At 54.0% G+C, this 111,203-nt stretch carries 100 protein-coding genes and 1 pseudogene (1 of these 101 cut by a window edge); 60 read left to right on the forward strand and 41 right to left on the reverse strand.

Going from position 1 to position 111,203, the window contains the following annotated elements:
* On the reverse strand, positions 1–745 hold the 5' portion of the coding sequence (ugpA, locus tag CAP48_RS10945; protein ID WP_100696393.1) for a sn-glycerol-3-phosphate ABC transporter permease UgpA. The gene continues 137 nt to the left of window position 1, outside the view; only the first 745 of its 882 coding nucleotides appear in the window; the start codon lies at positions 743–745; its stop codon lies beyond the left edge, outside the window.
* 238 nt (positions 746–983) lie between these two features.
* Positions 984–2,294 carry a sn-glycerol-3-phosphate ABC transporter substrate-binding protein UgpB gene (gene ugpB, locus CAP48_RS10950; RefSeq protein WP_100696395.1) on the reverse strand — a complete coding sequence of 437 codons (1,311 nt, stop codon included), beginning with the start codon at positions 2,292–2,294 and terminating at the stop codon, positions 984–986.
* A gap of 224 nt (positions 2,295–2,518) precedes the next feature.
* On the opposite strand from ugpB, the gene proC reads away from it, so the two are divergent.
* From proC to CAP48_RS10980, 6 genes are all read left to right on the forward strand, one after another.
* Entirely contained in the window at positions 2,519–3,388 is an 870-nt protein-coding gene (gene proC, locus CAP48_RS10955) for a pyrroline-5-carboxylate reductase (protein ID WP_100696397.1), read from the forward strand.
* A gap of 1 nt (position 3,389) precedes the next feature.
* Positions 3,390–3,950, forward strand: coding sequence for a queuosine precursor transporter (locus CAP48_RS10960; RefSeq protein WP_100696399.1), 561 nt, complete (start codon positions 3,390–3,392; stop codon positions 3,948–3,950).
* Between the two features lie 164 nt (positions 3,951–4,114).
* Entirely contained in the window at positions 4,115–5,041 is a 927-nt protein-coding gene (gene livH, locus CAP48_RS10965) for a high-affinity branched-chain amino acid ABC transporter permease LivH (RefSeq protein ID WP_100696401.1), read from the forward strand.
* Entirely contained in the window at positions 5,038–6,276 is a 1,239-nt protein-coding gene (livM, locus tag CAP48_RS10970) for a high-affinity branched-chain amino acid ABC transporter permease LivM (RefSeq protein ID WP_100696403.1), read from the forward strand. Before livH ends, livM begins: the two co-directional genes overlap by 4 nt.
* Positions 6,273–7,037 (forward strand): high-affinity branched-chain amino acid ABC transporter ATP-binding protein LivG, encoded by a 765-nt coding sequence (gene livG / locus CAP48_RS10975; protein WP_100696405.1) that lies wholly within the window; start codon positions 6,273–6,275, stop codon positions 7,035–7,037. Before livM ends, livG begins: the two co-directional genes overlap by 4 nt.
* A 1-nt stretch (position 7,038) precedes the next feature.
* Positions 7,039–7,740: an ABC transporter ATP-binding protein gene (locus CAP48_RS10980; protein WP_100696407.1), complete on the forward strand. Its 702-nt coding sequence runs from the start codon at positions 7,039–7,041 to the stop codon at positions 7,738–7,740.
* 190 nt (positions 7,741–7,930) lie between these two features.
* Here CAP48_RS10980 and CAP48_RS10985 read toward each other — a convergent pair whose 3' ends face one another.
* The 6 genes from CAP48_RS10985 to CAP48_RS11010 all read right to left on the reverse strand — a co-directional run bounded on the left by CAP48_RS10985 (position 7,931) and on the right by CAP48_RS11010 (position 15,540).
* Positions 7,931–8,716 (reverse strand): glutathione S-transferase family protein, encoded by a 786-nt coding sequence (locus tag CAP48_RS10985; RefSeq protein WP_100696409.1) that lies wholly within the window; start codon positions 8,714–8,716, stop codon positions 7,931–7,933.
* A 680-nt stretch (positions 8,717–9,396) separates the two neighbouring features.
* A complete protein-coding gene (locus CAP48_RS10990) occupies positions 9,397–10,020 on the reverse strand; it encodes an SCO family protein (protein WP_100696411.1) in 624 nt (207 codons plus the stop codon).
* Between the two features lie 119 nt (positions 10,021–10,139).
* Positions 10,140–12,296 carry a M3 family metallopeptidase gene (locus tag CAP48_RS10995; protein WP_100696413.1) on the reverse strand — a complete coding sequence of 719 codons (2,157 nt, stop codon included), beginning with the start codon at positions 12,294–12,296 and terminating at the stop codon, positions 10,140–10,142.
* Positions 12,293–13,162 carry a bifunctional methylenetetrahydrofolate dehydrogenase/methenyltetrahydrofolate cyclohydrolase FolD gene (gene folD, locus CAP48_RS11000; protein ID WP_100696415.1) on the reverse strand — a complete coding sequence of 290 codons (870 nt, stop codon included), beginning with the start codon at positions 13,160–13,162 and terminating at the stop codon, positions 12,293–12,295. Before folD ends, CAP48_RS10995 begins: the two co-directional genes overlap by 4 nt.
* Positions 13,163–13,177: 15 nt before the next feature.
* A complete protein-coding gene (locus tag CAP48_RS11005) occupies positions 13,178–13,783 on the reverse strand; it encodes a response regulator transcription factor (protein ID WP_100696417.1) in 606 nt (201 codons plus the stop codon).
* Entirely contained in the window at positions 13,780–15,540 is a 1,761-nt protein-coding gene (locus CAP48_RS11010; RefSeq protein WP_369806338.1) for a PAS domain S-box protein, read from the reverse strand. Before CAP48_RS11010 ends, CAP48_RS11005 begins: the two co-directional genes overlap by 4 nt.
* 285 nt (positions 15,541–15,825) lie before the next feature.
* Here CAP48_RS11010 and aceE point away from each other — a divergent pair, with 285 nt between their 5' ends.
* The 9 genes from aceE (at position 15,826) to CAP48_RS11055 (ending at position 28,840) form a co-directional block, all read left to right on the forward strand.
* Positions 15,826–18,528, forward strand: a complete 2,703-nt coding sequence (aceE, locus tag CAP48_RS11015; RefSeq protein ID WP_100696419.1) for a pyruvate dehydrogenase (acetyl-transferring), homodimeric type — start codon at positions 15,826–15,828, stop codon at positions 18,526–18,528.
* 11 nt (positions 18,529–18,539) lie between these two features.
* Positions 18,540–20,312 carry a dihydrolipoyllysine-residue acetyltransferase gene (gene aceF, locus CAP48_RS11020; protein WP_100696421.1) on the forward strand — a complete coding sequence of 591 codons (1,773 nt, stop codon included), beginning with the start codon at positions 18,540–18,542 and terminating at the stop codon, positions 20,310–20,312.
* A 12-nt stretch (positions 20,313–20,324) separates the two neighbouring features.
* Positions 20,325–22,217, forward strand: a complete 1,893-nt coding sequence (gene lpdA / locus CAP48_RS11025; protein WP_369806339.1) for a dihydrolipoyl dehydrogenase — start codon at positions 20,325–20,327, stop codon at positions 22,215–22,217.
* A gap of 219 nt (positions 22,218–22,436) precedes the next feature.
* The gene (folC, locus tag CAP48_RS11030; RefSeq protein ID WP_100696425.1) at positions 22,437–23,741 is read left to right on the forward strand and encodes a bifunctional tetrahydrofolate synthase/dihydrofolate synthase; all 1,305 of its coding nucleotides are present in this window, start codon (positions 22,437–22,439) and stop codon (positions 23,739–23,741) included.
* A 31-nt stretch (positions 23,742–23,772) separates the two neighbouring features.
* Positions 23,773–24,729 (forward strand): SPOR domain-containing protein, encoded by a 957-nt coding sequence (locus CAP48_RS11035; protein ID WP_100696427.1) that lies wholly within the window; start codon positions 23,773–23,775, stop codon positions 24,727–24,729.
* Positions 24,730–24,744: 15 nt separating this feature from the next.
* Positions 24,745–25,233, forward strand: coding sequence for a CvpA family protein (locus CAP48_RS11040; protein ID WP_100696429.1), 489 nt, complete (start codon positions 24,745–24,747; stop codon positions 25,231–25,233).
* 51 nt (positions 25,234–25,284) lie between these two features.
* Positions 25,285–26,802: an amidophosphoribosyltransferase gene (gene purF, locus CAP48_RS11045; RefSeq protein WP_100696431.1), complete on the forward strand. Its 1,518-nt coding sequence runs from the start codon at positions 25,285–25,287 to the stop codon at positions 26,800–26,802.
* A gap of 369 nt (positions 26,803–27,171) precedes the next feature.
* Entirely contained in the window at positions 27,172–27,621 is a 450-nt protein-coding gene (locus CAP48_RS11050) for a MarR family winged helix-turn-helix transcriptional regulator (RefSeq protein ID WP_242444403.1), read from the forward strand.
* Positions 27,614–28,840 carry a multidrug effflux MFS transporter gene (locus tag CAP48_RS11055; RefSeq protein ID WP_100696433.1) on the forward strand — a complete coding sequence of 409 codons (1,227 nt, stop codon included), beginning with the start codon at positions 27,614–27,616 and terminating at the stop codon, positions 28,838–28,840. The genes CAP48_RS11050 and CAP48_RS11055 overlap by 8 nt, the downstream gene beginning before the upstream one ends.
* A gap of 19 nt (positions 28,841–28,859) precedes the next feature.
* Here the strand turns inward: CAP48_RS11055 and CAP48_RS11060 are convergent, their stop codons facing one another.
* From CAP48_RS11060 to map, 4 genes are read right to left on the reverse strand one after another with little or no spacing between them, the layout of a single operon-like run.
* Positions 28,860–29,348, reverse strand: a complete 489-nt coding sequence (locus CAP48_RS11060; protein ID WP_100696435.1) for a disulfide bond formation protein B — start codon at positions 29,346–29,348, stop codon at positions 28,860–28,862.
* Positions 29,345–30,058: a MarC family protein gene (locus CAP48_RS11065; RefSeq protein ID WP_100696437.1), complete on the reverse strand. Its 714-nt coding sequence runs from the start codon at positions 30,056–30,058 to the stop codon at positions 29,345–29,347. Before CAP48_RS11065 ends, CAP48_RS11060 begins: the two co-directional genes overlap by 4 nt.
* Positions 30,059–30,064: 6 nt before the next feature.
* A complete protein-coding gene (locus tag CAP48_RS11070) occupies positions 30,065–32,668 on the reverse strand; it encodes a [protein-PII] uridylyltransferase (RefSeq protein WP_100696439.1) in 2,604 nt (867 codons plus the stop codon).
* 37 nt (positions 32,669–32,705) lie between these two features.
* Positions 32,706–33,509, reverse strand: coding sequence for a type I methionyl aminopeptidase (gene map / locus CAP48_RS11075; RefSeq protein WP_100696441.1), 804 nt, complete (start codon positions 33,507–33,509; stop codon positions 32,706–32,708).
* Positions 33,510–33,822: 313 nt separating this feature from the next.
* On the opposite strand from map, the gene rpsB reads away from it, so the two are divergent.
* The 17 genes from rpsB (at position 33,823) to CAP48_RS11160 (ending at position 51,018) form a co-directional block, all read left to right on the forward strand.
* A complete protein-coding gene (gene rpsB / locus CAP48_RS11080; protein ID WP_100696443.1) occupies positions 33,823–34,572 on the forward strand; it encodes a 30S ribosomal protein S2 in 750 nt (249 codons plus the stop codon).
* Between the two features lie 192 nt (positions 34,573–34,764).
* On the forward strand, positions 34,765–35,640 hold the full coding sequence (tsf, locus tag CAP48_RS11085) for a translation elongation factor Ts (protein ID WP_100696445.1): 876 nt from the start codon (positions 34,765–34,767) through the stop codon (positions 35,638–35,640).
* Between the two features lie 200 nt (positions 35,641–35,840).
* Positions 35,841–36,554 carry a UMP kinase gene (gene pyrH / locus CAP48_RS11090; RefSeq protein WP_100696447.1) on the forward strand — a complete coding sequence of 238 codons (714 nt, stop codon included), beginning with the start codon at positions 35,841–35,843 and terminating at the stop codon, positions 36,552–36,554.
* Positions 36,555–36,564: 10 nt separating this feature from the next.
* Positions 36,565–37,125: a ribosome recycling factor gene (frr, locus tag CAP48_RS11095; protein ID WP_100696449.1), complete on the forward strand. Its 561-nt coding sequence runs from the start codon at positions 36,565–36,567 to the stop codon at positions 37,123–37,125.
* A gap of 51 nt (positions 37,126–37,176) precedes the next feature.
* Positions 37,177–37,944: an isoprenyl transferase gene (locus CAP48_RS11100; protein WP_100696451.1), complete on the forward strand. Its 768-nt coding sequence runs from the start codon at positions 37,177–37,179 to the stop codon at positions 37,942–37,944.
* A gap of 10 nt (positions 37,945–37,954) precedes the next feature.
* On the forward strand, positions 37,955–38,878 hold the full coding sequence (locus tag CAP48_RS11105; protein ID WP_161495240.1) for a phosphatidate cytidylyltransferase: 924 nt from the start codon (positions 37,955–37,957) through the stop codon (positions 38,876–38,878).
* A gap of 40 nt (positions 38,879–38,918) precedes the next feature.
* The gene (dxr, locus tag CAP48_RS11110; RefSeq protein WP_100696455.1) at positions 38,919–40,091 is read left to right on the forward strand and encodes a 1-deoxy-D-xylulose-5-phosphate reductoisomerase; all 1,173 of its coding nucleotides are present in this window, start codon (positions 38,919–38,921) and stop codon (positions 40,089–40,091) included.
* A 5-nt stretch (positions 40,092–40,096) separates the two neighbouring features.
* Entirely contained in the window at positions 40,097–41,431 is a 1,335-nt protein-coding gene (rseP, locus tag CAP48_RS11115) for an RIP metalloprotease RseP (protein WP_100696457.1), read from the forward strand.
* A gap of 112 nt (positions 41,432–41,543) precedes the next feature.
* On the forward strand, positions 41,544–43,913 hold the full coding sequence (bamA, locus tag CAP48_RS11120) for an outer membrane protein assembly factor BamA (RefSeq protein WP_100696459.1): 2,370 nt from the start codon (positions 41,544–41,546) through the stop codon (positions 43,911–43,913).
* 119 nt (positions 43,914–44,032) lie between these two features.
* Positions 44,033–44,650, forward strand: coding sequence for an OmpH family outer membrane protein (locus CAP48_RS11125; protein ID WP_192871309.1), 618 nt, complete (start codon positions 44,033–44,035; stop codon positions 44,648–44,650).
* Positions 44,647–45,738, forward strand: a complete 1,092-nt coding sequence (gene lpxD, locus CAP48_RS11130; protein WP_192871326.1) for a UDP-3-O-(3-hydroxymyristoyl)glucosamine N-acyltransferase — start codon at positions 44,647–44,649, stop codon at positions 45,736–45,738. The genes CAP48_RS11125 and lpxD overlap by 4 nt, the downstream gene beginning before the upstream one ends.
* Positions 45,739–45,835: 97 nt before the next feature.
* Positions 45,836–46,294, forward strand: coding sequence for a 3-hydroxyacyl-ACP dehydratase FabZ (gene fabZ / locus CAP48_RS11135; protein WP_100696461.1), 459 nt, complete (start codon positions 45,836–45,838; stop codon positions 46,292–46,294).
* Positions 46,291–47,085, forward strand: a complete 795-nt coding sequence (lpxA, locus tag CAP48_RS11140) for an acyl-ACP--UDP-N-acetylglucosamine O-acyltransferase (RefSeq protein WP_100696463.1) — start codon at positions 46,291–46,293, stop codon at positions 47,083–47,085. The genes fabZ and lpxA overlap by 4 nt, the downstream gene beginning before the upstream one ends.
* Complete coding sequence (lpxB, locus tag CAP48_RS11145) at positions 47,082–48,251, forward strand: lipid-A-disaccharide synthase (protein WP_100696465.1); 1,170 nt, start codon at positions 47,082–47,084, stop codon at positions 48,249–48,251. The genes lpxA and lpxB overlap by 4 nt, the downstream gene beginning before the upstream one ends.
* Entirely contained in the window at positions 48,244–48,888 is a 645-nt protein-coding gene (rnhB, locus tag CAP48_RS11150) for a ribonuclease HII (protein WP_100696467.1), read from the forward strand. Before lpxB ends, rnhB begins: the two co-directional genes overlap by 8 nt.
* Before the next feature lie 214 nt (positions 48,889–49,102).
* On the forward strand, positions 49,103–50,176 hold the full coding sequence (locus CAP48_RS11155; protein WP_100696469.1) for a fatty acid desaturase: 1,074 nt from the start codon (positions 49,103–49,105) through the stop codon (positions 50,174–50,176).
* A 74-nt stretch (positions 50,177–50,250) separates the two neighbouring features.
* Positions 50,251–51,018, forward strand: coding sequence for an RNA methyltransferase (locus CAP48_RS11160; RefSeq protein ID WP_100696471.1), 768 nt, complete (start codon positions 50,251–50,253; stop codon positions 51,016–51,018).
* Positions 51,019–51,405: 387 nt separating this feature from the next.
* On the opposite strand, the gene CAP48_RS11170 is transcribed toward CAP48_RS11160, so the two are convergent.
* Positions 51,406–52,251: a pyruvate, water dikinase regulatory protein gene (locus CAP48_RS11170; protein ID WP_100696473.1), complete on the reverse strand. Its 846-nt coding sequence runs from the start codon at positions 52,249–52,251 to the stop codon at positions 51,406–51,408.
* Between the two features lie 142 nt (positions 52,252–52,393).
* Between CAP48_RS11170 and ppsA the strand changes: the two genes are divergently transcribed.
* The 4 genes from ppsA to CAP48_RS11190 all read left to right on the forward strand — a co-directional run bounded on the left by ppsA (position 52,394) and on the right by CAP48_RS11190 (position 56,824).
* Positions 52,394–54,760, forward strand: coding sequence for a phosphoenolpyruvate synthase (ppsA, locus tag CAP48_RS11175; protein ID WP_100696475.1), 2,367 nt, complete (start codon positions 52,394–52,396; stop codon positions 54,758–54,760).
* A 205-nt stretch (positions 54,761–54,965) separates the two neighbouring features.
* The gene (locus CAP48_RS11180; protein WP_100696477.1) at positions 54,966–55,298 is read left to right on the forward strand and encodes an FKBP-type peptidyl-prolyl cis-trans isomerase; all 333 of its coding nucleotides are present in this window, start codon (positions 54,966–54,968) and stop codon (positions 55,296–55,298) included.
* 20 nt (positions 55,299–55,318) lie between these two features.
* The gene (locus CAP48_RS11185; protein ID WP_242444404.1) at positions 55,319–55,843 is read left to right on the forward strand and encodes an NfeD family protein; all 525 of its coding nucleotides are present in this window, start codon (positions 55,319–55,321) and stop codon (positions 55,841–55,843) included.
* A 15-nt stretch (positions 55,844–55,858) separates the two neighbouring features.
* Entirely contained in the window at positions 55,859–56,824 is a 966-nt protein-coding gene (locus CAP48_RS11190; protein WP_369806340.1) for an SPFH domain-containing protein, read from the forward strand.
* Between the two features lie 378 nt (positions 56,825–57,202).
* Here CAP48_RS11190 and smpB read toward each other — a convergent pair whose 3' ends face one another.
* On the reverse strand, positions 57,203–57,664 hold the full coding sequence (gene smpB, locus CAP48_RS11195; RefSeq protein WP_100696481.1) for an SsrA-binding protein SmpB: 462 nt from the start codon (positions 57,662–57,664) through the stop codon (positions 57,203–57,205).
* 180 nt (positions 57,665–57,844) lie between these two features.
* Between smpB and CAP48_RS11200 the strand changes: the two genes are divergently transcribed.
* From CAP48_RS11200 to CAP48_RS11215, 3 genes are all read left to right on the forward strand, one after another.
* Positions 57,845–58,279 (forward strand): type II toxin-antitoxin system RatA family toxin, encoded by a 435-nt coding sequence (locus CAP48_RS11200; RefSeq protein WP_100696483.1) that lies wholly within the window; start codon positions 57,845–57,847, stop codon positions 58,277–58,279.
* Positions 58,272–58,655 (forward strand): RnfH family protein, encoded by a 384-nt coding sequence (locus CAP48_RS11205; RefSeq protein ID WP_100696485.1) that lies wholly within the window; start codon positions 58,272–58,274, stop codon positions 58,653–58,655. The genes CAP48_RS11200 and CAP48_RS11205 overlap by 8 nt, the downstream gene beginning before the upstream one ends.
* A gap of 560 nt (positions 58,656–59,215) precedes the next feature.
* Entirely contained in the window at positions 59,216–60,352 is a 1,137-nt protein-coding gene (locus CAP48_RS11215; protein ID WP_100696489.1) for an enoyl-CoA hydratase/isomerase family protein, read from the forward strand.
* Here the strand turns inward: CAP48_RS11215 and CAP48_RS11220 are convergent.
* Positions 60,344–61,336 (reverse strand): folate-binding protein YgfZ, encoded by a 993-nt coding sequence (locus CAP48_RS11220; protein ID WP_100696491.1) that lies wholly within the window; start codon positions 61,334–61,336, stop codon positions 60,344–60,346. The genes CAP48_RS11215 and CAP48_RS11220 overlap by 9 nt on opposite strands.
* Before the next feature lie 219 nt (positions 61,337–61,555).
* Between CAP48_RS11220 and mltG the strand changes: the two genes are divergently transcribed.
* The 8 genes from mltG (at position 61,556) to crcB (ending at position 68,849) form a co-directional block, all read left to right on the forward strand.
* The gene (gene mltG / locus CAP48_RS11225; RefSeq protein WP_100696493.1) at positions 61,556–62,569 is read left to right on the forward strand and encodes an endolytic transglycosylase MltG; all 1,014 of its coding nucleotides are present in this window, start codon (positions 61,556–61,558) and stop codon (positions 62,567–62,569) included.
* Entirely contained in the window at positions 62,566–63,198 is a 633-nt protein-coding gene (tmk, locus tag CAP48_RS11230) for a dTMP kinase (protein ID WP_100696496.1), read from the forward strand. Before mltG ends, tmk begins: the two co-directional genes overlap by 4 nt.
* Before the next feature lie 3 nt (positions 63,199–63,201).
* The gene (gene holB / locus CAP48_RS11235; RefSeq protein ID WP_100696498.1) at positions 63,202–64,263 is read left to right on the forward strand and encodes a DNA polymerase III subunit delta'; all 1,062 of its coding nucleotides are present in this window, start codon (positions 63,202–63,204) and stop codon (positions 64,261–64,263) included.
* 25 nt (positions 64,264–64,288) lie between these two features.
* The gene (locus tag CAP48_RS11240; RefSeq protein ID WP_100696500.1) at positions 64,289–65,056 is read left to right on the forward strand and encodes a TatD family hydrolase; all 768 of its coding nucleotides are present in this window, start codon (positions 64,289–64,291) and stop codon (positions 65,054–65,056) included.
* 97 nt (positions 65,057–65,153) lie between these two features.
* On the forward strand, positions 65,154–65,807 hold the full coding sequence (locus tag CAP48_RS11245; RefSeq protein ID WP_100696502.1) for an ankyrin repeat domain-containing protein: 654 nt from the start codon (positions 65,154–65,156) through the stop codon (positions 65,805–65,807).
* Between the two features lie 12 nt (positions 65,808–65,819).
* Positions 65,820–66,614, forward strand: a complete 795-nt coding sequence (locus CAP48_RS11250) for a hypothetical protein (RefSeq protein ID WP_100696504.1) — start codon at positions 65,820–65,822, stop codon at positions 66,612–66,614.
* A gap of 169 nt (positions 66,615–66,783) precedes the next feature.
* On the forward strand, positions 66,784–68,085 hold the full coding sequence (locus tag CAP48_RS11255) for a Glu/Leu/Phe/Val dehydrogenase (RefSeq protein WP_100696506.1): 1,302 nt from the start codon (positions 66,784–66,786) through the stop codon (positions 68,083–68,085).
* 374 nt (positions 68,086–68,459) lie between these two features.
* Entirely contained in the window at positions 68,460–68,849 is a 390-nt protein-coding gene (crcB, locus tag CAP48_RS11260) for a fluoride efflux transporter CrcB (protein WP_100696508.1), read from the forward strand.
* A 44-nt stretch (positions 68,850–68,893) separates the two neighbouring features.
* Here the strand turns inward: crcB and CAP48_RS11265 are convergent, their stop codons facing one another.
* The 6 genes from CAP48_RS11265 to CAP48_RS11290 form a co-directional block, all read right to left on the reverse strand.
* Positions 68,894–69,589: a glutathione S-transferase N-terminal domain-containing protein gene (locus CAP48_RS11265; RefSeq protein ID WP_100696510.1), complete on the reverse strand. Its 696-nt coding sequence runs from the start codon at positions 69,587–69,589 to the stop codon at positions 68,894–68,896.
* A complete protein-coding gene (locus tag CAP48_RS11270) occupies positions 69,586–70,068 on the reverse strand; it encodes a glutathione peroxidase (RefSeq protein ID WP_100696512.1) in 483 nt (160 codons plus the stop codon). The genes CAP48_RS11265 and CAP48_RS11270 overlap by 4 nt, the downstream gene beginning before the upstream one ends.
* Complete coding sequence (locus CAP48_RS11275; protein WP_100696514.1) at positions 70,065–70,964, reverse strand: DMT family transporter; 900 nt, start codon at positions 70,962–70,964, stop codon at positions 70,065–70,067. The genes CAP48_RS11270 and CAP48_RS11275 overlap by 4 nt, the downstream gene beginning before the upstream one ends.
* A gap of 141 nt (positions 70,965–71,105) precedes the next feature.
* Positions 71,106–72,089, reverse strand: coding sequence for a tripartite tricarboxylate transporter substrate binding protein BugE (locus CAP48_RS11280; protein WP_100696516.1), 984 nt, complete (start codon positions 72,087–72,089; stop codon positions 71,106–71,108).
* 108 nt (positions 72,090–72,197) lie between these two features.
* Positions 72,198–73,136, reverse strand: a complete 939-nt coding sequence (locus tag CAP48_RS11285; protein WP_100696518.1) for a DMT family transporter — start codon at positions 73,134–73,136, stop codon at positions 72,198–72,200.
* 1 nt (position 73,137) lies between these two features.
* A complete protein-coding gene (locus CAP48_RS11290) occupies positions 73,138–74,007 on the reverse strand; it encodes a LysR family transcriptional regulator (RefSeq protein ID WP_100696520.1) in 870 nt (289 codons plus the stop codon).
* A gap of 126 nt (positions 74,008–74,133) precedes the next feature.
* On the opposite strand from CAP48_RS11290, the gene CAP48_RS11295 reads away from it, so the two are divergent.
* From CAP48_RS11295 to CAP48_RS11315, 5 genes are all read left to right on the forward strand, one after another.
* Positions 74,134–74,814: an RraA family protein gene (locus tag CAP48_RS11295; RefSeq protein ID WP_100696522.1), complete on the forward strand. Its 681-nt coding sequence runs from the start codon at positions 74,134–74,136 to the stop codon at positions 74,812–74,814.
* Positions 74,815–74,826: 12 nt separating this feature from the next.
* The gene (locus tag CAP48_RS11300; RefSeq protein ID WP_100696524.1) at positions 74,827–75,816 is read left to right on the forward strand and encodes a hydroxyacid dehydrogenase; all 990 of its coding nucleotides are present in this window, start codon (positions 74,827–74,829) and stop codon (positions 75,814–75,816) included.
* 81 nt (positions 75,817–75,897) lie between these two features.
* On the forward strand, positions 75,898–76,872 hold the full coding sequence (locus CAP48_RS11305) for a tripartite tricarboxylate transporter substrate binding protein (protein WP_100696526.1): 975 nt from the start codon (positions 75,898–75,900) through the stop codon (positions 76,870–76,872).
* 15 nt (positions 76,873–76,887) lie between these two features.
* Positions 76,888–78,045 carry an alpha-hydroxy acid oxidase gene (locus CAP48_RS11310; protein ID WP_100696528.1) on the forward strand — a complete coding sequence of 386 codons (1,158 nt, stop codon included), beginning with the start codon at positions 76,888–76,890 and terminating at the stop codon, positions 78,043–78,045.
* A 73-nt stretch (positions 78,046–78,118) separates the two neighbouring features.
* The gene (locus CAP48_RS11315; RefSeq protein WP_100696530.1) at positions 78,119–79,441 is read left to right on the forward strand and encodes a M20/M25/M40 family metallo-hydrolase; all 1,323 of its coding nucleotides are present in this window, start codon (positions 78,119–78,121) and stop codon (positions 79,439–79,441) included.
* 130 nt (positions 79,442–79,571) lie between these two features.
* On the opposite strand, the gene CAP48_RS11320 is transcribed toward CAP48_RS11315, so the two are convergent.
* The 4 genes from CAP48_RS11320 to CAP48_RS11335 form a co-directional block, all read right to left on the reverse strand.
* A complete protein-coding gene (locus CAP48_RS11320; RefSeq protein ID WP_100696532.1) occupies positions 79,572–80,447 on the reverse strand; it encodes an SMP-30/gluconolactonase/LRE family protein in 876 nt (291 codons plus the stop codon).
* 76 nt (positions 80,448–80,523) lie between these two features.
* Entirely contained in the window at positions 80,524–82,554 is a 2,031-nt protein-coding gene (locus CAP48_RS11325; protein ID WP_100696534.1) for an ABC transporter permease, read from the reverse strand.
* A gap of 1 nt (position 82,555) precedes the next feature.
* The gene (locus CAP48_RS11330; RefSeq protein ID WP_100696536.1) at positions 82,556–84,076 is read right to left on the reverse strand and encodes a sugar ABC transporter ATP-binding protein; all 1,521 of its coding nucleotides are present in this window, start codon (positions 84,074–84,076) and stop codon (positions 82,556–82,558) included.
* 66 nt (positions 84,077–84,142) lie between these two features.
* Positions 84,143–85,270, reverse strand: coding sequence for a sugar ABC transporter substrate-binding protein (locus CAP48_RS11335; RefSeq protein WP_100696538.1), 1,128 nt, complete (start codon positions 85,268–85,270; stop codon positions 84,143–84,145).
* A gap of 169 nt (positions 85,271–85,439) precedes the next feature.
* On the opposite strand from CAP48_RS11335, the gene CAP48_RS11340 reads away from it, so the two are divergent.
* The 3 genes from CAP48_RS11340 (at position 85,440) to CAP48_RS11350 (ending at position 87,937) form a co-directional block, all read left to right on the forward strand.
* Positions 85,440–86,126 carry a GntR family transcriptional regulator gene (locus CAP48_RS11340; protein WP_242444409.1) on the forward strand — a complete coding sequence of 229 codons (687 nt, stop codon included), beginning with the start codon at positions 85,440–85,442 and terminating at the stop codon, positions 86,124–86,126.
* Between the two features lie 146 nt (positions 86,127–86,272).
* Complete coding sequence (locus CAP48_RS11345; protein WP_100696542.1) at positions 86,273–86,875, forward strand: DNA-3-methyladenine glycosylase; 603 nt, start codon at positions 86,273–86,275, stop codon at positions 86,873–86,875.
* 393 nt (positions 86,876–87,268) lie between these two features.
* Positions 87,269–87,937, forward strand: coding sequence for an RraA family protein (locus CAP48_RS11350; protein WP_100696544.1), 669 nt, complete (start codon positions 87,269–87,271; stop codon positions 87,935–87,937).
* Positions 87,938–87,996: 59 nt separating this feature from the next.
* Here the strand turns inward: CAP48_RS11350 and CAP48_RS11355 are convergent, their stop codons facing one another.
* The 6 genes from CAP48_RS11355 to CAP48_RS11380 form a co-directional block, all read right to left on the reverse strand.
* A complete protein-coding gene (locus CAP48_RS11355; protein ID WP_100696546.1) occupies positions 87,997–89,013 on the reverse strand; it encodes a LacI family DNA-binding transcriptional regulator in 1,017 nt (338 codons plus the stop codon).
* A gap of 91 nt (positions 89,014–89,104) precedes the next feature.
* The gene (locus tag CAP48_RS11360; protein WP_100696548.1) at positions 89,105–90,391 is read right to left on the reverse strand and encodes an arsenic transporter; all 1,287 of its coding nucleotides are present in this window, start codon (positions 90,389–90,391) and stop codon (positions 89,105–89,107) included.
* 74 nt (positions 90,392–90,465) lie between these two features.
* Complete coding sequence (locus CAP48_RS11365; RefSeq protein WP_100696550.1) at positions 90,466–91,380, reverse strand: hypothetical protein; 915 nt, start codon at positions 91,378–91,380, stop codon at positions 90,466–90,468.
* Positions 91,377–93,335 (reverse strand): StlD/DarB family beta-ketosynthase, encoded by a 1,959-nt coding sequence (locus CAP48_RS11370; protein WP_100696810.1) that lies wholly within the window; start codon positions 93,333–93,335, stop codon positions 91,377–91,379. The genes CAP48_RS11365 and CAP48_RS11370 overlap by 4 nt, the downstream gene beginning before the upstream one ends.
* A gap of 10 nt (positions 93,336–93,345) precedes the next feature.
* Positions 93,346–94,314, reverse strand: a complete 969-nt coding sequence (locus CAP48_RS11375) for a fatty acid desaturase (protein ID WP_100696552.1) — start codon at positions 94,312–94,314, stop codon at positions 93,346–93,348.
* A complete protein-coding gene (locus CAP48_RS11380; RefSeq protein ID WP_100696554.1) occupies positions 94,311–95,099 on the reverse strand; it encodes a sterol desaturase family protein in 789 nt (262 codons plus the stop codon). The genes CAP48_RS11375 and CAP48_RS11380 overlap by 4 nt, the downstream gene beginning before the upstream one ends.
* A gap of 269 nt (positions 95,100–95,368) precedes the next feature.
* On the opposite strand from CAP48_RS11380, the pseudogene CAP48_RS20630 reads away from it, so the two are divergent.
* Positions 95,369–95,619 (forward strand): annotated as a pseudogene (locus CAP48_RS20630) (DUF1153 domain-containing protein); the annotation flags it as partial.
* A gap of 177 nt (positions 95,620–95,796) precedes the next feature.
* Here CAP48_RS20630 and CAP48_RS11390 read toward each other — a convergent pair.
* Positions 95,797–97,029, reverse strand: a complete 1,233-nt coding sequence (locus tag CAP48_RS11390) for a CaiB/BaiF CoA-transferase family protein (RefSeq protein WP_100696556.1) — start codon at positions 97,027–97,029, stop codon at positions 95,797–95,799.
* A 106-nt stretch (positions 97,030–97,135) separates the two neighbouring features.
* Positions 97,136–98,119: a LysR substrate-binding domain-containing protein gene (locus tag CAP48_RS11395; protein ID WP_100696558.1), complete on the reverse strand. Its 984-nt coding sequence runs from the start codon at positions 98,117–98,119 to the stop codon at positions 97,136–97,138.
* A gap of 140 nt (positions 98,120–98,259) precedes the next feature.
* Here CAP48_RS11395 and CAP48_RS11400 point away from each other — a divergent pair, with 140 nt between their 5' ends.
* The 4 genes from CAP48_RS11400 to CAP48_RS11415 are packed head-to-tail and all read left to right on the forward strand — an operon-like array spanning position 98,260 to position 101,892.
* Complete coding sequence (locus tag CAP48_RS11400) at positions 98,260–98,994, forward strand: glutathione S-transferase family protein (RefSeq protein ID WP_100696812.1); 735 nt, start codon at positions 98,260–98,262, stop codon at positions 98,992–98,994.
* Positions 98,991–100,247, forward strand: coding sequence for a CaiB/BaiF CoA-transferase family protein (locus CAP48_RS11405; RefSeq protein WP_100696560.1), 1,257 nt, complete (start codon positions 98,991–98,993; stop codon positions 100,245–100,247). Before CAP48_RS11400 ends, CAP48_RS11405 begins: the two co-directional genes overlap by 4 nt.
* Positions 100,248–100,271: 24 nt before the next feature.
* Entirely contained in the window at positions 100,272–101,252 is a 981-nt protein-coding gene (locus CAP48_RS11410) for a tripartite tricarboxylate transporter substrate-binding protein (RefSeq protein WP_242444410.1), read from the forward strand.
* 25 nt (positions 101,253–101,277) lie between these two features.
* Entirely contained in the window at positions 101,278–101,892 is a 615-nt protein-coding gene (locus CAP48_RS11415; RefSeq protein WP_100696564.1) for a 2-hydroxychromene-2-carboxylate isomerase, read from the forward strand.
* Positions 101,893–102,507: 615 nt separating this feature from the next.
* Here the strand turns inward: CAP48_RS11415 and CAP48_RS11420 are convergent.
* From CAP48_RS11420 to CAP48_RS11455, 8 genes are all read right to left on the reverse strand, one after another.
* The gene (locus CAP48_RS11420) at positions 102,508–103,353 is read right to left on the reverse strand and encodes a PhzF family phenazine biosynthesis protein (protein ID WP_100696566.1); all 846 of its coding nucleotides are present in this window, start codon (positions 103,351–103,353) and stop codon (positions 102,508–102,510) included.
* A 13-nt stretch (positions 103,354–103,366) separates the two neighbouring features.
* Positions 103,367–104,818 carry an aldehyde dehydrogenase family protein gene (locus CAP48_RS11425; RefSeq protein WP_242444414.1) on the reverse strand — a complete coding sequence of 484 codons (1,452 nt, stop codon included), beginning with the start codon at positions 104,816–104,818 and terminating at the stop codon, positions 103,367–103,369.
* Positions 104,819–104,860: 42 nt separating this feature from the next.
* Positions 104,861–106,063, reverse strand: coding sequence for an aminotransferase class I/II-fold pyridoxal phosphate-dependent enzyme (locus CAP48_RS11430; protein WP_100696570.1), 1,203 nt, complete (start codon positions 106,061–106,063; stop codon positions 104,861–104,863).
* Positions 106,060–106,713 carry a thiamine pyrophosphate-dependent enzyme gene (locus tag CAP48_RS11435; RefSeq protein WP_100696572.1) on the reverse strand — a complete coding sequence of 218 codons (654 nt, stop codon included), beginning with the start codon at positions 106,711–106,713 and terminating at the stop codon, positions 106,060–106,062. Before CAP48_RS11435 ends, CAP48_RS11430 begins: the two co-directional genes overlap by 4 nt.
* Entirely contained in the window at positions 106,710–107,291 is a 582-nt protein-coding gene (locus CAP48_RS11440) for a decarboxylase (RefSeq protein ID WP_242444415.1), read from the reverse strand. Before CAP48_RS11440 ends, CAP48_RS11435 begins: the two co-directional genes overlap by 4 nt.
* Entirely contained in the window at positions 107,288–108,862 is a 1,575-nt protein-coding gene (locus CAP48_RS11445) for a hydantoinase B/oxoprolinase family protein (RefSeq protein ID WP_100696574.1), read from the reverse strand. Before CAP48_RS11445 ends, CAP48_RS11440 begins: the two co-directional genes overlap by 4 nt.
* Positions 108,859–110,940 carry a hydantoinase/oxoprolinase family protein gene (locus CAP48_RS11450; protein ID WP_242444417.1) on the reverse strand — a complete coding sequence of 694 codons (2,082 nt, stop codon included), beginning with the start codon at positions 110,938–110,940 and terminating at the stop codon, positions 108,859–108,861. The genes CAP48_RS11445 and CAP48_RS11450 overlap by 4 nt, the downstream gene beginning before the upstream one ends.
* A gap of 125 nt (positions 110,941–111,065) precedes the next feature.
* Positions 111,066–111,203: integrase core domain-containing protein (locus CAP48_RS11455; protein ID WP_153045680.1), on the reverse strand; the 138-nt coding region annotated here is incomplete at its 5' end.

The raw sequence follows: 111,203 nt of genomic DNA on the forward strand, positions 1-111,203 counted from the left end.
CCAGGATATTGGTCGAAGTCCCGGGCCCGCCCTGCGTGGTCGTGTCAATAATCGCAAAAGTCTCGAAAAACGCGTAGACGATATTGATGACTAGCAAAAAGAATGTCGTGGGTGACAGCAGCGGAAAGACGATCGTGCGAAAGCGCCGAAACGGGCTGGCCCCATCAATGGCGGCCGCCTCCAGCAAAGAGGTAGGAATAGACTGCAGGCCGGCAAGAAAAAACAAAAAATTGTAGGAAATTTGCTTCCATACTGCGGCGATCACCACCAGCGTCATAGCGTCGGTTGAGTCCAGTCGTGGATTCCAGTTAATGCCAAGATTGGTCATATACACGGCCAGTGTACCCACGGCAGGCGAAAACAGAAATGCCCACAGGACCCCAACCACGGCAGGCGCAACAGCATACGGCCAGATCAGCAGGGTCTTGTAGGCGCTGGCCGCGCGTACCACGCGGTTGGCCATGAGCGCCAGCACCAAAGAGACGGTCAGGCCCACGACCGCCACCAGGCCGGAAAAAAGCAAAGTGACCCAGAACGACGAATAATACGTGCTGTTGTTAAACAGGCTGGTGTAGTTTTCCAAGCCGACAAACTGCTGGTCGCCGCCAAAAGCCGATTCAATAAAGAACGATTGCCAGATTGCCTGGCCGGCAGGCAAAAAGAAAAAGACAATCGTGACTAGTAACTGCGGTGCCAGCAAAAGATAAGGCAGCAGTTTATGGTTGAATACAACGCGTTTTTCCATAAGACAGTTCCGATGCCGTATCCCGGAAGGCCAAGACAACCCGGATGCGGCGGTAGACGCCACGGCAATGACATCAATTTGTGCCGGATGCGGGACTGATCAGTCAGAACCCGCCGCGCAAATGAGATTGCGTGGTTAAAACCAGCAGCGTTTCAAAATGAAAAACGATGACAGCACTAAAACGAAAACAGCGAGGGCAATGATGTTGCGCCCCCGCTGTTTTCATGGTTAAAGTCTTCTACTTGTTACCTTTTTCAAAACGTTCCAACAATGCATTGGCTCGTTCCTGCATATCGGCAGCACCGTTCTTGATGGACACTTTGCCACCAAACATTGATTCCATGACACCTTCCTCGATATCGCGGATTTGTGGCAGAAAGCCCAGGCGAACGCCGCGCGATTGCGCCGTTGTTTCCACATTCAACTGCTCGAATGGAACATCGGTGCCCGGGTTTTTCTCATAGTAACCCGACGCTTTGGTCGCTTCATAGGCCGCGCGAACCACGGGCACATACCCGGTGTCCTGGTGCCATTTGGCCGCAACATCAGGCTTGGTCAGATAATGGAAGAACGCGGTTATGCCCTTATAGATTTCGGGTGATTTTTTGGCGAAAACCCACAGCGAGGCGCCGCCGATCACGCTGTTCTGCGGCGCGCCCTCGACGTTGTCGTAGTACGGCAACTTGGATACGCCGAATTTGAATTTGCCGTTCTTCAGGATGTTGGCGCGGGTGCCACTGGAACCGGTGAACATGCCGCATTTGCCGGAAATGAACAGGGCGTTGGCCGCATCGCCGCGACCACCGTAGGTGAACGTGCCTTCCTTGGACATTTTGCTCAGGAATTCAAAATGCTTCAAAAATGGCTCGGACTGTAGATCAATGCGGGTGTCCAGGCCGCCAAAGCCGTTGTCCTTGGATGCGTAAGGAATGTTATGCAGGGCGGCGAAGTTCTCGATCAGCACCCAGGCTGGCCAGGACGTGGTGTAGCCACATTCGACGCCTGCCGCCTTGAGCTTTTTGGCAAACGCGTCAATATCCGCATAGGTTTTCGGACCCTGTTCCGGATCCAGTCCAGCTTTCTCAAACAGGTCTTTGTTATAGAACATGACCGGGGTCGAACTGTTAAAGGGCATGGAAACCAGTTTGCCACTGGTATCGGAATAATAACCAGCGATGCCGGGAACGAAAGCCTTGGGATCCAGCGGATTTCCCGCTTTTTCTGCCATGTCCTGCACCGGCTCGATGGCGCCCTTGGCGTACATCATGGTGGCGGTGCCCACCTCGAATACCTGGATGATATCCGGCGATTGGCCGGCGCGGTAAGCGGCAATGCCGGCATTCATGGACTCGCCGTAGTTGCCTTTATAAGTGGCTTTGATGACATAGTCATTCTGGGAGGCGTTAAAGTCTTTGGCGATTTCGCTGACCCGCTCGCCCAGCGGCCCTTCCATGGAATGCCAGAAAGTGATGTCTGTTGCGGCAAGGGCGCTGAAGCTGGCAAAAGACATGACGCCGGCCAGGGACAAGGTGCGGATCGTGAAGCGCATTGATGAATTCTCCGGAGGGGGAAGTCCCGGCGCAAACCAGGAACGTGATAAACGGCATTATAGTATGACTTGTTAGTGACAGAATAGTGACAATCCCTAATTCGCCCTGGCGGTACGCTATTGGCGCACAAGTCCAGTAAAATCATTCGTTTGCTTGAAATTTTGTCTGACATAGCGTATTTTCTGATGTGCGGTCGGGCATTAGCGGAGTACAATCCCTGACCATGAAAAATTCACTCACTATCGCTTTTATCGGTGGCGGCAATATGGCCGGCGCCATGTTGAGCGGCCTGTTGGGCAATTTGTGCCAACCGCAGGATATTCTTGTCGTCGATCCGAGCCAGGCCACGCGTTCAGCCTGGGAAGAAAAGGGCGTGCCTACAGCCGCCCAGGCTTGCGAGAAACTGAACCGCTATAAAGTCTGGATTTACGCAGTCAAGCCGCAGATAATGCAGCAGGCCATCGGTGCCTCACGTCAGTTTCTAAAGGATGACACGCTTGTGCTGAGTATCGCCGCAGGCCTGCCTTGTGCCTCGCTGTGCGAATGGCTCAACGGACCGAATCAATCGCAGGCCACTCGGCTGGTCCGTTGTATGCCGAACACACCTGCGCTTATTCGGCAAGGCATCACTGGCCTTTACGCCACGCCTGAGGTGCCGCAATCGGATCGTGATCTGGCACAGCAGGTGCTCAGTTCTGTTGGCCAGGCAGTCTGGGTCGAACACGAATCCCAGCTTGATGCTGTGACGGCGTTGTCGGGCAGCGGCCCAGCCTATGTCTTTCTTTTTATTGAATCGCTGATTGCCGGCGGCGTTAAGCTTGGCCTGAGCGAAGAACAGGCGCGACGCCTTGCCTTGGCCACGCTCAAGGGCGCAAGCCTGCTTGCAGCCGAGTCCGACGAGTCGCCGGCGCGGTTGCGCGAGAATGTGACATCGCCAGGCGGGACCACGGCCGCGGCCCTCAATCGGTTTGCCCAGGGCGATTTTGCAGGCCTGGTTCAGGCCGCCATGCAGGCAGCCAATGATCGTGCCGCCCAGATGGCGCAGGAGTCAGCCCCGGCCGCCAGCCAGGGACAGGACTCAGGAAACAAATAACATGAATACCGCTAGATTCGAAAAAATGACGATAAACCAGACTCTGCTGGCTGTGGCCATCATGGGCCTGATCATCGTCTCGTCCAATATTCTGGTGCAGCCGCAGTTTCATATCAATGCGTGGCTGACCTGGGGCGCTATTACCTATCCCATTTGCTTTCTGGTCACTGACCTGCTGAACCGGCGGTTTGGCCCGGCTCGCGCGCGCCGGGTCGTGTTTATCGGCTTTGTCTTTGCCGTCCTGGCCTCTTATATCCTGGCCGACGCCCGCATTGCTACGGCATCCGGTGCGGCTTTCCTGACGGCCCAGTTGCTCGATATCCTGGTGTTTGACCGGCTTCGCAATCAATCTTGGTGGAAAGCGCCATTTGTCGCGGGTTGGCTGGCCGCCATCATTGACACTTTCCTGTTCTTTGGCGTTGCCTTCGTCGGTACCGATGTCCCCTGGGTGACACTGGCTACCGGAGACGTCGGCGTCAAGCTGGCCATCAACGCCATGCTGCTGGCACCTTTCCGCATATTGATGTGGAACCTTGGCCGACCACGCAGTGTTCAGGCATGAAGCCCGAATCATCACCAGACAAGGGAGGTGCACAAGCGCGATAAACCAGTTAACAGTCGCGCCTGTTCCTTCAAACACGACGTAATCCAATAAGAGCATCGGCATCGCCATTTTATCCCGAACGGGTTTCCGAAGGGACGAGAAAACGGCACGGGGAGCGCATTATGCAGGAATTTTTACCTCAATTCATTCAACAACTGATCAATGGCATGTCGCTGGGCGCCATCTACGCCCTGATTGCTATCGGTTATACGATGGTCTACGGCATTATCGGCATGATCAATTTTGCCCACGGCGAAATCTACATGATCGGCGCATATGTCGGTCTCGTAACGCTGTCGGCCCTTGGCGTCAATCACGGGATTCCGATCCCGGTGGTCATCATTGCCATGTTGCTTATTTCAGCTGTGGTTACCGGATTCTACGGTTATGCCGTCGAGAAAATCGCCTACCGGCCGCTGCGCGGCAGCCCACGCCTGGTGGCGCTGATTTCCGCTATCGGTATGTCCATTTTCCTGCAGAACTGGGTAGCCATCGGGCAGGGTTCACGTGACATGGCTGTGCCAAACCTGCTATCGGGTTCGATTCACTTCAGTCTGGGCGGCGACTTTGCCATTACGCTGACGTATTCCCGACTGATGATCATGGGCGTGGTGTTTGCGCTGATGATCGCCCTGACATTTTTCATCCGGCATTCACGCATGGGCAGGGCATCGCGCGCCTGTTCCCAGGACATGCATATGGCAAGCCTGCTGGGCATTGATACCAACCGTGTTATCTCTTTTACTTTTATCCTGGGTGCGGTTCTTGCCGCGGTCGGTGGGGTGCTGATTGCGCTGACCATCGGCAAGCTCAATCCGTTCATCGGCTTTATCGCCGGCATCAAAGCGTTTACGGCGGCCGTGCTGGGCGGCATCGGCAGCGTGCCGGGCGCTATTTTAGGCGGCTTGTTGCTGGGCGTGGCCGAAACGATGGCCGCCGCTTATATTGGCTCGGCGTATAAGGATATTGTAGCGTTTGGTTTGCTGGTGCTTATCCTGTTGTTCCGGCCGACTGGCTTGCTGGGTAAACCGGAGGTGGAAAAAGTATGATGCGCAATTTGAAAAACGCGATTATTGCATCGCTGGTGTCGGGTATTCTGCTTACGCCGATTTTCGGAATGGGCCTGGTTCGTCAGGGCATTCACACCACTATTGTACCGGACTGGACCATTGTATTGATCGGCATGGCGATCGTGTTTGCCGTGCAGCTTGTCAAGCCGTTGATATTCAAGGGGAAAAAGACGCCGGCGGCGAAAAAACTGCGTTCGGACAAAGACGCGGTTTTGGGTCAAAAAACCATGTTCGCCCTTTTCGCCCTGATGCTGGTGATTGCCATTGTCTGGCCATTTTTCGGCGATCGTGGGCAAATTGATATTGCCACTCTGGTGCTCATCTATGTGATGCTGGGTTTGGGTCTGAATATTGTGGTCGGTTTTGCTGGCTTGCTCGACCTGGGCTTTGTCGGATTTTATGCGGTGGGCGCCTACACCTATGCGTTGCTCTACCATTTTGCCGGCTGGGGCTTTTGGGAGGCATTACCGCTTTCGGGATTTTTTGCTGCGCTTTTCGGTTTTGTCCTGGGGTTTCCCGTATTGCGTCTGCGTGGAGACTATCTGGCCATCGTGACGCTGGGCTTTGGTGAAATCATCCGCCTGCTGCTGACCAACCTGACCACCCTGACGGGCGGCCCCGATGGCATTTCAGGCATTCCCAAGCCTTCGGTCTTCGGGTATGAAATGGCTCGTCGTGCGCCGGAAGGCGAACAAACGTTTCATCAAATGATGGGTTGGAAGTTCCAGACCGTGGATGTGGTGATCTATCTTTACCTGATGGCCCTGGTGCTTGCGGTGATTACATTCATCATTTCCGCAAGGCTGATCCGCATGCCCGTTGGACGCGCGTGGGAAGCGTTGCGGGAAGACGAGATTGCCTGCCGTTCGCTGGGCATGAATCCGACGAAAATCAAACTGTCGGCTTTTACACTGGGCGCCATGTTTGCCGGTTTCGGAGGTGCGTTTTTTGCTGCGCGGCAGGGTCTGGTCAATCCCGAGTCGTTTACGTTCATTGAATCGGCACTCATTCTTTCCATCGTCGTACTGGGCGGGATGGGCTCGCAGATCGGCGTGATTCTGGCTGCCATTGCACTGACCGTACTGCCTGAGCTGGCTCGTCAGTTTGCCGAGTATCGGATGCTGATCTTTGGCCTGGTCATGGTGTTGATGATGATCTGGCGCCCGCAGGGCCTGTTGCCGGTTAAGCGTCCTCACGTGGAGATTGGAAAATGAGTACTGTTCTGCGTGTCGATTCTCTTAAAATGCGTTTTGGCGGTCTGCTGGCAGTCGATTCGGTCAGTTTGCAAGTGAACAAAAATGAAGTGTTTGCGATCATCGGGCCAAATGGTGCGGGCAAGACAACGGTATTTAACTGCATCAGCGGTTTTTACAAGCCCACAGAGGGCAATATCCAGTTGCATGGTAAAACGCTGACTGGCTTGCCAAGCCACAAAGTGGCCCAGCGGGGACTGGTTCGCACGTTCCAGAATGTCCGGTTATTCAAAACCCTGACGGCACTGGAAAATCTTCTGGTTGCCCAGCACACCCTGCACGAGTCCAGTTTTCTGGCCGGACTGCTCAATCTGCCGTCTTATCGCCGGGCTGAGCGCAAGACATTGGAAGCCGCGCTTTTCTGGCTGGACTTCATGGGTATCCGCCAGTATGCCAATCGTGAAGCCGGTACCTTGGCCTATGGCCATCAGCGCCGCCTGGAAATCGCTCGATGCATGATTACCAAGCCGACTCTATTGCTGCTGGATGAGCCGGCGGCGGGACTAAACCCACAGGAAAAGAAAGATCTGGCTGGCCTGATTCACCGCTTGCGACGCGAATTTGATTTGTCCGTGCTGTTGATCGAACACGATATGAGCTTGATTATGGGAATTTCCGACAGGATTCTGGTCATGGAGCACGGCAAGCCGATCGTGACGGGGGCGCCCGAGTTGGTACGCGCAGACCCGCGGGTTATCAAGGCGTACCTGGGAGAAGAATAATATGCTGAAACTGGACAATGTAAGTACACACTATGGCGCCATCCAGGCCCTCAATTCGGTATCGATTGAAGTGACGGAAGGGGAAATTGTCACGCTGATCGGCGCCAACGGCGCAGGTAAAACGACGTTGCTGATGACCGTTTGTGGCAACCCCAGAGCCTCATCGGGTACGATCCGTTTCCTGGACCAGGATATTACCAATGAGTCCACATCACAGATTATGCGTCGCGGTATTGCTGTATCGCCCGAAGGACGACGGGTTTTTCCCGACCTGACGGTGATGGATAATCTGAGAATGGGTGGCTTTTTCCTGCCGCGCGATCAGATCGAAGCGGGCATCGATCATGTATTTGACCTGTTTCCCCGATTAAAGGAGCGAGCATCACAGCGCTCGGGCACGATGTCTGGCGGCGAACAGCAGATGCTGGCCATTGGTCGCGCCCTGATGAGCAAGCCGCGCCTGTTGTTGCTGGACGAACCCACGCTGGGGCTTGCACCGCTGATTATTGCGCAGATTTTTGAAATTATTCAAACCATCCGCGATGAAGGCGTGACGGTGTTTCTGGTTGAGCAGAACGCCCATAAGGCATTGAAAGTAGCCGATCGCGGATACGTACTGGAAACCGGTAGCGTCGTGCTGGCAGATACCGGGGCCAATTTGCTGGTGAACGATGACGTTCGAAAAGCGTATCTTGGCCACTGACGAGCGAAGTCATTCGGGCGGTGAATTCGCATAATAAAAACGGTTTACAGTGCGTTTTTGTAGCCGCGCCAGTATTAAACAGACCTACCAAACAGACCTATCTCGCATCTATTTGGGAAGCCTATCTGCCAAGCCCATTTTCGGTCCGATCTGTCAGGCTCGTCAGCCAGTCAATATGTGCCGGTCTATCTTATCGCTCAGCGTCGTTTGTTGCCGATGTCGGTGCCGGTGCCGGCGCCGGCTCTGGCTCTGTCGCAGGGGCGGGCGCTGTAGGGAGCGTGGGTTCCTGAGTATCGGATTTTCCGGGCAGTGACAATGTAAGCAGGCCGGCCTTTTCTTTTGCACGCTGGTAGGCAGGGCGCAGGCGGATGGCTTCAAGAAACGCCTTGATATTGGTCAAATTGTCACTTACGAGGCCGCGTCCGTGCAGCACCTGTAGTGCGAATCCCATTTGAATATCGGCGGCGCTGAAATGACTGCCACAGAACCAGCCGGTATTGCCCAGTTCGGCATCCAGAAAATCCAGTTTGACATTCAGATCGGGCATAACAAAACCCTCGAGTGTCCCGTTAACGGTTTTTTTCACGATGGAGCGAGCAAAAAATGGTACGCGCGCATTGGCCATTTTGTTAAGCACCAGCGTGAGCAGGGCCGGGGGCATCAGGGAACCTTCAGCAAAGTGCATCCATTGAGAATAACGCAAATAATCTTCTGAGCAGATGGGCGGACGCAGCCCACGATTGTCGTAGCGATTAAGCAGATATTCGATAATGGCGCCCGATTCAATCAGGGTGAAGCCGTTGTCGCACAATATCGGCGCCTTGCCCAGTGCATGAACGGCTTTCAGGGAGCTTTGCGCCCGCATGGTTTCAGGATGACGCTCGTGACGCTCAATCTGGTAACTCAGCTCAAGTTCTTCCAGCAACCAGATAATGCGGAACGAACGCGAGGCTTCCAGATGATGTAGTGTGATCATAGCTTTCCCAGGTCAATGTGTTTACAAGTTTTGTCAGTTTACCAAAATGTGTGCTTTGTTGCCGGGGATCGTCTCTTGCAGTGGCTGGCAGCGTGTGTTTTCTTCAAGAATCACAATTGAAAAGGCCTGGTTGAAACAGACGGAAAATTGCACTTGGCAATGGATTGCACTTGGCATTGGATTACATTTTGCATTGCAAGCTTTTGGTCATCACGCCGCCGCTGCCTCTGACTGATAATGCGTTGATCCGATATGACGGCCAGCGGGAAAGGGTAAATTGATGACGGTGGATCGCCTGTCGCACGTGCTCCAGGTTGATAATGACCCACAGTAAAACGGAGGCGATCAAGGTCGGTGATGACAGTGTGCCGATCAGGATTGTGGTCAGGGTCGGTATTAACGGTTCGCTGATTGGAAGTGGTCAATGTCGATGATCACCGACAATAGATCGGAAGCGGTCACCGGTGTGACGATCCGGAAGTGGCTACAATTGTGATGACCCATAGTCGGCCGGGAGCACCCAAGGGCTCGTTGAAGGGAGCAGGGATTGGGGCGGTCAATGCCTTGCTGCCCCAAGTGTTTCGTGCGGGCGAGCACCATTGCGGCGACCGATATTGCCCCGGAGGCCAGACCCCGGGAGGTTGGCCGCATCGAACTAAAAGCTCGCTACTCAAACGCGTTCAGAGGAGGCTGCGGATTTTTTCGGTGAGCTGTTCCGGCGTTTCACTATCGGAGGCCAGATAGCGGGCGTGGCCATTCTTGTCGAATATATAAATGCCGCGACCATGCATCACTTCATAGGCCTGTGGATTGTCGGCGTCTTTGGGTTTGCTGATCTGGTAGGCGACACGATAGCGACGCGCCACCGAGGCGATTTGCTGCTCGGTACCGGTCAGTCCGATCGCGCCGTTATTGAAGGCGTTGACATAAGCTTGCAGCACTTCGGGTGTATCGCGATGAGGATCGACACTAATAAACAGGATCTGCGCTTCTGCGGCCTTGGGGCCCAATTGCTGCATGACGTCGGACAGTTGTGCCATGGTTGTCGGGCAGATGTCAGGGCAGCTGGCATAGCCGAAAAACAGCATCACGACTTTGCCTTTGACTGCTTCTGCGGTTAGCGTTTTCCCTTCACTGGCATTGAGAGAGAAAGCCAGGTCCGGCAGATGATTGGATATCGGATAGATTGTAGTCGGGCGCTGGGTTTGCGTGGCGCCGGGGACATCTGGAATGCCCTGGGCGGTGGCGCTGTGCAATACGAAGGGGCTGGCCAAAGCCAGCATCAGAGAAAGGCGGACACGCATGGTACTTCCATTAAAAGAGTCAGGCTGCCGCGTTAGCGGCAAGAGCGCTGTGGCGCAGTAAAACCATAGTCAGACTGTGGCGTTGGCCACAAGCTCCCTGTGACATAGTAAAGCCATAGTCAGGCCGTGGCATCGGCGACAAGCCCGCTGTGGCGTAGTAAAGCGTCGGGCGACGGCTCCCGTCCACGGAATGCAGCGAACGATTCTGCTGCGGGACGAGAACCACCCACGGCAAGGATCTGATCCTTGAACAGTTGACCGATTTGCGGATCCAAAGTTCCCCGTTCGCTGTCCGCGTGCTCTTCAAAAAGGCTATAAGCGTCGGCGGACAAGACTTCAGCCCATTTATAACTGTAATAGCCAGCGCCATAACCGCCGGCAAACAGATGCGAAAAGTTATGTGCAAAGCGATTCCAGGACGGCGGCATAATGACCGAGACTTCCTGCCGCACCTGATTGAGAATCTCCATCACGGCGCCGATGGTGGTGGGTTCTGCGCGTGTGTGAATCAGCATATCGAACAACGAAAATTCAATCTGGCGCACCATTTGCATGCCGCTTTGGAAATTTCTGGCTGACAGCAAGCGCTCGAACAAATCGCGATCCATTTGCTGACCCGTTTCCCAGTGAACTGCCATGCTGCGCATGACCGGCCACTCCCACACGAAATTTTCCATAAATTGCGAAGGCAGTTCAATGGCATCCCATTCAACGCTGGCAAAGGGTGAGGCTGCGGGCTCGTCCACTTTTGACAGCAGGGCATGCAGGGCGTGGCCGCTTTCATGAAACAGCGTAATCACGTCATCATGCGTAAGCAGGGCAGGCTTGCTGCCTTGCGGTCGTGAAAAATTGCAGTTGAGATACACGACGGGCATGATGCTGTGGGTGCTGGTCACATGTCGGCTTCGTTCGCTGTCGACCCAGGCGCCGCTTTGCTTGCCCTTGCGGGCGTATAGGTCGGTATACAGGTAGCCAATGACGCGCCCCTGTTCCTGCACTTCGAAAACACGGACATCGGCATGCCATACGGGCGCCTCAAACGGGATCAGGTCTATATTGAAAAGTGTCTTGATGACCCCGAACAGCCCGTTCATGACATTGGCTTCGCTCAGGTACTGTCGCACTTCTTCATCCGAGTAAGCATATTTGGCCTGGCGCAACTGTTCGGATACATAAGTGTAGTCCCAGGGTTGCAGCGTGTCCATGTCCAGTTCCCTGGCGGCGAACTCCCGCAAGATGGCCACGTCCTGCTGCGCAAACGGACGTGCCTTTGCCGCGAGATCTCGCAGGAACGCAATGACCTGTTCGGCCGACTGCGCCATGCGGGTTTGCAGGCGCATTTGCGCAAAGTTGTCAAAGTCAAGCAACTGCGCATCTTCGAGGCGCAAGTCGAGCAGCTTTTCAATGACCGACGAATTGTCGTATTCAGCCTGACCAAGATCAGAGGCCAGTGTGGCATAGCCGCGATAGAGGCTCTCGCGCAGGGTGGCATTTTTCGCATATTGCATGACAGGCAGATACGATGGCATTTTCAGTGTAAAACGCCATCCGGCAGGTGCGCCGGTGTGATCGGCGGTCTGGTCACCTTGCTGCTCGGCCGCTTCGAGTGCCCCCTGTGCCGCGGCTTCGCTAGCTGCCTGTGCTGCCGCGTCAATAACGTCTTGCGGCAAGCCTTCAAGCATGCTGGCGTCATCAACCCGATAGTGCCAGTTATCCATGGCGTCGAGCGCATTTTCGGAAAACTTCTGGGACGTTAACGCAATGTCTTCGCTCAATTGCGCGTAACGCTGCCTCTTTTCGCCTTCAAGCTCTACGCCGCTGAGCCGGAAGTCGCGCAGCGCAAGTTCGATAATGCGCTTGCGGGTGGGCGTGTAGCTGTCAAATTCAGTGCTTTGCGAGACAGCAAGATAGTGCTTGAACAAATCGCGGTTCAGGCCCACCCAGCTGGAAAACTCGGTGATGACAGGCAACATGGCATTGTAGGCGTCGCGCAATGCCGCGGTGTTGATGACCGAATTGAGGTGTCCCGCAGCCGACCAGGCGCGCCACAGCCGGCTTGACAGGGACTCCATAGGCTCGATGAAGTTGTCCCAGTCGGGCTCAATCGTATTGCTGACCAGGGCTTCAATACCCTGACGCGTTTCTGTCAGAAGCAATTCGATGGCGGGCGCGATATGTTCCGGCCGGATCGACCCATAATCGATCAGATCAGAGATGGGGGCAAGAAGTGGATTGCCGCTAGCGGCTACGGTCTGGACAACCTGAGTTTGGCTCATAGTGAATCTTTCTGTTGCTGATGCTGTTGTTCGGCTGCGTGCACGGTATTGAGCAGCAGCATAACAATTGTCATGGGACCAACGCCGCCGGGCACCGGTGTTATAGCAGAGGCTACCTCGCGGGCGGTTTCAAATTGCACATCGCCTTTCAGCTTGCCATCCTGTCCGCGGTTGATGCCGACATCAATGACCACTGCGCCCGGCTTGATCATATCGCCGGTGATCATGTCGGGTTTACCGGTAGCGACCACCAGGATATCGGCTCGTCGGGTTTGTGCTGCCAGATCCCGGGTTTTGGAATTGCATATGGTGACCGTTGCGCCGGCTTTCTGCAACAGCAGCGCCATGGGCTTGCCCACGATATTGCTGGCGCCAACAACGACTGCTTCCGCGCCGCGAATGTTGACCTGCTCGTCTTCAAGCATTTTCATAATGCCGTATGGCGTGCATGGAATAAACGTTGGTTTGCCGATCATCAGGGCGCCGGCGTTGCTGACATGAAATCCGTCCACATCCTTGGCCGGCGAAATCGCTTCGATGACAGTGTCGGCGTTAAAGTGCGGCGGCAGCGGCAACTGTACCAGAATGCCGTTGACCGAGGTATCGTTGTTGAGCGTGTTAATACGTGTCAGCAGCTCGGCTTCGGTCATCTGGGCCGGATAGGTCTCGACCGAAGAGGTCAGCCCAAGCTTGTTGAACGTGTTGGCCTTGTGGTTAACATACACCTGTGAGGCTGGGTCGTCGCCGACAAGAATAACGGTCAGCGAGGGGACAATGCCCTGTTCCTTAAGGCGGGCCAATTCGGGTGTCAGTTGCAGCTTGAGTTTTTCGGCTAGCTGTTTGCCATCAATAATACGTGCTGTCATGTTGTGTGTGCAATCCTACTTGACCAGCGCGACTTTCATTAAATCGGCGACTGTGGTCACTTCCAGTTTTTCCATAATATTGGCGCGATGCGCTTCGACGGTTTTGATACTGATGTTCAAATCGTCGGCAATCTGTTTATTCAGCCGGCCTGCGACAATGCGTTCGAGTACTTGTTGTTCGCGCGCGGTCAGGCGTCCGATGAGCTCTTCATGGTTCTTACGGGCCTGCTGCTCGGAGGCATTGTTGACAGCCTGCTCCAGCATACGCGCGATAATTTCGCGCAGATCCGCTTCATTGAATGGCTTTTCAAGAAAGTCGACTGCACCTTTTTTCATGGTGGAAACCGCCATGGGAACATCGCCATGGCCTGTAATGAAAACCACCGGAATGGTGGCCTTGCGTGCCACCAGGGTTTCCTGCAATTCCAGTCCGGACATGCCCGGCATACGCACATCAGCAATCAGTACGCTGATGACATTGGGATTGTAGTTTTCGAGGAATTTTTCGCCGCTGTCAAAGGCAACGACCTGGTAGCCGTTGGCTTCAAGGAGCCAGCGCAGCGAATCACGCACCGCTTCATCATCATCTACGATATATACAATGCTGCTTGGGTTATTCATACGGTTAATTCCTCTGTGATAGGTGTTTCATTGGGCTCTTGTGGAGCACAGGGCAGGGTGAAATGAAACAGGGTGCCTCCTTCCGGATTTGCCTGTGCCCAGAGTCTGCCATGATGTGATTCAATAATGGTTCGACATATATTGAGACCCATCCCCAACCCTTCCGATTTGGTACTGAAAAAAGGCTCGAACAAACGTTCGGGCTCCTGAATGCCATGGCCGCGATCGGTCACGACAAATTCGACAAGCTGGTTCTGCTGCTTGATCTCAACGGTAAGCAGATCATGCTCAGTGTGAGTCATTGCTTCCAGACCATTTTTGACCAGATTCAGCAGGACCTGCTCGATCAGAATCGGGTCTGCCAGTACATGGGGAATGTGGTCGGGAATGATGGCTTCGATCCGGATCTGACGCTTGCGCGCGTCGATCTCGGCAAAGTCCAGTGCGTGTTCGACAATCTCTTCTACCGGTACGCGTTGGCGACGCGGTTCACTGCGCTTGACGAATTCGCGGATGCGGCTGACGATTTTGCCGGCGCGCTCAGCCTGGTTGGCCGCTTTTTCCAGTGCGGAAAGCAGCGATTCGTCCGTGGCCCGTCCGGATTTGAGCATGGCCGCCGCCGCCATATTGTAGTTGGCGATCGCAGTTAGCGGCTGGTTCAGTTCGTGGGCAAGCGATGATGCCATTTCGCCCATGGTGGTCAGTCGGCTGGTGAGCTGGATTTTTTCCTGCTGGTTGCGTGATTCTTCTTCATGCTTGCGTCTTTCCGTAATGTCCCGTGCCACTTGCAGCCGCACGCGGCGACCGTCGGTCCACACCAGCATACGGTGCTGAACTTCAAACCAGCTATTGACGCTTGGGGCATACTGTTCAATAGAGTCTTCAGTAAAACGTCCGCGGCGACCTGCCAGCAACTCGGCGTGTCCCTGGGGCTGGGACCCGAACAGGCGACGATAAGTGCGGTTGGCAAATAGCAGCTCGCGTCCGTTCACGGTGTCTGCAACCACGGAAATAGCGTCATCCAGCCCTTCGAGCACCGTCATGAATCGCTCGTGGGCGGCCGCCAGGGCCTCGCGCACTCGCTTGGGCTCGGTAATATCGGTCATGGAAGTCATCCAGCCGATCTGCTCGCCATTTGGATCGCGCAGGGCAGAGACGTACATGCGGGAGGTAAATCGCGAGCCGTCGCGGCGCTGGGCTTCCACTTCCAGACCGGTGCTTGGCGTCTTGCCGGACATCAGGATATCCAGCGTGCGCTGGTGCTCGTCGTATCGGCCGGGTACCCAATAGGGAAAGGGCGTGCTTTTGCCCAGCAGGTCGGCTTCATTCCAGCCCATCATGCGGCAAAAGGCCGGGTTGACGTAAGCGATGCGACCCTGCATGTCCAGTACGCGCATGCCGGTGGACATGGAGTTTTCCATTGCGCGGCGAAAGCTGGTTTCGGCCTGCAGAGCTGCTTCAGCATGGGATCGGAAACGCGTATAGCGCCACAAAGCCAGCAGGCTGATCACAATGATGAGGGACAGGGCGATCACAAAAAACAGAAGCCGCTGCTGTCGGGTTTCTTCGTCCATGGTGATGAACATGACGCTTTGACTGTGCAAATGCTGCAGCCAGAAGAACCCGGCCATAACCAGCAGGTACAGCACGAGAACAAAAACGGGGGTGATCCAGTACAGGCCGCGTTTTCTGAATTTTGCGCTATCGTAAAAAGACGAGGTAAGCAAAGATTTGCTTGGTAATTCGGGCATGCTCATGATCACAGTTCATAACCTGTACATTTTAAAGGAGTTGAATGCAAAATCACAGCAACTGCGTAAATTTTGTCATTTAGTCATGTTGCGCTGCAATGTAAATTTCACATTATAAAATTAGATCTCATTATATAAAATATTTCTTGTCAGCGGTCGCCCCGTCTTTTAGAATGGGCATCATTCAGGTGTCCAATCCCACCGATGGGATCGCCCTGGACACCGAAAATGGTATGGTTACATGAACGCGTCAGTGCTGTGGCCAGCATAAAAATCGATATGGAGAACTGAATGTCTACGTCAGATAAACCCGAGACAGGCAAGACCGCAGATGTGGATGCCGTGGAAACCCAGGAATGGCTCGATTCACTGGAAGCAGTGCTGGACAGAGAGGGCCCTGAACGTGCGCACTTTCTGCTGGAGCAACTGACTGACCTGGCCCGACGGTCCGGATCCAATATTCCTTATTCGCCTCACACCGCTTATGTCAACACCATCCCGCCAGGGCTGGAGCCGCGACACCCAGGCAATATGGCCATGGAAGAGCGTATCCGTTCGTATGTGCGGTGGAATGCAATGGCGATGGTGGTGAAGGCCAACAAGCATAATCCTGAAGATGGCGGCGACCTGGGCGGCCATATTGCCTCGTTCGCCTCGCTGGCCACCATGATCGGCGCCGGCCAAAACCATTTCTGGCATGCTGCCTCCGAAGACCACGGCGGCGACTTGGTGTATTTCCAGGGTCATTCGTCGCCGGGCATGTATGCCCGCGCGTACCTGGAAGGGCGCCTGACCGAAGAACAACTGGACCATTTCCGTCAGGAAGTTGGCGGCAAGGGCCTGCCTTCCTATCCCCATCCGAAGCTGATGCCCGAGTTCTGGCAGTTTCCGACAGTCTCCATGGGCCTTGGCCCATTGATGGCCATTTACCAGGCTCGCTTCCTGAAGTATTTGCATGCTCGCGGCATTGCCGATACCAGCAAACGTAAAGTTTGGGTGTTTTGCGGTGATGGTGAAATGGATGAACCCGAATCATTGGGTGCTATTAGCCTGGCAGCGCGCGAGAAACTGGATAACCTGATTTTTGTGATCAACTGCAATCTGCAGCGCCTGGACGGCCCGGTGCGCGGCAATGGCAAAATCATTCAGGAGCTGGAAGGCGAGTTCCGTGGCAGCGGCTGGAATGTCATCAAGCTCATCTGGGGCGGCTATTGGGATCCACTGCTGGCTCGCGATAAAGAAGGCATTTTGCGCAAGGTCATGCAAGAGACCGTTGATGGCGAGTATCAGGCGTTCAAGGCCAATGATGGCGCGTATGTTCGCGAACACTTCTTCGGCAAGGACCCGCGCTTGCTGGAGATGGTCAGCCGCATGAGCGACGAAGAAATCTGGCGCCTCAATCGTGGCGGCCATGATCCCTACAAAGTATATGCGGCATTTGATGCCGCCCAGAACTCGGTCGGCCAGCCGACGGTCATTCTGGCAAAAACCATTAAAGGTTACGGTCTGGGCGCCATTGCGCAGGGACAGAACCCGGCGCACCAGCAAAAGAAACTGGATATCGATTCGCTCAAGGGTTTCCGCGACCGGTTCAATATTCCGATATCGGACGAACAGCTGGAAAAACTGCCTTATTTCAAACCGGCAGAAGACTCGCCCGAAATGAAGTATTTGCGCGAGCGTCGTGAAAAGCTGGGAGGGTATTATCCAAGCCGTCGCCCACAGGCCGACGAGCAGCTCAAAGTGCCAGCGCTGGAAGTGTTCAAGGCAGTGCTTGAGCCGACCAGCGAAGGGCGTGAGATTTCAACAACGCAGGCGTTTGTGCGTTTTCTCAATCAATTGCTGCGCGACAAGCAACTGGGAGAGCGTGTGGTTCCGATCCTGGCCGATGAATCGCGTACCTTCGGCATGGAAGGGCTGTTCCGCCAAATCGGTATTTATGCGCCCGAAGGCCAAAAGTACACACCCGTGGACAAGAACCAGGTGATGTATTACAAGGAATCGGCCAACGGGCAGTTGTTGCAGGAAGGGATTAACGAAGCGGGCGCCTTTGCGTCATGGATTGCGGCGGCAACGTCTTACTCCACCAACAACCGCATTATGATTCCGTTCTTCATCTACTACTCCATGTTCGGGTTCCAGCGTATCGGTGACCTGGCATGGGCTGCCGGCGATATGCAAAGCCGCGGCTTTTTGCTGGGCGGTACCGCCGGTCGCACCACGCTTAACGGCGAAGGCCTGCAGCACGAAGATGGTCATAGCCATATTCTGGCTTCGACTATTCCGAACTGCGTCAGCTATGATCCGACCTTCAGTCATGAAGTGGCCGTTATCATGCAGCACGGTTTGAAGCGCATGGTGGAGGATCAGGAAAACGTGTATTACTACCTCACGTTAATGAACGAGAACTATCCTCAGCCAGGTCTGAAGCAAGGCGATGTTGACGGCATTATCAAGGGCATGTACAAGCTGCAGTCTACCGAAGGCGGCAAACACCATGTGCAGTTGATGGGGTCGGGCACAATTTTGCGTGAAGTCATGAAAGCGCAGGAATTGCTCAAACAGGACTGGGATATTTCTTCCGATGTATGGAGCGTCACCAGCTTTACCGAGTTGCGTCGCGAGGGGCTGGACGTTGATCGTCACAACTTGCTTCATCCTGATGACAAGCCGAAAGTGCCGTATATCACCAAACAGTTGGAAGCAACAGAAGGCCCGATCATCGCTTCTACCGATTACATGAAACTGTTTGCTGATCAGGTACGCGATTTCATGCCGAAAGAGCGGACGTACCGGGTGCTGGGTACCGACGGATTCGGTCGGTCCGACTTCCGTTACAAGCTACGTGAGCACTTTGAGGTGGATCGCCATTTCGTTGTCCTGGCTGCGCTCAAGGCGCTGGCCGATGACGGCGTCATCGATAAAGCAAAAGTGAGCGAAGCCATCCAGAAATATGGCATTGACACTAATAAAGCCAATCCACATCACGCATAAGGCAGATCATTATGAGCAATGTAATCGAAATCAAGGTTCCGGACATTGGTGATTTCAGTGAGGTGGAAGTCATTGAGTTGCTGGTGGCGCCGGGCGATACCATTCAGGAAGAACAAAGCCTCATCACGGTTGAGTCGGACAAGGCTTCCATGGAGATCCCGGCATCGGCTGCGGGCGTGGTCAAGGATATCAACGTCAAGGTCGGTGACAAGGTTGCCGAGGGCAAAGTGATCCTCACGCTGGAAGCGGATCAGGACGCCGGTTCGGACAAGGAAGAGAGCAACGACAAGGAAGAAGGCAAAAGCAAGGACAAGGACGGCGAGAACGTTGCTGATGGTTCCGCCAACGAACCACAGGAACGCACTCCCGGCGCGGACAACCCCGAGCAGCCACCCGGTAAGGATGAGCCCGCCGAGCAGGAAGGCGCGCAGCAGCAAGCCGGTGGTGGCACAGTCGAGGTCACGATCCCCGATATCGGAGATTTCTCCGAGGTCGAGGTGATCGAGGTCCTGGTCTCTGTCGGCGATAAGGTCAAGCAGGAGCAAAGCCTGATTACCGTGGAGTCGGACAAGGCGTCCATGGAAATTCCTTCTTCTGACGAGGGCGAGGTGCAAGAGGTCCTGGTCAAGGTCGGCGACAAGGTGGCCAAAGGCACTGTTATCGTCAAACTCAAAGCCAGCGCAGCTGCGGCCAAACCGGCAGCAGCGCCTGCCGAACCCAAGGGTAAACCGGCGGACAGCAGCGTCGACAAGGCGCAAGGCGAGCCGGCTGCAAAAGCAAAGGCGCCTGCCTCTTCCGGCGGCGGTGCACAGCAACGCGTGTCGCCCACTGCGGCTTTCGGTTCTGCGGTTTCCGCCCGCAACCTGCCTCACGCTTCGCCGTCGGTGCGAAAATTTGCGCGAGAACTGGGCGTAGACCTGACACAGATTACCGGTTCCGGAGAAAAGCAGCGCATTACGCAGGAGGACGTTCGCAAGTTCGTCAAGGCCGCGCTTTCAGTGGCAACCAGTTCCTCGTCAACAACGACCCGTTCGCAGGTCGGCGGCGGTGGCCTCAGTGTTCTGGACTGGCCGAATATTGATTTCTCCAAATTTGGTCCTGTCGAAAGCAAGCCGCTGTCGCGCATCAAGAAAATCTCGGGCGCGAACCTGCATCGTAACTGGGTCATGATTCCGCATGTGACCAATAACGAGCAGGCCGATATCACCGATCTGGAAGCGTTCCGTGTTTCCATGAACAAGGAATACGAGAAAGCCGGTGTCAAATTCACCATGCTGGCTTTTCTGATTAAGGCCGTGGTGTCCGCGTTGCAGAAGTTCCCGGAATTTAATGCTTCGCTCAGTGGCGATAGCCTGGTGTTCAAGCAATACTTCCATATCGGTTTTGCCGCCGATACGCCTAACGGTCTGGTTGTGCCGGTCATTCGCGACGCGGACAAAAAGGCGCTGAGCCAGATTGCCAAGGAAATGACCGAGCTGGCCAAGCTGGCACGCGATGGCAAGCTGTCGCCGGCCCAGATGCAGGGCGGCTGCTTTTCGATCAGTTCGCTGGGCGGTATCGGCGGCACAAGCTTTACGCCGATTATCAATGCGCCGGAAGTGGCCATCCTGGGCGTCTCCAGGTCGTCCATGCAACCGGTATGGAATGGCAAGGAGTTTGCACCGCGGCTGATGCTGCCCCTGTCGCTTTCCTACGACCATCGTGTGATCGACGGCGCCGCTGCCGCACGCTTTAACGCGCATTTGGCCGCCATTCTGGCCGATTTCCGCCGTGTCCTGATCTGACGGGAGAAACTGATGAGTCAAACAGAAATCAAAGTACCCAATATCGGCGACTTCGACGCGGTGGAAGTGATCGAAGTGCTGGTCGCTGAAGGCGACACGGTCAAGGAAGAGCAAAGCCTGATTACGGTCGAGTCGGATAAGGCGTCCATGGAAATCCCGTCTTCGTCTGCCGGCAAAGTGGTGTCGCTGTCGGTCAAGGTGGGGGACAAGGTCGCAGAGGGCGACGTTATCCTGATGCTTGAGTCCGCGCAGGACAGTGCGAAAGCGGCGGCCGACGACAAGCCTGCGGACAACGCCAAGGTGCAGTCTGCTGACAAAAGTGATGAGACTACGCAAGCCGAAAAACCATCTGCATCCGATAAGGCAGACAAGACCGGCGACAACGCGCGTGATTCCGCGAGCCAGTCGTCCGCCGGTCAGGAAACGGGCGATGCAACACCGAAGGCCACCACGGGCGGCGAGGTCAAGTACTCACCGCCTGCTTCGGCACCGGCCGACGGTTGCGACGTGCTGGTGCTGGGTGCCGGTCCTGGCGGCTACTCAGCGGCTTTCCGTGCGGCCGATCTCGGGTTGAGCGTGGTGCTGGTCGAGCGCTACGCCACCCTGGGCGGCGTGTGCCTGAATGTCGGCTGCATCCCGTCCAAAGCGCTGCTGCACAGTGTCGCGGTGCTGGAGGAAGCCAAACACCTTTCGGAAAACGGAATTACCTTTGCGGAGCCGACCATTGATCTGGACAAACTGCGCGCCAGCAAAGACAAGGTGGTCGGCACGCTTACCGGCGGTCTGACCGGTATGGCCAAGGCCCGCAAGGTCAAGGTCATTCATGGCCTGGGCGAGTTTGCCGATGAGCATCACCTGACGGTAAAGAAAGACGACGGCTCAAGCGAAACCGTTGCCTTCAAGCATGCGATTATTGCGGCCGGCAGCCAGTCAGTGAAGCTGCCGTTTCTGCCCGAGGATGAGCGGATCGTAGACTCCACCGGCGCCCTGAAACTGACGAGCATTCCTGAAAAAATGCTGATCATCGGCGGTGGCATTATCGGCCTGGAAATGGGTACCGTTTATTCTGCGCTGGGCGCACGCCTGGATGTCGTTGAAATGCTTGACGGGCTGATGCAGGGCGCGGATCGTGATCTGGTCAAGGTCTGGCAAAAGAAAAACGAAGGACGTTTTGATCAGATCATGCTCAAGACCAAGACGGTGTCTGCCGAGGCCAAATCTGACGGTGTTTGGGTCAAGTTCGAGGGGGACGGTGCTCCAGCAGAACCGCAGCGATATGATCTGGTCCTGCAGGCAGTGGGTCGCTCGCCCAATGGCGCCAAAATCGGAGCCGACAACGCCGGCGTGCAGGTTACCGAGCGCGGATTTATCGAAGTGGACGAACAAATGCGCACCAACGTGTCGCATATTTTCGCTATTGGCGATATTGTGGGACAACCCATGCTGGCACACAAGGCTGTGCACGAAGCGCATGTAGCGGCCGAAGTCATCGCCGGGCACAAGAGTTATTTTGATGTTCGCGTTATCCCTTCTGTGGCCTATACCGATCCTGAACTGGCCTGGGCTGGTCTGACAGAGGAAGAAGCCAAAAAGCAGGGCATCAAATACGAAAAAGGCGTGTTCCCCTGGGCCGCGTCGGGCCGGGCCATTGCCAATGGTCGCTCTGAAGGCTTTACCAAGCTGTTGTTCGATGCCCAGACGCATCGGATCATTGGCGGCAGCATCGTTGGCACCCATGCCGGTGATTTGATTTCCGAAGTTGCACTGGCTGTGGAGATGGGCGCCGATTCTGTTGATATCGGCAAGACCATTCATCCACATCCTACGCTGGGCGAATCGGTGGGCATGGCGGCAGAAGTCGCGCATGGGACATGTACCGATCTGCCTCCGGTTAAACGCAAGTAACGCTGCCACTGTGCACTTGCGTTGACGGCCCGCGCTGAACGATCAGTTGCGGTCGTCGTCAACGCAAAATACGGTCGCTCCTTGTTCCCGTTTTGTTCTCGTAGACAATGCAGGTTGCCGACCCGGCATGAACACTCTTATTTCCGGCAAAAGCCGAAAGTAGGGGTGTTTTTCATTTCAATGACTTAAAATTCTGCTTTCGGGTATTTCATTTTTCTTATGTCCGCCATCCCTACTAGTAAGCACTCGCTGGCCGATTGGCTGGCCTATCTTGAATCCCTGCACCCCAAAGCCATCGAACTCGGTCTGGACCGCGTGCGGTCGGTTGCGCAACGTTTGCAGGCGTGCGAGGGTGGGGGCATTAAAATTATTGTGGGCGGCACCAATGGCAAAGGGTCTACCTGTGCCATGCTCGAATCGATTTATCTGGCAGCGGGATACAAGACCGGCCTGTATACGTCACCGCATCTTATCGATTTCAACGAGCGTATCCGTATTCGCGGCGAACTGGCCACTGACGAGCAAATCGTCGCGCAACTGGCCCGGATCGAGGCCATGCGCGGCGACATATCGCTCACATACTTCGAGTACACAACTCTGGCGGCATTGCTGCTGTTCAAGGAAAATCAGACCGATGTGGCCATCCTGGAAGTGGGCCTGGGTGGGCGGCTGGATGCTGTCAATATCGTTGACGCCGATTGTTCTATCGTCACGAGTGTCGATGTCGACCATACTGAATGGCTTGGCGACACGCGCGAGAAAATTGGCTGGGAAAAGGCTCATATCTTTCGCACGGGCAAACCAGCCATTTGCAGCGATCCGCAGCCACCGCAATCGATACTGGATTACGCCCAGCAATTGCAAGCTGATCTGTGGCTGTTCGGACGTGATTTCAACTACTCGGCCGACAAGCAGCAATGGGCCTTTGCAGGCCGCAATCAGCGCCGAAACGCCTTGGCCTATCCTGCCCTGCGTGGCGCAAACCAGTTGCTCAACGCTTCGGCGGCGCTGGCAGCGATTGAGTCGCTGCGGGAGCGGCTGGCCGTGCCACAGCAATCGGTGCGACAGGGCCTGATCCAGGCCGCGCTGCCGGGGCGCTTCCAGATTATTCCGGGGCAACCTACCGTGGTGCTTGATGTTGCGCACAATCCGCATGCAGCTGCCGTACTTGCTCATAACCTGGAGAGCATGGCCTTTTTCCCATACACCTACGCGGTGGTCGGGATGGTTAACGACAAGGACTGCGACGATGTTATCAAGAAGTTCGGGCGCAAGGTGGATCACTGGTATTGTGCCAGTCTGCCAGGCGACCGTGGTCGCAGCGGCCAGGATATTGCCGACAGAGTCCGCAAGCAGGTGCCGGCAGATGCCGAAGGGTTACCAACCGTAACGGTTTTCGATTCTCCGGCGGCAGCTTTCGATTCTGCGCATTCAAAGGCCGCCGACAATGATAGAATAGTCGTGTTTGGCTCGTTTTTAACCGTGGCCGCAGTTTTACAGCATTTAGGGCGTCCAGCCGTCTGAAGCTTATCTTTATAATAGTCGGGAATAAGTTATGGGTTTATTCAATTCACAAGATAATAATCGGCCGGGACAACGTCGTACCCAGTCTGAACAGAATCAGGCCAATGACCTGCGGGTCAAAGCCAGAAATCGGTTGATCGGGGCCATTATTCTTGTGTTGGCTGCCATTATCGTGGTGCCTATGGTGCTTGACACCGGCAGTACAGACAACACGCCAACGCCGGCCCAGAAACCGCCATTGGTATCGGGCGGTGGTAGCGATAGCAACTCGCTGTCCGTCACCACAACGCCAGGTGTTGAGTCCAGCGGACCTAGCTCCACTTCACAAGACGCCAGCGTTGATGGCGACGATGCACAGACGCCGCCGGTGGCCGGGTCTGTTGCCTCCGGAACGGCGAACCCGCCACCGGAACCGGGCACTACAACACCAGCGCGGGATCCCGGCTTGACAGGACTGACCGAAGCCATAGACCCGGATCGTTCTATCGCTTCGGGCACGGCAGATCAGCCAATCACGCCCGAAGAGCAGGCAGAGCGCGAGAAGCAGCAGGCCGCGGCTCAGGCCAAAGCACAGGCTGACGCCAAAAAGGCTGCTGAACGCAAGAAGGCGGCTGCAAGCAAGGCCGCAGAGCAGACCAAAAAGCCTGGCGCGATCAAAGACAACAATCGTACCGATGACGGCTCCCGTGCGCTGGCCATCCTGGAAGGTCGCGAACCTGCTGCGGCTCAGAAAAGCACACCGCAGGTTACTTCGGGCGATTACTCGCTGCAGATTGCCTCATATGGATCTGCTGACGATGCCCAAAGCCGCCGCAACAAGCTGGCCACAGAGGGCGTATCTAACGTCTATGTCCAGAACTCGGTCGTAAACGGCAAACAGATTTATCGCTTGCGTGTCGGCCCGTTCAAATCGCGCGAGGCTGCGCAGGCCGCGCAAACCAGACTGCGCTCACTAGGCTATGACAACGGCTTCATTTCGTCGAACTGATGTCCATGCACCGAAGTGACCGAATTTGATTACACCTGCCTCGGGATCATCGCGATCTCGGGGCTGCTCGGATTAATGAGAGGGTTTCTCAAGGAAGCCTTCTCATTAATCGCTTATGCTGCTGCGTTTATTGGCGCCATCTGGTGGGGACCGGTCGTTTATCCCTGGGTGATGCAGTACATCAACAATGCGCTCATCAGCATGGGCATCGGATATGCCGTCGTCTTCATTGCCATCTTGCTGATTGTTGGCCTGGTCAATGTCACGCTGGCTACGCTGATAGAGGCCACCGGCCTGGGGCCTGCTGACCAGGGGCTTGGTATTTTGTTTGGCATAGCCCGTGGCGTCGTGATCATTTTGATACTGGTCGTGCTGGCCGGCTATACGCCGTTTCCCAAAGAGCCCTGGTGGGTCAATGCCAGGTTCTCTCCCATGGCGACGATGGCCGTGCAGCAAATCAAGCTGCGTCTGCCTGACAGCATCGGTTCGTATTTGCCATATTAGCTTCAACTTTTTGTTTTCTCTCATTCTCGTATTTTTCAGGATAGACTTTTTATGTGCGGAATTATCGGTATCGTCGGGCGCGGGCCAGTGAACCAGCTGGTGTACGACAGCCTGCTGTTACTGCAACATCGTGGGCAGGATGCGGCTGGCATCGCCACTGCTTACGGCAACCACTTCAATATGTACAAAGCCCACGGCCTGGTACGCGACGTATTTCGCACCCGCAATATGCGTGATCTGCCCGGCCATTCAGGTATCGGACAGGTGCGCTATCCCACAGCCGGCTCCAGCGATTCGCTTGAAGAGGCACAGCCGTTCTATGTGAATGCGCCTTTTGGCATCACCTTTGCACATAATGGTAATCTGACCAACTGGCGTGAGCTGCGCGAGTCTTTATTCAAGGTCGACCAGCGCCATATCAATACCAATTCGGACTCCGAAGTCCTGCTCAATGTGCTGGCGCACGAACTGCAATCAGCGGCCAAAGGTACCTCTCTGGATGCAGCGGCGATGTTCAATGCGGTTGCGGCCGTGCACCGGCGGGTCAAGGGCGCGTATTCGGTAGTGGCGCAAATTGCCGGATATGGGCTGCTTGCTTTCCGTGATCCGTTTGGAATCCGTCCGCTGTGCCTGGGTAAATTCGAATCCGAGCTGGGTGCCGAATGGATGGTGGCGTCAGAATCGGTTGCGCTCGAAGGCAATGGTTTTGATTTCGTTCGTGATATTGGCGCGGGCGAAGCCGTGTTCATTGATCTGGACGGCAACGTCCATGAGCAGCAATGTGCAGACAATCCCGTACTTACTCCCTGCATCTTCGAGTACGTTTATTTTGCCCGTCCCGATTCCACGATTAATGGCGTGAATGTCTACAATGCGCGCCTGAAAATGGGGGAGTACCTGGCTGATAAAGTGGCCAGGCAGTTGCGCCTGCGTGAGATAGATGTGGTCATGCCCATCCCTGACTCTTCGCGCCCGGCCGCAATGCAGCTGGCGTCCAAATTGAAGCTTGAATACCGTGAGGGGTTTATCAAGAATCGGTATGTGGGCCGCACTTTTATTATGCCGGGGCAGGCAGTACGCAAAAAATCGGTGCGTCAGAAACTGAACGCCATGAGCATGGAATTCAAAGACAAAAATGTGCTGCTGGTTGATGACTCTATTGTGCGTGGCACGACCAGCCGCGAGATTGTCGACATGGCAAGAGCGGCCGGCGCCAAGAAAGTGTTTTTTGCATCGGCTGCGCCTGCGGTTTGCTATCCCAATGTTTACGGCATCGACATGCCTACCCAGGACGAGTTGATTGCCAATGGCAAAACAGCGGAGGAAGTTGCCGCAGAGATCGGGGCTGATGGCCTGGTTTACCAGGATCTGGATGATCTGAAAGCTGCCATTTCCGATTTGAATCCGGCCCTGACTCAGTTTGAATCGTCCTGCTTTGACGGCAATTATGTGACCGGTGATGTCGACAGTGCTTATCTCGAAAGACTGCGCATGACCCGGCATCAGGTCATGGAAGGGCAGGCCATCGGCGGTCTGCAGTTCAACATGGGATACGCCGCCAGCTCGTAAACGCAACACCGGCGACGCTGTCTGTCAGCGCGCGGCATGGGCAGGCTAGCATCACTGCAGCGTAGCCTTTCGGTCCGGCAGGGGTCATTTCCTTATGAGGCCTGCCTGCGACGCCGGCTTGCGGATAGCAAGTAAGGGCTTCGATTGATAAGGGCAACGGTTCTTCGGTTGGCGCGAGGCTTTTTCGGGAATATAATTGACATATCATCTATTGAGAAGTCATTTATGTCTAAACCAAATAAAACGATCATGCCCGATTCCCCACGAAATCTGCTGTCTCAGTCCAATAGACGGGCAAAGACAGATTCCACGAAATCGCTTCCGTCTCAATTAAACCAAGCCGCACAGATCGATTTCGCGCGAACATTTTTGTCTCTATCAAGTCAACTTAACCGCCAGTGGCGCAAGGCACTGGACCGTCGGCTGCAACCCATGGGGCTGACCGAGGCGACCTGGCTGCCGCTCCTGTATATCGCGAGGGCAGCGCAGCCACTGCGCCAGAAAGATCTGGCCAGTCTGATGGGACTGGATAGCTCTTCGGTGGTGCGACTGCTTGACGGTCTGCAAACGGCGGGCTATATCCAGCGGCTGGAAGGGACTGATCGCCGTGAGAAACGGATTCATCTGACAGATGCCGGCCAGCAAACGGTCTCCAGCGTTGAGCGTGTCGTGCAAGCGGGCAGGCGACGTTTGTTTCGTGATGTCGATGACGCCCAACTGCAGGTGGCCGGATCGGTGTTGCAGCAATTGCTGGTCACGCTGGAGTCGCACGATGGTGCGCTATGGAGCGACGCACAAGGCACAGACTCTCATGCCTGAAAAAATCGCCATACGTGCGCCATTGTGGCTGCTGGTCCTGGTAACACTAAGCGGCACGTTGGCCATGCACATGTTTGTGCCGGCCATGCCGGACGCGGCGGCGGATCTTCAAGCCAGCACCAGCGCCATGCAGATGACCATCAGTTTGTATATTCTCGGCCTGGCTTTTGGGCAGTTGATTTACGGCCCGCTATCGGATGGGTTCGGGCGGCGGCCACTGCTTATTGCCGGTTTGGCGATCTACGTGCTGGCAGGGGCGGCTGCAGCGTTATCGCAAAATGAATCCACGCTGGTGCTGGCGCGACTGTTCCAGGCCTTGGGCGGTTGTGCCGGTCTGGCGCTGGGAAGAGCCATCGTCCGCGACACAGCGCAAGGGAACACAGCAGTCAAGGACCAGGCGTTGCTCAATTTGATCATGATGGCAGGGCCCGGGATGGCGCCATTATTGGGATCGTTTCTGGCCTTACAGTTTGGCTGGCGATCGGTTTTCTATGCGCTGGTTCTGTTGGGCCTCATTACCCTGACCGCCACCTGGCGCCTGATGCCCGAGACCAGTGCTTCAACCGGCAAGGTCAGCCCGGCAGCGCTGGCATCGGATTATAAATCGCTGTTGAGCTCGCCTTCGTTTCTGGCTTACGCTTTTGGCGGTGGCTGCGCCACAACGGCCATCTATTCCTTTATCGCGGCTGCGCCCTTTATTATTACCCGCGATTTGCACCGGCCAGCGCAGGAGGTAGGCATCTATCTGGCGCTGCTGATTGTCGGGTTGTCCGTCGGTAACGCCGCAACCCGGCAGCTGATCGGCCGCTATTCGCTTGAACGGCTGCTGATCGGCGGCAATGCGCTTAGCGTAGTTGCAGCCCTGGTGTTGGTGACGTGTGCGCTGGCCGGCCAGCTGCATATTGCCAGCGTTACCGCGCTGATGTTTTTGTTTACGGTAGGCGCAGGTATTGCCAGTCCGGCGGCGCTGACCAAAGGCCTGAATGTGGATCACCATTTAGTGGGATCCGCAGCGGGTCTTTACGGTTTTACACAGATGTCAGTCGGCGCCATCTGTACGTCGCTGGTCGCACTCGGCGACGATCCCGCATTGACGGCGTTTATGGTGCTTGCCTGTACTGCCATCCTCGGCCAGGCAGGACTATGGTTCGGGCTTAAGCAGGACCGGCGTCTGGCGCACAACGTACTGGCGTCTGATGCGTCGGCGGGGCATCATTGAGCAAAACAATCCGAAAGGGCTAGGAATTGCGCAGCGAGCGGCCCCTGCTGCCAAACAGAGCGTAGCAACTGACGAGCAGCAGGGCGATAAACAACAGCAAGGCCCATAGGACATACTCAACGCCAAACACGATGACTTTGGCGTCCATGCAGGTCGCATAAATGCCGAAAAGCCAGGGTGCCAGGCCATCGAGTCCCGTGGTTCGGGACATGAAAATATCCGCAAAGGTCCGGTCGCACGACACCATTTGCGCCGCAACAGTATGCTGATACCACGCCGCGACAATGCCGGCAATGGACAGAACCAACGACAACAAGGCCATGATGCGCTTTCCGGCGCCTGGCATGAGGTTGGCCAGCAGGCACACGCCAGCGATAAGCAGCAGGATGAGGCGTTGCAAGACACACCATGCGCAAGGCGGCATATCGAAAACATGTTGGCTCACAAGCGCAACAGCCAATGCAAGCAGGCTAAGCAGGGCAATAAGATTGAGGCGAGACTGGGTCATAACGTGGTTCTGGAGTAGGTTGAATAAATATCGGCAAACAGGCTCATGATTAGTTCATGCGCACCGTCCCAGATGATCTGCACGCCGATACACAGTAGAATGAAAGCGGACAGCCGCATAAATACGGCGGTGCCCGAGGTGCCAAGACGAGCAAGAAAGCGCGCGGCAAAGCGCAGGCAAAAAAACAGGATAGCGCTGACGCTGATTACAGCCAGGATCATGGCGCTCACGCTCATGACGCCGGCGCCTGCGCTGATAAAATCGAAAGACGCGCCCACGGTAATGGCTGCAGAGATACTGCCCGGTCCGCAGGCGATGGGAAAGGTGAGCGGGTAAAAGGCGCTGGATTTGACTTTTTCCTGTGAATAATTTTCCACCAGTTTTTCATGGGCATTGGTATCAGGATCTTTGGCGTTGACCAGTTGCCAGGCACTGGCCACGACCAGCAGGCCGCCACCGACACGGACAATGGGCAGCGAGAGACCGAAAAAACTCAATACCATATTGCCGAAAAGGGCAGCCAAGGTGAGCATCACAAAAACATTGACGGATATACGTTTGGCGAGCAGCTTGCGGGTCGAGGCACTGGCCCCTTCGGTCATGGTCAGGAAGATGGGCGCGACTGCTGGCGGGTTTACGATAGGCAGCAGGGTCGCCAGGACAAACAGAAAACTGCGACTGAAAATCAGGATATATTCATTGATGCTCATGGTTATCTATTTCTGGGCAGTCAGGTTGTTGATCGCGGTCAGCAAATCGCGTTTGAATTGCATCTGGATGCGGGGATTATCCAGCGCGCTGCCGCCCAGAATGAAAATATCTTCGACGCGATCGCCGAGCGTCATGACCTTGGCCATTTGCAGGTTAATCTGATGTCGCTTGAATGTGTTGGCAAGGGCATAAAGAATACCAGGGCTGTCCATCGCTGCAATTGACAATCGCCAATATTGACTGTTTTCGTCGGGCAAAAGTTCAATCAGGGGCACCAGCGGGAACGTGCGCGAGCGGCGAACATTGGCCCCCACGACATAGCGGTTGCTCTTGAGGGCTAATGGTTCGTTCTGCGCAGGCAGCGGCTCGTTCAACCGGTTGCGCAAGCCGTGTTCAATCAGCGGCACATTCGAGCGGATGTCTGCGTCGATGGCTGCGCTGTCCACCACGAAACTGTCCAGTGCATAGCCCTGGCGCGTTGTGTGGATGCGCGCATCCAGAATATCAATGCGCTGTTCATAGAAATAGGAACAGATTTGTTCGAACAGGTCAGGGCGATCAGAGGTGTACACCATGACCTGAATGCCTTCGTTATTTTCGGTGGGCCGGGCCCGCACTTGCGCACCCACTTGCGGCAGCATGCGATACAGCAGACGCGTATGCCAGGCAATATCTCTGGCTTCGTGCCGCAAAAAATAGGCCACATCAAGCGTACTCCAGAACCGGTCTCGGTCCTGGTCACTAATGCCGGAAAAGCGCACCAGCGCGATGGCGTCGTTCTTGCGCTGCGTCAGTACCGACTGTCGGTCAAACACGTTGCTTCCCAGCGCGGTCAAGGTGTAATGGTACAGGTCTTCAAGCAGTTTGCCTTTCCACGCGTTCCAGACCTTGGGGCTGGTGCCGCGAATATCGGCAACTGTTAATAGATAAAGGGCGGTCAGGCGGCGTTCCGTGCGTACGATATCGGCAAACTCCTGGATGACCGACGGTTCTGACAGGTCCCGTTTCTGTGCAAAAGAAGACATAGTCAGGTGGTGCTCGACCAGAAACTCAACCAGCTCGCGGTCTGCCGGATCCAGATTATGGTCGCGGGCAAATTTACGTACGTCGGCCGCACCCAGTTTGGAGTGGTTGCCGCCACGTCCCTTGGCGATATCGTGAAACAGCGCGGCCACATAGAGAAGCCAGTGCTGGTCCATGTCGGCAATCAGCCGGCTGGCCAGCGGATACTCCTGGGCATGTTCCGGCATGGCAAAGCGGCGAATATTGCGAATGACCATCAGGGTATGCTGATCGACCGTATAAACATGAAACAGGTCGTGCTGCATTTGCCCCACAATTTTCCGGAATACCGGAATATATTGGGGGAGAATGCTGAGCATGGTCATTCGCCTGAAACTGTGCACAATGCCGGTCGGTTGCTGCAGAATCTGCAGAAACAGCCATTTATTGACCGGGTTGCGGCGAAACTGGGCATCAATCCGGTGACGCGAGCTCCAGATCTGGCGCTGCAGTTTGGCCGACATATCATTGACTTCCGGATGCTGTTGTAAAACCAGAAACGCTTTGAGGAGCAATTGTGGTTTACGTTCGAATGCGTCGTCGGCAACCAGGTCAAGCTGCTGACCAACGCGGCAAAAGTCTTCGTCGATCGCAACGCTGCAATCGCTGACCGGGAAAAAATACTCCCGGAAACTTTGCATCATGATATGGTTCATCAGATACACGATTCTGGCTGCCCAGTAATAGCGCTGCATCAGAATTTCACCCGGCCGGCGCGTATCGGTCGCCTTGATGCGATAGACCTCGGCCAGTAGCGGCTGGTTATGGAACATGAGGCGATCGTCGCGTTTACCGGCAAGAAGATGCAGATCAATACGCAGACGCTTGAATGCCTGTTCAGCCTTGGCGCATTTGGCCGCTTCATCACGGGTCATCATGTCGTGACTGACCAGATCGCGCCATTTGCCCGACAAGCCGGCGGCACGGCTGATCCATTGAATGGTCTGCAGATCGCGCAAGCCCCCCGGAGACTCCTTGCAGTTCGGTTCGAGTGAATAGGGCGTTTCGTTGTATCGAGCATAGCGCTGCTGCAATTCAAGTTGCTTGGCCAGAAAAAAATCCTGCGGATTCAGTTGTTCGCGAAACTTTTTGTCCAGCGTCGAAACCAGCTTGCGGTTGCCAAGAATATAGCGCAACTCCAACAATCCCGTTTCAATGGTAATGTCGGCGGCGCTCTCGACCAGGCATTCATCGATAGTGCGAACACTGTGACCAATGTCCAGGCCCAGGTCCCAGAGTGCGGAGACGAACCGCTCCAGCAAGGCTTTTTCATCATTGGTGGGCGGCTGCTGCAAAAGGATCAGCAGGTCAATGTCCGAGTAGGGAAATAATTCGCCGCGCCCATATCCGCCGACGGCGCACAGGGTGGCTGCGGCAGGCAGCGGGAAACTGGCAGCCAGCTCTTTCATTGCCTGATCAGTATGCTTTCTGAGCGCGGTCAGCAGGGAGTCGGGACGGGATCTGTGCTGTCTGTAATTTTCCAGCGCCAGCGTTTTCTGCTCTTGAAGGCGATTGCGGATCGCGATGGCAGGGCTGGCGGTATTCATGGAATTACTTTGGGCCGCAGGGGTCACGAACGGGTCTTCAGGACAGGTTCTTGACGAAAGCGGGCGCCGGAGGCATGCCCGGCGAGCGCGTCAGTACATCGTACCCGGTTTCGGTCACGATCAGCGTATGTTCCCACTGCGCCGAAAGACTATGATCGCGGGTCACAACCGTCCATTGATCGGCCAGGACGCGCGTTTCACGGCGACCGGCATTGATCATGGGCTCGATGGTAAATACCATGCCCTGTTCCAGGGTTAGGCCTTCTCCGGGCTTGCCGTAATGCAGAACCTGGGGATCTTCATGGAACCGCTGGCCAATGCCATGTCCGCAATATTCCCGTACGACGGAAAATCCGTTAGCTTCCGCATGTTTCTGAATGGCATGGCCGATGTCGCCTAGGGTGGCACCGGGCCGTACCTGCTCGATGCCCAGCCACATGCATTCGTAAGTGATGTCGGTCAGCCGGCGGGCAAGTATGGATGGCGCCCCGACACAGAACATGCGGCTGGTATCGCCGAACCAGCCATTCTTGATGACGGTGACATCAATATTGAGCACATCGCCCGATTTGAGTTTCTTGTCGCCCGGAACTCCGTGGCAGATAACGTGGTTTACCGAGGTACAGACGGCGCCGGTAAATGGCGGGTAGCCGGGAGGCTGATAGCCGATGGTGGCCGACTCGACACCCAGCTCGGTCATGAAATCGTGGCAAATTTTGTTGATTTCGCCGGTAGTGATGCCAGGTTTGATAAAGGGAGCGACGTGATCCAGGACCCGGGCTGCATCTGCGCAAGCCGCCCGCATGGCGTCGATATCCTGTTGATTTGTGAGTGTGGCCATAACTGCTTGAGTAAATGAATGAAATAATAGTAGAATTATAGGCTTTCCCGGATTTGTTTGGTGAATCTTTGGTAAAAGCGCATGGTTACTGAGTGGTTACATGGTGGTTACCGGGTGCTTTTGACAGTGTACAAGGCGATGGCAGCTTACTGCAAAAGTCTGTGTCTGACCTCAGGTCGTCTGGCGGGAAGAAATCATAAAAAGTTAGTGCAATTTATTTTAATAGCGCGCCGTTTTTCCTAGGGTGTTGATTATATACAACAAAATCAATATCAAAACGGTGCTGGAACTTAACCCTTTGGAGTGATAAATCATGTCATTAATGCGTGAAATGCTAGAAGCTGGTGTGCACTTTGGTCACCAAACCCGTTACTGGAACCCCAAAATGTCTCAGTACATTTTTGGTCATCGTAACAAAATCCATATTATCAATCTGGAAAAAACCGTAGCCAGTTTCCTGGAAGCCCAGAAATTTGCACGTCAAATTGCATCGCGCGGCGGCAATATCCTGTTTGTTGGCACAAAGCGCGCCGCCCGTGAAATCGTTGCCGAAGAAGCGGCACGTTGCGGTATGCCTTTTGTAGACAGCCGCTGGCTGGGTGGCATGATGACCAACTTCAAGACGGTCAAAACATCCATCAAGCGCCTGAAAGACATGGAAGCGGCCATTGCCGACGGCAGTAAAGAGCGCATGAGCAAGAAAGAAGGCCTCATGTTTGATCGTGAGATGGACAAGCTGAACAAATCCATCGGCGGCATCAAGGACATGAACACACTGCCCGACGCGCTGTTTGTGATCGACGTCGGATACCACAAGATCGCCATTCAGGAAGCCCGTACACTGGGTATTCCGGTCATTGCCGTGGTCGATACCAACCACTCGCCGGATGGTGTTGAATATGTTGTTCCAGGTAACGATGACTCTGCCAAGGCGATTGCGCTGTACGCAAAAGGCATGGCCGATGCTGTGCTCGAAGGTCGTGAGCAAAACCTGAACGGCGTGATTGAAACCATTGTCGAAGGTGAAGAAGAGTTCGTCGAAGAAGTGCCAGAAAGCAACTAAGCATGACTGCTGCACAGCACGCCCGTCTGTCATGGGCGTGCTAGTCAAATCCGTCAATACAAGCAGCGCGGCTTGCCGTCATCGTGTCATCCGCGCCTGCTGTTGTCACTATTTCAAGTGGCACGGGCCTGTTCCGGGTCACTTCTCTTTCCTGCACAGCAGGATCGTTTACTAAATTTAACTGGAGTTATCATGGCTGAGATTACCGCCTCAATGGTCAAAGAGTTACGGGAAAAAACCGACGCCCCCATGATGGAATGCAAAAAAGCCCTCTCCGAAGCAGGTGGCGATATGGAGCGTGCAGAAGAAATCTTGCGCGTCAAACTGGGTAGCAAAGCCAGCAAGGCCGCTTCACGCGTGACTGCCGAAGGCCTGATTGGTCTTTACATTGCGCCTGACGCCAAAACCGGCGCCGTGATCGAAGTCAACTGCGAAACAGACTTTGTAGCCAAAAACGAAGATTTCATCAATTTTGTCAATAGCGTTGCCCAACTGGTCGCCGAGAAAAATCCTGCCGACGTAGCTGCCTTGGCAGAACTACCAATGGGCGAGGGTACAGTTGAAACCACCCGCGCTGCGCTGGTAGGTAAAGTGGGCGAAAACATGGCGATTCGCCGTTTCACTCGTTTCGAAACCCAAGATCAGCTGGCCAGCTATGTACACGGCGGCCGTATCGGTGTTCTGGTTGACTTCCAGGGCGAGGCTGACGTTGGCAAAGACCTGGCCATGCACGTTGCTGCCACCAAACCGAAGGCGCTGGACGCGTCGGGCGTGGCTGCGGCAGATATCGATGCCGAGCGTTCCGTTGCCGAGCAAAAAGCAGCCGAGTCCGGCAAACCCGCAGAAATCGTTGCCAAAATGGTGGAAGGCTCTGTAGCCAAGTTCCTCAAGGAAGTCACCTTGATGAATCAGCCATTCGTCAAAAACGACAAGCAAAGCGTTGAGCAAATGCTCAAAGAGAAGAAAAGCAGCATCAATCGTTTCTCACTGTTTGTGGTCGGTGAGGGCATTGAAAAGAAATCGACAGACTTTGCCGCCGAAGTGGCTGCTGCCGCTGCGGGCAACTAAGTCCGTTTCTTGCTGCTGCGCTGCGCGTCCATGTGTGGCGGGCAGCGGGCAATCAACGAGTCATGCAATACAGATGCCCTGATCGCTTTGAGGTCATCTGCCCAAAGAATCCCCTTTTAAGGGGATTCTTTTTGATTTTGCGTAAATGTCATAGCCAGAGTGGTTACAATAGCGTGTCAATTTTCAAAGGTAGTTCGGCCATGAGCAGCAAATACAAACGTGTGCTTTTAAAACTTTCGGGTGAAGCATTAATGGGCGACGACGCCTACGGTATCAATCGCACAACCATTAATCGCATGACAGGCGAAATCGCCGAAGTTTCACGCATGGGCGTTGAGCTGGCCATCGTGATCGGCGGTGGTAATATTTTCAGGGGCGTCGCACCCGGTGCGCAAGGAATGGATCGCGCCACTGCCGACTATATGGGCATGATGGCCACCGTCATGAATGCACTGGCATTGCAGGATGCGCTAAAGGGCCACGGCGTGGTCACTCGGGTCCAGTCGGCCCTCAATATTGATCAGGTCATTGAACCCTATATCCGTCCCAAGGCGCTACGCTACCTGGAAGAGAAAAAAGTCGTTATTTTTGCTGCCGGCACCGGCAACCCGTTTTTTACGACCGACACGGCGGCGGCATTGCGCGGTGCAGAAATTGGCGCTGAAATCGTTCTGAAAGCGACCAAGGTCGATGGCGTCTATTCGGCTGACCCGAACAAAGATCCGACCGCAACGCGCTATTCTCGCATCAGCTTCGATGAGGTCATCACGCGCCGTCTCGAAATCATGGATGCGACCGCGTTTGCGCTGTGTCGCGACCAGAAACTACCTATCAAGGTGTTCTCTATCAACAAGCCCGGCGCGCTTGCCCGCGCAGTTTGCGGTGAAGATGAAGGCACGCTCGTTCACGTATAAAAGGAAAGAAATGAGTATATCTGAATTGCAGAAGTCGGCCGAGAGCCGCATGAATAAATCTCTGGATTCCCTGAAAACGAATCTGTCCAAAATCCGTACAGGCCGGGCACACTCCGGTATTCTTGACCACGTTTCGGTCGATTATTACGGTTCAGCCGTTCCGGTCAGCCAGGTCGCGGCCGTCAATGTTGTCGACGCACGTACCCTGAGTGTTCAGCCTTGGGAAAAACAGATGGCAGGGCCTATCGAAAAGGCGATCCGCGAATCTGACCTGGGTCTCAATCCGGTTTCCATGGGCGAGACTATTCGCGTTCCCATGCCGGCCCTGACCGAGGAACGTCGTCGTGATCTGGTCAAAGTCGTAAAAAACGAAGGCGAGGACGCCAAGGTTGCCGTGCGAAATTTGCGTCGCGACGCCAATGACGGCTTCAAAAAACTGCTCAAGGACAAGGAAATTTCTGAAGACGATGACCGGCGCGCGCAGGATGTCATCCAGAAAATGACGGATCGTTTTGTTGCTGAAATCGACAAAGTGGTTACGCAGAAAGAAGCCGAAATCATGACGGTTTGATCGTGCCGGCAATAAGACCGCGGCACTGTTTTTAACTGAATAGATCAACTCATGAATCATAGTTCCACAATTTCCGTCCCTGAGACTGGCAGCATACCCAGACATATTGCGATCATCATGGATGGAAACGGACGCTGGGCGACACGGCGGTTCATGCCGCGCACGGCCGGTCATGCCAAGGGCGTGCAGGCAGTGCGGCGGGTTGTGGAGTATTGCGGCGCAAATGGCATTGATTACCTGACTCTGTTTGCGTTCAGTTCCGAGAACTGGCGCAGGCCTCAGGAAGAAGTGTCACTATTGATGAAGCTTTTTGTTCAGGCCCTGGAAAAAGAAGTGTCGCGCTTAAACAGCAATAATGTTCGGCTGCGCGTGGTCGGAGATCTCTCGCCGTTCGAGCCTTATTTGCAGAAGCTGATTGGTCAGGCCGAGGTCACTACGCAAGACAACACAGGGCTGTCGTTAACCATTGCGGCCAACTACGGTGGTCGTTGGGACATCCTGCAAGCATTTCGCAAACTCCTGAGCGCACATCCGGAGCTGGCGCAGGATACCGAGCAGGTGTCCGAACAGATGATCCACCAGTATCTGTGCATGAATTGGGCCCCCGAGCCGGATCTTTTTATTCGCACCGGCGGTGAAAGCCGCATATCCAATTTTCTTATCTGGCAGCTGGCTTACACCGAATTATATTTTACCGATTGTTACTGGCCCGATTTCGGCGCCAGGGATATGGATCGGGCCATTGAGTGGTATCGTGGGCGTGAACGCCGATTCGGCCGAACCAGCGCGCAAATTTCGGATGCCACCCCGTCCGCCTGAAGGAGAGCGCATGTTAGTGCAGCGCATCATTACTGCGGTCGTGTTGTTGATCGTCCTGCTGCTGGTCAGTGTTTTTTCTGCCCCTGTCTACTTTCGCGTTTTTATGGCTGTTGCCAGCGCGGTTGCGCTATGGGAATGGCTGCGCCTGACGGCTTGTCCGGCTCAATCCCGTGTTATTGCCGCTATCTATTTCATTATCGCGGCCTGGGCGGCGGTGGCCGGCTTTGATGATTCCATCGCCTCCACCGATTCTATCGTTTCCGCCGCCAGCGGCGGGGCGCTGGACGGGACAGGGGTTGAGTTGGCGGGGTGGGCCGGATGGCTTACCGCGGTAGCTGCAGTCCTGGCCGGCCTTGGGGTGTTGTTCTGGACGGTCATCGTCCCACTGATTCTTCACCGCGCCAATACTCAGACATCCCCCGTCAGCATCGGTGGGAGTATGGCGGGAATCGTCGTGGTCGCCGCCAGCGCGCTTGGCCTGTCCATGATGCATCAGACATATGGCGTCTGGTTTATATTTTCTTTTCTCGGTGTCATCTGGTGCGCCGACACGTTCGCTTACTTCGGCGGAAGGCATTTCGGCGGCGCCAAGCTGGCTGCGGCTATCAGTCCGGGGAAAACCCGTTCGGGTGCGCTTTGCGGTTTGGCTGCCGCGGTCATCTGGATGGGGGTGACCATGTATATTGATGGCAGTTTCGCCGGGTTTATCCGCCAGTATTTTCCTGATGTTCTTGTACTCCTGGTCGGGGCTCTGCTGGGGACATATTCAGTGGTCGGCGATTTGTATGAGTCTCTTATCAAGCGTCGTGCCGGTGTCAAGGACTCAAGCCATCTGCTGCCGGGGCACGGCGGCGTCTGGGACAGGTTCGACTCGATTCTCTCGGTAACACCTTTGGTTCTGGCCTTGTGGATGTTGATCCGGCATTTTCATTAACGGCGCTTGCGCCTCACACTCCTTCCGGAAAAGAAAGTCCATGCAGAGTATTACGATTTTCGGAGCAACCGGCTCGATAGGTAACAGTACCCTGGATATTGTGCGCCGGCATCCAGACCGATTCCGCGTGTATGCGCTCAGTGCACAGCGACGCATGCAGAAATTGGCGCAACTTGCGCTGGCGTTTGCGGCCGAAGTGGTTATTGTTCCTGATGTGCAGGCGGTCGATTCGTTTCGCCAGCATTGGCCCGCGCACCAGCCGCTGCCCGAGATCAGAATGGGTCAGCGTGGCTTGTGTGAAACGGCCAGGGACCCGCAGACCGATTGTGTGGTGGCGGCAATTGTCGGCATTGCCGGTCTAGCCTCGGCCTTTGAAGCCGCGCAGGCCGGCAAACGCATCCTGCTGGCCAACAAGGAGGCGCTGGTTGCCGCTGGCTCGCTTTTTATGCACACTGTGCAGACCCATGATGCGCAATTGCTGCCCGTTGACAGCGAACATAACGCTATTTTCCAGTGCCTGCAGAATGGGCGGGAAAAGCAGCAAATCCAGCGTCTCATTCTGACGGCATCTGGCGGTCCATTCCGCGATACAGCTATCGGAGAGCTCGATCAAGTGACGCCCGAGCAGGCTTGCCGACATCCTAACTGGAGTATGGGTCAGAAAATTTCGGTTGATTCGGCAACGATGCTCAACAAGGGCCTGGAGGTCATTGAAGCGCATTTCCTATTTGGCCTGGCGCCCGATAAAATCGACGTGATCATTCACCCTGAAAGCACGGTCCATTCCATGGTTGAGTTTATCGATGGGTCGCTCCTGGCCCAGTTGGGCAATACCGATATGCGCATTCCCATCTCTTACGCGATGGGGTATCCTGAGCGCATAGAAAGCAATACGCCCGCTTTTGACCTGTGCAAGCTGCAGCAACTGAATTTCTCGCTTCCCGATGTCGGGCGATTCCCCTGTTTGAAGCTCGCGTTTGACGCCTTGAAGGCAGGCCAGCCCGAGTGCATCGCTCTGAACGCTGCCAATGAGGTTGCCGTGGCGCAATTTTTGCAGGGTCGCTTGCGTTTTACCCAAATTTCACATGTGATCAATCGCGCCCTGGACTGGCAAAGCGGGCAGTCCACTCCAATCAGTCATATTGATGATGTATTCCAGCTCGACGCGCTGATACGCGAACGTGCCGGAGCCTTTTTACCGGCGGCGGTCTGAATATTATGCTCTCCAGTATTGTTTTTTTCATTGTCACGATCAGTATCGTCGTCGTTTTCCACGAGCTGGGACACTATCTCGCTGCGCGGCTCTGCGGGGTCCATGTCGAGCGTTTTTCACTGGGCTTTGGCAAAGTGCTATTGCGCCGGCGCGATCGTCGTGGGACAGAGTGGGTCGTGTCCGCATTGCCGCTTGGCGGTTACGTCAAACCTCTGGCCGAGCCTGAGGCCGGCGTGATGGCATCGCGGGGCAGGGGAGCCATGAGCGAAAAATCGCCGTGGCAGCGCATGTTGATATTTGCCGCGGGCCCGGCCTTCAGTCTGTTATTGGGAATTCTGATTTATTCCGCAATCTATATGGCCGGCAACAATGTGCCGCAGGCAATTCTGGCTGCGCCGGACAAGGGCACGCCTGCTCAGATCGCAGGCATCAAAAAGGGCGACCGGGTGATCGGGCTTGATGGCAGGCAGGTACACTCGTGGACGCAGTTCCAGCAGCAGTTGCTCGAACCCATGGTGCTGGGGCAAACCGTCAGATTGCAATTGCGTGACCCGAATGATCGTGATCGCGAGGTGACAATTGCGTTGCAGTCAGCCCCTCGGGATCTGGAAGGCGTAAATCTGGCGCGGCTGAACGGACTGGATATTGATGCGCCACCGCCAACGGCGGCGCAGATCATTGCCGGTGGCGCCGGCGAAGCGGCAGGCATCCGGCAGGGCGATGTCATCGTGCAGGCCGGCGCACGCACAGACCTGGATGCGCGCGCGTTTATCGAACAAATCCAGAATAATGCAGGCCAGGCCGTGCCGTTGGTTGTGCTGCGCGATGGCCAGCGGGTCACGCTCAATGTGACTCCTCGTCCGATCGAAGGCCCCGACGGCGCCCCACAAGGTAAAATCGGCGTTGCGCTACATTCAGACTATCCGATGATATTTGTGCGGCATGGCCTGGTGGATAGCGTCGGACTGGCCACCACGAGAACCTTCGATACTGCCTGGTTCTCGGTGAAAATGCTGAGCAAAATGGTGATGGGCCAGGTGTCCTGGAAAAATATCAGCGGACCGGTCACGATCGCCGACTACGCCGGCAAATCGGCCAGCCTGGGGCTGGAGCGCTTTATCGAATTCATCGCGCTGATCACCATCAGCATCGGGGTTCTTAACCTGATTCCCATACCGGGTCTGGATGGCGGCCAGATGCTGTTTGCGTTTTTTGAAATCGTGCGTGGCAGACCCTTGCCCGCATTTGTGCAGGAGAAAGGGCTGGCATTTGGTTATATGCTGCTGCTGGCGTTGATGGTGTTGGCCTTTCTCAATGATGTCATGAGAATTGCCGGATAATGCCGGCAAGACTGCTAACGTATTAACATACAAGGAAAATTGCTGACAAGTCGCTGTGTTCTGGCATACAATTTAGCGCTTATGCATATCCGAATCCACAAGGAAAGTCCGAATGTCTTTGAGACAGCTTAGTTCAATGAAAAAGAAAGCAATCCCGGCTCTGATTGCGATGCTCATTCTTCCGCAGGCATCTTTTGCATTTGCGCCCTTCGTGGTGCAGGATATTCAGGTAAAAGGATTGCGCAGCACCGACCCAGCTACCCTGTTCAATTACGTTCCTGCCCGCGTCGGCAAGCAATTTACTGAAGAGCAGGCCACAGACTCGGTCAAACGGCTTTATGCCACAGGCCTGTTCAATGACGTGGATATTTCCACGCGTAACAATATCGTTTATGTGAACGTGGTAGAACGCCCGGTTATCACCTCAGTCACTTTTGACGGAATGAAGGCGTTCGACAGCAAAACCATTACCGAAACCCTTGCCGGCGTCGGCTTTGGTGCAGGCAGAGCCTACGATGAAGCGCTGCTTGAGCGCGCCAGAAACGAGATCAAGGCGCAATATGTTTCAAAGGGACATTACGGCACCGAAGTCAATTCGGCCATTACGCCGTTGCCCAATAACCGCGTCGGCATCAGTTTCACCGTCCAGGAAAGCAGCATTTCACGCATTCGGGATATTCATTTTGTAGGCAACGAGGCTTTTTCTGAAGGCACATTGCGCGATCAAATGGATATGACCACGCCAGGATACATGACCTGGTATACCGGTTCGGATAAATACTCGCGTGAAAAACTGGACAAGGATACCGAAGCCATTCGCAAATACTATATGGATCGCGGCTATCTGGATTTTTCCATGGATTCGCCACAGGTGAACATCACGCCTGATCGTGAAGACATATCCATCAACCTGACTGTGAACGAAGGTAAGCCTTATAAACTGCGCAAAGTGCAGCTGGCGGGCAACCTGATGGGCTTGAACAACGAATTGCAGGCCCTCATTGAACCCAAGCCGGGTGAGATCTACAGTGAAGAGCGCGCGCAGAAAACCACAGACGCCATCAAAAGCTATCTGGGCGGACTCGGTTATGCGTTCGCCAACGTCAATGCCAATCCAGTACCCGATAAGGAAACCCAGGAAGCCGATCTGACCTTTTTTGTCGATCCGGGCCGCCGCGTGTATGTAAACCGTATCAATATTGGCGGCAACGTGCGCACGCGAGACGAAGTGATCCGTCGTGAAATGCGTCAGCAAGAAGCCGGGTGGTACGATGAAAACCGCCTGTCGCAGTCCAAGGACCGCGTCAATCGCCTGGGTTACTTCAACAGTGTCGACGTCACGCAAATGCCTGTGGCCGGCACAGACGACCAGGTCGATGTGAACGTGGACGTCAAGGAAAAACCAACGGGCCTGATCAACCTTGGCGTGGGCTATGGCACGACAGACAAACTGTCTTTTACTGCCGGCATCAGCCAGGAGAACATTTTCGGTTCGGGAACCGATCTGGGCTTGCAGGTCAACACCAGCAAGCGCTACCGTAATATCAGCCTGACGCACACCGATCCATACTGGACAACAAGCGGTATCAGCCGCACGACTTCGCTCTATTATCGTACCGAGACGCCGCTGAACTATAACGTTGAGCAGGACGAGGACTCCTACCGCACGCGCACCATTGGTCTGGGCATGAATTTTGGTGTGCCCATTTCGGAAAATGACCGAATTATCATGGGTGCGACGTTCGAGAACAGCAAAATCAAGCTGCCGAGCGAAAATTCAGGTTATCTCATTCCCAAGGCGTATCGTGATTTTGTGGACGATTATGGTGAGTCCACCAATGTGCTGATGCTCAATTTGGGCTGGAAAAAGGATACCCGCGACAATGCGCTGGCGCCAACGCGTGGCTATCTGAGTTCGGTCCAGGGAACACTGGGCGTGGGCGATTTGAAATACTATATGTTCAGCGCTCAGCAGCAATACTATATGCCCTTGGGCAAAGATTACACACTGGCGTTCAACCTGAGCGCCGATTATGGCCGCTCACTGTCCAAAGACAAGCCATTCCCTGTGATCAAAAACATCTATGCCGGCGGTATCGGTTCTGTGCGCGGCTATGAGGGTGCCTCCCTTGGCGCGCGCGATCCTGTATCCGGAGACTACCTGGGCGGTTCTACACGCGTTGTCGGTAACGTACAGTTATATCTTCCGTTCCCCGGCACCCATAATGACCGCACATTACGCTGGTTTGTCTTTGCCGATGCTGGTAAGGTGGGAACAACAGGCAAGGCAAGTTGCACTATCGGTAACGCCGACGAAGGCGGTTTGGTTGAAGATCCTTGCGGCTGGCGCTATTCGGCTGGGGTAGGGCTGTCTTGGCAGTCACCGCTGGGTCCGCTGGAAATTTCCTATGCACATCCGATTCGTCCCAAACCCGGTGACAACAAGCAGAAATTCCAGTTCCAGATTGGTACCTCGTTTTGATTCATTGGTCATCGTAAGTAGTCTGCTGTAACACGTCTGCGATTGCCCCAAAGGGGTGGCAGGCGTCATTGCCTGCTTTTTAACGCTATAATCAATTTTTTCTCTGAAGGTTAACGTATATGAGTTTTAGCTTGGCACATACGAAGTTCAACAAACGCACAATTAACCAGTTGCTTGTGGCTACTGTGCTCGGCGTTTCTGCATCTTCTGTTGCATTTGCACAAACTGCCGGCAAAGCTGCAGACAAAAAACCGGCCAATGCCTCGTCTGCATCAGCCACCTCTGAAAGCGCTCCGGTATCCAATATCAAGATCGGTTTCGTCAATACCGAAAAAATTCTGCGTGATTCTGCGCCCGCAAAAGACGCCCAGGTCAAGATCGAAGGCGAATTCAAGAAACGCGATACAGAACTTCAGAAGCTGGCCAGCACGTTGCGTACCAAATACGAGAATTTTGACAAGAATGCACCCGTCATGTCCGACTCAGACCGTACCAAGGCTCAGCGGGAACTGTCCGACCTGGATACAGATCTGCAACGCAAGCGTCGCGAGTTTCAGGAAGATTTCAATCGTCGTCGCAATGAAGCCTTTTCCGGAATTGTTGAAAAGGCAAATGCCGCGATTAAGAACATTGCCGAAAAAGAGAATTACGACCTGATCGTACAGGACGCGGTAACTGTCAGCCCACGTATTGATATTACCGACACAGTCATCAAAGTCCTCGACAACGGTAAATAAGCATGGCGCAGGATCCTGAGACTGTTCATGCGGTTACGCTGGACCGCCTGCTTGACGCAGCCGATACACAGGGTCTGGAGTGGGAAATAAAAAATCCACAGGGAATGGCAATGCCGGTGATAACCGGCATTGCGTCCTTGTCAAATGCCAGCGCGCAGTCCATCAGCTTTCTTTCCAATCCCAAGTTCTTCGAACAACTGGCGACCACAAAAGCCGCAGCCGTCATGCTGCCTGCCCGGGCGCTGGAGCACCTCCCATCGCAAACACCGTTCCTGGTGGTGTGCTGCGAAAATCCCTACCTACTATATTCGCGCCTAAGCCAATGGTTTGAGAAGCAGCGCCTGGCGGGGCTGTCGCGCACGGTCCATCCTGCTGCCGTCATCCATGAAAGTGCTCGCATTGGCAAGAATGTTTCAATCGGCCCGCATGTGGTGATCGAAGAAAATGTGCACATTGACGACGGCGCCACCATTGGGCCTGCTTGCGTCATTGCCCGTGATTGCCAGATCGGCGCCGACAGCGTGCTGCATGCCCGCGTGACCCTATATGCCAACGTCCGTATGGGCCAGCGATGCATTATCCATAGCGGCGCGGTGCTCGGCGCCGACGGCTTCGGGTTTGCGCCAGATGCCACCCATGCACCCGGCGGTTGGTCCAAAATTGTTCAGTTTGGTGGTGTAAAACTGGGCAATGACGTGGAAATTGGCGCCAATACTACGGTTGATCGCGGTGCACTTGACGATACCGTGATCGGCAACGGTGTGAAACTGGATAACCTGATCATGATCGGGCACAACGTGCAAATCGGCGATCATACGGCCATGGCCGGATGCGCTGGCGTGGCCGGCTCCACGACCATTGGCAGCCGCTGCACCATTGCAGGTGCTGCCATGATTTCAGGCCATATCAAACTGGCCGACGATGTGCATATTTCCGGAGGCACGGCCGTTATCTCCGATGTCTCCAAGCCCGGACGCTATACCGGTGTGTTTCCCCTTGCCGAACATGCCGTCTGGCAAAAAAATGCAGCCGTGCTGATGCAGCTTGCGCAATTACGCCGCCGGATTCGTGACCTCAAAAAGGCATAATATCCCGCTGGCAGCCGAAGGATCGCTATTTCCGGGCGAAATTGTCTAAAATATCCCCATTCCAATAACCAAACCATTTTCATTTACAGGATTATTCATGCAAGTAGATATTCAAAGCATTATGGCGCGGCTTCCTCATCGCTATCCGATGCTGCTTGTAGACAGAGTCCTGGAAATGGTGCCTGGCAAAAGCATTGTTGCCATCAAGAATGTGACAATTAATGAGCCGTTTTTCAATGGCCATTTTCCCGGGCGTCCCGTCATGCCTGGCGTGCTGATCATTGAGGCGCTGGCCCAGGCTGCAGCAATATTTTCATTTGCAGCTGAAGACGGTTCCTGCAGGGACGATATTGCCCGCAAGGCTTATTATCTGGTTGGGGTGGACGGCGCACGCTTTCGCAAACCCGTCATTCCGGGAGACCAGCTTCAGCTGGAGGTTACCGCTGACCGTATCAGCAAAGTCATCTGTAAATACAGTGCACGTGCCACCGTTGAAGGGGCAGTCGTAGCTGAAGCTGCGATCATGTGCGCTATTCGTGATCTGGACGAACAATGACCAAACTTATCGACTCTACCGCGGTTATTCATGATGGCGCCAAGTTGCATCCCTCTGTGAAGGTAGGCGCCTATTCTGTCATCCATGCAAATGTCACGATCGGAGAAGGTAGCGTTGTCGGTGAGCACTGCGTCATCGATGGCCATACCACCATCGGTAAAAACAATGTGTTCTATCGGTTTTGCTCTGTTGGCGGCAACCCGCAAGACAAAAAATACGCCGGCGAGCAAACAGCGCTTGAAATCGGCGATGGCAATACCATTCGCGAGTTCGTAACCATTAACACGGGTACGGCGCAGGACGTCGGGATTACGCGCCTGGGTGATGACAACTGGATCATGGCATATGTGCATATCGCGCACGATTGTCAGATCGGCTGCCATACGATCCTGGCCAATTCAGTGCAACTGGCGGGCCACATCCATATTGACGACTGGGCCATTGTCGGTGGCAGTTCTGCGGCGCATCAGTACATTCATATCGGCGCGCATTCCATGACGGGTGGCATGAGCGCGATCCGCCAGGACATACCTCCTTATGTTCTCGGGGCCGGCCAGCCATATCGCCCGGCTGGCATCAATTCCGAAGGGCTCAAGCGCCGCGGCTTTACGCCGGAACAAATCCATGCCATCAAGGACGCCTATAAAATTATTTATATGCGCAAGCTGACAACCACCGAGGCTGCCGAGGAAATCGCGCGTTACCAGCAGGATAATCCGGATACCGCGCGTGTGCTGGATCCTTTCGTTACTTTTTTCGAAACCGCATCGCGTGGCGTTAGCAGGGGATGAGCCTGCTTTTGTCTATGGTGGCGGGCGAGCCGTCCGGAGATCTGCTGGCTTCCAGAATCATACAGGGCTTGCGCTCGCGTGATCCCCAGCTTCGGGTCTCTGGCATTGGCGGGCCCGAAATGCAGCAGCAAGGCATGCAGCTGCTTTACCCGATGGATGATCTGTCGGTCTTCGGCTACGTTGATGCGCTCAAGAACTTGCCCCGACTCATTCAAACCCATTTGCGGTTTCGCGCATCGGTACTGAAGCTGCGCCCCAACGTTTTCGTCGGCGTGGATGCACCAGATTTTAATTTACGGCTCGAGCAGCATCTACGCAAGCGCGGCATACCCACGGTTCATTTTGTCGGCCCCTCCATCTGGGCATGGCGCTACGAACGTATCCACAAAATACGCGCAGCGGTGTCGCACATGCTGGTGCTGTTCCCGTTTGAGGAAGATATTTATCGTAAGGAAGGCGTGCCGGTGACCTATGTGGGACACCCCCTGGCATCCCAGATCCCGCAGTCGCCAGATAAACGACAGGCACGCATGCGGCTGGGCCTGGATCCCGACGGACGGGTGCTGGCGATATTACCCGGCAGCCGGACATCGGAAATCGCTCAGCTCGCGCCGCGTTTTCTGCAGGCGGCAAGCCTGCTGCAGAAAGAGGATCCAACCTTGCGTTTCGTGGTGCCGCTGGTCAATGAAGCGCGCCAGGCACAGTTCAATGCTATCTTGGCCAGCTATCCCGTGGATGGCCTGCAATGTTTTATCAAACGCGTGTCCGACCAGCCTATTGCCTGGGACATTATGGAAGCCTGCGACGCGGCACTGGTTGCCAGCGGCACGGCGACGCTGGAAACCGCTTTGTTCCAGCGGCCCATGGTGATTTCCTATGTACTGACGCCGCTGATGCGCCGGTTGATGGAATGGAAGGCTGGCCAGGACGGCCCATCGCTTCCCTGGGTAGGCCTGCCCAACGTGCTGTTGCGCGAGTTCGCCGTTCCCGAATTGCTGCAGGAAGCGGCCACGCCGGCGAACCTTGCCAAAGCGTGTATCCGGGCGCTGACCGACACCAGTTACATTGAGCAAACCGAAGCGAAATTTCGCCAATTGCATCGCGAACTGAATCGCGATACGGCGAGCCTGGCAGCGGAGGCGATTCTTGCAACAGCGAATGCATGATCTTCCCCTTTTCGGCAAACTGCCTTTGCCCCGCATGACCGCCGGGATAGACGAGGCGGGCAGGGGTCCCCTGGCAGGCGACGTTTTCGCCGCTGCGGTCATTCTTGATCCGCGCCGTCGCATCAACGGGCTGGCAGACTCAAAGACCCTGACCGCAGCAAAGCGCGAAAGTCTGGCCTTGCGTATTCGTGAAAAAGCGCTGGCCTGGTCTATTGCCAGCGCCAGCGTCGCAGAGATCGACCAGCTCAATATTCTGGGCGCTACCATGCTTGCCATGCAGCGCGCATTCAATGGTCTGGCGGTATCCTGCCAGGAGCACCGTGCTGAACTCGTGTTGATTGATGGTAATCGGGTGCCGCAGGGGTTGGGCATTCCGTGCCACGCGGTAATAAAGGGCGATGCCTTGCATGCCTGCATTTCCGCCGCGTCCATATTGGCAAAAACGGCCAGGGATGCGCAATTGATGCAACTACATGCACAGTATCCGGAATATGCCTTTGACCAGCATAAGGGCTATGGCACTGCGCTACATCTGGCACGGCTCAAAACTCATGGGCCGTGCCCGGTGCACCGCAGTACGTTTGCGCCTGTCAGGACCCTGATTTCGTTACAGACAAACGAGGGCATTCTGGCGTAAAATCGGGGAGTTCTCTTCCTGTCCATGAGTGTAACTTGCCGGAATGAGCCTTCAATGTCTGTAAACGGGCTTTAGAATGCACCGAAAATCGCTTTTTTCTTCTAATACGTGTGGTAAATAGAACATTGTATTAAATTGACACGTAGCTGAAGCCTAATACAAGTACAATATGTACTGCCTATTTGCGGGGATAACCCGACATGAAAATCAAATAATGGAAACGAAATTTACCCCTATTGCGCCCGATGCAGAACTGCCGCACCGGAAAATCATACGTAGCTGGCTGATTCCCATCTCCCAGCAAAATACATTTCGCGCTTTTCTGCTGCTGTTTGTTGATTACACCTTGCTGCTGTGCCTGCTGGCCGGCACGGTCTTCCTGTCTGCCTGGTGGCTCAAGCTGATCTGCGCCCTTGTGGCCGGTTTTATGATTGGTCGCCTTTTCATCATCGGACATGATGCCTGCCATCAGAGTCTGACGCCTCATCGCAAGCTGAATAAATGGATCGGCCGCATCGCCTTTCTTCCGGCGGTGTCTCCATATAGCCTTTGGGATGTCGGGCACAATGTGGTGCACCACGGTTTTACCAATTTGAAGGGCATGGATTTTGTCTGGTGCCCCAAAACCAAAGAAGAATATGATGCGCTGTCGCCCATGGGCCGCTTTATGGAACGCGTCTATCGCGGACCGCTAGGCGCCGGCATTTATTACATCGTTGAAATCTGGTGGAACCGCATGATGTTCCCGAGCAAGGGCTACATGGGAACCCAACGCAAGGTATTTTTCTGGGATGGCCTGCTGGTCAGTATTTTTGGCCTGGCATGGCTGGGTGGTGTTGTTTTCGCTGCTCAGGCAACCGGTCAGTCTGTACTGATGCTAGTGGCTTTTGCCTGGCTTATTCCGTTGCTGTTCTGGTTTTATATGATCGGCTTTGTGGTCTACATCCAGCACACGCATACGCGCGTGGTCTGGCATGACAATCGTGCGGTATGGGCCAAGGCTCAACCCTTTGTATCGACCACCGTTCATATGATGTTCCGGTTTAAGTTTGGTGCCTTGATGCACCACATCATGGAGCATACTGCTCATCACGTCGACATGAGCATACCGTTGTACAAGTTGAAAAAAGCGCAGAAGACGCTGGAAGACATGCTGCCCAGCCGGATCGTGATCCAAATGTTCAGCTGGTCCTGGTACTTCCGCACGATCAAGGCATGCAAGCTGTACAACTATCAGGAACGATACTGGACAGACTTCAAGGGTAATAAATCGCCCGACGTGGTTTAAGAAAAAAGGCAGTCCCGCCTGTCGGGTTTGCCACGGAAATACGTTACTATCCCTGCTTAAAGCAGGGATTTTTTATGAAACCAATTCAGTCCAAAGATAACCTAGTGGTCCGTCAGGGCCTGAAAGTGGCAGCAGGGCGGGACAAGACCCGCATCCTGCTTGAAGGCGTGCATTTGTGTGAGGAATGGCTGGCTCGATATGGGCAGCCCGAGTCGGTTCTGGTGCAGGCTGGCGCGACCAATCAGCCGGAAATTGTTCGACTGCTGGCAATGACCGATGCGCCATTGCAATATCAGCTTGCCGACCCACTGTTCAATGCCATTGCCACAGTGCAAACGCCGCAAGGGATCATGTTTGTGGCAACACGCCCGGTGCCTGCGACCATTGCCCATCTGGCCTGCACAGCCTTGTGGCTGGATCGCCTGCAGGATCCGGGCAATCTGGGTACGATTTTGCGTACGGCTGCGGCGGCCGGCTTACGGCATGTGCTGCTGTCAGCCGGCTGCGTCGGGGCCTGGTCTCCCAAGGTATTGCGTAGCGCACAGGGCGCTCACTTTGCCTTGGATATCCATGAACATCAGCATTTTGCAGATGTAAAAAAGAAATTGGATATACCGGTGTTCGCCTCTTCACTTGCCCCTGGCGCACGCAGCCTGTACACGGGCCAATTGCCCGCGGCGTGTCTTTGGGTGATCGGCAATGAAGGGCAGGGTGTTCATGCCGATATACTTGCACAGGCTGATCAGTGCGTTTTCATTCCACAAAGCAACAGCGTGGAATCGCTGAACGCCGCCGTGGCGACAGCCATCATGCTCTTCGAGCAGCGGCGCCAGCATAGTTGAGTGCTGGCCGATCAGGGCGTTGGCGTCGATCCGTCAGTCTTGATCCCGTCAATCCGTCTGCTCGTACCCATCAGCCCATCAGTTCATCAGCCTGTCAGTTCATTAGCACATCAGTTCATTAGCGCACCAGTTCTGCAGCCCATCGGTCACACAGCTCGATCGCTTCATTCTGTGCTTTGGGACTTTGCCAAGCACCACGGGTTCACGCCATGCGTTGAACATGAAAACCCGGCTGCCGCGTTTGCATGCGCAAGCTGAGCAGAAAATGCTGGGTCATTACATATCTTCAATGTATTTTCATGGACAAGCGCCGTTGCAGCGATCAGAGCATCATGATCGCTCCTTCTATTTGGAACATGCAATGCAGCGCAGGGCCCTGCTCGCGCGTCAATAATGAGATGATGAATTCGATTTGAGTTCCAGGATCTGGATGACGGTCGTGGAAATTTCTTCAATGGATTTGGTTGTCGTCGAAAGCCATTGGATGCTTTCGCGTCTCATCAGGCGTTCGGCTTCAGCCACTTCGTGCAGGCATTGTTTGATAGACGCATATTGGCTGTCGGGTCGTCGTTCGTTTCTGACTTCGGAGAGCCGGTCAGGCTGAATCGACAGGCCAAACAGCTTTTTCCGATACGGCAGCAGGGTGCTTGGCAGCGAGCCGCGGTCGAAATCCTCGGGGATCAAGGGGAAATTGGCCGCCTTGATGGCGTATTGCATGGCCAGATACAGGCTTGTTGGCGTCTTGCCGCAACGGGAGACGCCGACCAGAATCACATCGGCCTCCTTTAAGCCATGCACGAATTGGCCGTCATCATGGGCCAGTGTGAAATTGATTGCTTCAATGCGGTTACGGTATTGCTCGGAGCTTGCACTCAGGTGTGACAGGCCAATCGTTGGACGCGATTTGGTCTCCAGCGCCGTTTCAAGCTGATTGACGCAGGCGCCAAAAATATCCAGAAAAACGCAATTGGCCTGTTGCACGACATCGAGAATTTCCGGTTTGACCAGGGTGCTGAACAAAATCGGCAGGTTATTTTCGGCCAGCGCGGTGGCGTTGATTTTTTCGGCAACCTTGGCCGCTTTTTCTTCGGAAGTGATAAAAGGCTCACGTAACAACGTGAAATCAAAATCGGCGCTGAACTGGGACAAAACAGAGTGACTGAACGTCTCTGCCGTAATGCCTGTGCCATCTGATACGATGAAGACCGTCCGCTTCTTATGTGATTCTGACATGTTCGATTTTGATCCTGTGGGTGTAGAAAAAGACGGTACAATCATGATACTTTGTACCTGGCCGATGTTTCAGGCTTATTTGATCAGGAAAGCACGCTTTTCTTATCAAATAAGCTTTCATTTTAATCTAAGGGTGACTTAAATGTCGTATGTTGTTCCATTCGAGAAACTCCGCATGTCGGATGTTGACTCAGTCGGCGGGAAAAATGCCTCGCTCGGAGAAATGATCAGCCAGTTGGCCAACGCCGGGGTACGTGTGCCTGGCGGTTTTGCTACCACTGCCGATGCCTTTCGTGATTTTCTGAAAACGTCCGGGCTTGACAAGCGTATCGCCGAGCGCCTGACCTCTCTCAATCCCGAAGATGTTCGCGAGCTGGCTCTGGCCGGCGCCGAAATTCGCGGCTGGATCACCGAAGCGCCGTTTTCGGAAGAATTTGAAAAACAGATTCGTCAATCGTACGCCGAGCTGGATGCCGATGGCAAGGGCTCGTTCGCCGTCCGCTCTTCAGCCACGGCAGAAGATTTGCCTGACGCCTCATTTGCCGGCCAGCAGGAAACGTTCCTGAACGTAGCAGGCATTGACGATGTGCTGGATAAAATCCGTCACGTTTTCGCTTCACTGTATAACGATCGCGCTATTTCCTACCGTGTCCACAAAGGATATGCGCATGCTGATGTGGCGCTGTCGGCCGGTATCCAGCGCATGGTGCGCTCTGACAAGGGCAGCGCCGGCGTCATGTTCACGCTCGATACGGAATCGGGGTTCAACGACGTTGTGTTTATCACGTCCTCGTATGGTCTGGGTGAAACCGTCGTACAGGGCGCGGTCAATCCTGACGAATTCTATGTTTTTAAAACCACGCTGGCTTCGGGCAAATACCCGATCGTAGGCCGTCGCATCGGTTCTAAGCTACTCAAAATGGAATTCAACGCCGAGCGCAAGCCCGGAGAGAACGCAGTCAACACCGTTGAAGTGCCCGTTTCGGAACGCAACCGTTATTCACTGACCGATGACGAAGTCATCGAGCTTGCGCGTTACGCTGTCATCATCGAAAAACACTATCAGCGTCCCATGGACATCGAATGGGGTCGCGACGGCATCGACGGAAAACTATACATCCTGCAAGCTCGCCCTGAGACCGTCAAGTCCCAGCAGACCGGCAACGACGTGCAGCAGCGCTACAAGCTCAAAGCGACCGGCAAGGTGCTTATTACCGGCCGCGCTATTGGTCAGAAAATCGGTTCAGGTAAAGTTCGAGTGGTCTCCGATATCAACGATATGGATCAGGTCGAGTCCGGCGATGTGCTGGTTACCGACATGACAGACCCGAACTGGGAGCCGGTCATGAAACGTGCTGCGGCCATTGTGACCAACCGGGGCGGGCGTACCTGCCATGCGGCAATTATTGCGCGTGAACTGGGCATCCCTGCGGTGGTCGGGTGCGCAACGGCGACAGAGGACCTCAAGGAAGGTGCCGAAGTGACGGTCTCGTGTGCAGAAGGCGACGAAGGCCGTATTTACGACGGTTTTCTGGAAACGGAAGTTGAAGAAGTGCGCCGTGGTGAAATGCCAGAGATCCCGGTTAAGATCATGATGAACGTGGGTAATCCGCAACTGGCTTTTGACTTTTCCCAGATTCCCAACGGCGGTGTGGGATTGGCGCGGCTTGAATTCATTATTAACAACAACATCAATGTGCATCCCAAAGCGGTGCTGGACTATCCGAACATTGATGCCGAGCTGAAAAAAGCGGTGGAATCGGCGGCCCGTGGCTACGCCAGCCCGCGTGCATTCTTTGTAGAAAAGCTGGCCGAAGGCATTGCCACTATTGCGGCGGCATTCTATCCCAAGCCGGTCATTGTGCGCCTGTCCGACTTCAAATCCAATGAGTACCGCAAGCTGGTTGGCGGCTCCCGCTACGAGCCCGAGGAAGAGAATCCCATGCTTGGGTTCCGTGGCGCATCGCGCTACATTTCCGAGGACTTTGCCGAATGCTTCCGCATGGAATGCGAAGCGCTGCGCTTTGTTCGCGACGATATGGGCTTGACCAACGTTGAAATCATGGTGCCGTTCGTGCGCACATTGACTCAGGCCGAAAAGGTCGTCAATCTGCTGGCAGATAATGGACTGAAGCGCGGAGAAAACGGTCTGCGTGTCATCATGATGTGCGAAGTGCCATCCAATGCGATCCTGGCCGACCAGTTCCTGGAGTATTTCGATGGTTTCTCCATTGGTTCCAACGACATGACGCAACTGACTCTGGGTCTGGATCGCGATTCAGGCATGGAACTGCTGGCGGCCGATTTTGACGAACGTGACGAGGCTGTGCGCTTCATGCTGCAACGGGCCATCCAGGCGTGCCTCAAAGCCAACAAGTATGTCGGCATTTGCGGCCAGGGGCCCAGCGATCATCCTGATCTGGCCGTCTGGCTCAAGGAGCAGGGTATTCTGACCATGTCGCTCAATCCGGATACGGTGGTAGATACCTGGCAAAAACTGGCCAAGTAACTTCCAGTCGACACAAGGGCCGCCTTTTGCGCAGGCGCCCCGGCATTTCGGGCACCTTTTTCTGATCTTTGATCAGGGGCAGGGTGCCCGTTTTGCTGCCCGGGCCAGATCCCGCCCTGTATCGGTCTTTTTTGTCGAATGCGTGGGCGACTTACTGTACACTTAATGTACACTTAAGTTTTACACCGTACTCAGGAAAATACACGTGAGCGAACTAATTATTGAAGATGTGACCGAAGGCAGTGGCGAACAGGCAAAAAGCGGCCAGCAGGTATCGGTGCATTACACAGGCTGGCTCAAGGACAACGGCCAGAAATTCGATTCCAGCAAAGACCGCGGCGAGCCGTTTTCGTTTCCGCTAGGCGCCGGCCATGTCATTAAAGGCTGGGACCAGGGCGTACAGGGCATGAAAGTGGGCGGCACCAGAAAGCTGACCATCCCTGCCGAACTTGGCTACGGCGCACGTGGGGCAGGTGGCGTTATTCCGCCGAATGCAACACTGGTGTTTGAAGTTGAATTGCTCGGTATTAACGGATAGTTGTCCGAGGCCAGCGGCCAATGTTGTTGCCGCTGTTGCCGTCTGTACGCCATGGTGGCGTGCTTCTCTTGCAGGAAAGCGATATGTGGATCTGGTTTGGTGTTGCGGCCGTCGCGCTTATTCTTGAACTGCTCACGGGCACCTTCTTTCTGTTGCTGGTGGCGGTCGCCGCTGCCGGCGCGGGTGTGGTGTCCTGGCTGGGCGGTGAACTCGCCTGGCAACTGCTGGCTTTCAGTGTCCTTGGCATTGCCGGCTTCGTTATTCTAAAATCCAGTAAGTTGGTGCGGCGCGGCTCGAAAAGTTCCGCCAGCCGAAATACCGATGTCAATTTAGACATCGGGCAGATTGTCTACGTCGCAGACTGGACGCCAATGAATACCGCAGTCATTCAGTATCGCGGTGCCAAGTGGCAAGTTCGGCTGGACCCCGCGCTTGGCGGCCCGCCGGCGCCTGGCAGCTATCGCATTACCGACATCGACGGCATTGTGTTCATCGTTGCGCCTGTGTCAGGCCCTGACACCCCTCCCACCCCCAGCAGCGCGTAGCTCAGGAGTCATATTATGGATACGTCGATTATTTTTCTCGCCATATTAGTTGTGCTGGTCCTGGTCTTTCTGATCAAGTCCATTGCAATCGTCCCGCAACAGAATGCCTGGATTAAAGAGCGCCTTGGCCGGTATGACCGTACCTTGTCGCCTGGCGCCCGGTTCATTATTCCTTTTGTAGACCGCGTCGCTTATAAGCATTCGCTCAAGGAGATCCCACTGGATGTTCCCAGCCAGATTTGTATCACCCGGGACAATACGCAGCTGCAGGTGGACGGCGTCATTTACTTTCAGGTTACCGATCCGATGCTGGCGTCCTACGGCTCATCAAACTATATCTCCGCAATTACGCAATTGGCGCAAACCACATTGCGTTCGGTGATCGGGCGAATGGAGCTTGACAAAACATTCGAAGAACGCGATGCCATCAACAGCACCATTGTGGCCTCGCTCGATGAGGCTGCCACCAATTGGGGGGTCAAAGTGCTGCGTTACGAAATCAAGGATTTGACGCCCCCTAATGAGATTTTGCGCGCCATGCAGGCTCAGATTACCGCCGAGCGCGAAAAACGCGCGCTGATCGCTGCCTCTGAAGGCCGTCGGCAAGAACAGATCAATATTGCAACCGGCGAGCGTGAAGCTGCCATTGCCCGTTCCGAAGGCGAGAAACAGGCGCAAATTAACCAGGCACAGGGTGAGGCAGCGGCAGTGATCGCCATCGCCGAGGCCACCGCCCAGGCCGTCTCCCAGGTGGCGCAAGCCATTGAGCAGCCAGGCGGGATGGCGGCGGTCAATCTTCGTGTCGCGGACAACTATGTCGAGGCTTTCGGGAATGTGGCCAAAAAGGGAAACACGCTTATTCTGCCGGCCAACCTGGCCGATGTGGGCGGCCTCATTGCCTCTGCAATGACCGTCGTCAAAGCCACCGGACAAGGTGGCCAGCCAGCGAGCGATTCGACCGGCCTGGGACAACGTCGCTAAGGCTTCCCGGAAGCTGCCGCGCGCGTAGCGCGCAGTGCGCTGTCTCTCATGTAAAAAAATGCACCGGGGCGGGCGGCTTACCCTGGTCGGAATACGACCGGGCAGAACCGGTCTGGTGACATAAAACCATGGTCATACGCGATTTACCTGCTGCGCTGGGTGCGATTAGGATTGAGCATCGCGTTTGCAGGTAAGAGACAGGGAATAGAGGGTGCCAGTTGTCGGCCCGATATGAACCGGGCGACCCCACTTGCACGTACACGTAAAGAAGCAAGGCATCTCGGCTGCATAGATAATATGAACAGGCATCCGGCTCGGTTTTGTACCTTGGTTGTACGAAAGGGATCCGGCCTCGCACTTGCGGATACAAGCAATGGACTAGGTGTCCCGCCTGCGTGTATCGTGTTTCATAATACGTTCCTTTTCCCGCTGCCAGTCCTTGTCGCGGGCGCTATCTCGCTTGTCGTGCAGTTTCTTGCCTTTACCCAGGCCGAATTCCAGCTTGATCTTGCCATTGCGAAAATGCAGGTTCAGCGGCACCAGCGTATAACCGCGGACTTCCACCTTGCCGATCAGCTTGTTGATTTCCTTCTTGTGCAACAGCAGCTTGCGGGTACGCGTGGCGTTGGGATGGATATGCGTTGACGCAGTTGCCAAAGGGCTCACATGCATATTCAGCAACTGTAATTCGCCGTCGCGTACAATGACATAACTTTCGCCCAATTGGACACGACCGGCACGGATAGACTTGACTTCCCAGCCTTCCAGGACGATGCCCGCCTCGAAACGCTCTTCAATGAAATAGTCGTGGGTTGCCTTGCGATTGTTGGTAATGCTCATGTTTGATTTTATAAATGGATTTGACCCGTTAAAATAGGATCTGTTTAATCGCGCAAAATGCAATGATTTCACGCAATTGTAATTGAATCGACCCGCTTGTGCTGCTTGTTGATTACACTGCAAGCGTATTTTGCTCGCACACTTATCGCCTTGTCCCTTACTCAACGCCACTTATAATTCATGTCCACTACTGTCCATCGCTCCGTTCTGCTTCCTTATTCTGCTGCCAATATGTTCAAGCTGGTTGCCGAGGTGGAAAAATACCCAGAGTTCATGCCGTGGTGTGGCGGTGCTCAAGTGCTGGAATCTGATGAAGCCGGCATGACTGCCTCTATCATGATCAGTTTTGCCGGGCTCAAGCAAACCTTCACAACTCGCAACACCCATCATTTTCCCAATAGAATCCACCTGCACCTGGTCGATGGACCGTTCTCTGCGCTCAATGGCACCTGGGAATTCATCGAACTTGCCCCCGATGCCTGTAAAGTCCAGTTTGCGCTCGATTACGCCTTTAACAGCCGTTCTCTGGAAATGCTGGTGGGGCCGGTTTTCAACCGCATCGCCAACAGCTTTATCGACTCTTTTACGAAACGGGCCGAGCAGATTTATGCCTGAGCAGTGCATGACCGTGATGGTTTGCTACGCTCGCGCCGATGGCCAGGTGTGGCTGACCGCCGTGACGCTGCCCTGCGACAGTACCCTGGCTCAGGCCATAGAGGCGTCGGGTGTTTATCAAGCCTGCGGCATCGGCCAAGCTGATATCGCCGGCTTCGGTGTATTCGGTGTTCGCAAGCCGTCCGACCACGTTCTGAAGCCGGGCGATCGCGTGGAACTATACCGCGCGCTCACGTTCGATCCGATGGAGTCGCGCCGACGTCGCGCCGCCCATCGCAAGAGCGGTATCCTTAAGCGCAAGCATCTGAAAAAAAGCAAGGTCGCCTGGCAAGAATACCTGGAAACGTCGCCCGGCGACAAAACAGGCAGCCATTGACCGCCACCCTCGACCGAAGGCATGGCCGCGGTCGGCTGCGTTGCTTGGCGCAGGGCCTGAGCTGCCTTTGTCGCCAAGCGAGCTAGCTCCCCGGAGCACGCTAACGGTAGGTCACTGAATCGCCGTTGTCGCCAAACCCTCCGGGCCGCCCGGGACTTGCTTAACGCCGGGTCACCGAATCGCCATTGCTGCCGAGCTTCCCAAGCCCTACGGCGCGTGCTTAACGCAAGCCCTTGAATTGCCGCTGCTGCCAACCGAACCGATCCTCATGGGCTCGGAAAACGTAATGTTTACCGTGCATCGCTGCGCCGCTGCGCGTGTCGCTCACAGGTCCGCTAAAAAATAATCTATTGTTTATTGGCAATTTCGGACCCGATTTGCGGCGTGCGCGGAACAAGGTCGCGTCATACCCACCGCCATCGACGTTTTGCCGCAAGCTGCCTATATAATAATTGCCACTCATTGATGAATGGGCAGGCGCCGCTTGCCTGTTCTGCCGCAATATATGACACCATCAATCCGAATGATACAAGTTCGGCATCGGGTAACCAGGAGATATTATGACCGCCCCCGTTTTATTTCAGGAAAAGCCTTTGGCCAGCCAGGGCTGCTACGCAATTGCGACCCTGAATCAGCCAGCCAAGCTAAATAGCCTGTCACTGGAAATGTGCCAGTTACTGGCTGAGCAGCTGACCCGCTGGGAACAAGACCCGGCGATTGCATTTGTCATATTCGAAGGAGCAGGGGAGAAGGCCTTCTGCGCCGGTGGCGACCTGCACCAGTTGTATACGAGCATGCAGGAAAACGCGGGCAAACCTGCGGCCGACAACGCGTACGCAGCCCGCTTCTTTGATATCGAATACCGGCTGGACTATCAGATTCATACTTATGGCAAACCGATCATCTGCTGGGGACACGGCGTTGTCATGGGGGGAGGTATCGGGCTGATGGCCGGAACCTCTCATCGTGTGGTCAGTGAAACATCGAGACTGGCCATGCCCGAAGTGACAATCGGACTGTTTCCCGACGTGGGCGGCAGCTGGCAACTGAACCATCTGACAGGCCGTATCGGGCGCTTTCTGGCCGCGACAGGCGCCATCCTGAACGCCGCCGATTCGCTCTTTACCGGCATGGCCGATTATTGCGTTCGTCATTCGGACTGGCCTGCCGTAACCGCCGGGCTGGAACGTATTGAATGGGATCCTGAGGCCGACAGGCGCCAGCTCGACCAATGCATTCACCAGGTGCTGGCACAACACAGCACCGCTGCCACGCTGGAGAGCGGCCCATTGCAAACAAATTATGCCACACTACTGGCAATTTGCGCTAATCGGGATGTTCGCAGCCTGTATGCTGCAATCGCAACGCTGGCCGATCATACCGACCCCTGGCTCGCCCGGGCAGCACAAACCATGCTCAAGGGTGCGCCGCTGTCGGTCGCGCTTGGTCTGACCCTACAGGAACGAGCAAAGCATTTGTCGCTGGCAGAGGTATTTCAATTGGAATACAACGTCGCGGTCAACTGCTGCGCCCACGGTCAATTGCAAGAGGGCATCCGCGCGCTTCTGATCGACAAGGACAGAAGCCCGCGGTGGCAGCCAGCCACGATTGACGAGGTGACACAGGCCGACCTTGACGCGCTACTTGCCTCTGCGTGGCAGGATGCGACCAGCAATCCACTGGCCTCGCTAGGCTAAGGCAGGCTTGTCCAGTGGATAGGGAATGGTCAGCAGCGTAATTGGCTGCCCATTCTCGTCTCCGAGCACCAGGCTGTTATTCTCTGCAGCTTCAAGTCGCACCTCAAATAACAGATACAGCCTGCCGTCCACGGAGGCAGTATTAACCACCTGGCCGCTGGGTTGGCGCGTGTTTGTGCTGTCTGTAATGTCGGTTCCCACTGTCACCATTTCGGACGTGTTATCAACCGACGCCGGCGGGTTATCACATACGCCATTAAGCATGCGGCGTTTCAGCTTACCTCGGTAGTGGCTGCGTGCAACAATTTCCTGGCCGGGATAACAGCCTTTGGTGAAGCTGACGGCCCCAATGGCGTCAAGATTCAGATCCTGGGGAATAAACATTTCCTGATTGGCCTTTTCTACCCAGGGCACGCCCGCCAGGATGTCCAGTACTGCCCATTGTTCGGGCGAGCCCGCTTGCGCCTGGTCGGCGAGCGAGGCTGCGTCCGCGATCAGGATGCCGCGCTCAATACCGTCTATGGCCGGCAAGCCCAGTTGTGTCGACGATTCGGTCGCGGCCACTTGCCAGGGGTCGGGACGTTCCAGGCTGGTTTGGCCAATCACATTGCTGCCAGCCCAATAAGCCAGCGCAGTGATGCCGGTATCTTCTACCGTCACTTTGGAGCGCAAGACGAACATGCGCAGTCGCTTGGTGAAACTCTCGGCCACATCGCTGCGTATCATTATCTGATAGGCCCGCTCTTGCGGGGCTTGTGGCTGCGCGCTTTGCCAGAAGATAAAACTGGCAAGCATGCGGCCCTTGGCAGTGCAATAGGCCGACAGGCGTGCGGTATCAATGCCGGTCGCTTTGACGTCCTGAGTAAACTGCCCTTGCAAAAAGGCCTCGGCATCGGCGCCGTGGATGGTTAATATGCGGTAGTCCGGCAGCGGCGTTATGTGCAGTGGCGTGTCGGCATTAAACGCGGTTATATCGGTGGACATAAAATAATTCCTCTTCGGTGTGGCCGAAACCCGGGCAACATGCCTTCGGGATCCGGACAGATTCACATGTCTGATATCGTAACGTATTGAATAGTGTTTTTGCGGCTAAACAATGAAGGGATCAGGGATTCCCGGTCCGTGCGCAGCGCCGGCGATGGTCAGCGCCTGATACAATAGACGCATCTGTAGAAGCCACGCGCAAGTACCTATATTTCACTCATGAAACTGTTCAAGTATATTATTTTTTCGTTCATTATTTGCGTGTTGCTTCTGGCCGCCGGGCTGGCTGGTAAAGTGTGGCACTGGGCAAAAACACCGGCTCCCATGAGCGCCGAGGTTATAGACTACAATGTGCCACGCGGCAGTACGATCGCCTCGGTAGCGCGGGAAATGGCTGCTGCAGGCATTCGCATCGAGCCTTACCTTTTTGTCATGTATGCGCGTTACACCGGCCAGGACCGGCAACTGAAGGCGGGCGCCTATGAAGCCCGGCGTGGCGATACGCCAGTCGATTTGCTCAGCCGCATGGCATCGGGCCAGACCAGCAAGAGCCGGTTTCAAATTATAGAAGGCTGGTCCTACAACCAGATCCGCACTACGCTAAAGAACAACCCGAATATTACGCAAACGCTGGACAATGTCAGCGATGCAGAACTTTTGGAAATGCTGGGCGCGCCCTACGACAGTCCTGAAGGCCTGTTTTTCCCAGAAACGTATGTCTTTGTGCCCGGCGATACGGATATGGACATTTTGCGACGTGCCTATACAGAAGGCCAGCAACGCCTTGCCGCCGTGTGGGATCAACGCGATAGCGGCCTTCCCCTGAAAACGCCGTATGATGCCCTGATTCTGGCTTCAATCATTGAAAAGGAAACCGGCCACCAGCTCGATCGCCGGCGCGTGGCCGGTGTGTTTATCAACCGGCTCGAAAGAAAGATGTTGTTGCAAACCGATCCGACCGTTATCTATGGCATGAAAGACACTTATCAGGGCGTGATCACCCGAAGCGATTTGCGAAAGGATACCCCCTGGAATACTTATACACGCACGGGATTGCCGCCCACGCCAATCGCCAGCCCTGGCATGCTCTCGCTGCAGGCGGCAGTTCATCCCGAACAGCACAAGTATCTGTATTTTGTGTCACGCGGTGACGGCAGCAGTGAGTTCTCAGAAGATCTGCGCGGCCACAACCGCAACGTCAATACCTATATCCTGAAGAAGGGCATACAATGAAGGGTTTTTTTATCACACTCGAAGGCGTAGACGGTGCAGGGAAAAGTTCCCATATCGGTCATTTGCGGCAGTTGTGTGAATCATCGGGCCATGAGGTAGTGATGACACGCGAGCCTGGTGGCACGCCGCTTAGCGAGGCGCTGCGTGCCATGCTACTAAAAGAATCCATGCACATGGAAACGGAGACCCTGTTGATGTTTGCCGCCAGGCAGGAACATATCCTGTCGGTGATCGCGCCAGCCCTGGCATCCGGCAAGATTGTCATCAGTGATCGATTCACCGACGCCACCTACGCTTATCAGGGAGGAGGGCGCCATTTTCCTGCCGACAAAATCCGCATTCTTGAAGAATGGGTCCAGCAGCAGCTGCAGCCTGATCTGACAATCCTGTTTGATGTCCCGCTGGAAGTGGCCCGTGAACGGCTGGAAAAAAGTCGTGAACGCGACCGGTTTGAGCGCGAGGACAGCGAATTTTTTGAGCGGGTGCGCGCTGCTTATCACGCCCGTGTCAGCACAGATCCGAAACGCTTCTATATCGTTGACTCCAGCCAGCCAAAACCGGAGATCGCGTTGCAGTTGCAGAAAATGCTGAAGGTAAAACTCGCGCAACACGTCGCGCAAGGTCTATAGCTCATGTCAAGCATTACCCAATTTTTCCCGTGGCAAACAGCAAGCGCTTCTCGGTGGCTCGGGGATCGAGAGCGGTTTGCCCATGCCTGGCTGGTTTACGGTCCGCCTGGCATCGGCAAGCTCACCTTCGCGCGGGCGGCGGCAACCAGCCTGCTATGTGAGCGACCCACCGGCGCCCTGGCATGTGGAACGTGTCAATCGTGTTCCTGGATTGCCAACGACGCCCATCCGGACTTGCGCCTGGTCATGCCTGATCGCCTCGCGCAGCAATATGGCTTGCAGGACGCCGCCACGGTATCAGATTCGCAAGAGGGTGCAGCGACCAAAAAAGCGTCCGGTGAAATTCGGATTGATCAAGTACGGCAACTGGACTCGCTGCTCAGTGTGACCACGCATCGCAGTGGGATGCGCGTTATTATCCTGTTCCCGGTCGAGAGCCTGAATACGGCTTCGGCCAATTACCTGCTCAAATCCATTGAAGAGCCGGCGCCGGGAACCGTTTTTCTGCTGGTCTCGCATGCTCCGGATAAAGTGCTACCGACGTTATTGTCAAGGTGCCGGCGGTTTTGCCTGCCTATGCCCACCCAGGCCGAGGGCCTGGCATGGCTGCAGGCCCAGGACTTGTCGGGAACGCAGGCAGAGACATGGCTGCACGCCAGCGGCGGCGCGCCAGTCGGTGCGCTCACGCTCAGTCGTGCCAGTACTGAACCAGTAAGCTACTGGCTCGGATCATTCGCGCAATCACTGGCTGACCGCATCATGCCCGAAATGGCGGACTATCTGCCCAAACTGGAAAAGCTGCAACCTGAAGAGTGGCTGGGATCGCTGCAACGTCTGTTCGTAGATTTGATGCTGCAAAGCAATGGGTTGGCTCCTCGCTACTTCCCGCGGCTGGGGCCATTTATCACGGCGATCGCCGCCGACGTAAGCCCGATGAAAATCAGCCAGACCGCAAGCTGGCTTGCCAGGCAGCAGCGCATCGCCGATCACCCGTTGAACGCCCGGCTGTTCATCCAGTCGGTGTTGCAACGGGTGTGCATCACCTGCCTGTCAAAAAATGCATAATTGGAATGGATAAACGGAACCGCATATGTATGTAGACTCTCATTGCCATCTGGATTTCCCGCAGTTGCAGGAAGATCTGCCGGCAATTCTTGACAATATGAAACGCAATCAAGTCAGTCACGCACTCTGTGTGAGTGTCAATCTGCCCGACTGGCCTCGCATTGTCCATCTCATTGAAACGCACGATTGTTTGTGGGGTTCGGTAGGAGTGCATCCAGATTATGAGGACACGCCCGAACCCGATGTAGACAGCTTGTGTCTCCATGCCCAGCATCGCAAGATCGTGGCAATCGGCGAGACTGGGCTGGATTACTATCGCTTGTCAGAGCCGCTGGACTGGCAGCGTAATCGATTTCGTGTTCACATTCGCGCTGCCAACCAGGCAGGACTGCCCTTAATCATTCACACCCGTTCCTCTGCCGAGGACACACTGCGCCTGATGCGAGAAGAGAATGCGGCCGGCTGCGGCGGCGTCATGCACTGCTTTACGGAAAGCTGGGACGTCGCGCAGCAGGCCATGGAGCAGAATTTTTATATTTCTATCTCGGGTATTGTGACGTTTAAAAATGCGGTCCAATTGCAGGATGTTGCGCGCAGAATGCCGCTGGATCGTCTTTTAATAGAAACCGACTCGCCTTACCTGGCTCCCGTGCCGTATCGCGGCAAGCGCAACGATCCGTCCAAAGTGATTCACGTTGCTGAAAAAATTGCCGAACTCAAGGGAATTGCCGTGAGTGAGGTCGCGCAAGCCTCAACAGAGAATTTTTTCAATTTATTCAAAAAGATACAATGATATTTTGTTATATTACTTTAAGTATTTCATCATCTTGTCGTTTTGTGAGCTAAATTCTATTTAACGTTAAAATTCAAGGAACTAGGAGATATTCATAATGTATTTTATTAATAAAAGTTCGATCCTGAAAAAAGGGTTTCTTGCCGCCATGCTGGCGGTGGCGCTCAGTGCTTGCGCTGCAAACGCCGGCAGCAATAGCGGGCTGTGGAACGACATTAAAAACGACCGTGCCAGTGGCGTAACCCAGGCGTTATCTGAAGGAACCGACCCCAATGAGGTGAACCAGAACGGCGAGCCGGCATTAATTCAGGCCATTCGTGACCAGTCCATGGGCGCATTTGACGCGCTGGCGGCAAATCCGAAAACCGATGTCAATGCCGTTAATCGTACCGGCGAGACGCCCCTGATGTATCTGGCCATCATCGGCGATGTGCCGCGTGCCCGCAAACTGGTGGCGCGGGGTGCCAAGGTCAATCGCCTGGGCTGGACGCCATTGCATTATGCCGCATCTAAGGGGCATGTCGATATGGTCAAGTTCCTGCTGGGCAAGGGCGCTTATCCGAATGCGCCGGCGCCGGATGGCAGCTCTCCATTACTGATGGCGGTTACTTCCAAAAACGCCGATGCTGTTCGTGCGCTGGTTGCGGCGGGTGCTGATCCCCGTGCGATCAACCAGAAGGACGTGAGCGCCCTTGATATGGCTAAAAAAATGGGTAACGCTGACGTTATCCGTGCATTGGGCAAAAAATAAGGATAGACGACCATGATTCGTTATACGACCCCCCGTTCCGGCGGCGTGCGATCCGTCTTTGCAATTATCGGGCTTGCGAGCGTGCTGCTGGCCGGTGGCAACGCGCATGCAGAGCAAAGCTATTGCGACAGCCCCTGGCTTGTACCCAATGCCCGCCTGTCAGGTTCCGTGGACGGGTCAACGGCCCGGTTTTCAGTGCTTGTCAAGCAGATCAATCGGACCGATGCGAATCAATGCACTGTTGAACTTACCGTTAATGCAGATGCGCCGATCGCCGGACAGAGAGTGCAGGGGACGGGGCCTTTTACGCTCACCGTCGCACAGGGCAAATCAACGCTCAATGGCACGTTCGATGCGTCGGGGCTGATGAACACATTAATGAAAACCACAGTGCAAAGTACGCTAAGCGGGTACTTTCTCAAGCCGGCCAACACCGTCACCCCCGGAGAAACACTGGCACCGCTGTCGGGCCACTCTAACGTGGATTTGATGGTCACCATGCAAAACGGCATTCCACTTAATCAAATCAACGTGAGCAATGCGTCCGTTTCTACCGGGCCAAGAAAAGTCGGCAAATTGCAAAGTCATTCCACGTCTGTTGGCGTGTTGCAATGCATGCCGGTGAGCTATACTGCCACCACCTCAAGTGGTGATTTAAGCGGCGTACCCGCCAATAATGGTAATGCCGCCGGTGCACGTCAATCACAGGTCACCGATTGGTATTGTCCTGAAAAAGGGCTTACCATGGAGTCGGTCATTACCAATGGCAACAAAAAAACACGCGTCGTAATCACGTCGCTGCAATAATCGGCAGGCAATCGGCACCGGGCGCAATCATTGCGTCGGCAGGCGATTGCCTGCTATTGTCTGAAACCTACATTTAACCCGTCCCTATTTAATTTTTTATATTCTAAAATAGGGACATAACAAGTTGGCGTTACACTTGTAATTTATTGATCTAGTCAAGGAGACGATTTTGAGCCAGGATACATCCAGCAACCGCCAGCATGCCTTGCCTTCCTATTTGTATTCGGAAGACCTGGGGGCATGGGGTACTTATCTACAACAGATAGATCGGGTCACTCCGTATCTGGGGTCGCTGCAACGCTGGGTTGAAACGCTGAAGCGGCCCAAGCGCTCATTGATCGTTGATATTCCGATCGAACTGGACAACGGGACGATTGCGCATTTCGAAGGCTACCGTGTACAGCACAATACCTCGCGCGGACCGGGCAAGGGCGGGGTGCGTTTTCACCAGGACGTGTGCCTTTCCGAAGTCATGGCACTGGCCGCCTGGATGTCAATCAAGAATGCGGCGGTCAACCTGCCTTTTGGCGGCGCCAAGGGTGGCGTACGTATTGATCCGCGTAATTACTCCAAGGCAGAGCTTGAAAAGGTCACGCGCCGCTATACCAGCGAAATTGGCGTCATTATAGGCCCAGCCAAGGATATTCCGGCGCCCGACGTCAATACCAATCCGCAAATCATGGCCTGGATGATGGACACTTATTCAATGAATGTCGGGGCCACAGCCACCGGCGTGGTGACCGGCAAACCGATTTCACTGGGCGGCAGTCTCGGGCGCGTTGAGGCGACCGGCCGCGGCGTTTATGTCGTCGGGTGCGAGGCAGCACGGGATCTGAGTTTGCCGATCGAGGGCGCGCGCGTGGCGGTTCAGGGTTTCGGTAACGTGGGCGGCACGGCGGCACGGCTCTTTTTCGAGTCTGGCGCCAAGATTGTAGCAGTCCAGGATCATACCGGTGCCATCAGAAACACCAATGGTATTCAGGTGCACGAATTGCTGGCGCACGTTGAGAAACATGCTGGCGTCAAGGGTTTCGCAGGCGCTGAAGAAGCGGCAGAGGACGAGTTCTGGTCCGTGCAGACAGACTTTCTGATCCCGGCTGCGCTGGAGAATCAGATCAATACTCGTGTTGCCAATCTGGTAAATGCCAAAATCGTAGTGGAAGGCGCCAATGGCCCCACCACACCAGAGGCCGACGATATCCTGACCGAGAAAGGGGTTTATGTGGTGCCCGATGTTCTTGCCAACGCAGGTGGGGTGACCGTCAGTTACTTTGAATGGGTTCAGGATTTCTCCAGCTTCTTCTGGAGTGAAGACGAAATCAATCACAGGCTGGAGCGTCTGATGCGCGAAGCCTATCGTGCCGTGTCCGACGTGGCCAAGCATCACTCGGTCACCTTGCGTACGGCGGCGTTCATTGTGGCGTGCTCTCGTATTCTGGAATCGCGCGAAGTGCGCGGGCTGTATCCATAATACCCATAATACGCCCCAGCTCAGGGGGCCGCGCAGCGCACAGCTAGTACACACGCAATAACGCCGTCAGGCTGTGACGGCTTATGGCAAGCGACTTGATGGCAACGGCGGGCAGATCGTCCGTCTTGTCTGTTGCGCGGTGGGCATGCTACTATCTGCCCGTGGCGGAGATGGTTATCCTCCCGGCATTGACCGAACTGCTGTCGTTATGATTTTTTCAATTTCCTTTCAAGTGTCTTAATGACGCTTAACAATTGAAATCGCGCACGACAGATAATGATACCTGCGACTTTTTTTGCCAGTGGCTCGTCTTCAGGCACAGGACTCGCAGGTATTTTTGTGCCTGCAAAACCGCTAACCTCACGGAGTTCTCCATGCTGCAATCGGTGTTCATGATAAGTGTCGGCGCATCTTGCGGCGCGATACTGCGCTGGATCCTGGGGCTGGCGTTTAACAATACATTCCATCACATTGCCATGGGCACCTTGCTTGCCAACCTGAGTGGCGGTTATCTGATAGGCGTGGCGCTGGGCATTTTTTCGGCCTTTCCGGCATTGCCGGCAGAGTGGCGATTACTCATTGTGACTGGATTTCTAGGCGGGCTCACCACCTTTTCTTCATTCTCGGCCGAAGTCACGATGCTGCTGCACCAGGGGAAAACCCAGTGGGCATTGCTGGAAATTGGCTTGCATCTTGTTGGCTCGCTATTGATGACGGCGCTGGGCCTGTTTACCGTTACTGCGATTCGTCGTCTTTACGGCTAGGGACAGCGCTACCGTAGCGCCGCCCTCAACACACAGGTGGCGCCTTAGTTTTTTTCACTGTCGAGACCAAACAGAATTTTCTTGGCTTCATTGTTATTAGGTGGCTGTCCGGGGTTGACCTGATCGACCAGCGCGTAAGCGCGTTGTGTCGCCGGGCGCGAGGCAATTGCATCAAACCAGCGCTTCAGATTGGGAAAATCGTTCAGATTTTGCATTTGTCTTTCATGCGGAACCACCCATGGATAGCAGGCCATATCCGCAATGGAATAGTCGTCGACAATAAATTCGCGATCCTGCAAACGGCGGTCGAGCACCCCGTATAAACGGGTGGTTTCCTTGACGTAGCGGTTGATCGCGTATTCAATTTTTTCAGGCGCATACTGGCCAAAGTGATGATTCTGGCCGGCCATGGGCCCCAGCCCCCCCATCTGCCAGTTCAGCCATTCCAGCGTACTGGTCTTCTTACGAAGGTCGTCGGACATGAATTTGCCTGTTTTTTCGGCCAGGTATTGCAAAATCGCGCCCGACTCAAACACCGGTATGGCATCACCATGATCGTTGGGCGTATTGTCTACGATGGCGGGAATTCGGTTGTTCGGTGCAATCTTCAGAAAGTCGGGAGCGAACTGATCTCCTTTTCCGATATTGATGGGATGCACGGTATATTCAAGTCCGGCTTCTTCCAGAAACAGGGTGATTTTGTGTCCGTTGGGGGTAGTCCAGTAGTAGAGATCAATCATTTCAATGCGTCCTTTATATCCTGTTCAATGTCCTGCGGTTTTACCGTTGGGGCATAGCGATGTAACACCCGGCCGTCGCGGCCGACCAGAAATTTTGTAAAGTTCCACTTGATCGATTGTATGCCTAGCAGACCGGGTTTTTCTTTTTTAAGCCAGGCAAAAACCGGATGGGTTCTCGAACCATTGACGTCGGTCTTGCGCGTCAGCGCAAAGGCCACCCCGAAGTTTTGCTCGCAGAATTGATGGATCTGTTCATCGGTTCCCGGTTCCTGGCTTGCGAATTGATTGCACGGAAAACCAAGCACCACCAGTCCCTGGTCCTTATATTGCTCATACAACCGTTGCAGGCCGCTATATTGAGGCGTAAAGCCGCATTTAGAAGCGACATTGACCACCAGCACGACCTTATCGCGCAATGTTGACAACGGTAATTCGGTTCCGTCCTGCAAGGTGACGGTCATTGTATGAAAATCGCTCATTGCTTGTCCCTTTCGATATCTGTCACCGGTGGCGCGGGCGACGTAGTGGCGCAGCCGATTGAGGCCGAAACGATAAAGGCGATGGCCAGCCATTGCGCCAGCGTCAACTGTTCATGCAGTATAACCAGTCCTGCCAGCGCACCCATGGCCGGTTCAAGACTGAGCAGGATACTCATGGTTTTGCGGGGCAGCGATCGCAGCGAAATCATTTCAAGTGAATAAGGCACGGCGCTGGACAGAATGGCAACGAGCAGGCCCGCGATCATAAACGACGGGTCCAGCAACAGGGCGCCGCTATGCGCGATCCCGAAAGGCAGGACCAATAGCGCTGCGACCGTGATGCCCAACGATGTCGCCTGGCCCGGGTGAATATTCCGGGTGCGTTGGCCAAAGACGATATAGAGCGCCCAGAAAATGCCGGCGCCCACGGCATACAAGACCCCGACAGGATCAATGGCAGAGACGTCCTGCTGCGATTGCGGAATCAGCAAATACAAGCCGAGCGCCACAAACCCGATCCACAAAAAATCAATTCGACGTCGAGACGAGAAGATGGCAAGCGATAGCGGACCAAGAAATTCGATAGCGATACACAGGCCCAATGGGACCGTGCGAATAGCCATGTAGAAGAGAAAGTTGATCAGACCCAGGCACAAGCCGTAGCTGGCGATTGCCAGCGCATTTCTGCGTGACAGCGGAAAACGCCAAGGTCGCCAGACGCACCAGAGCAGCAGGGCGGAAAATCCCAGGCGATAAGCCGTTGTTCCCTGTGCGCCGACGGCGTCGAAAAGCGACTTGGCAAATGAGGTACCGATGCACAGAGACGCCATGGAACCGACCAGCGCGGCGATCCCCATTGTTTGTGAATATGTTCGAAATGAATTGCCTGCTGCCATGCCCTTGCGTCCTTTGCGCCATTCTACCTGAAAATGGCCTTAGGTTAAGGGTTTGGATTTAGCCGATTGTGGCCTCGCGCGAAACGCGGATGCCAGGTGCAGCGCCAGCGGCAGGCCGAACCGGCGCCCGCCGCAAGGCAATTAGTTGCGCTTCATTTGCAGGTTACCCTTGGCCACAATGTCCTTGGCGATATCGTATTGTTTTTTGATTTCTTCGGCAAAGTGTTCTGGTGGACCCGGGTCGGGGATCGCGCCCTGTTTCTGCAGCGCGGCAACCACATTAGGCGACTTAAGCGCTTCGGTCGCGGTCTTGTTCAGTTTATCGATGACATCGGCAGGTGTACCGGCGGGCGCCAGCAAGCCATAGAACACGCCATTGTTCAGATCAGGATAACCTTCTTCGGCATAGGTGGGTAGATCGGGCAGATCGTTAATGCGCTCGGGCCAGGCCAGCACGATGGGCTTGAGCCTGCCGCCCTGAATGTTCGGCATGGACGAGGGCAGGTTATCGAACATGACCTTGACCTGACCGCCGACTACATCGGTTAGCGCGGGGCCGGCGCCCTTATAGGGAACATGGCTGATTTGGACACCCAACTGCTGTTTGAAGGCCTCGCCCATCAGATGCGCAATGCTGCACACCCCTGGCGATGCATAGGAATACTCATTGGGGTTTTTCTTCAGTTCAGCGACAAACTCCTTGAAGTTGTTTGCCGGGAAAGAGGGGTGCACTTCAACCACATTGGGCGTATTGACGAAATTGGACACCGGTGCGAAATCCTTGACCGAATCGTAGGTCAGATCATCGGGACGACAGGCAGGATTGACGGCCATGGTGGAAACGGTGGCAATGCTGAGTGTGTAGCCGTCCGGTTTTGCCCGGGCCGCTTCGGCTGCGCCAATGGCGCCACCGGCCCCGCCTTTGTTTTCAATGACCATGGATTTGCCAATAATCTTGGACATTTCCTGCACCACGATACGGGCCACGATATCGGTCGAACCACCAGGAGCAAACGGCACAATGACGCGTATTGTCTGAGAGGGATAATCGTTCGCGGCACAGGCGGGCGAGGCCCCAAAACCCGCAAGTGCGGCGGACAGGGCAATACGGGACCAGAGTTGCATACTCACTCCTGAGCGATATGTAAATGAACAGAGCAGCAGGTTATTAGAAAATGCAAATGAAATATATGAGTGAATACCATTAGCAAGAACCTCTGCAGATGGCGGTTGTCAATGCAGGGGCTTTGCCGGTATCGCCGCCGATTGTGCAGCCGGTGAGTAACTGGCAAGCAATACGCCGCTTATCGCAACCGCCATACCGATCCAGCCGGCTGGCGCCATGGTTTCTCCAAGCATGAACATGGCCACGCCCGAAGCGCACGCCGGAACCAGAAAAAACAGCGCAGAGACTCTGGCAGCCTGTTGACGTCTGACCATGGCCAGCAGCAGGGAAATAGTGATAATGGAATTGCACAGAACCAGATAGGCCAGGGCGCCACTGAACTGCCATGTCAGGTGGATGTGGTTACTTTCGGTCACCAGCGCCAGCGGCAGGCAAAAGAGCAGCCCAATAGCGCACTGGATAATATTGGCCGGAACCGGATGGGTACCAACAGCGGCGGCGCGGTTGACTCGTTCATACAGCACGCCGGCCGTGAGGGCGAACAGGGAAATAAAGACCAGAAGCAGCCCGACCCAGGATCCGACCTGCAGCGCCGATCCCGAGAGAATAACGATCACGGCGCCGGCCAGGCCCAGGACCAGGCCGATCCATTGCCGAGCGCTTTGCCGTTCACCGGTAAATGTCGGCGCGAAGATGCCAACCAGAATCGGTTGGAGCGAGACGATCAGCGCAACGGTGCCTGCGCTGACGCCTTGCTTCATGCCTACGTAGCTAAAACTAAAATAGGCGAACTGGATCAGCAGTCCAACAATGGCCGTATTGATCCATTCCTGACGTGTCGCGGGCCAGCGCAGCTTCAGCCAGGCCTGTACCGGCAGCAGCGCAATGACCACACAGGCATAGCGCAGGGAAAGCAGCGTCAGCGGTTCCGCATACTGCAATCCGATCTTGCCGAAACTGAAGCCTGATGACCACAACAGGATAAATACAACAGGAGCGCCCCAGGACCACCACAGGCTCGGCGTGACAGGATTGGCAGATGTCATATTAATTAAATAGTTTGCGGGCGTACATGGCGATAGACTTGCTGATAGTAACGCGTGGACTCTGGTTTGACCATATCATTCCGATTTTCCGTATTTGCGTGCGGCCCGGCAATGGTATTTTCTGAATGCTTTTGCCCAGGCTTTCCAGCGAAAAGGAATCGGGCACGAGCGCCACGCCGACGCCGCGCGCCACCAGCGAAGCAATGGTCAGCAGACTATCTATTTCCAGGCGCTGGTTGGGGACAATGCGCTGGTCCTTCAGATACCGATCAACCAACTGGCCACTATAGGAGCTGCGCGCATAACGGATAAACGGGCGCGTGCGCAATAGTTCATGAGCGCCAGCCGTGGCGTACTGTGGTGGCACGATCAAGGTCAGCGGCTCGTCCTGGATTTTCAGCCAGGAGCAGTTCTTGTAGATCGCAAACTGCGGTTCAATAGCAAGGGCAATATCGATTGTGCCCGAATGCACCTGCTGGCATAGCTCTACCGAAGGCGCATAAGACACAAATATACTCACATCAGGATGATGTTCATAGGTTTTTTCCAGCAACCGAGGCAAGTGAGTGGTCAGTCCCGAAAAAAAAGAACCCAGTCTGATTTCGCCCAAAACGTTGCCGCTTTTGACCATGGCGGTCATATCGCGAGCGTCTTGAATCATTTGCCGTGCCTTGTCACAGATCAGTAAACCATGCTCCGTTGGTCTGACCGTATGCCCGGAGCGGCGTATCAATGACTGGCCCAATTCATCTTCCAGGGCACGAATACGAGCAGCCACTGCGCCGGGCGTAATTCCCAGATAACGCGCCGCGTCGGAGATCGAGGCGCAGTCCAGCGTTTTGACGTACGTTTCCAAATAATTGGTATCCATGGCCAACCCATAAATAGTGGATGAGAGAAAAAATTCGTAATATTTTTGATTTGAAAGCGCAAAATATTTGCTATTTTTTTTGATTCTACGCCATAAAATCTTCTCAGCTTATCGAGGAGACACTCAATGCTTGAAATTACGATACGCCAGCGCACCCGGGCCATTAGTGCAGCGCTGGTCAATGCTTTTGCAGCCATACCGGTTGCCAATATCAGCGATGTGATGCAGCGGCTGACCGCCGGCGGGCCGTCATTGCGGCCCATGCATGCGGGCGGTGTTTTGTCCGGACCGGCCTTTACGGTCAAGTCAAGACCGGGCGATAACCTATTTGTGCACAAAGCGATAGCGATGGCCGAACCTGGCGATGTGATTGTAGTCGATGCCGGCGGTGATCTCACAAATGCAATTATTGGCGAATTGATGGTGCTTACGGCAAGTCGCAAGGGTATTGCCGGAATGGTCATCAACGGCGCAATTCGGGATCTGGACGCCATCGGCCAGGGTTCCTTTCCGGTTTATGCAGCCGGCGTAACCCATCGGGGTCCGTATAAAAATGGACCCGGCCAGATCAATACCGCCATCAGTCTGGGTGGCATGATCATCGAGCCGGGTGATCTCATCGTGGGCGATGCCGACGGCTTGCTTTGCGTACCTTACGAGCAAGCCGACGATATTTTGAAATGGGCAAGCGATAAAAATGCGCTTGAGGCAGGCATGATCCGGGATATCAATAACGATAGTCTGGATACCAGCTGGATTGACGTCGAGTTGGCAAAGCTTGGCTATGCATCAACAGATGCCGACTGATCGGGAAGTAATATGAACGAAAAAGTATGTGTCGTGCGTACCAATCTGTGGATTGATCCGGTTTTTGACCAGTTGATTACAGGCGACGATAGAATCGAACTGAAAATCCTGGACATCAATGCCACGCCACAGCAGTGGTACGAGACTTTGAAACACGCTCACTATTATCATGTTTCTGCAGCCAAGGACGAGCTGCCGCCCGGATTGTTTGTATCACAAACACTGCTGGCGCAATGCCCGAAACTGAAGGCAGTGTCATCATCGGGCGCCGGCTATGACACCATTGACGTCGCTGCCTGCGAAGCGAGAAATATCACGGTCGTTAACCAGGCCGGCGGCAATGCGAACTCGGTCGCGGAAATGGCGCTAGGCCTGCTGCTGGCGGTATCGCGCCGGATCGTGGAATCGGATCGCACCTTGATCGCCCAAAAAGCAAGTAGCAGGGAAGCTTTGATGGGGCATGAAGTTGCAGGCAAGATATTGGGTCTGGTCGGGCTTGGCCATATTGGCAGTCGTTTTGCACAGATCGCCGCCGGATTGGGGATGAAGGTGCTGGCGTATGATCCGTATCTGTCGTCGCAGGACATCAGCTTGCGAAAGGCTTCGCCGGTGTCGCTGCAAGCGCTGCTGGCGCAGTCTGATATTGTCTCGCTGCATTGCCCGCTAGATAATGACACCCGTGATATGTTCAATGCGGACACATTCGGGGCAATGAAGCCTGGTGCCATTTTTATTTCCACTGCTCGTGGCGGAATCCATAACGAAGAAGATCTGTACGCGGCGCTGCGAAGCAGCCATCTTGCCGGTGCGGGCCTGGATGTGTGGCGCCAGGAACCGCCGTGCCCGGATAACCCATTGCTTGGTCATCCTTGCGTCGTTTCGACATTTCACACTGCCGGGGTATCCCATGAAGGGCGACACAATGTTGCCCGCATGGCTGCAGAACAGATACTTCTAATGATCGACGGCAAGCGGCCACCGCATGTAGTCCATTCCCGGTGATATCAAAACCGGGGTTATAGGTCGCCGGAGCAAGGCCACCCGCCCATTTATCCATTTGCATACTGATAACGGAGACGAACTATGAAATATACATTGACACGCGCGCTTGCGGCTGCGGCCATGGTTGTTGGGGCGGCCCAGGCCAATGCCCAGTATCCCGAGCACGCCATCAGCATGGTAGTATCGTACGCGCCCGGAGGCGGCACTGATCTGGTCGCGCGTGCGATTGCGCCTTACATACAAAAGTATCTCGGAGAAGGCGCCAATATTGTGGTATTGAACCGCCCTGGTGCCGGTGGCGCCATTGGCTTTTCGGAAATAAAGCGTGCCAAACCCGACGGCTATACCATCGGGTTTGTGAATACACCGAACATGCTCACGATTCCCATTGAACGAAAAGCCAACTATCACTGGCACGATTTTGATCTGATCGGCAACCTGATCGATGACCCCGATGGATTTGCCGTTAGCGACAAAGGAGATATCAAAACGCTTAAGGATCTTGAAAAATATGCCAAGGACCATCCGGGGCAGGTGACTGTTGGAACCACAGGCGTCGGTTCGGATGACCATCTGGCCATGATGAAATTTGAAAAACTGACCGGAACGAAATTGAATCATGTTCCCTTCAAAGGGGCAGGTGAGGTTCGCAATGCCATACAAAGCGGACAGATCATGCTGGCCGCCATGAACGTTGGCGAAGTGCTCGCCTATCAGAAGGGCGGGACAGATATTCGATTGCTCGGAACCATGAGCCAGGAACGCAGTACGCTGGCGCCAGATGTGCCGACTTTCAAGGAGCAGGGGTACGATGTCATCATGGCTTCACTAAGAGGCATTGCCGCGCCCAAAGGGTTACCTGAGGACATCGCGGCAAAACTGCGGCAGGCCGTACAGAAAGCATCTGCCGATCCCGAGTTCATTGCCAAAGCGAAAACCATGTTTGTGCCGCTGCGCTATATGGACGACAAGACTTATCATGATGAGCTTGTGCAGGCCGAAAGTGAATTCAAGGATTTATGGCAAGCGAGCCCGTGGTCCGAAAAATCACAATAATCAGCGGAGACAGTGATGGCACGAATCGATCAGGCACTTTGCCTGGATGACTTTGAGGCGATGGCGCAGCGGCATTTGCCCCGACCCATTTTCGAATATATACGCGGTGGGGTCGAGACAAACGCGTCAGTGGACGACAACCGTCGTGCTTTTCAGGATTACGCATTCATTCCGCGGGCTCTGGTGGATGTATCGAGCATCGATACATCGGTTTCCCTGCTTGGCAAGCAATACCGGTCGCCGGTGGGCATTGCGCCCATGGGCCTGAGCGCGCTCTCGTCGTACAGGGGAGACTTGGTGCTGGCACAGGCTGGCGGCCAGGCCGGCATTCCCGTGATCATGAGCGGCTCATCGCTTATTCGTCTGGAGGAAGTGGCCACAAGTTCGCCTGGAACCTGGTTCCAGGCCTACCTGCCAGGCGATGTGCAGGAAATTTCAAAGCTGGTAGATCGCGTCGCCCAGGCCGGTTTCACGACACTTGTCATCACTGTAGACACGCCCGTCGCCGCAAACCGGGAAAACAATATTCGCGCCGGGTTCACCACACCGTTGCGACCATCCGCGCGTCTTTTACTTGACGGGCTGACGCACCCACGCTGGGTCTGCAATACCTTCTTGAGAACCTGCGTCAGACATGGGATGCCACACTTTGAAAATAACTATGCGACCCGTGGCGCGCCCATTCTTTCCAGAAACGTGTTGCGCGATTACTCCGACCGCGGTCATATCAGCTGGAATCACCTGCGTGCAATCAGAAAACAATGGAAAGGAGCATTGGTAATCAAGGGCATCCTTCGCAAGGCTGATGCGGTTACGGCCATCGAGACCGGCGCCGATGCCATTATTGTATCCAACCACGGCGGCCGCCAGCTGGACGGCAGTATTTCACCCTTGCGGGTTCTGCCTGAGATTGCCGATATCGCAGGCGATATCCCCGTCATGCTCGATAGCGGCATACGCCGCGGAACAGATGTGCTCAAGGCGCTGGCATTGGGTGCACGGTGTGTTTTTGTGGGTCGCCCTTTTGGTTATGCGACAGCAACTGGTGGCCGAAAAGGAGCCGACAGGGCCATTAATTTAATCACAAGCGAAATAACGCGGGATCTCGGCCTGCTTGGCGTCACGCGCTTGCAGGATTTGTCTGCCGATGTGATTCGAAAGATACATGACTAATCGCTAGCGAGTGCCGTTGTGCTTGACATCCCTTTGAGGCGGGCATAGAGTTCAATTTTCAGAGGAGACAAAAATGATATCACAAATGAAATTTCCGCAGTTGGGCCGGTTGTGTCTGGGTGTTGGCACTGCGTTCGCAATGAGCGTCTCATGTGCCCAGGCTCAGGATGTAAAGGCAACATTGACTTCGCTATACGAGGCCAAGCCAGTCAAGGACGTGATAGCATCACTCAAAACGGACCATGACAGAACGATTGACGAGCTGCGTACCATCACCGAGATCGAAGCGCCGCCATTTAAAGAGAAGACCCGCGCAGAATATGTCTTGAAACGGTTCAAGGAAGTTGGGCTGACCGACGCGGCACTCGATTCCGTGGGCAATGTGATTGGCATTCGCAAAGGCACCGGCAATGGCCCGACATTGGTGGTTTCCGCGCACCTTGATACCGTCTTTCCTGAGGGAACCGACGTCAAAGTCAAAGAGCAGGACGGCAAACTGTTCGCGCCCGGAATCGCTGACGACACGCGTGGTCTCGCCGTTATTATTTCCTGGATAAAGGCCTTGAATGATCACAAAGTGGAAACCGTGGGCGATATCATGTTTGTCGCCAATGTGGGCGAAGAGGGCCTGGGAAACCTGCTTGGAATGAAAACGCTGTTCAAGGAACATAAAAATATCGACGGCATGATAGGCATCGAACCGGGCGAGGGTGACAAGGTCCTGACACAGGGCACTGGCAGCCATCGCTACGAGGTATCGTTCACAGGCCCTGGAGGCCACAGTTTTGGCGCTTTCGGCAACGTACCCAGTGCCATCCATGCGATGGGCCGCGCCATTGGCCATATCGGTGACGTGCAGGTTCCTGCCGACCCCAAAACAACGTTCACGGTCGGCACTGTCAGCGGCGGCACATCCGTCAATACGATTGCCGGCGATGCAAAAATGGCAGTTGACATTCGTTCCAATGAAACGAAATCGCTTCTTGAAGCCGAAAAAAATATCATGGCTGCCATCGAAAAGGGCGTGAACCAGGAAAATGAACGCTGGAGAGCAGAGGATAAAATTACATTCGATGCAAAACTAATTGGCGATCGTCCGGCGGGAACAACGCCCACAGACAGCGTGATTGTCTCGGCAGCCCTGCAGTCTATCGCACTGGCAGGCGGCAAAGGGCAGACGCGGGCCGGCAGCACTGATGCAAACGTGCCTATGAGTCTGAATATCCCTGCTATCATTCTGGGCGCCGGGGGAAAATCCGGCGGTTCTCATTCCCTGAAAGAATGGTTTGACCCGACTGATGCCTGGAAGGGTTCGCAAATCGGCTTTACTACCGTGTTATCAATGGTCGGTGTCAATGGGGTCACCGAGCCCTTGCTCAAGCCCGCTGCGAAGTAATAGATACACATGGCAATTGTCTGTCATGCGGCGACCCGGTCCCGGTTTTTATATCTGGGGATAAAGGGTCGCGATATGACAGATATGCTGCCATGGTTCTTGCGCATTTCTAATACAGGCTGGCGGGTCTTTATCCTGCGAACCTGTGTTCAGGCAAGCCGCGTATTCCCAGACCAGTGATGGCGAACACACTGCCGCCCAACACACTGTCGGTAGGGAAACGTGAAAGTGGCGGTTTAGACATGCAGGTCACATATAAAATGTCCAGATCGGGCCCGCCAAATATGACGCTTGTCACATTTTTTACGGGCATGCGAATCGTCCGGTCAATGGATCCGTCCGGACGATAGCGTACAAGATTTCCTTCATAAACCTGTGCGTTCCATAGGCAGCCTTCCTCATCCACCGTTGATCCGTCAGATGACTTGAAGTTTTCCCCTTGCAGGGTTGTAAATACCCGCTTATTGGATATGCTGCCGGTTTTCTGATCATAATCATAAGCCCAGATGTCACCACACCAAGTATCTGAAAAATAGAAGGTACGGCCATCAGGACTCCAGCATGGGCCATTGGAGACAATGATATTGTCTTCCAGTTTGTGCACGGTCATATCCGGGTCCAGGCGGTATAAAGCCCCATTGGGGCCTTCCTCCAGGCAGTCCATACTACCGAATATAAATCTGCCCTGCGCATCGACCTTGCCATCATTAAGGCGGTTATTGAGCAATTCTGGCTCAGGGTCTGAAACCAATTGGACTTCGCCTGTCTCGAAGTCCAACGTATGAATGCCACGAGCCAGGGAAACAATCGCGCCGCCATTTTTGCGCAATGCCATTGATCCAATTTTTTGGGGTACCTGCCAGGCGCGAACTTCATCCCCCCTTGCGGTGGCACGAAACACCCGGCCGTCTGCGCTGTCGATCCAGTACAGACGCTGTTCCTGGACATCCCAAAGCGGGCCCTCGCCCAGCGTCGTCTTGACATCTACAAGTACTTCTATTTTCATGCTGATCTCCTGATGCAAATAAATTGATTGGCTGCGTTATATCCAATGCGTTCCGACCCGGATAACTCGCAGTACGCTATCTGGCTCGCTCGCGGAGCATCGCAACAGCCCCAAGCAATACAATGCCAAACAGAATAGGGCGCACCGCATAAGGCAGACCGCTGCCCGCAAGCAGAATCTGCAAAGTGGTCAAGAGCAGTACGCCCGCAAGAATGCCCAGGTAGTGTCCGCGGCCACCAGTAATCAAGCCGCCGCCCACCACGATGACTGCGATGGAGGGAAGCAGGTAATCATCGCCCATGCCCAGGCTGGCCTGTCCGGAAAAGCCGGTTAACAGGATGCCTGTCACTGCAGCGCACACCGATGACAGGACATAAACCAGAATAAGCACGCGCCGCGTGGGCACGCCGGACAGATAAGCTGCGTTTAAATTACTGCCTGTCGCGTAAACATGACGGCCAAAACGCGTTTTATTTAACAGGAATACAGAGGCGATCACAAATATAAACAGCAGGACAATCACAGGCGTGATACCGGCAACGCGCGCGGTCATGAGCCAGCTGATCCACGGCGAAGGGAATGCACTGGGTGTGCCGCCTGAATAGAGCAGGGCAATGCCCTGAAGAATTCCGTTGCTCGCCAGTGTGGCAACAATTGGCGAAATGCCCAGAACAGCCACCATCACCCCGTTACCCAAGCCTATTAGTATTCCGATTAGCAGTATCACCGGCAGTGCATACAGCAATGCTTCATTGGACCCTTGAGTCAAGCCGGTAAACAGAATGCCTGACAGCGCAATAGTCCAGGGAATGGACAGATCCAGCCCGCCGGTAAAAACCACTACACCCTGACCCAGGGCCAGGATAATCAGGAACGTTGACAAGACCAGCATCGAGTTCCAGTATGACCATTCATAGACATTACGCCCCAGCAACATCTGTGTGGCCACAAGCAGGATCGCCAGACCGGCGAGTGCAGGCAACGAGATACGCAAATCCTTCTTGTGCTTTTTGAAAAAACTCACGCGACTGTCCGGCAAGCCAGGGCTGTTGCCACTGACATCAATGTACGTTGGCTGCGGCTCACGTTGCGATGCGAGGCGCCCCTGGCGCATGGCTTGCCATCGATGCCCGAGCAGTCGGAGAAATTTTCTAAGTTCAGCGTCTTTGCCGAATCCGCCTATCATGACTGCAATGATCAGCACAATACCCTGGGCGATGGTGGAATAGTAAGCAGAAATATTAAACAGTAGCAGAATATTGACAATCAACATGAGGACAAACGCGCCTAGAACGGAGCCAACCGGGCCGCCTTTACCGCCTCCCAAACGCGTACCACCAATAACAATTGCGGCAAAGACGGAGAGCAACAGCGAATTGCCCACCAGGGGATCGCCGGCGCCGGTTTGCGCACTGAGAAAAAAACCGGCCAGACCGTAGAATGCACCAGCCAGTGTATAGGTCAGTAAATAGCTACGCTCCAGCGGAATTCCGACGGCGCGTGCCGCTTCCGGATTGCCGCCGATGGCATACAGATGTAGGCCAAACGGCGTTCTTTTTATCCAAGCCCATACGAGTAGGGAAAGAAAAATGAGGAACAGTGAAGCAGGAAAAAGTTCTGGCAGCACATCTCCCATCAGATAGGTTCCCAGAGAAGTGGGAACTGTCCCACCGGGCGAGTTCATAATCAGTAACGTAATTCCCTGAATGATGAACATGGTCGACAGCGTCACGACGATTGGCTGAATCCTTGCATAAGCAACAAGCGCGCCATTGACAAGCCCACAGGTTGCGCCGATCAGTAATGCCACTGCAAAGGAGGCGGCAAAAGCTGCCGGGGTGCTGTCATCAATAAAGCCGGCCGCCAAAACAACATTCACAAGCGAAATAATCGCGCCAACGGAAAGATCAAAGCCGCCACTGAGTATCACCAGCGTGCCGCCAAGGGCAGCTAATGCAAGTGTCGTGCCTCCGCTGGCAAGCAATGACACATCAAAATAACTGAAGCCGGCGCTTGTGGCAACGATGATGGCTAGCAATATCACCAGAACCACGCAGGCCGTGATCAGATTTCCATATTTGTGCAACAGGGTATATTGCTGATTCATTTCAATGAGCTCCCGCTTCTCGCAAGTTCCCCATGGCAATGTCCATGATGCGGGTCTCGGCAATATCGCTTTCTGCGACCGTTTCCCTGATTTCGCCTTTGTACATCACATGCACCCGATGGCTGAGGTTGACCACTTCCGGGATCTCTGTCGAATAGAACAGCACAGAGCCGCCCATTGCCGCGAAATCGACAATCAATTCGTATAATTCGTGTTTGGTGCCAACATCGATGCCACGGGTCGGATCAAATAGCAGTAGTATGCGGCTGCGCGCCAGCAGCCATTTGGCAATAACAATTTTCTGCTGATTCCCTCCCGAAAAAGAGGCGGCATCCATCCAGAGTGCGCGACGGTCAAGGTCGATCCTTGTGAAAACTTTAGCCGCGGACTGCGCTTCGGTTTTTTCGTTGATCGCGCCGTAGACGCTAAAGCGGGACAGTACTGGCAGAGACGTATTTTTTAGACCGCTTTGGTTCAGAAGCAGCCCCTCGGTTTTCCTGTCTTCCGGCACAAATCCGATACCGATATTCGGCCGGATAGCATCCACTGGTGATAGTAAAGTGAGCGCCTGGCCATCAAGCAGCAATGTTCCTGAGTCAGGTTGTTCAATACCAAAACACAATTGAAACAAGTCAAGCTGGCCCATGCCCTGCAATGCCGCAATACCAAGAATTTCGCCTTTCTTAAGGTCAATATTGATGTTGTTCAATCGCGATGTGTGGACATTTTTCAGTGTCAGTACCGATGCGGTGGTTGTTGGCAGGCGTTTTTTCGGATACACCTGGGAGATTGAGCGACCGACAATGGATTCGACCACTTCGGTGTCCGAAAAGGCATCTGCAGGCCGTGTGGCAACATGATGGCCGTTACGCAGAATCGACAGGTCATCGCAAAACTCCCGTACTTCTTTCATGCGATGAGAAATAAATATAATCGTCACACCCCTGGCCTTGAGTTTGCCGATGATGTCCCCCAGCCAGTTGACGTCCGACGCCGTAAGGGTGGATGTGGGCTCATCCAGCAGCAGGATCTGTGGCTGGCGAAACAGCGCGCGGGCAATCTCCAATTTCTGTTGCAGCGCAAGGTTGAAGCGGTTGACAGGCAGATCCAGCGAGATCGGAAAATCCAGTTCTGCAAAATGCTGTTCCAACTGCTGGCGCAATGCGCCGCGTTTGAGCATACCGGCCCGATTGGTTGCCGAGTAGGGCAGCATCATATTATCGAAGACCGACAGATCGGGTAACAGCGTCATTTCCTGAAAGGCGGTCTGTATCCCGGCTGCCTGCGCGCTGCGTGGTGAGGCTAGACGTGCCTGTTGATCAAAGATTTCGATCGCACCCTTTGTAGGTGCAATCAGGCCCGACAGCAATTTGACGGTGGTCGATTTGCCTGCGCCATTTTCTCCCAACAGCGCGTGGACACGACCGCGGGTGACAGCAAGCGAAACATCACTCAACGCTTTTATTGGCCCGTAGCTCTTTGAGACATCCGACAGACGTAATGCAATGGCTGACTCGTTCATAGTGAGCAATTCCAGTATATGGCTGAATGAGGCGCACGCACGACATGCGCCCACCTATGCCGTGATTTATTGGACGTCAGGCTCCGACTTGAGAGCTGCGTTAATACCCAGTCCTTCGGTTTGCTCGGAATAGATTGAGGCAAACCAGCCCGGTTTGCTGACCACTGTGGGAGAAAAAACGTTACATCCGTCCTTCAGGTCTTTCCAACTGCCGTCCTTACACAATTTGATCGTTTCGTTGGTCACTTGCGGTAAGGGCAATGTGATTTTTTGCGGAAACGTCTTGCCCTCGATGGCTTGCACCGCCAGCTTCAGCGCCAACGCGCCTGAGTAGGGCGGAGATGCATAGGAAATCCTGGGCGCGCCAAGAGGACGATAGCTGCCGGTAGCGCCATCCAGTTGTGTGTCTGGCGGGAGCATCTGCACGCGACCGCCGTTGGAGCCCTCACCGGCACATGGCAGCAGATCCTTGGCGTCCTTGCCCGCTTCCAGTTGCATGGAGTTGGCCGTATAGCAGCCCACTTGAAGCCAAAGTCCGTCTATCTGGTCCCAGTTTCTGACGGCGACGATTTTTGACAGCTCGGTTCGGGCTACGGCCTGGTTCCACATGCCCGGCGTCTCTGCCACAATCTTCATTTCAGGATGCTTGGCAAAAACTTCCTTGGCGGCCTCGGTTCGATATTTGTCCACCGATGTGCCCGGCACACCCGTTAGCATAACGACGTTACCTTTGTAATTCATTTTCTTAGCCAGCCATTCTGCAGTCACTCGTCCGGCCTCGTGCTGGTCGATAGCCACATTGTGCGCGCACGGCTCGGTAACTTCGCCGTCGTAGGCAAAAACTTTGACTCCTTTATTGCACGCATTCTTGATGACACGGTTCAGTGCAGTGGGAGAGATTGGAAACACGACGATGGCTTTGGCGCCGGCCTGCACCATGGCATTAATCTGCTGAATCTGTTTTTGTGCATTTTCCCCGGACACCTGAACCTGCAGGTCGATTTTGTCCGCCAGTTCCGGGGTTTTGGCCATCGCTTTGACCATATTGGCCGCTTCGGCTTGCCAGTCATTTCCGATGAAACTCATGCTCAAGTAAATTTTGTGCTTTTCTGCCGTCTGTGCGTGAGTGACCGCGCTCAGAGGGCCCATTGTCAACGCCAGCAACGATGCCAGTAGTAAAGATTTGGTTTGCATCTTATGTCTCCGGTAAGATCCAACTTCAAATTGAACGAATATTATTTTTTCTCTGATTTGCCCATTATTATCAGGCTATTGTATGATCTGTGATCACACTATGATCGGACGTTAGCATGAGATTTGCAATACTGTCAACATTTGCCGGGGAAGTTTTTTAATGATGGAAATGAGCCATAAATTGAAGAAAGTGGATCGCAGCAAGCTGTCGGATCGGGTGTACACGGAGCTCAGTTCGCTGCTGATTTCAGGCCAGCTTATCCCTGGAGATATGTTCAGTTTGCGCGGCCTGGCGGACACGCTAGGAACCAGTGCCATGCCGGTGCGTGAAGCCGTAGGCAGGCTGGTCGCAGACAGGGCGCTTGAAATTCTCCCGAACCGTGCTATCCGCGTACCGTTGATGACGGTTAGTCGCTTTCTTGAGTTGCGCACCATCCGCATAGAACTGGAAGGGCTGGCAACGGCGCGGGCCGCGTTGAACCGTAGCCAGAGACAACTGAACCGGATGCAGGATATCCAAATACAATTTGAGGTGGTCAGAAATTGTCCGCAGCCCAATGGAAAAGCGGCAGTCAGGCTGAATAAAAATTTGCATTTTTGCGTATACGGCGCCGCCAACATGCCGATTCTGTTCGACATGATCAAGGCGCTATGGTTGCAGATCGGACCGGTTCTCAATTACGATCTTGCCGTCAACTCTGAAAGCTTGAGCAACCGCCAAGCGCATATTCACCATAAAAATATGGTGCAGGCGATAAAAATGAAGCAGCCTGAGCTGGCCTGCGCTGCACTCGTTGCAGACTTGATGAGTGCCAGTGAACTGATCATGCAAAAACACGTTCTTTCGCCGGGATAGCAATCGAAATTTTTTCTCTGCTGTCAGTTGAATCTGACGCCATCATTGCGGCCGCGCGGTTCGGTACGAAAAGGGTAGCTTTCAAGTGAGCGGTTGCCCAGGGCGCGGCAGACGTCTACAATTTGCGATGCCAACCGGAGCAACACATGTCCATATTCCAATACGGAGACACTGAAATCAGCTGGCTCAGCAAGCGTGACAAGCGCATGGCCGAGGCAATCGAAAGAATCGGATTGATCGAGCGCAATACCAATCCCGATTTATTTGCCGCGCTGATCAAATGCATTATCGAGCAGCAAATATCAACAGCGGCGGCCCGCACCGTCAATGCACGCATATTACAATTGTGCGGTGGCCGACTTGATGCCGACGCATTGCTGGCGGCTAATGCCGAAAGTCTGCAGCGTTGCGGCACCAGCATGAGGAAAGTGCAATACATGCTTGGCGTGGCCGAGGCTGTTCGCACTGGAAAACTGAATTTGTCCGCCATGGCGGCCATGGATGACGCCCAGGTGGTGCAGACCCTGACAGCGTTAAAGGGAATTGGCGTCTGGACGGCAGAGATGCTGATGATTTTTTCACTTGGCCGTCCCGACGTCTTAAGTTGGGGCGATCTGGCGATTCAGCGAGGCATCATGCGCCTGTACAATCACAAAGAACTGCCGCGCGAGCGCTTCGAACGGTATCGGCGGCGCTATTCACCTTATGGCAGCACCGCATCGCTTTATTTGTGGGCGCTGGCCAAGTAAGCGTAAGCCGTGTCGGAACGGCGAATCGACAGAACACGGCACGGTGCACGGGCAGAACGCCGGACCGCATATGGATAGAGCAGGGGACCAAATATAGACAAAATCCAGCGCGGACATTGAGTGAACCCTGGCATCGGCCTGACACCTTAAAGTAATCATCAAATTTGCAGCAGGCGTTCTCCGCCCCACCACGTCCGGAATTGGCAACGACACTTTGCCGTTAGTCGCTCCTCGGGAAAGTCCCTATATTGACGAGCGTAATTTAAACACACTAATATAGTTAAACGTTTAACCAGAATGTGCCGATCAGTAGATTCCATTGAACCGGCGCATCCGGCGATCCCACCAATGCGTTAAGACTGCACCACGCAGCAACCTTCGTCGAGGTCCACAATGAACCAGCCGCAGTTTGATTTTGAAAATTTGAAAAACGATCTGTATACCGCTGTGCTATCGGACGTCCTGGATGGCATGGGCTACCGGAACCAGGCCATGTTGCCATTTGTACGCCCATTGTCGGAAGCGTGCACGCTGTTTGGTCGCGCTCGCACCGGCTATTTTATGAATACCTTTTCTGTTACACCGGGGGAAAATCCTTATGAGCATGAAATTGCGCTGATAGACGATCTGAAACCGGATGATGTGGTGGTCTTGGGCTGCGACGGCCCGACCACACGTATCGCACCCTGGGGCGAACTGCTGAGCACGGCATCGCAACACCGTGGAGCAGTGGGCTGCGTGACGGATGGTCTGGTCAGAGACATCCGTTATATCCGCAAGCTGGATTTTCCGGTGTTTCATGGTGGTATCGGACCGCTGGATTCACAGGGTCGGGGCAAAATGATGCATTACGATTTGCCGATCGAGTGCGGCGGGGTTCTGGTGCGCTGCCATGATCTTATTTTCGGCGACGCCGACGGTGTCATCGTGATACCTATTGAGATTGCTGCGCAGGTTATCGAACAAGCTTTGCAGAAAGTGCAAAATGAGAACCACACGCGTGAGGAGCTCGCCAATGGTTTGCTGCTGCGGGATGTCTATGAGAAGTATGGGGTGCTGTAGGTTCGTTCAAGCCAGTCTTGAACCATGAGCCAGCAATACCGCCAATGTATATGGTGTGATCAGGTCAATGTAGTGCCATCCACTGGCGTGACGGGAAGCGCAACGGTCCTGGTTTCAAAACGGCCCGTATCCAGTCGGGTAAGCAGCGCCTTGCCGCCGGCCTCGCCCAGTGCATAGGCAGGCGAGCGCATCGACTCGAGCACAGGGGTCAGCGAGCCCTCGGTGTCAAATGCATTAAAGCCTGTGATGCCGATATCCTGCGGCACGCGGTAGCCCTGGTCTGTCAGATGCCGGTAGGCAACATATGCCAGGCGATCATTGGTGCCGATAACGACATCGGGAACCCCATGGGCATTGACGGCGGCATCCAGCGCCTGCTGGATGGACTGACGCTGGTTCTCGTCACTTGAAATAATCTGGTAATTACAATGGTGTTTCTCGAGTATTTTGCGTAGTCCTTTGATACGAGCCTCGATGGCATGCCATTGCAGTTGCGGCCTTAGAATGAATGCGTGCCGCGGCTGACGCTGGACAATTCTTTTAGCTAATGTTTCTGCACCGCCTTGATCGTCCTGATTGACAAAGCAGGCATCAGCGGGCGATTGCCTGGGTTTCTCCTGAAAGGCCACTATGGGGTGTCCGCTAGCCTGCACCAGATCGAGATAGCGCCCACGCCGGACAGCGGGTCCCGACAGCAGCAGACAGATGGCATCAACCACTGACTCTTTCAGCAGAAATGACTGTTCGACATTGTCAGGCGTTATCCCATGCAGGAGCAAACCATAATTTTGGGTGCCCAGAAAATTTGACAGGCCCGCAACCAGGTGCGTGATGTAGGGATCGGTAAGAAAAGCAGGGGAGTCATCGACAATCGCCATTCCCACGATGTAATTGCGCTGCGCTCGCAGCTGCCGGGCACTGCGATTTGGACGATAATTCAATTGCTCAATCGTCTGCTGCACCCGCAACACGGTTTCGGGAGAAATGCCTTTGTTTATACCATTGACGACCTTCGAAACCGTGGCAATGGAAACCTTGGCCTGTTGCGCAACCGTTCTAAGTGTGATGGGCTTCATGATGTACTCGAGATCGGGATCAAAAATTATAGCCTACCGGACACATGGACGCCGCACCAAAACCCTTTTACTGCAGCTGATCTGGCCGGCATTATCCTAATTGCAAGCGCAATACCAAGGCGGCAAGGGTGAGCAGCAAAACAGGTAACGTCAAAACAATCCCGACCCGGAAATAATAACCCCAGGTGATCCTGACACCTTTGCGTGCGAGTACGTGCAGCCATAGCAGGGTGGCCAGGCTGCCCACTGGCGTAATTTTCGGGCCAAGGTCGCTACCGATGACATTGGCGTAGATCATGGCTTCACGAACCAGACCGGTTGCCTGGCTGGCTTCAATGGACAAGGCGCCGATAAGCACGGTAGGTAGATTGTTCATGATCGAGGAGAGCAAGGCAGTAATTACGCCGGTCCCCATCGCTGCGGCCCAGATACCGTTATCGGCAAGCCGGTCAAGTATTTGCGTAATATATCCGGTCAGACCCGCATTGCGCAGGCCATAGACAACCAGGTACATGCCCAGTGAGAAAAACACAATTGACCACGGCGCATCGCGCAGTACCTTGCGCGTGCTAATGATCTGGCCACGTCCGGCGACGATCCACAGGACCGCTGCGCCGGCCGCCGCTATCACACTGACTGGAATACCGGCATCTTCAAGCAGAAAGAAGCCGACAAGCAGCAGGATCAACACCAGCCAGCCCGTAAAAAAAGTCAATCGATCAGCAATCGCCGAAGCCGGGGGTTTGAGGGCCGCGCTATTGTAGGCAGTCGGAATATCTGTGCGAAAATACCAGGCCAGCACCAGCAGGGTGGCGGCGACCGACACAAGATTAACCGGAACCATAACCTGCGCATAACGGGCAAAGCTGATGTCGAAATAATCTGCCGAGACGATATTGACCAGGTTCGACACGATCAGCGGCAGACTGGCCGTATCGGCAATAAAGCCGGCTGCCATCACAAAGGCAAGGGTTGCTGCGGGGCCAAAGCCCAGGGCTGCGAGCATCGCCATGACAATCGGAGTAAGAATAAGCGCCGCTCCGTCATTGGCGAACAAAGCCGAGACCGCTGCGCCAAGCAAGATGACTAGACAAAATAGTAAGCGTCCGCGTTCTCTGCCCCACCGTGCAATATGCAGCGCTGCCCACTCGAAAAATCCGGCTTCATCCAGTAGCAGACTGATAATAATAATGGCGATAAACGCTGCAGTCGCGTTCCAGATAATCGACCATACTACGGGGATGTCAGAAACATGGACCGTTCCTGTCATCAATGCCAGAGCGGCGCCCAGCATGGCACTCCAGCCAACCCCCAGTCCTCTCGGTTGCCAGATGACCAGCACCATGGTAAAGACAAAAATAACAATTGCAATCAACATCTTGACGACTCATAAATGGATCCTGTACGACGATGCGGACCACGGAAAATTCGGGATAAATTCGGATGATGTGTTCAGTTGCGCATGGACTCCCGTCCAGCGGCCCCTGTCATTTTCGCTTCATGCTCATGCTTTTTCTGAAGCAACAGACAATGCAGCATTTCCGACGACAGGCCGTGCAACACGAGCCGGTGCCCGGCCCGCAGGGTGGATAATGGCACCAGTGGATGGTGATTATTGACCAGCATCAGATGTTCGGGCGCCTGCAGGATTTGAGCGGCATAAATGCCGATTGTCTCATCCAGTTGCAGTGAGTTGGCGGCGCGCCAGAAGTCATTGTCGGTCAATAACAACTGGTAGAGCGGGGTAAACAGTTCAATGGCGCTTTGCAAATCCAGCAAATTGCTCCGCCCTCGCGGCATGTCCTGTAACCGGACGGTAGGTTCGTGCAACATGGAAAAATCCGGATCGGACGCCGGACCCAGGCGCTGGCCCGAGTCTTGCAAAGCCTGGTTCAGGCCAATCACGAAGTTGTAGAGATTGATATCATGTTTGACGAAGAGGTGATCCCTCAAGTCATCAATAGTGACGGGCTCCAGCGCACTTGTGGCGATCGGCGCTGGCGAGTTTGCTGCAATAAAAGCCAGAATCTGGGAGCCCAGATGAAAATGCCGCAGTATCAGCCAGTTGGCCTGTGGCGACACAAAGCGCTTGAGCCCCCACACCAAGATGCGGTGCAGCAGACTGGACTGAGCCCAGCGCCTTGGCAAAAACGTTTTTACGACCTGAATCAGGATAATGCACAAGCGTGCCAGTGGCCGCAAAAAGGGCAGCAGATACTGGCGAGAACTAGAACTGGAGTCCTCCAGCCAGGCCTGCTTGACGTCATTGGGCAGCGGCGTGCTTTGATCCAGATAAGAGGCCAGCCACGGGTTAGGATCCTCGGGGTTATGCCGGTTTTTCAGAAAATCAGGCTTGCGGTTCGTCACGATTCGTACTCTTTGACATGATGAAATTGCATAAGATACAACGCTGCCGTACGCCGCGCCGTATCGACGATCTGGCGCTCGGCGCGGCCGCGATTGTCGCAATCGAGGGCAAGGGTGCAGGCCACTAGCCAGCGTTGCAGATGGTGTTCGTCGTTGTGCCCGTGGTACTCCAGAAACCGGAAGGCGTCTGCCGGCAGTGGCAGGCACGCCCGAAGCAGTGGCAGCAGCGCGGGAACAATTCGCTGACCAGTGCCTTCAATGATATAGATAGCGCCCAGCAATCCAATGGGGTCGGCGGTAGCCGCCAGTCCGTGCAAATAGGCGTTAAGCGCCTCGCCGCCCGGGTTTCGACGCAATGCGTCAATGTTCGTGACGGTTCCGCCCGCCTTGCGATAGTCTTCAAAAAGAATCTTGAAGTCGTTCTGTTCTTCGCCGGCATGCAGATTGATCAGATCGGCCAACGGCGCGTATTGCGCAGACAGCGAACCGGTAGCCTTGCGCATCCATCGGGTGCCTTCACGCACTTGCGGGATCCAGTTGGCAGTCCAGTTGATATAGTCCTGGGTGTCAAAGCGACGTTCGCGCAGCGCAGCGATCAAAGGCGTGCGCCAAACACGGGAGCGGTAATCATGCCATATGGTGGCCAGCTCGCCTAGCAAGGCAGACAGCCCTTGCGGTGCCTGGGCCGGATCGTGGGGCGGGGCGATCGCTTCGGCGTCCAGTACATCTGTCAGCCCGTGCTGCTGTTCACCGGCCGAATGGCGGTTATGGGAACCCAGATCAGGGGTCTTGGCGGGCTGACCGTTGGCGCTTGGCGTGTCTGCCGATTCGATTTCCAGCAGCATATAGGCGGTCATGAACCGACCTGATTCGGGTACATAGCAAAGGATCTGGTCACCGACAGCCGGTGTTTTGGTTTGCAGGAATTCGGCCAGCATAATCAATATTGAGGCGGCACCGGTATTGCCACGCCAGGCCAGGTTGTTGAACCAGAGTTCACGGTCGATCCCAAGGCCCGCCTGCTCCAGCAGCTCTTGGACCACCGGCATGAATTTTTCCGAAGAATAGTGACACAGAAAATGACGGATCTGAGCCGGATCTACCCATTTGTCGCGCACCAATTTGACGTACTCGTGAATGCCAATATCGAATAGATGCGGTAGCAGCCTGATGTCCTGGCGCAAGGCGAGGGCGCCATCGGCTTCTGCCTGTGCCCATGAGGGATAGTCCAGATGGCCGCGCTGGCGATCGGCAGACAGCCCCAATTGCATGCAGACCGGATAATCGCCTGAAAAAGATCGCTGGTGTATCCATTTGAGCCGGACGCGCAAGCCAGGCAGGATGGATTTGCCGTGCTGCTGGCTGCCCGACAGCAGCACGGCACCAGCGCCGTCGGACAACATCCAGCGCAGGAAATGTGCATCGAAATCGGCATCGTAGCCGCGCGCAGCAAACCGTGAACGTTTAAAGAGCCGGGATGGCATCTCACTGGCCACCGCGATGCCGTGGGCGTGGTTGCCCGATTCAATCCCCTGGGCGACAGCCTGAACAGCGGCAACCCCGGCGGCACAAATGCCATGGATAGAGACCGTCTCCATGGGCGGCGCCGCCAATTGTCCTTGAATCATATTGGCAAAACCCGGCATGAGCGCATCGCCGCCAGAGGAGCCACTGGCAAGCAGCGAAATATCGGACAGCGTCAATTGCGCTTGGTGAAGGCAATCGGAAATTGCGCCGGATGCCAGCATGGCATTGGTATGAGTCGTATTGCCGTTGGCATCTATTGCGTAATAGCGCTGTTTAATACCATTTTCGGCAAGAATGCGGCGCTTGATCCGCCCTGAAAGCCGATTGAGCGGCGCAATGAAGTCGTCCACCCGCTCGTTGTTTACCGGCTCGCCGGGCAGAAACCAACTGGCTTGCTGCAGAAACACATGGTCAAATTGGATAGGCATAGTCAGGCGATCAAAAAGAGAAGGGGGGTAGGCGGCCGGCATTGACGCGCATCAGTGATTGACTGCGAAAGCGCTGGCTGAAGGCACCCATAATAAAAGTGCGCAACATATAGATCATCAGTCCGCGTTCGAGCAGGGCCGGGTGTATTCGGGCACGATACCGGGACGCGTGCAAATGGGTCAACTGCGACCAGTGAGCACGGGAGTGTTCGTGGTGCGCAGTATGCAGGCCAATGTTAAATAGCAGGGGATTGACCCAGTCCGCGAAATTGCGCGCGTACGCGAAACACGGGTCGGGCCGGCGGCCTTGCGCCGAACCATCGGCATGAGCGTGCTGCAGATAATTGGTAGCGAGCAGCCAGTGCAATCCATGCAGTTGTGGAATTATGACAAACAGCATGGCTTTGCCCGGGTTGATGCTCAAGAGCGTTGCCCACAACAGCAGCCAGAGCGCATATTGTCTGAGACAATATCGCCAGACGCCTGGCCGATAGCGATGCAGTCTGCCCAGCCAACGATATACGCAGGGATACAGCACACCAATTGCCTGGAATGGATGCAGCAAGTATCCACTCAGGCAATTGGTATCCCCGTCGGAAAACTGATAGGTTCGTGCCGTGTCCAGTTCTCCGTGCTTATACCGGTGGTGATTGGCTACATGCGTAGGATAAAAAACACAGCTGGGATGTCCCTGCAGCAGCGTGACAAGTAGATCGGTAATGCGATTTGCACGCTTGCTGTGCCACATACGCAGGTGAGTGTGGTTGTGATGGATAACACCGATTCCCAGGGTCAGGAACAGCAGAATGGCATACAGTCCAATAGAAAAACCATAGAACCATTGCCAGGCAACGATTGCCGGAAACACCGACATATACAGCAGGCTTTGCCAATCCCTGGCATATTTCAGGCGAGGCAGCGTGAATCGCGGGTGACGGACGTTGCGCCGCTGGTCGGCGTTGTGATGCACTGGCTTCATGCTGCACCTGTGTCCATGGGCTTGGCCAGCCTGGGTTCCGTTGCCCGGCTGATGACAGCCTGTGCGGCATCGGCATCCAGTCGCGTGCCGAACAGTCGATCCATAAATGTGAACTGGAAACCGTAGTTGCCGTTATAGCAGGCGTGGTGCAAATGATGACGGCGACTTGCAGCAAACCAATGCGTGTACGAGACAGCCGGGACGAAATCGTAATTGGCATGACCCACACAATTGAAGAACAGGCTGAAAAGCGGTACAGAAAATAAAGCCCAGAAGCTGAAATCATGCACCACCATTGGCAACAGGATCACATTGCCCAGCATTAGCGCTTCAACAGGATGAAAACTATAGGTCGCAAACGGCGTGGTGACGACAGAGCGATGATGCGGCAAATGAAACTTTCGCAACCATCGGCTATGCAACAGTCGATGGTTAATCCAGAAATGGACATCATTCCATATCGCAAGCGCGAAAATTTCAAGGAAAATCTGCCATCCGGAGGGATTAACCGCCAGAGAGGCCCAGCGCAGTTGCAGCAATCCCCAGGGGAATATCATGCCTACACCGAAAATAAGGATGGATAAGCCAGACAAGGCAAATTCGTGGCGTAGCTGGGCAGCCGTTAACGGCCGGGGGTCCAGGACCTGACCGACTCCCAGGGCTGGCAGCACATGTCGGGTTAACACCCAGGCCATGCCACCGAAGAGCACATAAATTCCGCCAAAAAACAGTAGCCCCCACAGGATCACGTGCGACGCGGATAGTGATTGAAAAACTTGACCCATATTGTACGAAAGCGCTTATAAATACTCTATACGTTGCTGATATTGCTGAGGTTGCATAATCAGCGCCCATGAACGCCTTGATTTTTATTTCGCGTCAATGATAGCCGGTATTCAGGCATTTTGGTACGATGCGCAGGCAAATCGTCGGCATATACGATAGCCGGCGATCGTAAAGAAGCGTTTGGGCGGATCGATATCGGCGGGTAGAACGCGGCAATGTAACTATCCCGTAGAAACTGCTCATGTGAATAAAAGGCCAAAATTTACAAATGCGCATGATCATGGAACACGAAATCAAACGTTGGACGACCAACCGTAAAAAGTCCACTGGTATTGGAGATTATTCACGGTAAAACCACCGTGGCAGAAGCCAGCTGCTCTTATGAGTGCCGCCGTCCGAGGTGGAAACTGGGTAGATGATGTCAAACGTGGTATGGAGAACGCTTTGCGGCCCAAACCTTTGAATATTGCAGAACAATATGGACGCCAAATCTTAGGCTTACGATCAGCCTATGCGAAGGAGCGCTGGTTTACGGATCTGTGGCAGATCTGGTCAGCTTGGTCCTGGAGGTCAGCTGCAACACCCGGTAACTACCGGGCTGGCAGTTATCTTGCCCCGACAGGGCCACGACTGCCACCGGCGCGTTTGGACAGGTGCTGGTCTCCTGATTGGATATGGGCCGAGAAATAGTCCTCACTAAATGATCCTTTTTGCTTCAAGCAGGTCGATTTCTTCATCAGATAAGTTCACCAAGCGCTGCAATATTTCGCGGCTATGTTCCCCTGGACGAGGAGCTGGAGAGTCGTAAATGGCCTTTGTATTGCTGAATTTTATCGGATATCCAGGTCCCTTTGCCAAGACCTCAGTTTGGGTCATGGGATTCCACAACGGTTGTATCATGTCTCGATCGTACAGTTGCCGCCAATTCATCACATCTGCAATAGTCCGTACCGGGCTATTAGGTATTTTTAGCTCATTCAATAGAGTGCGAATCTCGTCCGTTGATCTCGTGCGAGTCCATTCCGAAACCACTTGATCAACTTCGCAATTATGCGCAATACGCCATCCCAGATTCATCATATTGTCATCATTCGATAGATCTTCGCGTGCCATCGCGCGCAGCAGTGTTTTCCATTCAGAATCGGTCACAGCTCCCAGAGCTATAAAACCGTCCTTCGTGCGATAGGAATTGAACGGAGAAAATCTCATTATCCTGTTGCCTTGTCTATGCTCAAGTCCAAGCTCCGTGTAGCAGTCGACTGGTTCATCGAACATCAACGCAAAAAGACAGTCAGCCATAGAGACATCAATGGACTGCCCCTGGCCGGTACGTTGCCGATGAAACAATGCCGCGACAATCCCATAGGCGGCAAAGACACCAGAAATAGCGTCCGATAATGGCGATCCAGCCTTTACCGGTTCGCAACCAGCATGTCCCGTAAGATTCATAAGGCCTACGCCGGCCTGCACCATGAGGTCATAAGCCTTTAGGTTTCGGTCTGCACCGGTAGATCCGTAGCCCGTTAATGAACAATAAATGACATTGGGATTTACTGCAGACAAGCTTGCGTAATCAATGCCCAGTCGATTGGCGACGCCCGCACTAAAATTATCTATCACTACATCTGCACGCTCGACCATTTTCAGAAACAATCGTTTTCCTTCGGGCGATTTCAAATCCAGAGTGACTGACTTTTTACCTCTGGCACGTTTCAGATAAGCAATGCCCATATCGTCTTGTGTTTGGCGAAAAAAAGAAACGCCTTGCTGACCTGCAAAGGGAGGTGAAAATGCGGTTGGATCACCTGTTTTAGGATCGTCAATTTTAATAACTTCAGCACCAAGTCCGGCTAACAACAGCGTAGCTTGAGGTCCGGAAAAAAAGCGAGTCAGGTCAAGCACGACAGTGTCTGAAAGTATTTTTTGCATAAAACGGCCTCCTCGTTTGATGAAGGTATTCTACGCAGTGTGTCCGAAGGCTAGATAATATGACTTTGCGCTAGGGCTATATACAAATGCGATGGCTTATCTGTCATTAAACCAATTCGCGCGGGCCGTGAATGGATGTTGCGCCGGACCAGTTCCCACTGAGAATGCAGCTGTTGACAAGTTCTGGAATAAGCGCGGCCACACATTCTGCAGCGGTTCCGTATCCGACAATATCTGATATGCATAGTGACAGCCTTCGCTTGAGTCCTCGCCCTTCGATCGACCTGGCACGGATGCTGGTGTCTTTATTTTTACTTACCATCGCAGACTTGGACAAGATAGTAGAGGCATAGCCGCTTTCTACGATGGATTGAATCGTAGAAAGTGAATCGATTTCCGCAACGATATTGAGTTTGTATCCTTGGGCATTGAATGCATCGTCTATCAGTTGACGTGTCAGGTTAGCCTGCCCAGGAAGAACCAGTCCAACTTTGGATGCTTTCTCAAAGCTGATTGTTGTCGAATTGGCGTCATTCTCCTGCAGTTTGCTTAATAAGAACAGTTGTTCTTCCAGTAGCGGCATCCAGCGCAAATGTGATGGTTGTGTTTTGTCACCATTAATAAACTTATGATTATCTGATGGGGCTTCGAAAAGCAGGCTCATTTCTATTCTACCGTTGGTTACCAACTCCTGCAGATGCCCGCTCAAACTTTCAACTATTCGCAATTGGATATCCGGGTAACGATCCTGGACTGTGCTGATCAGAGGGCCGGCCAGGACGTTTGCTGCACTGGTTGGAACTCCTATGGAGACTGGACCTGCTGGTTTGGTTCCAATATTAACAACATCATGCCGCAACCTGTCGATCTGGCGCAGAACAGCCTGTGCATGCAAATAGAGAGACTCTCCGGCCTTTGTTGTAGTGACTCCGCGTACGCTTCGGGTCAGCACTTTGACGCCTAATTCTTCTTCCAGTTTGGTGATCTGAGCGCTTAACGCTGGCTGAGCAATGTAAAGATCTTTCGCTGCGCGAGAGACACTACCCAATTCCACAATTCGTATGAAATATCTAAGTTGTCTGAGTTCCATTGTGGTCCGTTATTAGCACTACGGTCGTGCTGTTATAGCTTTGAGATATACCGCAATCTGAATGCCATATTATCCGAAACCATAACGCTCGTCTATTATTAAAACCGTTTATTACAGCAATGATTTGGCATATCAATACCATGATTAAACTCTATTTCTGGTCAACCCCAAACGCGTACAAGATCTCTATTCTGCTAGAGGAGCTTACATTGCCGTATGAGGTAGTACCGATACATATTGGCAAGGGTGAGCAGTTTTCTTCCGAATTTCTACGCATCAGTCCGAATAATAAAATTCCGGCTATTGTCGATACATGCGGGCCCGATGGCAAGACCATTTCGCTATTCGAATCGGGTGCAATCATGATCTACCTCGCCGATAAAGTATCAAGCGAGCTATATCCACGCGATTGTGCAAATCGATACAGCGTCCTGCAATGGCTGATGTTTCAAATGGGCGGAATCGGCCCCATGCTAGGCCAAGCACATCACTTCAGAAAATACGCACCAGAAGTCATTGATTATGCGGTCAATCGATATACCAACGAGGCCCACCGCATATATGGTGTGTTAGACCGCCGACTATGCGAAACCGAATACTTGGGTGGAGGAAACTACTCGCTTGCCGATATTGCCACCTATCCGTGGCTACGCCCATACAAGTGGCAAGGGCAGAATATTGAACAGTGGCCAAACCTGCAGCGCTGGTTTAGCGCTGTCAGAGCCCGTCCTGCCGTTCAGCGAGGCCTTGCGGTTCTCGCAGATAAAGTCGATAGAACTGGTGCAAAGCCTGACGGCGAGCGGTGGAATAATTTGTTCGGCGACACGCAAGTTACACAAGGTGCGTCTGTGTCTGGTTCAGGAGATGAGTCATGAAGAATATGAATTCAATGCTTCAAGGATATCGAGTCCTTGATATGACACAAATTGTCGCTGGCCCCACGTGCAGTCGCATCATGGCCGAGCTTGGGGCTGATGTTGTCAAACTGGAGCTGGCACCTTATGGAGACCGCACCCGATTCGGAGGCCTGAAACCGCGTGACCCAATCCATAAAGGGTCCTCGCAAAGCACATACTTTTTTCAGCATAATCATTCGAAGAAAAGTCTGGCATTAGATTGGAAGCATCCGAAAGGGCAGGCTCTGTTGCGTGCCTTGATTCCACATTTCGATGTGCTTGTCGAGAACTTCAGCCCCGGAGTCATGGCACGTGCAGGGTTGGCGTATGAGGATCTAAAGGCGCTTAATCCGCGTTTGGTAATGTGCTCCATTTCACTAGCGGGACAAACCGGCCCTTTGAGTCAAAAACCGGGTTACGACTATATTGCCCAGGCATATGCAGGTATCACGGATCTGATTGGAGACCCTCAAGGGGACCCAGCGCTTATCACCATGGCTATGGGAGATACGGCCACCGGAATCTCCGCGGCGATGGCTATCGGATATGCACTTTTAAATCGCGAGCGAACCGGCTGTGGGCAATATGTAGAGGCTACGTTACTGGATACTTATTTTCAAATGCACGAAGTAGCCATACCCAGAGTTTCGCTGCGCAAAAACTATACACCCAAACGTACGGGATCTCAGCATCCGGATGGTGGGCCGACGGGCGTTTTCAAGTGCGCTGACGGAAGTTATATTGCTCTGGCTATATTGCCGCATCAATGGGAAGCCTTTGTCAAAGCGTTGGATGCGCCCGAATTATTGACGGACCCGCGGTACGCCACTGCACCGCTAAGGCGTGATAACAACGAAAGCTTGAAAGACAAACTGGAAACATGGCTTGGCAGTTTCGGCCGTCGCGATGAGGCATTGGCAGAACTTGAAAAATATCGCATTCCCTGTGCTCCTGTGCTAACGCTAAACGAAGCGATGGAACATCCTCACCTCAAACAACGAAACACCATCCGCAGCGTACAGGACGAAGGGTTGGGTGAATTTCAGATTCCTGGCCTGCCGGTCACATTTTCGGATTGGGAGCCAAAAGATAAATTGCGGGCAGACTTGTTGGGTCAACACAATGAGAGTGTGCTACGTGACGTGCTAAACATGTCGGAAAACGATATTGAACACTTATACGAAGAGGGCGTGCTTATCAAGGATAAAAAAAGTCGGAACTGCACTGTTTGAGCCCATAGGATTTTAAAACCAATCATGGAGGAGACAACCATGTTTATACGTACTGTCGCAGCTTCATTTGTACTAGCAACGCCAGTGGCTATGGCCAGCAGCTTTCCCGACCATGCAGTTACGCTAATTGTGCCGTTTTCGGCGGGCGGCCCAACCGATGTAGTCGCAAGGCATCTGGCCAAAGCCATGGAGAAAAGTTTGAAACAAACCATTGTCGTGGAAAATCGACCAAGTGCAGGTGGCATCGTTGGTGTGGAAAAATTGCTGCGTTCTGCCGCAGACGGTTATACCTTGCTTATACATAATATTGGCATGTCTACCGTCAAGTCAATTAATCCTCAACTCCAATTCGATCCGCAAAAGGATTTTTCCTATGTTGGCGAGGTTGCCGACGTGCCTATGACATTAGTCGGAAAGAGGGCGCTGCAACCCAAGGATTTTGGCAGTCTTCGCAGTTATCTGCAGGAACACGGAAAATCCATCAATATCAGTAATGCGGGTATTGGCACGGCTTCCCATTTATGTGCGTTGATGCTTATGTCCAAACTCAAGTTGGATATGACTATGATTCCGTACAAGGGGGCTGCGCCTGCGTTGACGGACTTGCAGGGCGGGCAGGTCGATCTTTTGTGCGACCAAATAACAACTACGCTTTCGCCTATTCAAGCCAACCGGGTTAAGAGCTATGGCACAACGAGCCGGAAAAGGCTCGACAGTCTGCCCAATTTGCCGACACTGAGCGAGCAAGGTTTAAAGGATTTTGAAATAAATGTCTGGCATGCCATTTATGCGCCCAAAGGAACACCGGAACCTGCAATTGATCGATTAAGTGAAGCACTTCAGGCTGCGCTCGCGGACAAGCAATTTACCGATAGCATGTTCAAATTGGGTGCCGTGCCAGTTAGTGCTGACCGTGCTACACCGGCAAGTCTGGAGCAGCATCTGGGTAGTCAGATCTCCCTATGGTCACCGTTAATTGAGCAATCTTCAGTCTATCTGAAATAGTAGCACCATTCTATGGAGTATATAAATGACTAAACAAAAAATAGAAATGTACTGGGATGTCGGGAGCACCAATACGTACTTTGCATTAAAGCTGATTAAACCGCTTTTGGAGCGCTACGATTGTGAACTTGTCCTTCATCCGTTCAACCTCGGATATGTTTTTCGGAACAATAACTACGAACTTATGAAAGAACCAAAATCCAAGTTGCGCAATCGAAAGCAAGATCTCATGCGCTGGGCTCGGAAATATGGTCTGTCGTTTCAAATTCCCAGACAATTTCCGATCAAATCAAGTCGTGTGTTGAGGGGATCTTTAGTGATGAGACGCTACGGAAAAGAACTTGAGTTCGTCGAAAAGGTGATGGACCGGTATTGGGAGCAAGGCGACGCGTCGATCGCTGAATATTCCGGCCTAAGGCCAATTGTGGAAGAACTGGGAGTTGACCCCGACAAGTTTGAACATTTGAGCGCGAGTGATGAGATTGCAGCTGAACTTGCTCAAAGTACTGATAAAGGAATTGAACGGGAAGTTTTTGGAGTGCCAATGATCATTGTCAATAATGAAATGTTTTGGGGGAAAGATCGAATGGATTTTGTGGAAGATGAGCTGCGTAAGATTTCTGAAGCTTATCCAAGCTAGTGGCATCTTAAATATTGGCAGCAAAGAAGGCGTATTGCTGATTTACCTCATTTACTCCCGATTGCTCGTCCAGGCCGAGCAATGGCCGGGGATAGGAGCGTAAATATGAAGATCGACCCTAAGTTGTCGATCTTCATATTTAATATTCGCATAATATATATTATGTAAAGTTAGATATATGGATAGATATGGCCGACGTCCATATAGAATCATTACTAGGCACTTTTGTCTATCAAACTTTATGTGTACAAGCTTTCAAAACTGAGTGTGCGCCCTGCCTATATCTTTTCACGCATGAGGTCGAACGATATTTTATGGCATGATTATTAACGCTTTATCCATTCCCAATAACGAGCCACGATAGATGATCTATCTAAATTTCCATGAACCCGGTGTGCATCCTCGAACATATTGTGATTCCCCGCTCCTGGCATGCAGACAGTAAGACTGTGGTCAGTTTCACACAGCGCTAGAATATTGCAGCACCTAACAGCAGACATTTTCCCGCTATTGGCGAAGCGAACCTCAATGACCTTGAAAAGCGCGACTTGCTTGCTCGCGCCTGAAGACATTACTTCAAAGCCCGAAGTCAACGATGAGATTATTCTCGGGCTATCAAAGTCTTAAAGTTCCATCAACACACGTAACAACATCACCGCCAATCCAAATATCTTCATTTATCTGTTCTACATATACTTTCCCAGCCCGACCCAGCATCGTTCCCTGGTTAGCAACATAGGACGCAGGCGCCAGTCCGGCACCAATGAGCCATTGCGCTACACCAGCATTTAGGCTACCTGTTACCGGGTCTTCCAACACGCCCTCATTGGGAGCAAACGCACGTAACTCAAATTGAGCTTCGGGACCATCCAGCACGGGGTCCCAAGGCGCAACCACTCCTATTTTCATCTCCTTCATTGATTGATAGTCGGGCTTCAATGCAAGAAGCTTCTGCCGTGAATCCAGCAACACCGCCACCCACCCCGAACCATTGTCAACCCACTGAGAAGCCATAATCTCCTCAAAATCCAATTGAAGACTTCGCGCTATCTGAACCAATACATCGTCAGCCACCAGACCAGAACGACGCAGCGGCGGAGCGGCGAATGCCAATCGAGTACCCTCACGCCGAATAGGTACAAGCCCAACTCCGCACTGCTGAATAATCGTGCTGCCATCATGCGGCTTCCCTCCCCCAGCCAACCATACATGACAGCTACCGAGCGTAGGATGCCCAGCAAACGGTAACTCACGTCGTTGAGTGAAGATTCGCACCCTATAGTCTGCTTTCGGCATAGACGGCGACAATAAGAAAGTTGTTTCGCTTAAACCTGTCCATCGTGCCAGCTCGGCCATTTTTTCTTCAGGAAAATGATCAGCACCGATCACCACCGCAAGAGGATTACCCTGTAACGGGAACACCGTAAAAACGTCAACTTGTTGAAACCGAAACTTCAACATCTTTTTTGCTCCTTTATGGGTTAAACGTAATTAGCCGTTCTTCAGTCATTTCACGAATTGCATAAGCAGGACCTTCCTTGCCAAAACCACTATTTTTCACCCCACCGAACGGCATCACATCAGCACGGGCACTGGACGCTTCATTAAGTTGTACTGTCCCAAAGCGCAAGGTGCGGGCAGCGCGCAGTCCCAAATCGATATCTTGAGTGAAAACACCCACAGACAACCCATACGGGGTAGAGTTAGCGCTATCGATCGCCTCGGAAAAACTGTCGAATGGGCGAATCGCAACCAAGGGTGCGAAGGCCTCTTGACACCAGATGCTGGTGTCCTCCGGCACACCCTTAATAATAGCCGGCGTAACCACTGATCGGTCACGCTCACCGCCACACAAGAGAGTCGCTCCCCTACCTATCGCTGCGTTCAACCAAGTCTGAGTGCGACACGCGGCTTCCTCGGTAATAAGAGGGCCAATTCGTACACTAGGATCTCGTGGATCTCCTGCGGTCAATGTTGCTGTGAACTCAATCAGGCGGTCACAAACCTCATCGGCAATTTTTCGATCTACATACAAGCGCTGAACTGATGTGCAGACTTGTCCCGCCTTGCGGAAAGACGCATTGGCAATCTTCGGAATTGCCCTGTCCAGGTTTGTGTCTTTGCAAACGATAGTGCTAGCGATACTACCCAACTCCATTTGAGTGCGTCTAAGGCCTGCCGCCTGTTGGATAATTCGCCCTACGCCAGTACTGCCCGTAAATGCATAGAAGGCTATGGAAGGGTTGTCGAGCAAGTAGCTACCGACAGTATCACCACTTCCGTGAACAAGCGAGATGAACCTTGGCGGCATACCGGCTTCAAGCAACGTCTCGCATAGCAATGATGCTGTCAAAGGCGTATAGGCTGATGGTTTTAGAACCACGGCATTGCCGGCGGCATAGGCCGGCGCTATTTTATGTAATACCGTATTTAAAGGCGAATTGAAAGGCGTTATAGCGCAGACCACACCAATGGGAAAGCGCATAGTGAATCCCAACCGATGGTGTGCCCCAGGACTCGCGGCAAAAGGTACTATCTCGCCGGTCAAACGCGTAGCCTCGTACGCGGACAGATTCAACGTAACAATCGCACGGTCAACCTCTGCTTCGGCGTCAGTAAGTGTGAACCCGCCTTCAGCAGTGAGTATTTGCGAAAAACGCTTACGCTTGGTGGCAAGCAACTCGGCCGTCCGACTTAACACCTGTGCGCGCTCAAAAGGAGCCAGCTCACTCTCGCTCATTGCGCGCATAGCACCCTCCACCGCTTGAGATACCTGTTCCGCACTCGCCTGCGACACCCGGGCGATTTCCTCGCCTGTAAACTTATCCAATACACCGAAGCTATCGGAAGATGTCACCCACGCCCCGTCAATAAGGGCTCCAATATCCCTGCCATCCGAACTAAACATTGACTCTTGTTGCATCATGCTCTCCTGGGCCGGCATATAGCGCCGACACGACCGGAATCATTAAAATAGTGCCTCACAGGCAGCACTCAAGCGTAAACATCCACGCTCAAGAGTATCCATTGATGTGGCGAACGAAATCCGTAAATGCGGCGAAAGTCCATACACGGAACCTGGTAGAACGGCAACGTTCGTAGTGTCAAGCAGATACATAGCAAAGTCGGTGTCTGACTCTATAACAGTTCCTTGCGGTGTCTTTCGCCCCAGCAACTCAGTACAACTTGGATATGCATAGAACGCTCCTTCAGGGGGCTCGCACGATAAACCCGGTATGGCATTCAACCTTTCTACCAACATATCACGACGCTCCTGGAAAATCTTAGTGCGTTTTCGCACGATTTGCTGGGGTCCGACAAGTGCTTCGATGGCAGCTGCTTGGGAAATCGAATTGGGATTCGACGTACTTTGAGACTGCAGCTTTACCATCGTCTTGATTAACTCTACCGGGCCGGCGCCAAACCCAAGACGCCAACCCGTCATGGCATATGCCTTAGAAACGCCATTGACAGTCAATGTTCTGGCCCTCAAATTCGGCTGCACTTCGGCCAATGTTGAAAAGCTGCGATGGTCGTACAGAATGTGTTCGTAAATATCGTCACAAAGTATCCATACATGCGGGTGCCGTAGTAAAACCTCGCCCAGTTGGCATAGTTCGTCGCGCGTGTACACTGCTCCGCTTGGATTGTTAGGCGAATTGAGCACGACCCATTTCGTCCTGGGTGTAATCGCTCGCTCCAGGTGTTGGGGAAGAAGTTTAAAACCCGCGCTGGCCGGACACGGAACAAGTACTGGCTTGCCTCCCGCCAGTAAAACAATATCCGGATATGACACCCAGTATGGAGCAGGAACAATGACTTCATCCCCCGCATCAACCGTGCTCATGAAAGCATTGAAAATAATCTGCTTAGCCCCCGTCCCGGCGACAATTTCGTTCAGTTCATAATCAAGTTTATTATCGCGAAGAAATTTATGCTGAATAGCTTCTTTTAGTTTGGGCGTACCCCCAACATCTGTGTATCTGGTTTCTGAGGACGCCATGGCACGCACTGCGGATTCAATGATATTTTCGGGAGTCTCAAAATCGGGCTCGCCAAGAGTCAAGCCAATAATGTCGCGACCTTGGGTTCGCAGTTCACGAACCCTCTGCCCCGCCATAGAGCTGGGAGAAGGTTTGATTCGATCGAGTCGGGCAGATATGAAAGTCATTTCTCCCCTCCCTCTGCGGGCCAGGAGCGCTTTACCCCCAAGCCGCGCATGAAGCGGTCACGTATTTGGGAAGGGTCCCGCTCAGTGGCACCAGCGGGAGGGCTCGTGTCGGTCCTGGCGGCGATTAACCATGGCCCGTCCTCGGTGCAAGCCTTGTCCAGGAGACGCTCAAAATCCTCAGTATCTCTCGCCCAGAAGCTGCGTGTCAGCCCACAACCTCTGGCGATGGCGACAAGATCAGCACTGGTCGATGTAAGCGTAGGTTGTGAACCCGTGATCTGATAGCAGCCATTATCCCAGACGATCGCAAGAAACTTTTTGGGGGAAATTGTCGCTACCGTAGCCAATGCACCAAGTTGCATCAACAGAGAGCCGTCTCCCTCCAGCGTCACCACACGCCGTTTAGGTTGAGCGATTGAAACACCTAATGCAATTGAGCAAGCAAGTCCCATGCTACCGAGCATATAGAAATTTTGTGGGCGATGCCCGCATGCCCATAGATCAAAGTTCGTATGCCCTATGCCTGCCACTACTGCTTCATCTTTGGTCAAGTGCCTCAGAACTCGCTGAGTCAAATCCGAGCGATTCATAATCATAGCATCAGCACGTCCGATTGACGGTTCTACAATGTTGTATGTCGCGTTGCTCATTGAGCCTCTCCTTTGCGAGCCGTCAATAGCGGGCTAAGAATCAGGGCGGCGGGCGCTTGAGTCTTTACCGCCTGTTTGATAGTTTGACCGACCACAAACTCCACATCACCCAAGGCGGTTAATTTGTGGCTCTCAATATTCATGCAGTTCAAAATTGGCATCATCGTGCGGCAAACTACCACTTGCCCCTGCTGAAAATCCCCTAACGTCCCACGCTCGGAAATCATCATTAGCACGGGAATCTGGTATGGAATTGCAAGCGAAGCTAAAGCATTGGGTAATGTCGCAAAACCACTTGTTTGCATTAGAACGATACCCCGCATGCCCCCCATCCAGGCTCCAGCCACAATTCCTAGCGCCTCCTCTTCCTGCGCTGAATTTACGACAGTGAAGAAATCGTCTGCGTATAATCTGCTGATCAGGGGCGCCAGTACTTTATCCGGCACATAGGCAATCAAGCGGACATCATTGTCCTTCAGCGTGTTCACAACGATCTCGTCCCAGCTCATCTGGAGCGGTTTGCTTGTTACGGCTTCCGACATGTCTTCCCCCAAGATAAAGTTAAGTTGTGATTTCAACGTATTCCATAACCACCTCCGCCGGCCGTCTCCAGAAGGACACGATCCCCTGGTTGCAAAATGCGCTGTTCGGTCGGATCAATTTGATCTCCGTTAAGCACGAGTTTTCCCCGCTCTCCACTTTCCCCTCCAAACAGCCCTGACGGAGGTGTTTTCAAACGCGTCATCAAAAATGAAGTCGCGACATCGGATGCTTCCGGCAAAATTTCAAACTCAAAGCGCAAGCCGTTGCCTCCGGTATGCTTACCGACCCCACCACTATTGCGGCGAATTTCCCTTCGATGAACAAGGATCGGTGCTAGCGCCTCCATCATTTCTACCGGCGTGTTACCTAAATTAGCAGGAAAGGATAAAGCGGAGTATCCATCCCGGCTAACAGTAGCGCCCTGCCCGCCATTAATGAAGTTAACAACATTGAAAGGACGATCGCGATAGCGGCCAGACATTGTCACTGATGAGTTTGCGCTCCCTGATGCCCACACACGATTTGGCATCACGTCTGCCAACGCCATGAAAATCGCGGGTGGAAGCATATGCCCGATAGCGCCTCGGCCCCCGGATGCAGCGGGATAAGTAGGGTTTAGAATGGATCCTAATGGCGCCCGCGTTTGGATCGGAAGAAATCCCCCTTCATTGTTGGGCGTATCAGGGCACAACAGTGCTTTAATTGGGTAAGCTGAATAAGCGAAGGTATAAATCGGCACAACGTTGACAGCCCGCAACTGCTGTGCACTGGATCCCGTATAGTCAATATCGATGCGGTCGCCAGCTACCGTCAACTTGCAGCGGATAATAATGGGCGTTTCGAAGCCATCATGTTGCACCTGAGATTCATAAATCCCGTCGGGTAACCGAAGTATTGCTTCACGCATGGCGTGCTCAGATCGCTGGCGTACTTCGGCCCCCAATTTATCCAGACTTACCGTTTCAAGCAGGGGCATCAGGCGCTCGGCCATCATACGGCACGCGCTCACTTGCGCCCAGATGTCGCCTAAGCCCTGCTCTGGCACCCGAATATTCTGTCTGATCATTTCGATAAGCGTTTCATCCGGTTTACCAGCATTTATCAGCTTCAGCAACGGTATCTGCAATCCCTCCTCGTAAATCTCTCGATTACTGTTACTACGCAGTCTTCCACCGATATCAGGCAAATGAGACACCACCGCAGCGAAGGCGATCAGCTTGCCTTTAAAGAAGATGGGCATGACCGTGTTTACGTCATGAATATGTCCGGTCCCCTTCCAGGGGTCGTTGGTTATCAAGACATCCCCAGGTTGCAGTGACGCAGCTGGATATTTTTCAAGGAAATGCTTGACCGTAGCAGGTAAGCTGCCAATAAATGATGGAATGCTCATAGTCGACTGGGCCAGAGACCTTCCCCTCGCGTCGGTCAGCACAACCGCGAAGTCATTTGCATCGCGAACAAGCGTTGAAAAACATGTCCGGACGAATGCGGCGGCAGCTTCATCAACAATGCTGATCAGCCGCTTCCAGAGTATTTCCAGTTCAATCGGATCAAATTCCCTTTCGACCGCAGTCTCAAGTATCGGTTTTGTAACACCTGTGCTCATTCAAATTCCTTTAGAGTAATGGAAACGGTACGATCCTGGCGAATTTCAATTTCAGCGGAAACTGGAACGACAAGAGTTGACTCACGTTCTTCAAGGACAAGCGGACCTTCGAGCAAAGTTCCCGGTACCAGTGCATAACGTTCATAAACTGGAACAGTGCCAAAGCGCGCTTGTAAAGGTAAATAAATTTCACGCTGCTGCACTTGAACCTCCTTCGTCGGTCGATCCTCTCCCAATTCGAACTGCTGGCGAACGATGCTCGAACGTCCAGTCAGGCGCCAGGTCAACACCTGCGGGCGTGCTCTGGGCACCAGATGCCCATACAGTTTCTGATAGCACTCTTCAAATGCGTTACGCATGAACACGTCGGCACCATTGCTCAAATCCTGATATGGAATACTTACAGGAACGTTGTCGCCTTGACCGTAGTAGCGCATTTCTGCACCTATGGTCCATTCAATATTGGAGTTCCGGGCCCCTGCCTCTTCGAGTTCGTTTTGCACATCTTCGCGTAACCTTGTAAATCTTGCAGCTACTTCGTGCCATTCAACATCCTCGAGCAGTGCTGGCTGAGACCAGGAACGATCCGCCCTGGCAGGAGCCGCCAACATACCTAAACATGACCCCGCTCCGGCGCCGATTGAAGCGAGCAAATGCGACATATGAAGTTTGCGTGCCACCTCGGCGGCATGTACAGGTCCGGCTCCGCCTGTAGCCACCAATGTAAAGTCTCGCGGGTCATACCCCTTCTCGGCAATATGTATTCGCGCCGCACTTGCCATATTTTCGTTGACCATATTGTGGATACCCCAAGCCACCTGAATGGGATCCATATCCAGTTGATCCGCCAGACGCTGCATTGCCTCCCATGCTCGGTCCGTGTGCAAGGACATTTCACCGCCAAGGAAGTTATCTGGATTCAGATAGCCCAGCACCAGATCAGCATCTGTCACAGTGGCGTGTTGTCCGCCTTGGCCGTAACACGCTGGACCAGGTACCGACCCGGCCGACTCCGGCCCGATATTAAGCAGCCCCAAGCGGTTAACGTGCGCAATAGATCCGCCTCCTGCTCCAATTTCCATCAAATCAATACTGGGAATCAAAATAGGCAGGCCCGAACCGCGTTTGAATCGATGAACGCGTGCGCACTCAAAGCTATATGCCACCGGCGCTTCGCCATTAGCCACCACGCAAGCCTTAGCTGTCGTCCCGCCCATGTCGAAGGCCAGCACGTTGCTGACACCATTGGAAGCAGCGGTATTCAGCGCAGATAATACGCCTGCGGCAGGTCCTGACTCCAACAAAAAAATCGGCGATTGCGCAGCTGCATCAGCAGAAGTGAACCCACCACTAGACACCATAATGCGCAATGGAATACCAGTTCTGACTTTTGCAACACGCTGCTCCAGTTGCCCAAGATACTCCGCCACAATCGGTTTGACATAGGCACTGGCAACAACCGTCGACGAGCGCTCAAACTCCTTGATCTCGCGCGCCAGCTCTGAAGAAATCGATACCGCAACGCCAGGCACAGCTTCATGTAAGCGATCTGCAATTTTTCGTTCGTGGCTGTCGTCCAGATATGAGTGCAACAGCGATACTGCAACCGAACGAACGTTCAAAGACTTCACAGCCTGCACGATGCGATCAAGCTCCGCATCTGTCAGAGGAAGCAATACCTCGCCGGATGCACTTAGGCGTTCCTGTGCTTCTATTCTTTTTTCATGATGAACAAGAGGTTGTGGCAATTGGAGGTCAAGATCATAAAGATCATAGCGCCACTCTCTTCCTATATCGAGAGCGTCGCGCATGCCTTCCGTTGTTATCAACGCCGTTTCAGTGCCTTTGCGTTCGATCAAAGTGTTCGTGACAAGAGTCGTGCCGTGCACCACTTCGCTCAGTGCGAGATTGCATCCTGAGGCCTCCGCCTGCCGCATCAGATCCCCTATTACTGTGGAAACAGCAACTCCTGGATCGTTCGGTGTAGTCAGTGTTTTTCCGATCCAAATACGGCCGGTCTCGACCATCGTTGCAACGCCATCAGTAAAAGTTCCTCCGATGTCGACGGCAATACGCATGCCCGATTCACATTGATGCTCCGCTCGTATACTCATTACCACCTCTTCGTTTTTTAGGACAGGACAGAATCATGGTATGAATATTCTGTAAATACCCCATCTTTAATACACCACACACATAGAATTTATAATGTTAATTTATAGTCAATGGGTGTCATGTCATTGAGTGAATCGTGCGGTCTTTCGGTGTTGTAAATCGTTGTCCAGTGTTCCGTGATGTGTTGAACTTGCTTCAACGACGTAAAAAGATATAAATCTAATAC

The sequence above is a fragment of the Advenella sp. S44 genome, assembly GCF_002810445.1.
Classification (GTDB): domain Bacteria; phylum Pseudomonadota; class Gammaproteobacteria; order Burkholderiales; family Burkholderiaceae_B; genus Advenella.

Excerpts from the sequence above, each read along its gene's own strand:
- CAP48_RS11335 (WP_100696538.1), bottom strand. The coding sequence starts at position 85,270 with ATGCAAACCAAATCTTTACTACTGGCATCGTTGCTGGCGTTGACAATG.
- rpsB (WP_100696443.1), top strand. The coding sequence starts at position 33,823 with ATGTCATTAATGCGTGAAATGCTAGAAGCTGGTGTGCACTTTGGTCAC.
- CAP48_RS11360 (WP_100696548.1), bottom strand. The coding sequence starts at position 90,391 with ATGTTGATTGCAATTGTTATTTTTGTCTTTACCATGGTGCTGGTCATC.
- ugpB (WP_100696395.1), bottom strand. The coding sequence starts at position 2,294 with ATGCGCTTCACGATCCGCACCTTGTCCCTGGCCGGCGTCATGTCTTTT.
- CAP48_RS11290 (WP_100696520.1), bottom strand. The coding sequence starts at position 74,007 with ATGGATACCAATTATTTGGAAACGTACGTCAAAACGCTGGACTGCGCC.
- CAP48_RS11270 (WP_100696512.1), bottom strand. The coding sequence starts at position 70,068 with ATGAGCGATTTTCATACAATGACCGTCACCTTGCAGGACGGAACCGAA.
- CAP48_RS11280 (WP_100696516.1), bottom strand. The coding sequence starts at position 72,089 with ATGCAACTCTGGTCCCGTATTGCCCTGTCCGCCGCACTTGCGGGTTTT.
- rnhB (WP_100696467.1), top strand. The coding sequence starts at position 48,244 with ATGCATGATCTTCCCCTTTTCGGCAAACTGCCTTTGCCCCGCATGACC.
- CAP48_RS11005 (WP_100696417.1), bottom strand. The coding sequence starts at position 13,783 with ATGAATAACCCAAGCAGCATTGTATATATCGTAGATGATGATGAAGCG.
- CAP48_RS11395 (WP_100696558.1), bottom strand. The coding sequence starts at position 98,119 with ATGGAACTCAGACAACTTAGATATTTCATACGAATTGTGGAATTGGGT.
- CAP48_RS11265 (WP_100696510.1), bottom strand. The coding sequence starts at position 69,589 with ATGATTGATCTCTACTACTGGACTACCCCCAACGGACACAAAATCACC.
- CAP48_RS11170 (WP_100696473.1), bottom strand. The coding sequence starts at position 52,251 with ATGTCAGAATCACATAAGAAGCGGACGGTCTTCATCGTATCAGATGGC.
- CAP48_RS11410 (WP_242444410.1), top strand. The coding sequence starts at position 100,272 with ATGGAGGAGACAACCATGTTTATACGTACTGTCGCAGCTTCATTTGTA.
- fabZ (WP_100696461.1), top strand. The coding sequence starts at position 45,836 with ATGCAAGTAGATATTCAAAGCATTATGGCGCGGCTTCCTCATCGCTAT.
- CAP48_RS11305 (WP_100696526.1), top strand. The coding sequence starts at position 75,898 with ATGAAATATACATTGACACGCGCGCTTGCGGCTGCGGCCATGGTTGTT.
- CAP48_RS10990 (WP_100696411.1), bottom strand. The coding sequence starts at position 10,020 with ATGCGTGTCCGCCTTTCTCTGATGCTGGCTTTGGCCAGCCCCTTCGTA.
- CAP48_RS11200 (WP_100696483.1), top strand. The coding sequence starts at position 57,845 with ATGTCCACTACTGTCCATCGCTCCGTTCTGCTTCCTTATTCTGCTGCC.
- CAP48_RS11425 (WP_242444414.1), bottom strand. The coding sequence starts at position 104,818 with ATGATGCAACAAGAGTCAATGTTTAGTTCGGATGGCAGGGATATTGGA.
- CAP48_RS11205 (WP_100696485.1), top strand. The coding sequence starts at position 58,272 with ATGCCTGAGCAGTGCATGACCGTGATGGTTTGCTACGCTCGCGCCGAT.
- ppsA (WP_100696475.1), top strand. The coding sequence starts at position 52,394 with ATGTCGTATGTTGTTCCATTCGAGAAACTCCGCATGTCGGATGTTGAC.
- CAP48_RS11105 (WP_161495240.1), top strand. The coding sequence starts at position 37,955 with ATGTTAGTGCAGCGCATCATTACTGCGGTCGTGTTGTTGATCGTCCTG.
- folC (WP_100696425.1), top strand. The coding sequence starts at position 22,437 with ATGTCCGCCATCCCTACTAGTAAGCACTCGCTGGCCGATTGGCTGGCC.
- CAP48_RS11435 (WP_100696572.1), bottom strand. The coding sequence starts at position 106,713 with ATGAGCAACGCGACATACAACATTGTAGAACCGTCAATCGGACGTGCT.
- lpdA (WP_369806339.1), top strand. The coding sequence starts at position 20,325 with ATGAGTCAAACAGAAATCAAAGTACCCAATATCGGCGACTTCGACGCG.
- lpxB (WP_100696465.1), top strand. The coding sequence starts at position 47,082 with ATGAGCCTGCTTTTGTCTATGGTGGCGGGCGAGCCGTCCGGAGATCTG.
- CAP48_RS11220 (WP_100696491.1), bottom strand. The coding sequence starts at position 61,336 with ATGTCCACCGATATAACCGCGTTTAATGCCGACACGCCACTGCACATA.
- pyrH (WP_100696447.1), top strand. The coding sequence starts at position 35,841 with ATGAGCAGCAAATACAAACGTGTGCTTTTAAAACTTTCGGGTGAAGCA.
- lpxA (WP_100696463.1), top strand. The coding sequence starts at position 46,291 with ATGACCAAACTTATCGACTCTACCGCGGTTATTCATGATGGCGCCAAG.
- tmk (WP_100696496.1), top strand. The coding sequence starts at position 62,566 with ATGAAGGGTTTTTTTATCACACTCGAAGGCGTAGACGGTGCAGGGAAA.
- CAP48_RS11390 (WP_100696556.1), bottom strand. The coding sequence starts at position 97,029 with ATGCAAAAAATACTTTCAGACACTGTCGTGCTTGACCTGACTCGCTTT.
- CAP48_RS11405 (WP_100696560.1), top strand. The coding sequence starts at position 98,991 with ATGAAGAATATGAATTCAATGCTTCAAGGATATCGAGTCCTTGATATG.
- CAP48_RS11300 (WP_100696524.1), top strand. The coding sequence starts at position 74,827 with ATGAACGAAAAAGTATGTGTCGTGCGTACCAATCTGTGGATTGATCCG.
- livG (WP_100696405.1), top strand. The coding sequence starts at position 6,273 with ATGAGTACTGTTCTGCGTGTCGATTCTCTTAAAATGCGTTTTGGCGGT.
- CAP48_RS11155 (WP_100696469.1), top strand. The coding sequence starts at position 49,103 with ATGGAAACGAAATTTACCCCTATTGCGCCCGATGCAGAACTGCCGCAC.
- CAP48_RS11125 (WP_192871309.1), top strand. The coding sequence starts at position 44,033 with ATGAGTTTTAGCTTGGCACATACGAAGTTCAACAAACGCACAATTAAC.
- livH (WP_100696401.1), top strand. The coding sequence starts at position 4,115 with ATGCAGGAATTTTTACCTCAATTCATTCAACAACTGATCAATGGCATG.
- CAP48_RS11420 (WP_100696566.1), bottom strand. The coding sequence starts at position 103,353 with ATGTTGAAGTTTCGGTTTCAACAAGTTGACGTTTTTACGGTGTTCCCG.
- mltG (WP_100696493.1), top strand. The coding sequence starts at position 61,556 with ATGAAACTGTTCAAGTATATTATTTTTTCGTTCATTATTTGCGTGTTG.
- CAP48_RS11010 (WP_369806338.1), bottom strand. The coding sequence starts at position 15,540 with ATGAGCATGCCCGAATTACCAAGCAAATCTTTGCTTACCTCGTCTTTT.
- CAP48_RS11350 (WP_100696544.1), top strand. The coding sequence starts at position 87,269 with ATGAACCAGCCGCAGTTTGATTTTGAAAATTTGAAAAACGATCTGTAT.
- CAP48_RS11330 (WP_100696536.1), bottom strand. The coding sequence starts at position 84,076 with ATGAACGAGTCAGCCATTGCATTACGTCTGTCGGATGTCTCAAAGAGC.
- CAP48_RS11370 (WP_100696810.1), bottom strand. The coding sequence starts at position 93,335 with ATGCCTATCCAATTTGACCATGTGTTTCTGCAGCAAGCCAGTTGGTTT.
- frr (WP_100696449.1), top strand. The coding sequence starts at position 36,565 with ATGAGTATATCTGAATTGCAGAAGTCGGCCGAGAGCCGCATGAATAAA.
- CAP48_RS11250 (WP_100696504.1), top strand. The coding sequence starts at position 65,820 with ATGATTCGTTATACGACCCCCCGTTCCGGCGGCGTGCGATCCGTCTTT.
- CAP48_RS11160 (WP_100696471.1), top strand. The coding sequence starts at position 50,251 with ATGAAACCAATTCAGTCCAAAGATAACCTAGTGGTCCGTCAGGGCCTG.
- aceF (WP_100696421.1), top strand. The coding sequence starts at position 18,540 with ATGAGCAATGTAATCGAAATCAAGGTTCCGGACATTGGTGATTTCAGT.
- map (WP_100696441.1), bottom strand. The coding sequence starts at position 33,509 with ATGGCCACACTCACAAATCAACAGGATATCGACGCCATGCGGGCGGCT.
- CAP48_RS11100 (WP_100696451.1), top strand. The coding sequence starts at position 37,177 with ATGAATCATAGTTCCACAATTTCCGTCCCTGAGACTGGCAGCATACCC.
- CAP48_RS11450 (WP_242444417.1), bottom strand. The coding sequence starts at position 110,940 with ATGCGTATTGCCGTCGACATCGGAGGAACTTTTACTGATGGCGTTGCA.
- CAP48_RS10985 (WP_100696409.1), bottom strand. The coding sequence starts at position 8,716 with ATGATCACACTACATCATCTGGAAGCCTCGCGTTCGTTCCGCATTATC.
- CAP48_RS11355 (WP_100696546.1), bottom strand. The coding sequence starts at position 89,013 with ATGAAGCCCATCACACTTAGAACGGTTGCGCAACAGGCCAAGGTTTCC.
- CAP48_RS11190 (WP_369806340.1), top strand. The coding sequence starts at position 55,859 with ATGGATACGTCGATTATTTTTCTCGCCATATTAGTTGTGCTGGTCCTG.
- CAP48_RS11215 (WP_100696489.1), top strand. The coding sequence starts at position 59,216 with ATGACCGCCCCCGTTTTATTTCAGGAAAAGCCTTTGGCCAGCCAGGGC.
- CAP48_RS11445 (WP_100696574.1), bottom strand. The coding sequence starts at position 108,862 with ATGAGCACAGGTGTTACAAAACCGATACTTGAGACTGCGGTCGAAAGG.
- bamA (WP_100696459.1), top strand. The coding sequence starts at position 41,544 with ATGTCTTTGAGACAGCTTAGTTCAATGAAAAAGAAAGCAATCCCGGCT.
- CAP48_RS11380 (WP_100696554.1), bottom strand. The coding sequence starts at position 95,099 with ATGGGTCAAGTTTTTCAATCACTATCCGCGTCGCACGTGATCCTGTGG.
- CAP48_RS10960 (WP_100696399.1), top strand. The coding sequence starts at position 3,390 with ATGAATACCGCTAGATTCGAAAAAATGACGATAAACCAGACTCTGCTG.
- CAP48_RS11325 (WP_100696534.1), bottom strand. The coding sequence starts at position 82,554 with ATGAATCAGCAATATACCCTGTTGCACAAATATGGAAATCTGATCACG.
- crcB (WP_100696508.1), top strand. The coding sequence starts at position 68,460 with ATGCTGCAATCGGTGTTCATGATAAGTGTCGGCGCATCTTGCGGCGCG.
- CAP48_RS11185 (WP_242444404.1), top strand. The coding sequence starts at position 55,319 with ATGTTGTTGCCGCTGTTGCCGTCTGTACGCCATGGTGGCGTGCTTCTC.
- CAP48_RS11315 (WP_100696530.1), top strand. The coding sequence starts at position 78,119 with ATGATATCACAAATGAAATTTCCGCAGTTGGGCCGGTTGTGTCTGGGT.
- CAP48_RS11245 (WP_100696502.1), top strand. The coding sequence starts at position 65,154 with ATGTATTTTATTAATAAAAGTTCGATCCTGAAAAAAGGGTTTCTTGCC.
- CAP48_RS11070 (WP_100696439.1), bottom strand. The coding sequence starts at position 32,668 with ATGAATACCGCCAGCCCTGCCATCGCGATCCGCAATCGCCTTCAAGAG.
- tsf (WP_100696445.1), top strand. The coding sequence starts at position 34,765 with ATGGCTGAGATTACCGCCTCAATGGTCAAAGAGTTACGGGAAAAAACC.
- CAP48_RS11295 (WP_100696522.1), top strand. The coding sequence starts at position 74,134 with ATGCTTGAAATTACGATACGCCAGCGCACCCGGGCCATTAGTGCAGCG.
- CAP48_RS11240 (WP_100696500.1), top strand. The coding sequence starts at position 64,289 with ATGTATGTAGACTCTCATTGCCATCTGGATTTCCCGCAGTTGCAGGAA.
- CAP48_RS11345 (WP_100696542.1), top strand. The coding sequence starts at position 86,273 with ATGTCCATATTCCAATACGGAGACACTGAAATCAGCTGGCTCAGCAAG.
- rseP (WP_100696457.1), top strand. The coding sequence starts at position 40,097 with ATGCTCTCCAGTATTGTTTTTTTCATTGTCACGATCAGTATCGTCGTC.
- CAP48_RS11320 (WP_100696532.1), bottom strand. The coding sequence starts at position 80,447 with ATGAAAATAGAAGTACTTGTAGATGTCAAGACGACGCTGGGCGAGGGC.
- CAP48_RS11310 (WP_100696528.1), top strand. The coding sequence starts at position 76,888 with ATGGCACGAATCGATCAGGCACTTTGCCTGGATGACTTTGAGGCGATG.
- CAP48_RS11060 (WP_100696435.1), bottom strand. The coding sequence starts at position 29,348 with ATGACCCAGTCTCGCCTCAATCTTATTGCCCTGCTTAGCCTGCTTGCA.
- smpB (WP_100696481.1), bottom strand. The coding sequence starts at position 57,664 with ATGAGCATTACCAACAATCGCAAGGCAACCCACGACTATTTCATTGAA.
- CAP48_RS11275 (WP_100696514.1), bottom strand. The coding sequence starts at position 70,964 with ATGGCAGCAGGCAATTCATTTCGAACATATTCACAAACAATGGGGATC.
- CAP48_RS11375 (WP_100696552.1), bottom strand. The coding sequence starts at position 94,314 with ATGAAGCCAGTGCATCACAACGCCGACCAGCGGCGCAACGTCCGTCAC.
- CAP48_RS11400 (WP_100696812.1), top strand. The coding sequence starts at position 98,260 with ATGATTAAACTCTATTTCTGGTCAACCCCAAACGCGTACAAGATCTCT.
- CAP48_RS11415 (WP_100696564.1), top strand. The coding sequence starts at position 101,278 with ATGACTAAACAAAAAATAGAAATGTACTGGGATGTCGGGAGCACCAAT.
- proC (WP_100696397.1), top strand. The coding sequence starts at position 2,519 with ATGAAAAATTCACTCACTATCGCTTTTATCGGTGGCGGCAATATGGCC.
- folD (WP_100696415.1), bottom strand. The coding sequence starts at position 13,162 with ATGACAGCACGTATTATTGATGGCAAACAGCTAGCCGAAAAACTCAAG.
- purF (WP_100696431.1), top strand. The coding sequence starts at position 25,285 with ATGTGCGGAATTATCGGTATCGTCGGGCGCGGGCCAGTGAACCAGCTG.
- CAP48_RS10995 (WP_100696413.1), bottom strand. The coding sequence starts at position 12,296 with ATGAGCCAAACTCAGGTTGTCCAGACCGTAGCCGCTAGCGGCAATCCA.
- CAP48_RS11055 (WP_100696433.1), top strand. The coding sequence starts at position 27,614 with ATGCCTGAAAAAATCGCCATACGTGCGCCATTGTGGCTGCTGGTCCTG.
- CAP48_RS11340 (WP_242444409.1), top strand. The coding sequence starts at position 85,440 with ATGAGCCATAAATTGAAGAAAGTGGATCGCAGCAAGCTGTCGGATCGG.
- holB (WP_100696498.1), top strand. The coding sequence starts at position 63,202 with ATGTCAAGCATTACCCAATTTTTCCCGTGGCAAACAGCAAGCGCTTCT.
- dxr (WP_100696455.1), top strand. The coding sequence starts at position 38,919 with ATGCAGAGTATTACGATTTTCGGAGCAACCGGCTCGATAGGTAACAGT.
- CAP48_RS11065 (WP_100696437.1), bottom strand. The coding sequence starts at position 30,058 with ATGAGCATCAATGAATATATCCTGATTTTCAGTCGCAGTTTTCTGTTT.
- livM (WP_100696403.1), top strand. The coding sequence starts at position 5,038 with ATGATGCGCAATTTGAAAAACGCGATTATTGCATCGCTGGTGTCGGGT.
- CAP48_RS11285 (WP_100696518.1), bottom strand. The coding sequence starts at position 73,136 with ATGACATCTGCCAATCCTGTCACGCCGAGCCTGTGGTGGTCCTGGGGC.
- CAP48_RS11035 (WP_100696427.1), top strand. The coding sequence starts at position 23,773 with ATGGGTTTATTCAATTCACAAGATAATAATCGGCCGGGACAACGTCGT.
- CAP48_RS10980 (WP_100696407.1), top strand. The coding sequence starts at position 7,039 with ATGCTGAAACTGGACAATGTAAGTACACACTATGGCGCCATCCAGGCC.
- CAP48_RS11430 (WP_100696570.1), bottom strand. The coding sequence starts at position 106,063 with ATGACTTTCATATCTGCCCGACTCGATCGAATCAAACCTTCTCCCAGC.
- aceE (WP_100696419.1), top strand. The coding sequence starts at position 15,826 with ATGTCTACGTCAGATAAACCCGAGACAGGCAAGACCGCAGATGTGGAT.